This is a genomic window from Gemmatimonadota bacterium (assembly GCA_040388625.1).
Taxonomy (GTDB): domain Bacteria; phylum Gemmatimonadota; class Gemmatimonadetes; order Gemmatimonadales; family Gemmatimonadaceae; genus Fen-1247.
In genome coordinates, this window is the sequence record JAZKBK010000005.1 from 288,358 (window position 1) to 403,700 (window position 115,343).

Consider the following 115,343-nt stretch of genomic DNA (forward strand, 5'->3'; position numbering starts at 1 on the left):
ACACTGCGTACGTGTCGCAGACGTGGCGTGCATGCTCGCCGAGCGGATGGGGTTCGACTCCAAGACGTTGTTCTGGTTTCGCATCGGCGCCCTGTTGCACGATGTGGGCAAGTTGATAGTTCCCCAGGAAGTGCTCAACAAGCCCGGCAAGCTCGATGACGCCGAGTGGCGCATCATGAAGCGTCATCCGGAAGCCGGCGTGGAGCTGTTGGCCGACATCGAGTTCCCGTGGGATGTGCGACCCATGGTGCGCAACCATCATGAGCGTTGGGACGGTGCGGGGTATCCGGATGAGCTGGCGGGTGAAGCGATACCGCTTTCGGCGCGCATTCTCTGCATCGCCGATGTGTACGATGCTCTCACGACTAATCGCTCGTACCGCAAGGGTTTCGATCATGAGCGCGCCGTGGCCGTAATGACCGAGAACAATGCGAACGGCCACTTCGATCCAGCGATATTCGATCTCTTCCTCGAGTGGGCTGCGACGCGCAATACGCCGGGGGCGTGACCATGTCGCTCATGTTTCGGAAGAACGCTGGTAGGTCGCTGCGATCGGCGGCACTCGCCGTCCTGGTCATCGGCGTCGCTGCGTGCACGCCGGATGCGAAGGTCGCGAAAGCGAGCGGTGCGGGAGGGACACTCGTTGTCGCCACCGCGGGTGACGCCGACAACCTGTTTCCGCCGCTCACAATGACGAGCCAGGGGCGCCAGGTGGTGGATCAGATATTCGATTATCTGGCCGACATCGGGCCTGAGTTGAACACGATTGGCGATGGAGGCTTCACGCCCAGGCTCGCCGAGTCCTGGAAGTGGGCGCCCGACTCGTCGTGGATAGCGTTTCATATCAATCCCCGTGCACGGTGGCACGACGGGCAGCCGGTTCGCGCCGGCGACGTCCGGTTCACGTTCAAATTGCTGACGGACTCGACCCTGGCATCGCCGATAGCAGCGACGTTGCGCGGGATCGATTCCGTAAGCGTGCGCGATTCACTTACCGCGGTCGTGTGGTACGCGAGACGGACGCCGGAGCAGTTCTTCAATTTCGTGTACAATGTGGCGATTCTGCCCGAGCATCTTCTGCATGATGTTCCGGTGAAGTCGCTCGCGTCGTCACAGTTTGCGCGGCATCCGGTGGGCAGTGGCCGCTTCAGGTTTGCCAGATGGGACGGCGGATCGCGCATCGAGATCGTGAGCGACAGCAATAATTATCGCGGACGCGCGCGGCTCGATCGCGTTGTGTGGTTGGTGTCACCGGACATGCAGGCAGCGACGACGCGGTTGCTGGCAGGCGAGGCGGACTTCCTGGAGGTCGTGCGTGGACCCGCCGTGGATCAGGTTGTCGCATCGCCGCGTGTGCGGCTGTTGACGTCGCCAAGTCTCGATTATGGTTTTCTGGCTTTCAACGTTCGGCGTGCGCCATTCAACGACAGGGAAGTACGACGTGCGTTGAGCATGGCTGTGGATCGGTCGGCGATGGCCCGGAACGTGTTCGACACGCTGGCGCTTCCGGGGCTCGGGCCTGTGACGCGTGCGTTGCCGGTCAGCAGGAGCGTTGTCGCACTTCCATACGATTCCGCGGCGGCGGTGAAGATACTTGCTGCGCACGGTCCGATCTCATTCAGGTTGCTCGTTCCCACGTCGAGCGCCGTGCGCGTCAAGTACGCGACGCTGCTCCAGGAGCAGTACCGTCGCTTCGGGGTGAAGGTGACCATCGAGCCGCTCGAGGTCAACGCATTCGTTCAGCGACTCACCAGAGGCGACTTCGACGCGGTGCTCAATGCATGGCATTCCGACCCCAGCCCTGCGGCCGTCGTTCAGGCATGGGGGACGGCTGGTGCACCGCCTGAAGGCGCCAATTTCGTCGGTTACACGAGTCGGAGCTTCGATGCGCTGGTGGATAGCGGAGCCCGCTCGTTCGATCCGGCGCGCGCGCGTGCCTATTATGCGCGGGCCTATCAGGAGATCGATGGCGACGCTCCCGCGGTGTGGTTGTACGAGGCCCGGAACGCGAGTGGGGTGAGTCGTCGAGTGCACGTAGCCGGCGCCCGTGCTGACGCGTGGTGGTCCGATCTTCCGGACTGGACAGTCGACCAGCACTGATGTTCGGTTCCGTACCGAACCGGTGCGGCGCGTGCGGTCTGGCGAGGCGATGAATACAATTCAGTGAGTCCAACCTGTTCAGTCAGCGCCGTGTCTGACCATTTTGGAAAGCCGCTGGCACTGCGCTGCGGCGCCGCTGGTCAGCGATTCCATTCTTTCGGAGTAATCAGAAATGCTTCAGCCAAGATCGGCCGCCGCGGTGGTCGTTCTCTTCAGCGCGCTCGCGGCAGGTGCGCAGCAGCCGACTCCACAGCAGACAGAAGCGGTCCGCAGAGGAGCTGGCGACACGTCGATCTTCGCACCGCTCGATCTGTATCCGTCGCCGAACGTGTACAGGACCGGTGACGGACGGCCCGGCGCTCATTACTGGCAGCAGCGCGCGGATTACGATCTGCACGCGACGCTGGATACGGCGAACAAGTCGCTCAGCGCGTCGATGACGATGCGATACACGAACAACTCGCCGGATACGCTGCGATTCATCTGGGTTCAGACGGAGCAGAACGCATTCCGGCCCGGTTCGCTCAACACGCTCGTGTTCGCACCGGACAGTCGCTTCGGATCGCGCAGCTTTGTGGGTGGCGACGTGATCGATCACTTCAATCAAGTCGTCAACGGACGCGCGACTCCGCTCAAGTTGCGCGACAACGGAACGGTGACCAAGGTCGATCTGGCGCAGCCACTGGCGCCTGGCAAGACGGCGACGTTCGACGCGGCATGGCACTTTCTGATTCCGGAGCATGGAGCCGATCGCATGGGTCGCGACGGTTCGCTGTTCGAGCTCGCCCAGTGGTACCCGCGTGTGAACGTGTATGACGACGTGCGCGGTTGGAACACTGAGCCGTATCTCGGACAGGGCGAGTTCTATCTCGAGTACGGTGATTTCAATCTGAGCGTCACGGTTCCATCGGGCTACATCGTGGCCGCGACGGGCACGCTCGCGAATCCGCACGAGGTGCTGACGCCGACGGAGATCAGTCGTCTCGCCAAGGCGGCCAAATCCGAGACACCAGTACCGATCATCACGGCATCGGACCTCACCAGCGGAGCGGCGCGGCCCCGCACTACCGGCACGATGACGTGGCACTTCAAGGCACACAACGTGCGCGACGTGGCGTGGGCGGCCTCGCCCGAATACCAGTGGGATGCATCGAGCTGGAAGGGAATTCTGGCGCAGGCTTACTATCGGCCGAGTGCGGCAATCAACTGGGACGACGCTGCGGATCAGGCGCGCATGTCGATTCAGGAGTATTCGGAGCGCTGGTTCATGTATCCCTATCCTCAGATCACCGCAGTCGAGGGTCCGATCAGCGGCATGGAGTACCCGATGCTCGCGATGGAGACCAAGAGTCGCGACAAGCCGGATCTGTACAACGTCGTGACGCACGAGATCGGACACAACTGGTTCCCGATGATCGTCGGCTCCAACGAGCGAGTGCAGTTCTGGCAGGACGAGGGTTTCAACACGTTCATCAACACCTTCAGCGAAGCGCGTCGTTATCCGCAGAACGGCGATCAGATGCAGCGCGCAGCCGAGGAGCGCGCACAGGTCGAGCAGACGCAGAAATTGAACATCGACGTTCCCATCATCACGAATCCGGATCGCATCGACCCGCGCAAGCTTGGCTTCACGGAGTACGTCAAGACGTCTGTCGGCCTTCAGCTTCTGCGCCAGGAGATCATGGGGCCCGCAGCGTTCGACGACGCGTTCAAGGAATACACGCGCCGCTGGGCGTTCAAGCATCCAACGCCGACTGATTTCTTCCGCACGATGGAATCGGTTGGCGGGCAGCGACTGGACTGGTTCTGGCGCGAGTGGTTCTTTGAAGATCCACATTTCGATCAGGCCATCGAGTCTGTACAGACGGCCGATTCGAGCGGGGTTCAGCACGTCACGGTCGTTTATGGCAACCGTGCACGCGGTGTGCTACCGATACGCGCGCACTTCACCTTCAGCGACGGCACGACGCAGGACTTCGAGTATCCGGCGTTGGTCTGGAGCACCAACAGTGTTCGCTACGTCCGCGAATATGACTTCAGCGGCAAGACCGTCAAGCGGATCGATCTCGATCCCGACCGGCGTCTCGTGGATGTCGATCGGACTAACAACAGCTGGATGGCGCAGTGAGGTAGGCAGGTGAATTCGTCCGAACCTCCGGCATTCGAGCATCGGTACATCGCCGGCGAGGGCAACCTCGCCGGCCTCACCTTGTTGCTGTTGCACGGTACCGGGGGTGACGGCGATTCACTGCTTCAGCTGGGGTACACACTGGCGCCAGGGGCCACGCTTCTGAGTCCGACAGGGAAGGTGCTGGAGAACGGTGCGCGGCGCTTCTTTCGACGATTGGCGGAAGGCGTCTTCGACCAGGAGGACCTGGCGTTGCGTACGCAGGAGCTGGGCGAGTTCATTCGCGACGCTGCACGCGCGTACAATCTCGATCGGCATCGAATCGTGGCTGTCGGTTACTCCAATGGAGCGAACATCGCGAGCAGTCTCATGCTGCGCCAGCCCGATGCACTCGCAGGCGCCGTGCTGCTCCGGCCGATGGTACCGTTCACGCCGGAGACGCGCGTGGTGTTGAGCGGAGTTCCGGTTCTGATCTGCGCGGGAGAGATGGATCCACTGCTGCCGTTCGGCGATACGGAACGTCTTGCGGAAATCTTCCGATCGGCCGACGCGGATGTGACTGTGCACGTCGAGCACGCCGGTCACGAGCTTGCAATGGGCGACGTGATCGCAGCGCGCGACTGGATTGCGCAGAACTACGACGCCCAGGGTGCCCGATCGTCCTAGGGCTCGTGCCGCGTCGTAAGAGTGTCCACGATGCACTCCACGAAACGCTCAATCGGCAGTGGCTCGCGGATCGCCGCGACCGCAAGCCCGCTGACAGCGATGCACTGTCGCCGTAACGCACGCTCCGAGCTCAGCCCAACCGCTCTGGCGACGTCGAGCAGCGTGAGGCTCTTGTCGGTGAGTATGTCGTAATTCCTGAGTAGCGTGAGCGCCGCCACGAAGCCTGACGGAGATGCGATTCCTGCGTTCCTGAACTGACGCGACAGAGCCCAGCGGGTGACGCCGCAGACGCGGGCGAGCCTTTCGACCGAGTCGATTCTGTGACCATCTTCGCTCACATGATCGATGCAACTGTACAGCGCCGATGGTACCATCTTCAATCGTTGCGAAAGAGCGGTCGTGAGCAGGTGAGCCCGTGTGGCACGTGACTGCCGTCGCAGAATGTCGGCAAACGTCGTCGGATCGTCGTTGTATCCATAAGTGACGATCTCGCCGATGCCGAGCTCGCGAATGAGGTCGATCGATGCCTGCGCGTACTCCGGTGTGAGCAATATGTAGAGCACGGTGCCGAGGTGCGCGCGAGACAGCGAGCCGGGAATACCGCGATCGCGCTCTGCGAGCATGGGGTCGACGACAGCCACGTCGGACGATCCACGCGTAACGGCATCGATGAAGTCGGCCGTACCCGATCGTATCGTCACCGATCCCGGAGGCATCACTGCCGCGCGGGCGCGGTCGTGAAACGGTCTCCGGAGCATTGCCAGCGCTCTCATCGCATTCCGTGCGCCTTTTGCGTCAAGAAGATCCGTCCTCGCGTGTCCCTTACCGCGCACCACTCATGGCTGTGCTCATGGCAGCGCTCATGGCAGTGCTGGTACCGACGCCGTGTTGGGCTGCCATGAAATCGAGCGATTCGGCAACCTCGCGAATTTCAGCGGGCACGCTGTCCCAGCCAATGGAAATTGCGGACGGATTCGGCATCACATCGTCACTGACGGCGACGGTGTTCGAACGGGAGCGGTCCTGGCGCTGTGGCATCTCGCTGGGAGCGTTCTCCATTGCCCGCAGGATGTCGCTCAGCTCGGTCTCTGCCTCGAACACAAGCTGGAAGTGCTCGTACCGGTTTGCGAGCTCGATGGCCCTTTGCGCAGCCGACCTGGCCTCGGCGAATCGCGCGAATCGCCGGCATCCCTGTGCGGTGAACAGCGCAAATTGTGCCTGCTGGCGAGCTGTCAGTCGCTCGCCAGCGAGCTCGGCACGGAGTACGTCGAAGGCGGCGGCGTCTTCGTGATGTGCAGCGAGAAAGAACAGATTGAGCGTCGCATGACGTCTGACGTGTCTCTCGGGCGCAGCTTTCTGCACGACGCGAAGCGCGGCGGATGCAACCGCGGGAAGTCCGTAGTCGCTTAGGAAGGATGCGAGATCGACGAGCGTCTGGTACTTGAGCTCATCGTCGTCCTCGAGCGTGTCGAGGATACCGAACGCGAGCGAGATCGCCTGCTCGTATTCACCGCTCATGTTCGCGACCCCCGCGAGCGCAAGCGTGACTCTCGGAACGACCGATGGATACGATCGTCGCGCCTGCCTGGCAATGCCAGTGAGACGCAGCCGAGCCGCCTGCAGATTGCCGCGGCTCCAGAGCAGGTTCGCCTCGCCGATCTGCGCGCGGAACGCGATGGACAGGTCGCCCGCTTCCCTGCCAAGCTGGGATGCGCGGCGGTACGCTATCTGTGCCATCTCCCAGTCGGCGCACATACGGTACGCGCGTCCCATCATCAGACGCGACTCCGCCGCGAGCCACGTTTCGCCGTCGAGCTCGGTATCCATGCCCGCGAGTGCGAATACCTTTGCGGCCATCGCCCACTCGCCCTCACTGCCAAGCGCCTGTCCGTACATGAGAAGTGAAGTGTAGGTCGCCTTTCTTCCCACGCGGACCGGTCCCGCGCTCTCCCAGAACTGAAGTGCGCAGGCCATCGCTTCGAGCGCTGTGCGCACGTTCGGTGCAGCGTCGATCCCTGCGATATCAGATTCGATCCTGTGGAGAGTATCGCGCTGGAATGAGCTCAGGCCGTTAGTCTTGACGCTATCGTAAATCTGCAGGATGGCGAATCCTGCGGCAGTGCGCGCGAATTCTGCATCCGATCGCGTTGTTGCGAGATACTGGAGGAAGGAGGTGTCGGTCATGGTTTGGTTGTCGGTTCGCCGGACGCCTTGAGGCGTACGTGTCGGGGGCGAGGTCTGCCGTGGATGAGTGTCAGCGACGGCTTGGCTTCTTCCGGGGGATTGCGTGGAGTGCTGGACCTCTGACGTGTCTTGCGTTCCGTCAGGCGCAGTGCGAGTACATCCGCCGCCTCGGCGACTCTGAGCGGTCGAGTGCGAAGTTTGCCGGTCGTGGTGTCGAGCAGCAGCGTGAACTGTGCGTCCATCGTTCGATGCGACTTGTATCCAAGCAGCGACGCAATGGTCGTGAACGGGATGCGAGATCTGGTGATGGCCCTGTATGCTGACGTGAGGTGCGTCGCTTCGACCATTCTTCTCGTCGACACGAAGCCGGCTTCGGCGATATAGCGATCCATGGTGCGCCGCGGCAGCGATACTGCTGCCGACAGCGCGTCGGGCGAATCGGGTCCATCGCCGGTGCGGAACATCGCGACCAGTCTCTCACGGATCGCAGCTGGGAGGAGATTGAGGTTGCCATCCAGTCTCGACAGGAGCGCGGCGCAGAACTCTGCGTCAGGCGTGAGAAGGACAGCGCGTTCCAGCAACGAGCGCTCGTTTGCAGTACCGCGGAAGACGAAGCGGGCGGGAGTCCGTTGCGCCAGGATCACGGAGCTTTCGAGCGCAGCCGTGCTCACGGAGCTGAAGGCGACGACGGGCCGGGGAAATTGCGCGATGCTTGCTGCTATCGACTGCGCGATGCCCGGAGTGACGAGTGCCGGATCCAGTACCAGGCAGTCGTCACTCGGAAGCGCCAGCGCGGCGAGGAGCTGGCGCGTGTCTGGAATGGACTCGACGACACCGTGTCCACCGACGGCTGCGTACACGTAGCCCATCCCCTGTGGTGCCAGAAATGCGATGTATCTCAATTCGGCCCCGTTGATGCAACTGCTGTCCGCGACATGGAACTCCTTCCCGAGCGACGAGAACCTTCAATAAGGTAGCGTCCGCCGGGTGCCGGGGAAATGCGATTTCCGGCCAACCACTGCGATTTCCGGCCAAACCGGAAATCGGGGCAGATTGGTCCGGATTTGACCCAGCGCCGACAGGCATTTGAGGACTTGCCGGCGCCGGATCAGGGTACGGTTCCCCCTATGGGAGCGCGACCTTCACGATGGTGGCAGACTGGGAAGTGCTGTCGGTACCGCAGTGATCCCAGCCCTGGGTTCCACCGCCGCTGCACAGGGCGTTGGAGCGGGGGGCTGTGGGTTCTGCGCAAGCGACAGCGAGCGCTGCTAGGGCTGCACCAAGGATGGCGATGTATCTGGTGGTACTGCGCACATTATCTCCGGCAAGGGGGTTGAGCAGGGAGATTACAGGGAGTTTTCACAGTGCGAAATGCGCGTTTGCGCCATTTAGCTGCGCTTTTGTGCGGGTCGCCACAATTGGCCGGAAATCGCAGTCCGTGGCCGGAATGCGCACTTGTCCGATCGCTGTCGGCGAGCAAATGTATGAGGTATGGCTGCGCTATGCGGAATCAACCGGGTAACGGCATGTGGCATCGCTCGAACAATGAACTCAGCCAAGCGCCTTAAAAAATGGGCGGCGTCACATGCCAATCCCCGCCTTCCAGGCCGGATCCTCACCACTTTCCATCAGCATCGTACACGATAAGTCATGCTCGACTCAGTTGTTACGTTTGATGTCGCCTCCCGGGTACGCGAGCTCGAGCTATCGATCGCTCGGCGCGTTCGGCAGGAGCTGCGGCCCTACATTCGCGACGAGGCGCAACTGGAGCGCGCCACGAGTGAAGTCCTGATGATCAGCAGGGACTACGCTGGATCCTTCCATGCGATCAATGATCGGGCGCGCATAAGGCGGGAGCGGGACGCGGAGTAGACTGCCACACGGAACGGGTGGTCCACCGCCGGCCGAGGCTGTGCCCGAGCGGGTTCCTGCGCCGGTGTATCCTGCGCACTGACTGTGTCATTGGCGATCCACACGTGAATCCGTGATCATGTTCAATCGAATTCCAATTGCAGCACTCATCGCCGGCTGCTTCATGATCGCGTGGGCACCGGCGACTGTCGATGCGCGCAACACGCCGGCACGAAGCGGCGTCGCAGCTCGATCTGCGAGCGCTGACAGCACGGTCGTCGTGATGCTTGGCGTCGGAATGCCGAGGCCCGATCCGGATGCCTCCGGTCCAGCGACTGCGGTCCTCGTTGGCTCCCGTGTTTTTCTCTTCGACGCCGGTCCGGGAATCATGCGGAGGATGGCAGCAGCGCACCTTCCGATTAATGGTGTAACGGCGCTGTTCATCACCCATCTGCACAGCGATCATACGCTCGGACTGCCGGACCTGATCTTCACGTCATGGGTGATGGGGCGAAGGAACGCACTCGAAGCTTACGGGCCGCACGGATTGCAGGAGATGACCACGCACATTCTGGAAGCGTGGAAGGTCGACGAAGATGTTCGCACCAATGGACTGGAGCACGAACCGGCCAGTGGCTACGCGGTGAACGTGCACGAGATCCAGCCGGGTGTCGTTTACGACAGCGGTGGCGTGCGCATCACGGCGATCCCGGTACTGCACGGTAGTCTAAAGGAAGCGTACGCATATCGGATCGACACGCCCACGCGCTCGGTAGTGATTTCGGGTGACACGCGACCGTCGGACGCACTGATTGCTGCTTCGCGAGACGTGGATGTGCTGGTGCATGAAGTGTATTCGGCGGCGAAGCTCGCGCCCGAGAAGCGGCCCGGGGGTGACGACTGGCCGCGCTACATGCACGAGTTCCACACGTCCGACGTGGAGCTCGGGAAGATCGCCGCGGAGGCGGAGCCCAAGCTGCTGGTGCTCACCCACATCATAAGAATGGGAAGCAGCGACGAGGATCTGATTCGCGCGATACGCGCTGGCGGATTCGGTGGCAGGATCGTCGTCGGCCGGGATCTGGCACGGTACTAGAGTCGGTCAAAGGTACCGGGGCGTCGTGCTCGACGCCCGTGGTGTGGGCTGCCTGCAGGGCGTGCATCGCCTTGCTGTTTCAATGCGGAACAGGCACCGACGGGGCTCTCCGCACCGGGTTTTGCAATTACTGCGAAAGAAATAATACGCGCTGTCCAGTCCCAGCGTTGTAATTCTTAATGCACGTCGACGGCGGGGGGGTTGGATTCGGAATAGTAAATATTTTATCCGATCTTGACACCCAGAGGCCCACCTTTATGTTCGCTTGAGATCGCTGGCCAGTCCATCCGCGCATGGCCAGCACAGTACAGCGACCCAATGAAGATGAAGCGCCTCGCACTGTTGTTTCTGTCTCTCGTTACCGCGGGTCTTGCGCCCGCGCAGAATGCGCCTCGAGAGCGTGACGTACTCGTAACTGGCGGCTGGCTGTTCGCATCGACAGGTAACCAGCGAGTTCGCAACCCCGGCATTCTCATTCGCGCGGGCAAGTTCCTGCGCGTCGGCGGTGACCTCTCGATAGCCGGTGCTGACGCCGAGCGCGTTCAGCTGGCAGATACGGAAACGGTGATTCCCGGCCTTTTCGATCTGCACGCGCACTACGCGATGGATCTGTTCAACGCGGGGCGCAAGGACGAGACGACTGCGTATCCATCGCTCTTTCTCGCCAACGGTGTGACATCAACGTGGCCCGCGGGCGAGATGAAGCCGGACTCGATGATGGCGCTGCGCATCAGGATCGATCGTGGATTGGAGCCGGGCCCTCGGCTGCTGAATTCAGGACCGTACTTCGGGACCGCGCGGCCCGGTTGGGACAGCAACATATCGGTCGACTCGATCTACTCCGAGGTGGATTACTGGGCCGAGCACGGAGTGCGCGGATTCAAGGCAAAAGGGATAAAGCCCTATCAGCTACGCGCGCTGATCGAGCGTGCGCATCAGCATGGGCTTACGGTGACTGGCCACCTTGATTCCGGATTCGGTGAGTCGGTCAATCCGCGCGACGCGATCCTGATGGGAATCGATCGCATCGAGCACTTCATGGGCGGCGACGCGTTCACGCCGGATCGCTCCGCGTACGCGTCGTACGAGCACATGACCTTCGACACGCCTGCGTTCAAGCGGATCGCCGCGCTGTACAAGACGCAACACGTCTATTTCGACGCGACGTTGAGTGCGTACGGTTACTACGGCAAGAAGGATCCCGTAGTCTACACCTACTACACGGATGAAGAGCGCTTCCTCACGCCGTACATGCGCTCCGTGATTGCCGCGCGGCCGCCACGCCCGGTGAATCAGCAGTTCGAGAACATCTACTGGACCAAGCGCAAGGAAGTGAAGGCGTTCTACGACGCGGGCGGCGGCGATCTCATCACGCTCGGCACCGATCATCCGAGCTGGGGAGAATTCTTTACGCCGTTCGCGGTGAACAGGGAATTGCTGTCGCTCTCGCTGTCGGGCATTCCGAACGCGGCCGTGCTGCGCATCGCGACCATCAACAGTGCGCGCGCGATTGGGCTTGGCGACAGACTTGGATCGATCGAAGCGGGGAAATGGGCTGATCTGGTGGTCGTGCGCGGGGATCCGCTGGCCGACATTCGCCGAGTCAGATTGCCGCGACTGGTGATCAAAGCCGGGAAGATTTACGACCCGCAAGCGTTGATGAAGTCGGTAGAGGGAAAGATCGGACCGGCGAGTGCCGCCGATACCGCCGTCTGGGCACCAACCCCACGCCAACCACGCCGCCCTGGACGCTGAGGGCAGTCGATTCAACCAGGGCAGTTACAACATGAGATTCATCGCTCGATCCGTAGCCGTCGCGGCCGTCATGGTCGCGACCACTGCGGTGTCGCTCACAGCGCAACAGGCGCCGGGGCTTGCCAGCACGGACATCTCGGCGCTGCGCGGTCTTGGAGATGTTCAGGTTTCGCCGGATGGGAGGCATGTTGCGTACGCGGTAACGCGACGCGATACGCCTGGCAGGCCGCGTAGCGAGACGTGGATTCGCGATCTCGCGACGCACGCCGAGTCGCGGCTTGGCACCGACGCAACGGGCGCATCGAGTCCACGATGGTCGCCGGATGGCAGCGCGATCGCATTCTTCGGCCGCGTCGGCGACAGCAGTGGAGTAGCAATCGCGAACGCGGATGGGAGCGACATTCGATTCATCGCTTCCGTGAAGGGCACCAATCACGTTCTTCCGTCGATCGGGGAGCGACTCACATGGTCGCCGGACGGACACCGGCTTGCATTCATATCGAGCACGCCGGGCCCGGAGGTCGATGCGAACGGTGACCCGATGGTCATCACGCGGTATTCGTACAAGCCGACAGCGAGTGAGGGGCTGACGCGCTTCAACGACAATCGCCGTCTGCACATCTTCGTCGCCGACCTTGCTACGAAGCACGTGAGGCAGCTTACGACCGGCAACTACTACGAGCACAGCATCGAGTGGTCGCCATCGGGTGCGGAGATCATGTTCGTGTCGAACCACGGTGCCGATCCGGATCGTGTCTTCAACTATGACGTGTTCGCGGTCAACGTGGCGTCCGGTGCGCAGCGCCAGATCACGAAGACTGCGTCGCCCGAATATCAGCCTGTGTGGTCGCCCGACGGCCGTCGCATCGCCTACCTTGGCACCAAGCGTTCGCTGACGTCGTCCGAGACGACCATGGAGGACACGCACGTCTGGGTGATGAACGCCGACGGATCGAATCGCCGGGAGGTTGGGCTATCCGTCGATAATCGTCAACGTGCACCGCGGTGGTCTCGCGATGGTACGTCGCTCTACACGGTGGTGCAGGTGCACGGCGACAGCAAACTGTATCGCATTCCCGTGGATGGTGGCTCGCCGCACGTAGTGGTGGGCGATGAGGGCCAGATCGGATCGTGGTCGCTCATGTCGGACGGCGGGCTGATCTATGCCTTCGCCTCGCCGGCCGAGCCGGCGATGCTTCGCGAGATGAACGCATCGGGTGTTGCTCACGACATCGTTCGGCTCAACACTGCACTACTCGCGAAACGCCGTGTCGCACCGGTCGAGCGCTTCACGTTCAGGTCGCGCGACGGGCTTCAGGTCGAGGCGTATTTCACCGCGCCGCTGGATCGCACAGCCAATTCGAAGTATCCGCTTATCGTGCAGATCCACGGCGGGCCGCATGGTGCGCAAGGATCGGCATTCAACGACAAGGCGCAGGTTTATGCCGCGCACGGCATGGCGTCGTTGATGGTGAACTACCGGGGCTCAACCGGATACGGCCAGAAGTTCGCGGATGCGATCTTCAAGGATCAGGATGGTCGCGAGGCAGAGGACGTGATGGCGGGTGTGGATGCCGCGCTCGCGCGTCATCCGTGGCTCGACTCCACGAGAATGGGAGTGGAGGGAACGAGCTACGGCGGACAACTGGCGGATTGGCTGGTCACGCGCACCAACCGCTTCGCGGCGGCGATCCCGACTGCCGGAATCGCGAATCTGATCAGCTTCAACTACATGTCGTACTACCACGACTATCTGGCCGTGGAGTTCGGTGCGTACCCTCACGTGGGTGCGTTGATGGACACGTTGTGGAAGCGTAGCGCGCTGCGTTACGTCTCGCGCGTGAAGACGCCGGTGATGCTGGTGCACGGTGAGAACGACAACGACGTGCCGATTGCGGAGGCGGAACAGTTCTACATAGCACTGAAGGATGTCGGTGTGCCTGTGGTGATGATTCGTTATCCGCGCGAAGGGCACGGAGTGCGTGAGACGAAGCACGTCATCGATTTCATCGACAGGAGTATCGCGTGGTACAACCGCTGGTTTTCTCATTCGGGCCCAAGGGAGGGTTGATGTCGAAAAGATCAGGTAGCCGTTGGCTACTGTTCGCGTTGTTGTCGTTTACGGGGGTAGGCGTTGCCGGAGGTGTTGCTGCAGGCGTTGCGGGAGCACAGGCCGGCGTAGCGCCACAGGGAACTGCAACGATCACGGGAACAATTACCGACTCGGCGGGACATGCACCGATCGCCGGAGTTCAGGTCTCCGCGGGTCCGGCTGGCGTCACGTCAGGCACGACGATCAAAGGTGCGGTGACCGCGCCGAACGGACGATTCACGATCACCGGAGTCGCGCCCGGCGCGGTGACGGTTCGCGCACGCCTGCTCGGGTTTGCGCCGGTCACGAGGCAGGTTACCGCGACTGCGGGAAGTGTCACCACTGTCGACATCGCGCTGATGCACCAGACCGCATTGCTCGATCAGGTCGTCGTGACAGGAACAGCCGGAGCGACGCAACGGCGCGCGGTCGGTAACGTGATCGAGAGCATAAAGGCAACCGACATCCTGACCGTCGCGCCAGTCACCACTGTCGGTCAGCTGGTGGAGGGTCGCACGCCGGGTCTCACGGTGCTGCCTTCATCCGGACAGGTCGGTACCGGATCGCAGCTTCGCGTGCGTGGTGTGAGCAGTCTTTCGCTTACCAACGAGCCACTGATCTACATCGATGGCGTGCGCATGGACGGCAACGCCAGTCGTGGTCCCTCACAGCGTGGTGGCATGGGCACCAGCGCACTCGACGACATCAATCCTGAAGACATCGAGAGCATCGAAGTCATCAAGGGGCCGGCGGCCGGTACGCTGTACGGCACCGAAGCATCGAACGGCGTGATTCAGATCATCACAAAGCGTGGCAGGAGCGGCAAGGCATCGTGGAACTTCAGCCAGCGACTGGGCACCAACTGGCTTGCGAATCCGGGAGGCCGGGCTGGCACTCTGTACGCAAAGGATCCGGCGACGCAGCAGCTCGACAGTGTCAACCTCTACCTCCACGAGGCACAGTCGGGCAACGGGCCGATCTTCACGAATGGAATGCTCGAAGGCACCAACCTGAGTCTGGCCGGCGGCTCGGACCTCGCCAGATACTTCACGTCGGTGAACTACGATGATGATGTCGGCGTCGTTCCATGGAACGTGGCCAAGAAGTTGGGCGCACGGGCGAATCTCGATCTGCTCGTCGGCAACAAGCTGAAGATCACGACAAACATGGCCTACCTGCGCAACAGGATCCGGCTCGCGCAGGGCGCGATCGACATCGATCCGTTCAGCAACCTGATCTGGGGCAATCCGCTCACGCTCGGCAAGGGCCAGCGCGGCTTCAATACATCGCCACCAGAAGAGTGGTCGACTGTGGAGAGCCACGCCGACGTCGATCGGACGACGTCGAACCTGACTCTGAACTACACTCCGATCTCGTGGTTCACCAATCGCCTCATAGCTGGACTGGATGCGAGCACCGAGAACAACTGGGTGCTGTACCCGCGTCAGCCGAAGGGCAATCTCGACTTCCTGGGCAACAACGGTCTCGGCTCGAAGTCAGTCTCGCGCGCGTTGCACAATTTCATCACGCTAGACTACTCCGGCTCCGCCAAGTATCACCGCGGTGACAATCTCGACTTCACGAGCAGCATTGGATTGCAGTACTACCATCAGGATCTGAACACGATTACTGCCACAGGCTCCAACTTCCCGGCAATCCCGATCACGACTGTCAGTGGCGGAACGACGCGCACCGGCGCCGAGACGTATACGGGAAATGCGACGGTCGGTGTTTTCGGCCAGGAAGAGATCGCATGGCGTAACCGCGTCTTCCTCACCGCCGCGCTGCGCGGAGACGACAACAGCGCGTTCGGAAAGCAGTTCAAGGCTGCGTACTATCCCAAGTTCAGCGGATCGTGGGTGATCGGCGAGGAGCCGTGGTTCCACTTGCCGCTCGTCAACAGTCTGCGGTTGCGCGCTGCGTACGGCGCGTCGGGCACACAGCCCGGTGCCTTCGATGCATCGCAGTTGTACGCACCATCGGTAGGCTACGCGGATCAGCCCGGTCTCGTACCGAGCGCATTCGGAAACCCTGCGCTGCGTCCGGAGCTGAGCAAGGAGCTCGAGATGGGCTTCGAGAGCACGATACTCGGCGGCAGCACGGACTTGAGCTACACGCACTATCATCGCAACATCACGGACGCGATCGTGAACTCGCCGCTTCCACCATCGACCGGTTTCCCGGGTTCGCAGATCGTGAACATCGGGCGCGTGACTGGCTGGGGTAATGAGCTCGCCATCAATACGCGGCTTATCACGCGCGACAAGTTCTCATGGGCGGTCGGCTCGTCGTACTCCAGGAACGGGAATCGCATCGAGGACATGGGCGGGATTCCGTTCATCACGATTGCCGGCGGTCAGGCACAGAATCGCGTCGGATTCGGGATCGGCGACATCTTCATGTACAAGGTTCTGTCTGCAACCATCGACTCGGCGGGCTTCGTCACGTCGGCGATGTGCGACGGCGGAACGGGCAAGCAGGGTCTCGAGATGGGCGGCAAGGCGGTTCCTTGCTCGTCCGCACCGCGTGTACGCTGGGGCCCGTCGCAGCCGACGTGGCAGCTCGGTGTGAATACGACGGTGACTCTGTTCAAGCGACTGACTCTATTCGCGTCGGCTGACGGTAACGGTGGCAACTATCAGTCTGACACGGAGATCCGTGCGCTGCACAACCTCGGACTCACCCGCGCCGTGATCAAGCGCGACGATCCAATTCTTCAGGAATACCGCGCCATCGAGAACGATGCGACCGGTACGTTCCTCGCAAGCTTTGTCCGACTGCGTGAGCTCTCGGCGACGTACAACCTTCCGAATCGCTTTGCTGGCCGGATCGGTGCGAATGGCGGATCGTTCAGCCTGGCGATGCGCAACGTTGCGATGCTGTGGACCGGCGCGCAGGGTTGGAACACGTCACGTGACGGTCTCGTGTACGTGCCTGTCGCGAACCAGCACGTCTGGGACGCGGAGACTCGTGCTGCGGGCCAGCTGTCGCAGGGCTATCAGACCATTATGCCTCCCGCGGCAAGCCTCACGGCGACGCTGCGGCTCTCCTTCTAACGTTACGGGAATTCTAAGATGCAATATCACAACTCAAACGGCAGCGGGAGAAAACCGTTCGGTCGAAGCGTTGCGAGATCAATCCTGGTGCTGGGTCTCGCAGCCGCAACCGCTTGCAACAGCCTGCTCGACGTTACCAACCCGGGCGTTGTAAAGAGCAGCGATCTTTCCGATCCTTCGCTGGCTCCGACGCTCGATGCAGCGGCGCTTGGCACCTTCAACTGCGCATTTGCGCAGTACGTCGCGACGGCCGGCGTGCTGTCCGGGGAATACATCGTTTCCAACTCGTTCGTCGATGCAAACCAGTGGGGTTGGCGCGGCGTGGAAACCAAGACACAGCCTGGAACGTGTCCTACGAGTCGCGCCACGACGTCGCTGGGCTTCTACACGCCGATGCAATCGGCGCGCTTTCAGGCCGAGGATGCTGCGAAGCGCATAACGGCGTTCACCGCTGCTCAGGTGCCGACGCGTGCGAACATGCTGGCCGAGCTCACGACCTACGCCGCATACACGTACGTGCTGCTTGGGGAGGGAATGTGCAAGATGACGGTCGACAACGGGCCGCTCATAACGCGTGACAGCACGTTCAAGATCGCCGTTGCCAAATTCACCGCGGCGCTGGCCCTTGCGCAGACTGCGAACTACGCGGCGATGACCAACATGGCGCTCGTCGGTCGAGCTCGAGCCCAACTCGATCTCGGGAATCTGGCGGCTGCGAAAGCGGACGCGCAGGCAGTGCCGGCTGGCTTCGTTCGCAATGCGGAGTATTCGGAGACCACGATTACACGTGAGAACCGCATCTACAATCTCACGATCAGAAACGACTTCCTGTCGGTCGGTCCGGACTACCGCGGCCTCACGGTCGGTGGTGTAGCCGATCCCAGGGTGCCGGTGCTGAACACGGGCCGTTTCGGAAACGATGCAGTCACGCCGCAGTGGCAGCAGCGGAAGTTCATCGGAACCGGCGCGGTGCCAATGCCGATCGCGTCCTGGGCCGAGGCGCAGTTGATCTACGCCGAAGCTGCTGGTGGACAGGAAGCGAAGGATGCCATCAATCGCGTACGCGCGTCGCGTGGCGTTGCGCCGCTCAACGGCAGCGAAGGCTCGGACATAGAGGCGATAGTGCTCGAGGAGCGCCGGCGCACGCTCTTCAGCGAAGGACAGCGTCTTGGAGACATGCTGCGGACGAACATTCCGTTTCCGTCCGGTGTGAATCACAAGGGGCAGACGTACGGCCCGACCACGTGCGTTCCACTGCCGGATGTGGAGACGCAGAACAATCCGAACCTGCGCGGCTCGTGATCCTGTAGTGCAGCGTTGAAAATCCCCCTGTCATCTCCAACTGATGGCAGGGGGATTTCGTTTTTTTTTGGAGCCGTCGGTTCGCGCCGGGCAATCGCGCTCGACGCCACGATCTACAATGCCGGCGGCGTTACATTGTCTTGTTGACATCTGGATGCCCGTGGTTGGCGATCACGTTGCACAGAGAGGTTGCCGATGAGTGATCTGCACGCACACCATCACCCGACAGACGCAGCCACGAGTCCTCGGGCTGGCGATGGCGACGATACCGCAGCGCACGCCGGTCACGACAAACACGCCGGTCACAGCGTGGCCATGTTCCGCGACAAGTTCCTGCTGTCGTTCCTGCTCACGCTTCCGACGCTGGTCTGGGGCCACATGCTTCAAAGCGCGCTCGGCTACACGGCACCGGGCGTTCCGGGTGCGAGATGGATTCCGGCGATATTCGGTAGCGCGGTATTCCTGTACGGTGGAACACCATTTCTTGCCGGCGCCGTCCGCGAGATCCGGGATCGCCTGCCCGGCATGATGACGCTGATTGCGCTCGCAATCAGTGTCGCGTTCGCATTCAGCCTGGCGGTCGTGCTTGGCTTTCCCGGCATGCCGCTCTGGGAAGAATTGGCGACGCTTGTAACGGTCATGCTGCTCGGTCACTGGCTCGAGATGCGCTCGATCTCGCAAGCGCAGGGCGCGCTCGGTGAGCTGGCGAAGCTACTCCCGAGCACCGCCGCGCGCGTCCGTGGCGAGGGTGCGGCCGAACGAGTCGAAGACGTTCCAGTGACCGAGTTGCGCGACGGCGATGTAGTGCTGGTGCGTCCAGGCGCAGGAATTCCGGCCGACGGTGTCGTGCGTTCGGGGCGAAGCGACGTGGACGAGGCGCTCGTGACCGGCGAGTCGGCGCCTGTCGAGAAGGAAGAAGGTGCCACTGTCATCGCCGGCACAGTGAATGGTTCGGGATCGCTTCGCGTCGAAGTCACCGGAACTGGCGAACGTACCACGCTCGCCGGGATCATGCGCCTCGTGGAGCAGGCGCAGAACTCCCGCTCGCGCGCGCAAGCGCTTGCCGACCGCGCTGCATTTTGGCTCACCTGGATCGCGCTCGGCGCCGGCCTGGTGACGCTCGTCGCCTGGCTGTCGATTGGTGCGACAGCATCAATGGCCATCGAACGATTCGTCACCGTGCTCGTCATCGCCTGCCCTCACGCGCTCGGTCTCGCGGTTCCGCTCGTGCTTGCGATCTCGACCACACTCGGTGCACGGGCGGGGCTTCTCGTGCGCGACCGCCGCGGGCTCGAGGAGGCACGCAATCTCACAACCGTCGTGTTCGACAAGACGGGCACTCTCACCCTGGGCGAGCATCGCGTGGTCGCAGTGCGCACGGTCGGCGATCTATCCGAGGATGAGGCATTGCGACTCTCGGCCGCCGTGGAGCGCGACGCCGAGCATCCGATTGCGCGGGCCATAGTGACGAGCGCAACGGAGCGAGGGCTGACGGTGCCGGAGTCGAGCGCGTTCGAGTCGATCCCGGGTCGCGGTGTGCGCTCGACCGTGGATGGGCACCAGTTTGCGGTTGGTGGTCCGAACCTGCTCACCAGTCTGGGTGTGGCCCCCACATCCGAGCTCCAGCGATTCTCGGAGGAGGCGGCCGCGCGCGGCCAGGGTGTGGTGTACCTCATCAAGGGAAGTCGCGCACTTGCGGCGTTCGCGGTGGCGGACGCCGTACGTCCCGAGTCTGCCGAGGCGGTACGGCGGCTGCACGAAGCGGGCATCGAGGTGGTGATGATGACCGGCGATACGCGCGCCGTGGCGGAGGCCGTTGCCCGCGATCTCGGAATCGACACCGTGCTCGCGCAAGCGCTGCCTGAGGACAAGTCTGCCCACATCGAAGCGTTGCAGCAGCAGGGCAAGCGTGTGGCGATGGTGGGCGACGGTGTGAACGACGCGCCAGCACTCGTCACCGCCGACGTCGGCGTGGCGATCGGAGCCGGAACGAAGGTTGCGGTCGAAGCGGGCGATATTGTTCTCGTACGAAGCGATCCACGCGATGTACCCCGCATCATCGATCTCTCTCGCGTCAGCTACCGGAAGATGGTGCAGAACATCTGGTGGGCTGCGGGCTACAACATCATTGCAATTCCGCTCGCGGCAGGCGTGCTCGCTCCGTGGGGCGTGGTCCTGTCGCCAGCCGTTGGCGCTGTACTCATGTCGATGAGCACGATCATCGTCGCCATCAACGCACAGCTGCTGCGCGGTGCGAAGGTGTAGTTGTGTGCGAATGCTGCAGGCGGCGCGACGGCCAGGAGAAGCGAAACAAGCAGTCCCGACACGGCACTGATTGTCATCCGGGCGGTCAGGGCATGTTATCCATGTCGTGCATGTGCGACGGAGCCACTGATTTCGCCATCTGCATACCCATGTTCATCGCACCCGGGCGCAGGCGCAGAAACACAGTAGCCCCCAGCGGCGTGCGTGTGCCATACGTGTCCTTCAGAGCCGACGGAACCATGTTGATAGTACCGGCCGCACCGAGTCCGAGGCTCCCGCCGTACACCGATGTGAGCTCCCGCACGTAACCGAGAGTCACCTCACCGACGTCATACTGGATCGACGGCAATGGTTTCGTGATCACGATCATGCTTGCATGTGTCGCTTGTGCGAGTGACGAAGCGGGTGTGGTCGGTGCTGAAGTTGGAAGATCCTCCGGGCCTTTCTGCACGAACTCAGCGCGCGCGAAAACACTGTTGCGCTGATCGAGCGTGAGATTGCTCTCGGCGAGAAGACTATTTGACAAACTGGTCTGTCCGGTGTGCTTGTTCGCTCCGTAGATGAGTGAGCTCGCCCAGTTGCCGGATGTTCCAAATGCGCGCCCGTACAGCACCGATGCGCTGATTCGGTGCAACGATTCTTCCGGGTGCAGCTGCTCCGGACTCTTGAGATACGCGTAGGATCCCGAAAGACTCCAGTTCTCGCTCGGATTCACCGTGAGACGTCCAGCGTAGGAATCGAGACTGCGCCCCTTGTAATCGAAGTTGGTGCGAATCTCGTCCGGCTCGCGACCGTTGAAGATCGACCCTTCAAGCCGTACCGTGCGCGTGTAGATACCACCGGTCAGCACGCCGAACGAAATGTGTGTCGCGTCCTGCCAGTGGTGTGCGATCGGTGCGAGTGGATCGTTCGCGGCGCTCGGACGGTGTGGGAATGCGACCGGTCCAATTACAGGCTCACCGACGGGAGCGGCGTAGAGTGATACAGCGAGATTGTCGCCAATTACGTGGTCGTACAGTGCGGCGATCTCCATGAAGAGATCGTGTGGATGTTGCCGATCGTACAGCGATCGACCGCGATAGGACTCCCCCGACTGCAGGAGCAATGGATAGCCTCGTGAGCCAACGGTGAATGGCTCTGCGCTCACCATTCCGCGCAGGCCGAGACGGCCGCCGGCGAGATCGTGGCCAGCCATGAGCATTCCCCAATTCACACTGCCGAATTGCCTGTCACCGCGCCTGGTGTCCTGGTCATCGTATTGCAGAAACGCAACGCCGTGCAGCATCACATCCCAGGCGCCGAGCATGGTGCGGGATGCATGCATCGTCGTCACGTCCGGCAGCCAGGAAGTGCCAGATCCCATGCGCTGCATGGGAATGCCGAGTGGCGCCGATGCCATGGACATGGAACGCATGGAAGGTAGCGTCGTGTCGTTGCGCGCGGGCCCGTGATGCGCGGAATCGGTTTGTGGCGGATGACTGTGTTGTGCGAACGCCCGCGGAGCCGCGATGGTCGCCGCGAAAGCCGCGACGAAGAGCGTGCATGCGTGGGAGCGCAATGAAAGCGACATCTATAAATCCGGAAGCAATCGTCGCGGCGTTGTTGCCTGTGACGATCAATGGTCTGTGTCATCGGTGTCAGCCGTGGCACCGGCGAGTCTCCGCGGACAGTGCGTGACTCGGAACGCCGCGGATCGCGGCAGAGGGCTACGCCCTGGGAGGGGGCGGTTCTGGCGCGACTGCCATTGCGATCGGCGGCTCGGTGTACTCGGCGTGTACCGATGCCACGAGCGCTGGAACCGGTTGCGGCGCCACGACTGTCGATGGGAGCGCTATCGCGCCGCATCCCATAACTGCGGGACAGCAGTTTGTCCCCGTGGAGCTATCGCAAGGGGCATGGTTGTGCTGACCGGGTGGAGCTTTGGTCGGATCGTTGTCGGCGTGACGCGAGCGGTGTTGTGACGTGGAGGGCTCAGCAGGAGCTGCGGTGCCGGACATGGATGCAGACTGCGCCATCGCCGTGCACGGCGCCAGGCCGATCCCCGTCAACAGAGGGATCAGGAGAAGGCTCAGCAGGACTCGAACGACGCGGCCGGTCATGATCCGAAATTTAAGCCTCGAATCACGGGCCGTCGGCTTTCACTCGGGTTGGTTTGCACTCGATCGCGTGATCGGACGATAGTTGGTGGCCGGGGGATTGGGGGACATGCAGAAGCGGTATGGCGCACCGGGATGGACAGATCATGCGACGGTCCGACGTATGCGTCTCCCTCGCAGTTTCGATCCTGATTTGCGACCGTCGAATCCCATACACTGTAAGGTGCAACATGCGTGCAACAACGATTCATGTCAGACCGGAGAGCTTGAGCTTCGGCATCGTGCGGCAGAGCGCCGCCGCCACTTTCATGGTCCTCGCGGCCGGCGCCGTTCTGGGCTGCTCCAAAGGGGAAACGTCGTCCTCAAGGGACACATCCGGAACTCGATCGGACTCCAGCGCGATGGCGTCGCAGTCGACTGCGTCGTCGAACCTTTCGCCCGTTCGCGGCACGATAGCCAGCGTCACCGACAGCATGCTCACAGTGTCTTCGGACAGCGGTCCGGTGCGAGTCGCGATCGCGGCTCCGCTGGATGTGTACGCTCGTGTGCCGGCAAAGCTGTCCGATGTAAAGGAAAACACGTTCGTGGGCGTTACGTCGGTAGCACAACCAGACGGATCGCAGCGTGCAACGGAGATCCATATCTTTCCCGACAAGCTGCGCGGAACGGGCGAGGGCAGCTATCTCATGACGCAGCAAGCCGGCGCGTCTGGTGGTAACAGGAGCACGATGACCAACGGTACCGTCAGCGCACCGCGTATGACCAACGGCAGCATCAGCGCGCAGTCGGGCGGAAAGCTCACTGTGCAATACAAGGGTGGTACTCAGACGATCACTGTGCCGCCAAACGTCTCCGTCACTGCAATCGCACCATCGCAGGCCACGCTGACACCGGGCTCGAGGGTCATCGTCCTGGCGGCCCGACAGCCGGATGGCACACTCAAGGCGTCGGCGGCGATGCTGGCTGATACGACGGTGAAACCGAAGTAAGCTCGGTAGGACTGGAAGCAATGGCGCAGCAACAAGACGGGCGAAGGTTCCTTACCCAAATCGACAGAGGGGTTGTGGCGATTCAGGCGTTGATCAGACAGTCGGTGATTCCGGTCATCGGCGCAATTATGGCACTCGTTTCGACCAGCGCTTCGCTCCATGCCTTGCCGGACAAGCCGGTGTCATGTGCAGCAACACCAACCTCACTCACGCCGGAAGATTATCGTCGCGTACTTCCGTCGACGCGCGCGCCGGCGAGTCCCGGTCTACGTCTTGTCACCGAATTGCCGCTACCGGGACCTGCCAACCGGTTCGATTATCAGAGCTTCGATCCGATCGCTCACAAGTTGTACATGAATCACATGAACGCCGGAGAGACGCTGGTCTTTTCGACAGACAGCGGCCGTATCACTGGGCGAATCCCCGGAGTGCCTCGTGCAACGGGTGTTCTGGCCATTCCGTCCCGTCACATGGTGTACATATCAGCCGCTGGCGCTCATGAGGTTGCGGGAGTGGATGATCGGACTCTCAAGGTCGTTCAACGGATTGGCGGCATTCTGTTTCCCGATGGGATTGCGTACGATGAAAACACGGGAAGGCTGTTCGTATCCGACGAATCGGGTAGTGCAGATGTCGTGATCGATGTCGCCACCGGCAGGAAGGTCGCTACGATCGCACTCGGCGGCGAGGCTGGCAACACCCATTACGATTCGGTCTCGCACTGTGTTCTGGTCGCGGTGCAGACGCGGAATCAACTCGTGGCCATCGATCCTCTGAGCGAGAAGATCGTAGGCCGGTATGATCTGCCTGGCTCGGATCATCCTCACGGTTTCGCGCTCGACGAACCCGGTCGGTTGCTGTTCATGTCGTGCGAGGGAAATGCAAAGCTGCTTGTGCTGGATCTCACCACCATGAGCGTCGTCGGAACGCATGACGTTGGCGACGGTCCTGATGTACTCGCGTGGGATGCAGCGTGGCGCCGACTGTATGTTGCGTCGGAAGGTGGTGTTCTGTCGGCCTTCTGGGCTGACGGAACGACGCTCCGTCCGGCAGGCGAGTACCGCGCGCCACACGCGCATACGGTTGGACTCGATTCACGCACGCACCGGCTGTACCTCCCGCTCCAGGACATTGGTGGCCGTCCGCTGCTTCGTGTTCTCGCGCCTTCGAGTTAGCTCGACGTTCGCAATGCCGCTGGCGTCGGCGGCGCGGATATCAGGGACGCGACGTCGGAAAGCCCGGAATCCGGCCGACATTGTACGTGAGTCCCACGTACGCGGAATTGCCGCCCATGTGCTGAGCGTTCAGAATCACTCCGGCATCGAACACCAACCACGGCCGGACTTGCAGTGTGGGACCCGCGAGGACGCCAATTTGCGGCGGCGCGCCCGAAGCTCCGCTGGTCCCCGGATAGGTAAAGAGCTCGACGACAGCGCCCAGCGCGTCGCGAATCGGTGTTCCGAAGGATGCGGTAAGGAGCGTGGCATTGACGGGAGCAGTGGATCCGCTGCCCGAGCGGCGCGTGTAACCTGCATTCAGATCCAGCTCTCCGCTCCCGATCGGGCGGCTCGAGATAACGAGCAGCGACACATCAGTCGTCCCCGTACTGATTCCGTGCGATCCGGTTGCGAACTTGATCGCTCCCTGCACCGAAAAATCGTGCACGAGAGGCGCTGCATCCAGCACACGCTGCTTGAGTGCTATCGCGATGTCGCTCGCACCTGCATCACTGGTACGCGGCGGCCCCTGCGTGGTATTGCGCGCGTAACCGCCCTGCAGTTCCAGTTGCAGACGCGGAACGATACCGAGTTTGACTACTGCCGGAATGAAAAATTGCGAGCTGGATCGGGGCTGCATGTCCTGCGCGCCAACTTCAACTTCGAGATATCCCGGCGCGACGGTGTACGCATGCGTCGCCACAGTAGGCCGCTCCGGCTGCGCGGCGTGCGGATCGGTCGCGACGCTCTGGCCGGATACATGAGTGGGCGCAAACATCATCAGCGAAGCCAGCAAGATGCTCGTTGCCAATCGGTGGTGCATTCCGCGAGCCTTCACTTGCCAACTCGCCTCGACGGCACGGGCCGCCTACAGTCCGTCCCACGCCGTGAACCTGGGCGGCTTGGGGAAGGGAGGGCCAGCCTCGATCACGATGTCAGCATGAGCCAGGAGCGGAATGGAGCCCGGGTCTCCCATGAACGGCTTGCCATCGACCCATACTCGGAGTGATTCTCCCTTCCTTGCATGAGCGGTGGCAGCGACGCTACGGTTCAGCGGCTGTCTCCACACGGCGAAGAAATCAGCCAGCGTGAAGGAACGGTCTTTCGGCGCCTCGATGTGAATGACTCCGTCCGGCGTGTGCGTGTGTAGCCAGTAGATGCACTGCTTCCCCGCAGGCTGGCCGACATTCGGTGGTATCTCGACCGACTTGCCATGGTCGAGGATCAGTAGATGCTGATGTATGTGGATCCGTTGTCCTTCCTGCGCGTCGCAGGAGATTCCGCCAACGGGTTGCCCGGCGGGCACAATTGATTGCGCGAGGAGGGGCGCCGGTGCGATAGCCGAGCCGAACGACAGCACCAACGCGACCGAAGTCGCCAGGGTCAGTGACCGAGTTGCATGAGCGACGTGACGCAGCGGGGACATGAAATCCAGAGTCCGGATAGGTTTGTGAATGGAGAGCGACTCATCGAGTCGTTACAGCATCAAAAGTACAGCTCACAATCCGGCGGCACCATGCAGACGACAACAGTGCTTACCTGTCCCGAATGCGGCCGCACCGAGACGCTGGAGATGCCGACCGATGCCTGCGTCATTTTCCACCAGTGCGCAGGCTGTGGAACAGTGCTTCGTCCGAGGGCAGGCGACTGCTGCGTTTACTGCTCATACGGATCGGTGCCGTGTCCGTCCAGGCAGGCGGAACGCGCCGGTTAGCGGATCAACTTCGAGATATCAGAGCAAGCCGGCTCAGCGGGGCAGCTTCCTTCCGGTGAGCGAGTACGCTTCCATCTCCCACGGTTGACGCCTGTATGCAATTTCAGGGGCGATCAGCTGGGCAAGCGCCGGGACGAGCAGGCCAACGTCCAGATGGCGTGCAAAGCGACGACCAAGCTGCGTCTGCTGCAGAAGTTCGCGCTCGATCGGCAGACCGATCACGTCATTGGCGAAGTCCTCCTGCAGAACGTGAATCGTTTCGTGAGCGAGTACGCTAGCCCGCAGACGCCGGCTTGGCCCGAGCGCATCGGGTGCAAGCCGGATCGTCCCGAGTCCCTCTGCGCCAGCGAGCTCGACTTTCCCCGCCTCGCCAAAATGCCAACGCCTGTCGCGATAAACCGGTGCGCCGGCTTGCAGCGATCGGGAAAGGTCCAGACGCGTATTGGGAGAAATCGTCAGGCCGATTGTCGATATGGCTTCGGTGACGTTCACCCGCCAATCAACGTGTCGGTCGGGCAGGATTACAATCGTCGCGGGGCCAACTGGAAGCAGATACCTGATGGCTGAATCCCCGCCAGCCGCAACGAGCGAGATTCCCACGCTGGAGAGCTCTCGTCCTACGAATCCAGCGCTCTGAAATCGAAAGTCGACGACCTGTTTTCCAGCAGCCATGACAAGTCCGCCAACTGCGCCGCGTCGCAAGCCCGTCCATACCGGCCTGTGATGAATTGTTGCCGAGAGTGCGCCGGCAACTCCTCCAATTGCGACGTTCACCAGAGCGTTGGATGCGCGCGCGTGCGCGGGCACCTGCGCCGTGATCGGAGAAGCACCGATCGACGACGCGATAATGATCCAGGCTGCGAGTCGCGCTGGCAAATGGACAAAAAGTCTCACGCTACAAGTTCGTGCTGATCGCATCGATGTGTTTGAACAGGATGTCACTGTGCGAATCTGGACAGTGCAGCCAGTTGGCACTAATATGGGCGCACCCGCGCCAAATGTTCTCAGGGCGCTCATCCTCAAAAGGAGCACATTGTGTACGCAAGACCAGGGAACCAGCGGCTCGTCACATCCGTGTGCCTCGCGCTCCTTGTCGCGGCCTGCGGTGGTGGTGGCGACGGGCCCACGGCGCCTGGTCCTGGTCCCAGCCAGCCCGCTCGCAATGCGCCTGGCGTGCATGCCGTGCTCGGCGCTGGTATTACCGACACCATCGATGCCCAGCCTTTACAGGCGCTCGTCGTCGAGGTACGAGGTCCTGACGGACAGCTGGCAACCGGAGCCGTCGTTCGGTTCCAGGCACAACCGCCTGCCGACACGACGCGTCGGAATGAACCCGCGGTGTCAGTATGCGCACTCACTGCACCGACGTGCGGGCAGTCTGGCTCCGTCTCGCAGTTTACTACTGATACCACGGATGCCCAGGGGCGCGCCAAAGCCAGTGTGAGGCTGGGACACGTTGCTGGCCGAGCGGTGGTGCAGCTGACTGTCCCGGAATTCGGAATGGAGGATTCCGCGACTTTCACTGTCCTGCCAGGAGCGGCCGCGCGCGTTCGCGCTCTGGCCACCGATACAGCGCTGGCCATCGGTGCCACAGCGAACCTGCGCGGCTACGTTGTGGACCGTTACAATAACAGCCGTCCGGAAACCGCCGTTCTCTCCGCAGGTCCCGGCACCGCGCTGACTATCGACGCCACTACTGGCGTTGTTACAGGTCGAGACATGGGTACGCAGTGGCTGTTCATGCGCGCCCTGCAGTCCTCCGTCGACTCAACGAGAGTGCGTGTACTGCCGAGCGGGCGGCTGGTGGTATGGTCATCCAATGAAGCCGCGGTGCGACTCGTGAATCTTGATGGCAGCGTGCCGCGCACCGTTGCTACCAGCATCGCGAGCGATCTCGGTGCGTTCCCGCGCTTCGACGCGGCGAGGAAGGGCATCACGATGCATGATGGGTCACAGTACAACGGCGGACCGCCGAATAGTGTGATCGTGATCGACACGACGGGGTCGCCGCGGCGAGATCTTGGGCCCGATGTCGGCTTCGCCACCGTCATAGCGACCCGCCAGATTGCCGATGGTACGCTGCTCGTCGTTGGGAAAACCGTTGCAGGCACACCATGCGCGGGGTTTGCGCTATATCGCGTCGCGGCGGACAATTCACTTACGTGCGTGGCCGCCCTTCCGGGATTGGGTGCGACCTATGGCGCGGCGGACATCTCCCACGATGGAACCCGCGTCGCTTATGTCGGTACCGACGCTTCGAATCCGTCGGCGTCACCGTTCGAGCTACGAGTTCTCGATGTCGCGACGGGCGCGACGACAGTGCTCGAGCCCACCGCGAGCACACCTCGCTGGTCTGCGAGCGACGATCGCGTGGCGTACCTCGTACCCAATTCCGCTGTGTACAACGGCATCGATGGCACGGCCGTGATCATCAATGCAGACGCAACCGGGCGCAAGGCGTTGGGGAGCTTCATCTTCAGCCCGGGCCTCGCGTGGTCGCCGGACGGAACGTACATCGTCGGTCGCAACAGCGGAACGTCTGACACCGCACTGCGTGTGATACGCATCAGCGACGGCGCTAACGTGCTGTTGCGGTTCCGGACTGCCACTGGCACTACTGCGGATTACTACCAGCCCGACTGGCGCTGAAGCGGCGCGTTTGCGGCGCGCAACTGCGCGGTACTTCGCGTCACATTCAACATATATAACACCCCGGGGCTTGCGGCAAGCCCGGGGCCTCATCGCAAATTCGCTGACCGAAATTAGAACCCGATCTACGGAAAGCGAGGTGCAATATGACTGAACATGCGGTGGTGATTGCCGGTGCCGGCCCGACTGGGCTGATGCTGGCGGGCGAGCTTGCGCTGGCTGGCGTCGACGTCGCGATCGTCGAGCGGCGCGCGAGCCAGGAGCTCGCCGGTTCGCGCGCGGGAGGTCTGCAGTCGCGCACGATCGAGGTGTTCGATCAGCGTGGCATTGCGGATCGGTTTCTTTCGGAAGGACAGGTCGCCCAGGTCGGAGCGTTCGCGTCGGTCAAGCTGGACATCAGCGACTTTCCAACGCGGCACCCGTATGGGCTCGGATTGTGGCAGAACCACATCGAGCGAATCCTCGCCGGCTGGGTGGATGAGCTGAAGGTGCCGATCCATCGCGGACGCGAGGTGACGGGTTTCGTACAGGACCACACTGGCCTCGACGTTCAACTCTCGAACGGCGAATCGCTGCGGGCGGAATATCTCGTCGGGTGTGATGGAGGCCGCAGTGTGATCCGCAAGACAGCTGGCATCGAGTTCCCCGGATGGGATCCGACGATGAGCAGCCTGATCGCCGAGGTCGAGATGACCGAGCAGCCGGAGTTGGGCGTCCACCGCTCGGCGGCAGGCATGTACGCGTTCGGCAAGCTGGAGTACGAGATCCGCGATGGCAAGATCATCTACAAGGATGGCGGGTCGATACGTGTAATGGTGCCCGAACCGCATGTCGGGACCAGCAGAGAACCCACGCTCGGCGATCTCAGCGCTGCGCTCATCGCCGTATGCGGGACGGATTACGGATTGCGCAGTGCCACATCGATCTCCCGATTCACTGACATGACGCGTCAGGCCGCCGCTTACCGCGACAGACGCGTCCTGCTTGCGGGCGACGCCGCGCACGTGCATTCGCCCGTCGGAGGACAGGGCCTCAACACCGGCGTGCAGGATGCGGTGAACCTTGGATGGAAGCTGGCCCAGGTGGTCAGGCAGACATCACCCGAAAGTCTGCTAGATACGTATCACGCCGAGCGTCATCCGATCGCTGCACGCGTTCTGCGCACCACGATGGCGCAAGTCGCGCTGCTTCGCACGGACGAGCGCACCAGGGCATTGGGCGATGTCGTCACCGAGCTGCTAGGGATGGACGAGCCGCGCAGGACGTTCGCGGCGAGAATGTCCGGGCTGGACATTCATTACGATCTTGGGGCGGGGCACCCGCTGTTGGGACGCCGGATGCCCGATCTCGATCTGGTCACCGCCAACGGTCCGTTGCGGGTCTTTACGCTGCTACACAATGCGCGACCGGTGCTGCTCAAACTCGGCGGGCCTGGCGATTTTGATATCGCTCCATGGGCAGATCGTGTACAGTCGATCGACGCCGAATACCATGGTACGTGGGAACTTCCGGCACTCGGAGTGGTCGCGCCTCCGACCGCGGTGTTGATCCGGCCTGACGGATATGTGGCCTGGGTGGGAGAACGATCCGACGGTGGGCTCGTGGACGCGTTGATCACCTGGTTCGGGGCGGGGGATTCGGCGCAATCACGTCGCTTGAGTGACGGGCCACGAGTATTGTGACGGTCAGTGCGGCCACGCGTACATTATGACGATGCCAAGCCGCCATTCATTCATTATTGCACCACTCGTCCTCGCGACGTTTGTAACTCTGGGCTGTGCTATGAGTACAGCCACCAGCGGGGCCACCGCCGACCACACGGCCAGCAGTGTCGATACGCCTCGCAGTTCCGCGGCCATTCTGCTCGACCCGACGGATCCCGAATGGCGCCGCGCGGCGCCCGCCAGGTCGCATCTCCGCTTCGAGACGACCAAGGGGGTGTTCGTACTCGAGCTGGTGCGCGCGTGGGGTCCCATCGGTGCCGACCGTTTCTACAACCTTGCTCGGCTCGGCTACTACAACGACGCGCGCTTCCATCGCGTCGTACCGGGTTACATCGTGCAGTGGGGGATCAACGGAAAGCCGGCAGTGAACGCGGCGTGGAAAGACCAGCAGATCGCCAACGATTCGCCCCGATCGCACAACGTGCGAGGCACGTTCGCGTTCGCGCAGTTTGGGCCGGGCGATTCGAAGACACGCAACACGGAGATCTACATCAACCTCCGGGACAATCCGCGCAGCGACGCCGAACCGTTCACGATGCTGGGTACGGTGATCGAGGGGATGGACGTCCTCGACAGCCTGTACTCAGGCTATGGCGAGAAATCCGGCGGCGGTTTGCGGCAGGGCAAGCAAGGTCCGCTCCTGGAGGGCGGGAACGCGTACATGGATCTGGAATACCCGAAACTCGATCGGATATTGAGAGTGACGGTGACGACAGTGGAGCGCTGAGCCAGGGACCTTCTGGTCAATCGCACGCCGCGGAGATCCGAGCCGGAAAGGTGGCGACGCGTCATGGCGATAACTGCGAGGCATGACGCTGGCGGTGATATCGGTCTTACGGTGTGAGTGCGCTCCGGAGACTCTCGGCGTCGATCTCGATCAACCGCGCAGCTGTGGCGCCCGCGTCCTCTTCATCACCGCGCGCGATGGCGTCGACGAGCGCGTAGTGCAGATCTGTCGTGTCAACGCCGACCACGCTGTCATGCGCGACGTGAACGAGCGTCTCTCGAAGAGCGATGCTGAACGCGTTGTAGACATCCGCAAGTACGGCGTTCCTGCTTGCAACGGCGATAGTCCGGTGAAACTCAACGTCGATGTCGACGGCCTGCTCTGATTTTCCCGCGGCGCGAAACTTGTCACGTTCGGCAAGCAATTCGCGCAAGCGTCGCACGTCGCTTGCCGTTCGTCTGGCCGCGGCGAGGCGCGCGGTCTCGATCTCCAGGGGCCTGCGCACCTCATAGACCTCGAGCGCCGCCGCGCGGCGCAACCGTTGATCCAGCGATTCGCGTCCGGGCGCAGAGGCCATGACATAGGTACCGTCGCCCTGTCGCACTTCGAGCAGGCCCATGTGTGCAAGCACGACCACAGCCTCGCGAATGGTCGTACGACTGACTCCAAGGGCGTCCCCCAGCTCGGTCTCGGTAGGAATGCGCTTCCCAGGCACAAGCACCCCCAGAGATATCTGTTGCTGGATTCGGGCGATCACGAGATCGACCAGGCTCCGGCGGGAAGGACGCGTCAGCGATTCGGTCATAGGGATTCATAGTACGAATAAGCAGCCATCATTGCAATAGCCGGTGAAGGTACGGCCCAATCCTGGCGCTATTGCAAACATCATACGTATGATGTATTTATTCCATCATGGTTCGACGCCTGATTTTCCTGGCCCTGATGGCCGCCGCTCCCCGCTCTGCTATGGCGCAGGCCGCTCCCGGATCGAATGCGCCGGAGGTAAAGGCGATTCGGCGGACAGGAGCGATTACTCTGGACGGCCGCCTGGACGAGCCTGATTGGGCCATAGGGATGCCGGCCTCCGGCTTCAGACAGCAGGATCCCGATGAAGGCAGGCCCGCTGCGGAGAGCACTCTGGTTCGCTTCGTCTATGACGACGATGCGCTTTACGTCGGGACGCGGCTGTTCGACAGCCGGGGAGCGGCTGGTGTCCGGACCCGCCTCGCGCGGCGAGATGACCAGCCCGGCGGCGACTACCTGATGCTCGTGCTGGACACTTACCACGACCACGCCGGTCGGACTGTGCTACGCATCAACCCGTCGGGCGTCCAGTACGACGCGCTGGCTCTTGGACGGGCCGACCCCGATCCGGGCTGGAACGCAGTCTGGGAGGCCGTAACGCGCATCGACTCCCTCGGCTGGACTGCGGAGATTCGCATCCCATTCTCCCAGCTCCGCCTTGCAGGGTCCGGCGCGCAGACATGGGGGCTCCAGATCTGGCGTTACGAAGACCGGCTCAAGGAGACATCGCAGTGGGCTTTCTGGAACAAGCGTGAGCCCGGCGGTCCGGCCTACTTCGGGCATCTCACTGGACTGGTGCCGGGGTCAGGCCTTTTAAGTGTGGAGGCATCGCCATACGTCGCAGTTGGCGTCGCGCCTCGAGTTCCCAATGGCGGAGGCAACGCAACAACCAATGGAGCACGGGCCGCGCGCACGGCCGGCGCTGACATTCTGTTCCATGCGCCGAGCACCAGCGGGACGGTGACGTTCAATCCGGACTTCGGGCAGGTGGAAGTCGATCCTGCAGTGCTCAACCTCACTGCATCGGAGACGTTCTTTCCGGAGAAGCGCCCCTTCTTCGTGCAGGACGCCGGGATCTTTGGCTTTGGCGCGATCGACTGCGCAATCTGTGCGTACTCGAGTCCGCTCGATCTCTACTATTCACGCCGCATAGGGCACCCGCCTTCGCTGCACCCTGCCGGACTCGTAACCGACGCGCCGAGCGCGACGCAGATACTTGGCGCAGCGCGCATGACATTTCAATCGCGCGACGGCTGGACTGCAGGTGCGCTTGTCGCGCGCACCAACCGCGAATCGGCAACGGTAATTGATTCGTCCGGTCAGACCGAGAACGTAGCTGTCGAGCCACCTGCAACATACCTGATCGCGCGTGCGGAGAAGCGCGCGACGTCCGGCGCTGGAGCGGTGGGAGTCATCGGCACGTTGACGGATCGCAACATGACCGATCGAAGCCTGAGCGCACTCGGCGCATTGCTTCCGTCGCGCGCGGCAACCGTCGGTGTCGACGGCGAGCGTTGGTGGCTGAACCACACGTACCGCGCGGGTTTCACGTCGGCGTTGTCATCGGTTACAGGGGATTCACTTGCGCTCCAGCACATTCAGACATCGAGCGTTCACTATTTCCAGCGGCCAGGCAGGCGCCTGACACAGGGCTTGTTCGATTCGCGCTATGATCCCGGGCGCACGGAGCTGAATGGCTACGCTTCGATGGCGCGAATTGCAAGAGAGGGCGGTGCATGGACCTGGGAGGCGATCGGCGAGATTGTAAGCCCCGGCTTCGAGGTGAACGACCTGGGTTTCGTGCCGCTCGCTGGAACGCAGTGGATCCTGGCGAATGTGCGTCGCAATTTCACTGTACCGAGCTCGTGGTACCATTCGGCAGAGCTGGTCGCTGGCGCGGAACAGCGAAGTAATTTCGACGGCGACGCTACAGGGCGCGCGTACCACGTGTCTGCATCAGTTGTGACGCCATCATACTGGACAGCAGACGCGGCTGTCGTGCATCAACTCGCCCACTACGATGATCGCACGCTGCGCGGAGGTCCGACTGTGGCCGTGGGTGCAGGCGACAGTGTGGACTTCGATGTCGAGAGCGACACGCGTCGCAAGGTGTCCGTAGCGGATACCGCGTGGTGGTCGTCCGATCGCAGTGGCAACCGATCGGCTGGACTTGCACAGGTCGTCTCGTTGCGCCCAACGGACGGCACATCGTTGAGCGCCGGCATCAGTGCGGAACGGCAGAACGTAGGAGCACAATTCATTGCAAGCGTGCCGGATCCAGAAGCACGGGACAAGCGGCGGTATGTCACCGCATCATTGATCCAGCGTACGGTGGCACTTCAGTTCCGTGCTGCAACCGCGATCACACGCACGTTATCGCTGGATGCCTATCTGCAGCCCTTCGTGACTGTCGGTACGTATCGCGACTTCGGCGAATTCGCTGGCGCACGAACCAGCACCCGTCTGATTTATGGTCGCGACATCGACTCTCTGCAGCATGCGCATCGTGCTGATGGAGAATGGATCAGCGTCTACCCCACGCGCAATTCCGGCGCGGCGTTCAGCATTCGCGATCCGATAGGGGCCATGCGATCGCTGCACGGCACTGCGGTGTTGCGTTGGGAATACCGGCCGGGCATGGCGCTTTATCTCGCGTGGACCCAGACACGGTCGGATGTCGCGGCTGACAGCACGCTGAGCCTGCAACGCGATGGCGGAGCACTTATCGCTGCGCGTCCGGTGAACGCGCTGATGTTCAAGATCGCCTATCGCATAGGGCGATAGCGCTGCACGCCGGTGAACGCCGATTTCTTCTTTCACTTCTGCCGAGAACAGTCACATGCCTCGATCTGCCATTCCACTCGCCGTCACTGTTGCTATCGTTGCAGCGGTGGCGGCGTGGACGCCATCCGCTGCACGACACACCGATGCCAGGGTCATCACGATCCTCATGACGCGCGACAGCGCGGGCATGCGATTCAGTCCATCGACGATCGTGGCGCATTCCGGCGACACACTTCGTTTCGTGAACGGCGCGGGGCGGCACGACGTGGACTTCGTGGCTGATTCCAATCCGCGAAATGTCGTGCTGCCGAAGACCACGCCGTTGCTCGAGAAAGCGGGCGCAACGCTCGACATTCCTGTCAACTTGCCGCCCGGGCGCTATTACATCCAGTGCGATCCGCATGCCGAAATGGGGATGGTCGGACATCTGATAGTCGAGGGTGAGCGGCGATCCAGCGCGGCATCGGTTCATCGCGATCAGATGCAGAATGTTCTGCAGGTTCGCCGCATCGAGCCAAAGCCGAATGGCTGATGAGGTTGCGCGACCACGCATCCCCCCATCTCACGGTTGCTACGTTATGCACCGCCCTTGAGCGTCATGTAGGCGCCGAGTGCTAGGAGAACGGTAGCGACGATGTTGCGGAATACACGCTCCGGAATCCAGCGCAGCGCGCGAACGCCCAGTAACGTGCCGACGAGTGTACCGACAGTCGCAATGAGGATCAGCATCCAGATGTGGGCGATCTCGCGCGGCTGAGTGGCGAAATAAACAGGCATCCGGGCCGCGTCGACCACGAGCCCGATCGCAGTTGCAGTCGCCACGAACGATTGCTTGTCGACATCGAATCCCAACAGCGCTGCGGAGCGGATGCCGCCCTGATTCCCCACCAGGCCACCGAAGAGGCCGGAGATGGCGCCGGCGATCCATGCGACGGCGCCATGAAACCGCATGCGGCGCGCGAGGCCGGTCAGTTCACTCACGCCAACGAAGATGAGTATGATGCCAAAGGCGATGGACAGCGCGCGATTGTTGGCGAAGGAATGCAGTAGCGCCCCTGTGAGGCCGCCAGCTGCGCTTGTCACGCCAAAGCTTATCAGTACTCGGCGGTCAACGTGCGCACGGAGTCGCCAGAATCTAAGCGCGGTCGCGAAGACGTGTGGAATCGAGATCGCGGCAACGGCGAGCTGTGTGCCGACGCGCAGCGAAAGCAGTGGCGTGAGCAAGCTGCCGATGCCAAATCCTACGACCGATGCAACAGCGCCCGCGAGGAGTGCGGCGAGCGCCAGGAGAACGTGGAACGTCACCGCGCGAGCGGTGATCGGTTCGTATCATCACACATACTTGAACAGGCGCATGAAGCCGAAGTCCAGTTGACGCTGACCAACTCGAACGTGCGCCGGTGAAGATGGACTGGATGCGGATCGTCGGCAAGCGCTCGTGGGCCAACTGGCGACAGAAGTACGCAGCCGACCGCACGGGTTCTGGCACGTGCGCGCGCCGGCTCTATCTATCTGTGCGATCAGCAGCTTGGACCGGGCGTACGGTTGGGTCGCACCTGATTGCACACGATGCAATGCCGCTGCAAGACGCGATCGATCTCGTCCACGATCTGATCGAGGTCACGACCGGATTCGTTCGGTTCGCGCCCGGCGTTCGCATGGTTCATCCTCCAAACAATCGGACCACCACCCCCGTAAACATCTGCCGCAAGCAAGTACCCACTTGCAGAAATGAACGCGCGTCCATTTATTCCTCCGCCATGGAAAGGCGCGAAGAACTGCTCAGGGCCGCTGCCCGAGTCTATGCTCGGCACGGATATCGGGGCTCGACCACCCGACGGATCGCCGACGAGGCGGGCGTCAATGAGATAACCATTTTCCGGCAATTCGGGACCAAGGATACGCTCATCCACGAGGCCATCGCCTCATCCGGGATGAGCGGTCCACTAGTCGAACTCCCGAAAGTGCCGGTAGATCCTCAACGTGAGCTTCAGGAATGGGCGGCTGCCCTCCGCTCCCACATCTGTGCCTCCCGATCCCTCATGCGACGCTGCATGAGCGAGCGCGAGGAACACCCCCAGTTGAGCGCTTCCGCCAATCGTGGTCCGATGCGTGCGGCGGCGGCCCTCCAGGCCTACTTCGGGCGGCTCCAGGATCAAGGCTTCATCAAGGGCGACGTCAACGCCAGGGCCGCGGCGGCGATGTTGATCGGTACGATCTTTTCCGACGCGATGGGCCGCGACGTGATGCCGGACATCTACCCGAGCACCCCCGCGGCGGCAGCTGAACAGTACACGGCTCTCATTCTCAGAGCGATCGGTCTCTCGCCGCGCACCGCCGGCGCATAGCCGGACGCTAACCAGCTTCACTCGACAACTCGATGATACCTATAACGGCTACATTCGGCCGCACAAACTGGATTCAACGCGCGCTGGCCGGCGCTCTGGTTGCGTCGTCTGCGCTCGCCACAGTCGCGATGCCAGCGACGTTGCGCGCCCAGCAGCCGATCACACGCGCGGACTCCAACGCGGCGACACCGGCTCGGCCGCTGTCACTGGCAGACGCTGTCGATATCGCGCAGAAGCAGAGTCAGGTCGTGCACATCGCCAACAACGCGATACAGCGCGCACAGGGCGGCCAGTATCAGGCGCGCAGCGGGCTCTTTCCGCAGCTGAGCGCAACTGCCAACTACACGCGCACACTGGCCTCGCAATTCTCCAAGGCGTTCTCGTCTTCACCGAGCACTGCGCCAAGTGGTCCGGCAGGACCGTGTAATCAATATCTGTTCAACGGCGACTCCTCCGAGCTCGCCCGCGTCGCTGGTCTCGAGAACTACGCGCGATGCACTGTCGCTGGCCACAGCGCGAGTGATGCTTCCACCGGTGGAATCGATTTCAGCAAGGTCGGCTTCGGTTCCGTGAACGGATACACGCTCGGTCTCTCGGGCTCGCAGAATATCTTTACGGGCGGTCGTCTCTCCGGTCAGATCCAGGCGGCCAACGCAACGCAACGCTCGGCGCGCATCGAGCTCACGGCACAACAGGCGCAGCTCCGTCTCGATGTGACGTCGGCGTATTACGATGCGGCTCTGTCCGATCGATTGCTGTCCATCGCGCAGTCCACGCTCAAGCAGACGCAGGATCTGCTGGCGCAGACTCAACTGCAGCAGAAGGTCGGCAATACCAGCGAGTTCGATCTGCTGCGGGCTCAGGTTTCGGTGAGCAATCAGCTTCCAGTCGTGATCCAGGCGCAGAGCGCGCGCGAGGTCGCATACCTCAAGCTCAAGCAGCTGCTCAATCTCCCATTCGAGCAGCGACTCGCGCTCACCACCTCGGTCGAGGATTCGACGGCTGCGCCACCGGGGGTCGATCTTGCCCGTGCGTCGTCGCCGGACACGCTCACCGAGCATCGCGCGCCGGTGCGCGAGGCTGCCGAAGCCGTCACTGCGCAGAAGGGACAGTTGAAGGTCGCGCGCTCGGAGCGGATTCCGACGTTGCAGCTTTCCACTGCGTACAGCAGAGTCGCATATCCCAGCTCCGGTCTCCCGTCGCTGGCTGACTTCAATCCCAACTGGACCGTGACACTGTCGACGTCGTTCCCGATCTTCCAGGGCGGCCGCATTCACGGCGACAAGATGGTAGCCGAGTCGAATGTGCGCGATGCACAGGCGCGGCTGGAGCAGGCGCGCGAAGGTGCTGCGCTGGACTCGCGCGTCGCACTCAACACGCTGCGTCAGGCCGAAGCGACGTTCGAAGCGAGCGCGGGCACGGCATCACAGGCGCAACGCGCCTACGAGATCGCTGAAGTGAGATACAAGGAAGGGATCTCGACGCAGCTGGAGCTGAACGATACGCGCAATCAGCTCGCGCAGGCGCTCGTGAACAGAGCGCAGGCGTCACGTGACGTGCAGGTGGCGCGTGTACGACTCGCACTGTTGCCGGATCTGCCAGTGCAGACCGCGACGGCCGGGCAGACTAACCTGTCACAGCAGACACAACAACAGCAGCAATTGCAAGCGCAACAACAGACACAATCGCAGACGACGCAGCCGGCGGGGACGTCGGGCCAGAGCACACCATCCGCGGCCGGCACATCGCCGACTGGACAACCCGGGATCAATCCATAGATGCGACGCACTTATATATATCTTCCACTTGCTCTGGCAACCGTTACACTCGCGACGGGCTGCAAACGCAAGACAGCTGAAGCGGCAGATACGGCTCAGCAGCTGGTGGTGGGCACCGAGAACATCGCGATCGCGCGACATGGATCGGTGACGAACGGCCCCTCGATCTCGGGCTCGCTCGACGCCGAGCTGAACGCGACCGTGCGCGCGCAGATTGCGGGTTCGATCATCTCGACTGACGCCGACGTCGGACAAACCGTAAGAAGGGGTCAGCTACTCGGCCGCATCGACGCGTCGGGTCTGCAGGATGCATATCTGAGCGCCAAGTCGGCCGTGTCTTCGGCAGAAGCGACGGCGGCCGTTGCACAACGTAACCTGCAGCGCAGCCAGACGCTGCTGCAGGCCGGTGCGATCGCGCAGCGCGATCTCGAGACTGCGCAGACCCAGGCGGCGAGCGCGCAGGCAGCGCTCGAAGATGCCAAGTCGCGCCTCGCGACCGCGCAGAAGAATTTCGACAACACGCGCATCACGGCACCGTTCGATGGCATAGTGAGCCAGAAGATCGTGAGCCCGGGCGATGTAGTGCAGCCCGGCGGTGCACTGTTCACCATTGTCGACCCATCGACGATGCGACTGGTCGCAGCGGTTCCCTCGGATCAGCTGTCGATGCTTCGCGTCGGCACCGACGTGGTGTTCAACGTGACCGGATATCTGGATCAGGAATTTCACGGCAAGGTGACGCGCGTGAGCCCGTCCGTCGATCCGACCACGCGTCAGGTGCAGATCATCGTATCGATTCCGAACACCAGCCACACGCTCATCACGGGACTCTATGCGGATGGCCGCATCTCCAGCCGGACGCAGGAAGGAATCGTCGTTCCGCTGTCAGCGGTCGACACGCGCATGCAGCGTCCGGCGGTGGTCGAGATAAAGGGCGGCAAGGTTACGCGCGTCGACGTCACGCTCGGCATGCGCGATCCGACGACCGAGAGGGTGCAGATCACAAGCGGAGTTGCAGTTGGTGACACGCTGCTGGTCGCGGCCGCGCAGGGCATCACGCCGGGTACACCGGTGCGGGTACAGTCGCCGCCATCGGATCAGAGCCCACAAACCAACACCACGCCAAACAGCGGTCGCTAGAGGCTTCACGATGTTCATCTCAGACTTCGCGATCAAGCGCCCCATCGTCACAGTGGTGATAATGGTCGCGCTCGTGATCTTCGGCTTGTTCTCCGCGTTCAACACGGACGTGGATGAGCTACCCGACATTCAGCAGCCGATCGTGTTCGTTGCAGTCCCGTATCCCGGCGCATCGCCGGATCAGGTCGAGCGCGAGGTGGTCGACCGGATGGAAGAAGCGTTCCAGGGTCTCAACGGCATCGATCAGATCACATCGACCTCGACGGACGGCTTCGCGCAGATCATAGTCCAGTTCGTGTATTCCAAGCCGACCGACGAGGCGGCGCAGGACGTGCGCGATGCGATCTCCGGAATTCGCGACAAGCTCCCTGTCGAGATGAAGGAGCCGATCATCAAGAAGTTCGATCCGGCCGACCAGCCGATCGTGTCGCTCACGCTGTCGTCCAACACGCTCAAGCCGAACGAGTTGACGATTCTGGCCGACCCCGACATCACGCGTCAGCTCCAGGGACTGCCGGGAGTTGCTCAGGTGACGTTGTCGGGTGGCGTGGATCGCGAGATATCGGTGGACGTGATTCCCGCGCGTCTCAATGCGGCGAAGGTGAGCGTGTCGGACGTCGTCAACGCGTTGAACGCGCAGAATCTCGCGGTTCCGGTCGGCATGATCACGGGCGCGCTCGAGGAGCGCTCGATACGACTGCGTGGGCGCATCGCGGACGCAAGAGATTTCGGTCAGCTCGTCGTCGCGCAGAGGGGCGGTCAGGTGATTCGTCTCGCGGACGTCGCGAACGTCTATGACGGATCCGCGGAGCAGCGATCGCTCGCTCTCTTTAATGGAGTCGAAGGGATTGGTATCGACATCACCAAGTCGAAGGGCACCAGCACGACGCGCGTGAGCGACGAGATCAACCAGCGTGTCAAGGAAATAAAAAAGACCCTACCGGCTGGCGTGACGCTCAACGTGGTGCGCGATGCCGGGCCGCGTGTGACGAATTCGGTTCGCAACGTAGAGGAGGCGCTCGTGGAAGGCGCAATCCTTACCGTGATCGTGGTGTTCCTCTTCCTCAACTCGTGGCGCTCGACCGTGATCACGGGACTCGCGCTGCCAGTTTCAGCGATTTCAGCCTTCATCGCGGTTCATGCGTTCGGATTCACGCTCAACACGATGTCACTGCTGGGCCTCTCGCTCGCGATCGGAATTCTGATCGACGACGCGATAGTAGTGCGAGAGAACATCGTGCGACACATCGAGATGGGTGAAGACCATTTCACGGCTGCACACACGGGTACCGACGAAATCGGTCTCGCTGTAACAGCTACGACGCTGTCGATCATGGCGGTGTTCGTTCCGATTGCGTTCATGAGCGGAATATCCGGACAGTGGTTCCGGCCGTTCGCATTGACGATTGCATGCGCAGTTCTGGTCTCGCTCTTCGTCTCTTTCTCGCTCGATCCGATGCTTTCGGCGTACTGGCCCGATCCCGCAATCGAGGCGCACGAACATCGCGCGTGGATCTCGCGCAAGCTGGAGACATTCAACAAGTGGTTCGACAGGCAGGCGGACAACTACAGGGGCGTGATCGCGTGGGCGCTGGATCACCGCGCGGATATGGTCGCGATATCGATTGGTGTGTTCTTCGCGAGCATTCTGATTCCCGCGAAGGGCCTGTTTGCGGCAATATCGCTACTGGCTGGAGTGATGCTGATAGTGTGGTTGATGTCGTTCAACTATCCGAAGTCGGCCGTCGGTACCATTCTCAAGAGTGTCATCGCCATCGGCGTGTTCGTGGGCTCGCTGCTCTTCGGTCTCACGCTGCCGGAGCCCGGCTGGGCCAAGCTCGGCGGCGGTTTCATTCCTGATTCCGACAACTCCGAGCTGAACGTCTCGATCGAGACGCCGCCAGGGTCGAACATCGATTACACGCACATAAAGGCCGAGGAGATCGGACGCATCATTCGCACGCACAAGGAAGTCGCATATACGTATACGACTGTTGGTACTGCGACGGGGTCGGGCGAGGTGGATGTCGGGAGCATCTACATCAAACTGGTTCCCAAGAATGAGCGATCCATATCGCAGGGCGACCTGAGCAACATCATCCGCGGGGAGATTGCACATGTCGCTGGTGTTACAGCGTACACGTTCAACAGCAGCTTTGCGGGTAACCAGAAGCAGATCCAGGTTCAGATTCGCGGCAACGATGCCGCGCAACTGAATGCGGTAGCAGAGCAGATGGAAGTGGAGGTGCGCAAGGTTCCGGGAGCGGCCGACGTCGGGCTGTCGACGAAGGGGCTCAAGCCGGAGCTCGACGTGCAGCTGAATCGCGGACTCGCCGGAACGCTCGGCATCACCGTGGGGCAGCTCGCGCAGGCGTTGAGGCCGGCATTCGCGGGTGTGCAGGCCGGAAGCTGGGTCGATCCCACTGGCAAGACGCGCGACGTCACGGTTCGGCTTCCAGCGGCTTCGCGACAGAACGTTTCGGATCTGCGACAGCTGCCAATCGCCGTGCCGACCCCGAATGGTACTCCTCCGGCGCAGGCGTCCTCCGCTGCGGCCACTCCAATTAACTCCGGTCCGCAGACGATTCCGCTCGGCCAGATCGCGACCGTCCGTCTGACGACCGGTCCGGCGCAGATCGATCATCTGGACGAGGACAAGGTCGTCACCGTCGGTGTGAATCCGCAGGGGCGTCCGTTGAGCGAGGTATCGGCTGACGTGAATCGTGCCATCGCGAAGGTTCCGCTGCCGCCCGGCGTGCACCTTTCGCAGGGTGGGCAGGTGAAGGATCAGAACGAGGTGTACGGCGCGATCGTGGCCGCGCTTGGGCTCGCGATTCTGCTCATGTACCTCATTCTCGTGGTGCAGTTCGGATCGTTCCTTGATCCGCTCGCGATCATGTTGTCGCTTCCGTTGTCGCTGATCGGAGTCGTGCTCGCGTTGCTCATAACGGGTGGCACGCTCAACATCATGTCGATGATCGGTGTGATCCTGCTGATGGGAATCGTAGCGAAAAATGCGATCCTGCTGGTGGACTTCGCCAAGTGGACGCGTGAATCGAAGAAGATCACGTTGCGGGAGGCGCTCATCGAAGCTGGCAGGGTACGCCTGCGTCCGATTCTCATGACGACGTTCGCGCTCATCGCCGGCATGATCCCCGTAGCGCTCGGCCTCGGTGAGGGAGCCGACTTCCGCGCACCGCTGGGGCGTGCAGTCATCGGTGGCGTCATAACATCGACACTGCTCACGTTGATCGTAATCCCGACGTTCTACGAGATCCTGGACGAATGGCGCGAGAAGCTCGTGCATGCATTCGGGCGTGGCGCCGCGGCCGAACTGGAACACGCACCGGAGCATGCGCCGAGGGCGGAGCCTGGCATGGGAGCACCACCGAGACCAGCCATGGGCGAGCCGACACCGTAGATTTCGCCGGGTGAGGTCACCCACCAGCCGCGCGATGCGCGCGGCGCAGGCCGGAATGGCGGTGAATCTGATCCTCGCGGTCATCAAGCTGATCGCGGGGATCATCGGTCATGCATACGCGCTGGTTGCCGACGCGGTCGAATCGACGGCTGATATTTTCTCGTCGCTCGTCGTGTACGGCGGTCTGCGGATTGCCGCGCAGCCGGCGGATGAGGACCATCCGTACGGTCATGGACGCGCCGAGGCACTTGCCGGCGCGCTCGTGGCGTTGATGTTGCTTGCCGCCGCGCTCGGAATTGCGATCGAGGCCGTGCGTGAGATACGAACTCCGCATCACACGCCGAGGGCGTGGACGCTCGCGGTGCTGGTCGGTGTGATCGTCATCAAGCAGGTGATGGCGAGCAAGGTATTCCGGATCGGCTCGGAGATCGGAAGCACCGCTGTAATGGCCGACGCGCAGCATCATCGCAGCGACGTGATTACATCCACAGCGGCGTTCATCGGGATCAGCATCGCCGTGATCGGCGGTCCGGGCTGGGAGCAGGCAGACGACTGGGCAGCGCTCGTGGCGTCGCTCGTGATCTGCTACAATGGCGTGAGGATGTTGCGGCCAGCGGTGAACGATCTGATGGATCGCATTCCGGATGACAGCGTGGTGCAGGGGATAGCGAGCGCGGCAACGAGCGTGGCAGAAGTGCGCGCGATCGAGAAGCTCAAGGTGCGCAAGGTTGGCTTGCAGTATGCGGTCGATCTGCACGTTCAGACAGACCCGCAGATGTCACTTCACGACGCGCATATAGTGAGCGGCAAGGTGAAGGGGGCGATACGCGCGGCGATGCCGTCGGTGGATGGGGTGTTGATCCATATGGAGCCGTACGAGCCGGCGTAGCGATCAGAGAATCGCGCGAAGCACCGGCGTCCGTCTGAACACCGCAGCACTGAGCGCGAACGACGCGATGCACGCCACGATCGTGAGGAGCGCGAACTTGAACAGCGGGGCCGCCGCGATCGGATGAAGCATGCGCGCGCCAAGTATGACGAAGGGCGGATGGAAGACGTACACGCTGAACGCGTTGTCCGACATGAATTTCTCGAAACGCCCCTGAGTGTTGTACGCTCTCCTGAAGATGACGAGCAGTCCGTAGGAGACCGCCACGCAAGTGAATGACTCCCAGAGATTCATCGACGCGGCCTGCCAGTGCCATCCGCCTGCGTACGCGGATCCGTCATCAGAGAGCCTTCCGCCGACTATCAGTATCGCAAGCCACGCCGCGAACCCGACCGGGAGTACGATTGCGAGCCATCGCACGCCCAATCGGTAGTCGAGCTTCTGGAGCCAGTGTCCGCGGGCGAAGTACGTGCCGGCAATGAACAGGAGAATGTACTGGGGGAAATCCGCCAGTTGCAGATTCAACACCGACGTGCCGTCCGGGAAGATCAGGCGTACGACGAACGTGAATGCAGCCATCACCAAGGCAAATCCAATGAGACGTGCGTTGTTCGGCGCCGGGGAGTCACTCGCATCGATCGCCGCGTCGGTCCGGCCTGGGTGGAGCGCGGCATAGCATACGCAGAAGATCAACAGCGCGAGACAGAACCAGAGCGGTCCGTTCTCCTGAAGAAACTGTCCGTTTCTGATGTGCTTGATCCACTCGTTGGCGAAGGATGTAGGCTCGGTGGAGTTCCAGGAATGCGCGACGAAATATTCAGTGATCGGGCCGAGCACGAACATGTAGAACAGGACAGGTAATCCAAGCCGGAACGCGCGCTCTCGTATGAACTTCCTGGCACCTTTCCGCTGGAGCGACGACGGAACGAAGTAACCGGCGATGAAGAACAGCAAGCCCATGAAAAACGCCTGGAGATACATCTGCCAGGCGGCGAAGGTGAGAAGAGCCGCCGGCGTGACGGGAGATCGGTCGGTGAAGTACCAGTTACCGAGCGGGCTGTAGGTGTCGGCAGAGTGCATGCTGACGACGAGGATGATCATCACCCAGCGTATGTTGTCGATGAACAGCAACCGAGGGCCGCGTGGTGTGGCGGCAATCGGTGGTTCCGTCGCGGCTGCGTCGATGGTGAGCTCTTGCACGACTACTCCGGAAGCGTTCTATCTGGATCGCCGGTACGTGAAGCGGGGCTTCGATTGTTCCGTCAGCAGCGGACGAACCGCATGCCCCCGCCGGTCGCATCCAACATTACGCGTCACGTCCAACCTGACACAAGATTGGTCAGGTCCAACGGGGAAAAGGTTCATCGGGCGAGCGACCGCGTCACCGCCGACCGGACTACGGGTGAGGAGAGCGGAGCCAGTTGTGCGAGCATCATTTATGCACCCCAATCGTGCGTTTGTGTACGCAATCGTCACCATCAATCCGGAGTGTTCCCATGTATCTGATTCGCGAGATCATGTACTGCAAGCCGGGCAAGGTGCGCCCGATGGTCGACAAGTTCGTTGCCATGTCCAGGCTCGGGGAGAAGTCAGGCATGCGCGGCATGCGCGTCATGACCGATTTCAGCGCCGAGCGCTACTGGACGGTCGTGGCGGAGATGGAGGTTCCGGACCTCGGCACATTCGAAAAGATGATGTCCGCGCCACCGGGGTCGTCGGATGACATGAAACAGATGGAAGAGATCATGAAGGACTATCACGACCTCGTCGATCACGGCAAACGGGAGATCTACAAGATCGAGGGCTGATTGACCAGCACGTCCGCGCCACGGCAAGCTGTCCACGCCACCGGCCTTACGGTCGTGGTAGGGAGACGCCATCCTTTGCACCGTTCGATCCGATCGATTTTCGGGATCCGCGCGCGCACCTTCAGTTGAATGATGCAGACACCGCCGCGCTGACGGCGGCCGCAATTCTCATCTGCGCCCGTCGACGACAATGTCAGCGCCGTCGGCCGCGGGGGTTTCGGTAGGCTGGGTGGTACTACGGGGCTGCATCTCGATGAGCAGGGTTATGTGACGGCGCGATCACTTCCGGCACCTACGTTCTTGTTTGCTGGATGCAAACAGACAACAAACTGCACTTCCAACTCGGCATGGAGAAAGTCCTGACCGTTCCGGCGACATGATCGGCCGACGGCGCGATTGTACGGCCGACGTGCAACGCGAAATCAGCCCGCGTCGATCCAGGGGTCGTGCGTCATCCAGTTGCTATCCGGCGCGAACAGGAACACGAGACCGCCGTTCGCGAGCTTGGGTAGCAGCTGTTTGGCGCGTGCAGGTTCCATCGCCGGACAGCCCTCGCTCCGTCCTGCGCGCGTGGATGTGACGTACGGTGCCCCGTGCGCGACAACTCCGCGCGCTCGCGCGTTGTTGTTGAAGTCACCCGATACTCCCGCGAGCCTCAAGCCGACCGAATGGTACGGTTGGCCGCCTGCGTGACCGGTGAAAGCGTAGATCTCCTGTGCGACGTAGAGGCCAAGCGAAGTCGTGGCTGCACCGAAGGCATTGGAGAATCGCTTGGGGACGCCAGCCGAGTTGGGCGCAGATCCGCGGCCGTGCGCTACCATGAATGGTCCGTCGACTATGGATAGCGCATCCATGTCGAAGACGTATCCGCGCGGCTGCGTGCTGGGCAGGCCGTAGTCGACGAAGTACAGATACGGCTTGCGCACCCTGTCCGGATGCGCGGCCCTGAACGCGAAATAGCTCTCGAATGCGTCAGGGAGCGCGCGCGAGTTGCTGAGTGGCCGTACCGCGGACGCGAGTGCGCCGAGCGCGTTCCGGGTGCTGGTCTCGATCTCCTCGTTGTTGCGGGCCGCAGGCTTCAGTGAAACGCGGCCGCTGAATACGGACCCGATAGCTGCGCTCACGTTCCCCGTATGCATCGATGCCAGCGTCGTTGCCGAGCGGAGCACTCGGCCGTTCCTACGCGACGCGGAATAAGCGGGATTGGCATTCGACCCCACGTACGCGACCGCAGTCGCAGCAATGAGCAGGGTTGGAAGCAGGTTAAGGTATTTCCGTGATGCCATGCTGATTCCAGAGTCGCGATCGGGCCCGCGACCGAGTGTCGGGGCAGCAGGAACGGTTGCCGTCAGGGGGTGACGACCGATGCCTCGTTCATATTACACCAGGGGATCAGAATGGTCCAAGGCCCCTGACGGTGGGGGCCGAGCTGGAGGCTGGCCGACGGCCGCGAAACGCATTCTTTTCTTGACACGATCTGTACGAAGACGTACTGTAGGTACCGACAGGCCGGTCCAGAGGCTCAATCACCACTGCAAAGCACGACTGAATGCAAATCCATCCGTCGCTGCTTCGATTTGTGATGGCCCTGACACTGGCGGTTCCCCTGTTCCTGGGAGCCAGGTCCGCTGCAGCCCAGCAAGCGGACGTCATTCGCGGCCTCATTACAGGGCGCGACGGTGTCGCGATCGCCGGCGTTCGAGTGACTGTGACGTCGGTCTCCGGAAACGTCAGCCGCACCGCTCGAACGGACAACAGCGGGCGCTTCACGGTGATCTTTCCGGGTGGCGAGGGCGACTACTTCGTGAGTCTCGCCATACTCGGCTTCGCTCCAAAACGGTTCGAAATCAAGCGATCGGCTGATGAAGAGATTCTCATCGCTGACGCAACCATGAACACGGCCGTCACGCAGCTCGACACGGTGCAGGTCGGCGCCGGCCGCAAGCCACCGCCGCGCGGTGTTGCGACGCCGGACATCAGCGGGACCGAGCATAATGTAGATGTCCGGAACGTCGATCCTGCGCAGCAAGGCGATCTCGCGGCCATGGCAGCAAGTATCCCGGGCGTGACACTCGTCCCGGGCGCCGACGGAGACCCTTCCGGCTTCTCCGTACTCGGACTCTCGCCCGACCAGAACGCCACGACACTCAATGGAATGTCGTACAACGGGTCGAACGTTCCGCGCGATGCGGGCATCTCCACTTCGGTCGTGACGAATCCGTATGATGTATCGCGCGGTGGATTCGCAGGCGCGCAGCTGAACGTGCGCTCGCAGCCTGGCTCCAACTACATCACGCGTTACACAAGCGCAAATGTGGACGCACCGGCCCTCCAGTGGACCGACGCGTCCGGCCGCGCGCTGGGACAACAGTACAACAACGTGTCACTCGGCGGACGAGTCTCAGGGCCGCTGGTATTCGACAAGGCGTTCTACAATCTTGCATTTCAGGCCGGGCGAAGAGCGAGCGACCTGCGCTCACTCGTCAGTACCGATGCGCTCGGGTTGCAATCGGCGGGTGTGAGTCTCGACTCGGTGACGCGCCTCGTCAGTTTGTTGAATCGGGCCGGAGTGCCTCTCGCCGCACCTCGGATCGGTTCCAGCCGCGAAACGGATCAGGCCTCTCTCTTCGGATCCTTCGACTTCGCTCCTCCAAGCTCCACGCGCGGGACGGCCGTCAACGTAACGGTGAGCGCCAACGTGACGAGCCTGTCACCTGCGAGCGCAATGAACACGGAAGTTCCGGCGCACGGCGGCGATCGCAAGTCCGCGCAGGGCGCGCTCCAGGTGGGACACAGTACGTATTTCGGCGTGGGCGTTCTGTCGGAAACGCAGGCGAGCGTATCGACGTCCGCGAATCACGGCGACCCCTTCACTGCGTTGCCGAGCGCGAGCGTGCTCGTGGGATCGACGTTCGCCGACGGCACCAGCGCAGTGCGAAATATCGGATTCGGCGGGAATTCGTTCCTCGGCACCCGCCAGTCCACGACGACTGCCGGCTTGATGAATCAGCTCTCGTGGTTCAGCACGAACAACAAGCACCGGGTCAAGCTCACGAGTGAGCTTCGGAACGACGCCTACTCGCAGGACCAGACGACGAACGCGCTGGGTACGTTCACCTTCAATTCGCTCGCCGACGTCGATGCGAACCGGCCTACGTCGTTCACGCGTCAGTTGTCGCGCCGCGTGAGAAGCGGCAACGATCACATCGAAGCATTGTCGCTGGGCGACGCGTACAGGCCGAGTACGACGTTGCAGTTGCAGTACGGATTGCGCCTCGATGCGAATCAGTTCACCACGCAACCCGTCGCGAACCCGGACGTCGCGCGTATTTTCGGAACGTCGAACGATCACGTGCCGAGTCACGCGTACGTGAGTCCGCGGCTCGGCTTCTCGTGGGCGTATGGCACCGGCGCGCAGGTCGCGGCTTTCGCCGGCGCGGCGCGTGGCCCACGCGCGGTCGTTCGCGGCGGCGTCGGAGTATTTCAGGGCGTTCCGCAGGCGACGCTCATCGGCGGTGCGCTGGACAACACCGGCCTGCCGGGCAGCATTCAGCAGGTGTTCTGCGTGGGCCCTGCGACGCCGATTCCCGACTGGTCGGCGTACATTGCGAGCGTCAACAGCATACCTGCTGCATGCGCAGACGGTACGAGTGCCACTCCGTTCGCGAACACGGCGCCGTCGGTGACGCTGTTCGACCGGAGCTATACGGCACCGCGCAGCGTCCGGTCGAATCTGCAGTGGAATGGCGCGGTGTTGAACAATCGCTTCAACGCGAGTTTTGAAGGCGTGCTGTCGGTCAATCAACGGCAGCCGAGCTTCGTGGATCTGAATTTCAATGGTGTACAGCAGTTCGTGCTGCCTGGAGAGGCGAACCGGCCGGTGTATGTATCGCCCGCGAGCATCGTCGCAAGTACGGGGTCGATCGGCGGAACGGACGGACGTGTGTCGCCACTGTTCTCACACGTGACAGCGCTTCGCTCAGATTTGACGTCACAGAGCCGGCAGTTCACCGTACGGTTGTCGCCGATCGGTTTCAATACTCATTTTGCCTGGAGTCTCGCGTACGTTCTCTCGGATGTGCGGGAGCAGGCGCGCGGATTCACGAGCGCGTCGGGCGATCCGCGCGACGTCGAGCAATCCCGGTCCACCTTCGACTCGCGGCATCAGATCACGTACAGTTTCGTTTATAACGCGTTCGACTGGGTGCGCATGACCTGGTTTGGCAATCTTCGCTCGGGAACGCCATTCACTCCGCAGGTAGCTGGAGACATAAACGGGGATGGATACTCGAACGACCGCGCATTCGTCTTCGATGCTGCACGGAGTACCGATCCGGTAGCGGCCGCGATACACTCGCTTGTCACGAACGGATCGAGCGAGGCCCGCCGCTGCCTTGTCTCGCAGCTGGGTCAGATCGCGCGGAGAAACAGCTGCGAGGGGCCGTGGACTTCGACGGCATCGCTCTCGTTCGCGTTCAATCCGCTCAAAGTGAGACTTCCGCAGCGCGCGCAGCTGTCATTTGCCGCCTCGAATCCACTTGGCGCCGCAGATCTGTTGTTGCACGGCGAGAACAACCTGCGCGGTTGGGGACAGCTGGCAATTCCGGATCAGACATTGCTCTATGTACGCGGCTTCGATCCGGTACCGCGCAGTTACAAGTACGACGTGAATCAGCGCTTCGGCGCGACGAACGCGGCATTCTCGGCGATTCGCGCGCCCGTTACGCTGACGGCTATGCTACGGGTGGACATAGGCCCGTCGCGTGAGCGCCAACTCCTTACGCAGCAGCTCGACCGGGGGCGAACGCAGCCAGGCCAGAAGGCAAGCGAGACGATCCTCAAGATCACTCATGGAAGCGGCGACATTCCCAATCCAATGACGTCGATACTTCAGCAGGCCGATACCTTGCATCTTACGGGGCGCCAGGCGGATAGTCTTGCGACATTGAATCGCTGGTATTCCATAAAGCGCGACTCGATATGGAATCCTGTTTCGATATATCTGGCAGCGCTGCCGGATCACTACGATCAGGGCGAGGCCTATGCGCATTATCGGCGGGCGCGCGAGGCTTCGGTGGATCTGCTGCTCCCGCTGGTTCCGAAGGTGCGGGGTGTACTCACGGCGGCTCAGCTGCGATTGTTGCCGGACTACATACGCGCATATCTCGACACTCAGTATCTCGCATCGATTCGCTCGGGGACGATGGGAGTTGGTGGCAATGCCAGTCTCTTTCCATCGCCGCCGAGCGGTGGTCAGCAGACCTTCATCATGCGATGACACGTACGGTCATCGCTCACTGGAACTCGATCATGTCGATCCATTCACGCTTCTTCATCACGCTGACGCTCGCGGGTGGTCCTCTCGTTGCGCAGAGTACGCTGCCGCCAGTACGGCCGCTCGGACAGATTACCGTCGCATCTCCGTCAGAGTTTGCGAGCATATCGTCGGTGCGCGCGTTATCGGATGGCAGCGTACTCGTGAACGACCTGACTGGGCGCAAGGTCACGCTGCTCGATCCCACGCTCGCGCACAGCACCGTCATCGCGGATTCCACGAGCGCAACGTCGATGGCGTACAGCTCGCGACTCGGCGGCCTCATCGCGTATCACGGAGACACGACGCTGTTCGTGGATCCGCAATCCATGTCGATGCTGGTGCTTGACGGAGCTGGCAAGGTCGCGAGAGTGATGTCCGTACCGAAGGCGCAGGACGCAACATTTCTGATTGGTGGACCATTCGGCAACCCCGGCATGGATCCGTCAGGGCGTCTCGTGTATCGTACTATGCTGCGGCCGAACTTCACGCCGCCGGGCCCCGACGGCAAGGTCGTTGCGCCTGTGGCGATAGACTCTGCGCCGATAATCCGCTTCGATCTCAACGAGCGTCGCGCTGACACTGCCGGTTACATCAAGGTTCCGGCACCTCGCGTGAGCATCAACGCCAGCGAAGGGCGAATGCGGGTAACGATGCAGATGAACCCGCTGAGCGTGACGGATGACTGGGCGCTACTGCCTGATGGTAACATTGCCGTCGTTCGCGGTGCGGACTTTCGCGTCGACCTGTTGAAGCCGGACGGTACAGTGGTGAAGGGCGAGAAGATGCCCTTCGACTGGCAGCGGTTGAACGACTCGAGCAAGCAGGCGATCGTCGATTCTACGCGAAGGGTCGTCGAAGAGGCACGCACGCGTCAGCTCGCCATCATGCAGGGAAATGCGTCGACGACAGCGGGATCAGCGAACAGCGCGGCGCCGTCTGGAGGAGTCGTGTTCCAGATGCGCGTGGAAGGCGGGCCACCGGCGGCGGGTGCGCCTGCGACGCGGTCGAGTGGAACATCGCTCGAGCTCCCTCCAGTCGAGTTCGCGCCGCTTTCGGAGATGCCGGACTATCGGCCCGCGTTCTCCGCCGGCGCTGTGCGCGCCGATGCGGATGGCAATCTGTGGATTCGTACCTCCAGCGTGTTCAATGGCGCGCCGGTCTACGATGTGGTTAACAGCGGCGGGCAGCTCGTCGACCGCGTGCAGCTTCCGCCAGGTCGCACGATCGCAGGGTTCGGCAAGGGAGGTTTCGTTTACCTTGCCGTTCGCGACGGAACCACCGGCGTAAGGCTCGAGAAGGCGCGGACGAAATAGCAAGTTGCTATTGCGCAACGTTCGCGCTGGCGTCCGCCATCGCGATTCAGTCGGCGGCGCTCGATGTCATTGTCGCGCACGTTCCCGTGATAGAGCGGCTGCGACCTGGCCGATCAGATCGTACGGGATGGGCTCATTCAGGGGAAATCTGAGGTTGCCCTTTTCACCGCGATAGGGAAGTAGCGCTTTCTGAAGCTTGCTATCTCCCTTTACTGGCGGGTAAATGCCGATGTGCGTCTTGAACGCGGCGAAAAAGAAGAATACCCGGTCCAGCTTGAATGCAGGCATTTTGTAACTGATCGTTTCAACCGCCGCCGGAACGCGGGCTTTCACGATCCGTCGAATCTCTTCGATAATGGGTCGCGAGTCCGGAGGCAGCGATGCGAGATACGCATCGATGGTCGTGTGGGGGGTGAGCCCGCCGCTCATTTCGTCGAGACACTCGCCAGGCGCTTCCGTACATCCGCTACCTGCGGCTGGAGGTCGGGGTCGGCGTTCTTCCAGAGATCGACGAAAGCAGCGTAGTGTGCAGCGGCGCGTGTACGATCGCCCTTCGCCTCGTACAGCTCGCCCAGCCGTCGCTGTACCAGGGCCAAATTCACCATGTCGTTGGCGAACCGGTCGATGGTCTGGCAATGAAGGTATTGCTCGAACATCACTATGGCGGAATCGGGCATGTCTGCCCTGTCGAATGCGCGGCCCGTATTGTACAGGACAGTCGACGGATCTTCGTTCACCGGCCCATCGGGAAGGCTATCCGCCTTCCGGAATTCGGTGACTGCATCGCGCGCCCGGTTCTCCGTGAGCGCAATCTCAGCCTGGATCCGATGCGCGTCCGGTTGACGATTACGCCGCGTAACCGTGTCCGCAATCTGCGCGATCTGAGCAAGCACAGCGCGTGCGCGATCGGTGCGTCCCAGCGCAGCGTACGCGACGCCCAGGTCGCCGTATGGACGGTCCAGCTCGGGCAGTGATGCAAGGGGCAGCGCAGCAGTTACCGCGTCCAGCCGCTTCAATGCGCGATCGCGCTGTCCGCGCAGCCACCAGTCCATCATCACGAACGAGATCGAGTCCGTGAGTGGCGGGCTGGTGGAGAGACCGGCCTCGTGCTGCATGGCAGTGGACTCGTCGTACAGTCGCTGTCCCTCGGCGAGCCTGCCGTGAATGATTGCAAATACGCCCCGGCTACTCCGCATGGCCTGCCGCATCTCCGGACTCGCCGTAACACGGTCCACGCTGTCGGCAAGTCGCTCTGCGGCCATGGCGTTACCCTCGGCGTACTTCGTTATTACCGTCGCCGAGAGCACTCCGGGCCCCTGGCTTTTCTGCAACGCGCTGGCCAGCGCCGAATCCGCACCGGCATTCTTTCCCTCGACGGCCAGCACGAACGCGAGGTTCGTCGATGCGAGCGAATTGCCCCCCGGCTGGTGTACGGACAGGCGAAACATCTGTTCTGCCTGCGCAAACTTGCGGAGGCTGTTGTAGTTCACACCGAGATTGTTCAACGCGTACGCCGAATCATTTCCGGTCGAAAGCAACGCCTGGTACGCTGCAATGCTCTTCGGCCTGTCCATTCCTGCGCCGGACCCATAGTACGTGCCTTCAGCCATGTACCGTTCCTGATCCGTCAGGCGCGATCGCAACTGGAACGCCTTCAGGATCGCTGCGGATGTCGCCGAAGGGGGGTATCCACCGTTCTGATAGCCCATGGCGAGTTTCCGCCACGCCATCGCGAAGCCTGTATCGATGGTCACGGCTTGACGCAGGAGAGGAATTGCCTTCTGATAGTCCTGTTCGTCGTCGAATACACGTGCACCCTCGGTGTACGCCTTGAGCGCGTCATATGAGGCGGTAGTCACCTGGGCGAGCGGCGGGCTGTCCTGGACACTTTTGAGTGACTCGCCGATCTTTCCGCGCAGCTTGCGCGTCACTTCATCCACGCCGCTGACGAGCTGAGACGGGCCGTCGACGGTCGTCTGATACGACGCGAGCACATCGCCGGAATCCGCGGAAACGAGCCGCAGCGCTATGACGAATCCGTTGCCGAGTCCAGTGACGTCGCCAGTGACGAACGCCTTGATACCTTCACGCGTTGCAAGCTGGCGCGCGAGCGTGGGTGTGAGCGGAGTGGTCGGCGGCAGCTGCATGCGCGCCAGTGCGGACGCAACACTCGCCTGAGTGAACAGAGTTATCGAATTCGACTGACTCAGATTCTGGCGTACGCCCTCGGCGACGACGTGTCCCACGCTCGAATCGGTGTGGCTCGTCGCGAAGTCCGCAATGAGAACCGGATCGCGTTGAGTGAGTCGGCCCTCGGCGAGGAGCGATCCAACCGGCCCGATTCCGAACGCGCGCATCACCATGAATGCGACGACGAGTGCGGCAAAGGCACCGAGCGCGTACACACCGCCGCGTGTCGTACGCTGCCACGAAACGTGTGGGCTCGCCCGCAGTGCGATCGTCGCCATGGTTCCGTGCGCTTCGTGTCCGCCGCCGGGCGTGATCGCCGGCGTCGTCGTGAGCGCGCGACGCGTCACGCGCTGCACGTATCCCGTGAACAGGATCACCGGAAGCCCGAGCGCCATCACGGCAAGCGCGCCTGGCATGACCCAGTCGGGTAGACCGATCGTGATCATCGCGGCTCGCACCACGACCGTCACTATGATCACAGCGACCGCGTATGCAATGAGCGCACGCCGGAACGCGCCGGGCCCTTGCAACAGCACCGGCGGAAGCGATGGCACTCCCCATCCGCTGGTTACTACGTTCAGCGCGAGTATCACTTCAGCCGCGCTCTGCGGTCTGTCGTCAGCATCCTTCGCGAGGCAGCGCATCACGAGATCGCACAGTGCCGCTGGTGCATCCGGCCTGAGTGACGCGATGGGTTTCGGTGTCTCGCTGATCTGCGCTGCGAGTACGCGTTGCGGCGAGCGATCGTGAAATGGCGGATGACCCGCGAGAAGCTCGTATGCCATGCAGCCGAGCGCGTAGATGTCCGCGCGCGCATCGGTGTCCGGATCGCCGACCGCCTGTTCCGGCGCCATGTATGCCGGCGTCCCCATCGACGTGCCAAGCTGCGTGAGCGTCGCACCCGCACCGCCGGTGCGCGACGCACTCAATGCCTTTGCGATTCCGAAATCGGTGACGACAGCCGTGCCGCCAGACAGAAGAACGTTATCCGGCTTGATGTCGCGGTGCACGACTCCGCGCTCGTGCGCGTACTGGAGTGCGCGCGAAACGTCGCCAAGAATTCGTACGATGTCGAGAACCTGGAGCGCAGGCTGATGCCCGAGCCTTGCGCGGAGCGATTCGCCTTCGACGAACGGCATCGTGTAGAACGGGAGCCCGTCCGTGTCTCCGGTCGAGAGCAGCGGAACGATGTTGGCCTGCTGCAGCGATGCAGCCAGCCTGATCTCCCGCTCGAATCGCTCCGCGCTGATCCCCGCCGCGAGTTCCGGCGAGAGCACCTTGACGACGACCTTTCGACCAAGCCGAAGCTCGTCGGCGAGGAAGACTTTCGACATTCCGCCGCCGCCGAGCTCGCGTTCGAGGACGTAGGAGCCTGCGAGGGTCGTTTGTAGTCGGTCGAAGATGTCAGCCATGTGGCGACAGCGGATTTTGGGGGGCGAACGTTAGACGAATCTACGGCTTAATGTGGTGCGCGCCAGACAGAAACGCCGACGGCACCGTTCGCGCGCCTCCCCTCTCCATGCAGGGAGGCGCGCCGACCTCAGCTCGCTAGCTCCCGCGCTGCAGCTGCGCGGCCACGGTTTCGGCCTGTCCCATCACGCGCAACAGGTTACCGCCCCAGAGCTGCCCGATCTGCTTTTCCGTGTACCCGCGGCGGACGAGCTCGATCGTGACATTGGGGGCTTCCGCCGCGCAGTTGTATCCGTCGATGCCGCCACCGCCGTCGAAGTCCGAGGAGATGCCAACATGATCGATCCCGATCAGCTTGACGGCATAATCGATGTGATTCACGAGATCCTTCACGGTCGCGCGCCGCGCGGGCACCGGCGCTGGATAGCTGGCGTTGATCGTGTCGATCCGGGCCTGGTATCGCGCGCGCGTTGCGTCATCCATGGAGGCAAGGGGATTCGCGCGTTGGCCACGCGCGACGGACTGCGGCTCAGCTGGCGGGTCGCCAATGGAGCATGCCGCCGACCGTGCAGCCGGGGTCTGGCCGCCGCCAGTGCTACCGGCGCTGAAACCGACCGCTGCCATCGGCAGGTTGTACTGCTGCGCCAGCGCCTCCAACGCTGCCGTCCGTTCCTTCGAAGGCGCGGGCGTGCACACCAGGTACGACGAGAAGGCCACAGTCTGCATCACGCCGCCGTTCTTCTTGAGTGCGAGCAATTGCTCGTCGTCCAGGTCGCGCGATGCCGAAGGGCACAGCGCGCGCACGGCCGAGTGCGATGCGATGACCGGCGCCTTGCTGTTGGCCATCACCCACATGTTCGACTCCCGGGACGGGTGCGAGATGTCGAGGAGGATGCCCCACTTGTTCGCTTCGGCGACCACCTGCTTGCCGAGCGGGCTCACACCGTGCCACATCCACACGTTGTCGGCCTCGCCCGTGTTGGAGTCGGACAGCTGGCTGTGACCGTTGTGCGAGAGCGAGAGATAGCGTGCTCCACGATCCGCGAACTCCTTGACCCGCGTGATGTCGGTGCCGATGCCGTAGCCGTTCTCTACGCCCATCAGCGCGACCAGCTTCCCGCTCTTGACGATGCGGCGCACATCAGCGGCGGTACGCGCGATCTCGATCTGGTCGGGCGCCATGGTCTCTGCGAGCTTATGCACGGCGTCGAACTTGGCGACGTCGGCCTCGTACGCGTGCTGGTATCCGGAATCGGTCAGCTCGCCCTGTCCCACGTAGATGGAGAAGAAGATGCCGTTGTAGCCGGCCTTCATCTTGGGGAGATCGACCTGGCCGCGGAGTCCGGTGACGTAATTGGGCGGCGTATCGCTCATGGATGAGGGGTTGAAATCCACGTGCGTATCCAGCTTGATCACCCGATCATGTATCGCGCGAGCCCTGGCAATGAGGGCGTCGCTCTGCGCGTGCACGTTCGTTTCGGCGACCAGACAGCAAAGGGCGAGCAGGGACAGGCGGAGGCGTAGGGGCATGACTGTCTCGGGGGATGGGTTTGGGATGGTCCGCAATCATCAAGTTACCCCCGGGTCCCGGCACTGTCGAACGACGTGGTCCCATGGCACGTATGTTTTTCAGGGAATTCATCAACCCTTCACCTCTGCATGAGACTTCAGTGAGCCATCGCTCCATTTCTCGAAGTGTCGCGGCACTGTCCGTGGCGCTCGCTCTCGCCGCGCCTGCGCTTTCGGCGCAGCAAACCTGTCCGGCGGTCGAGCCGGGCGCTACCATGCCTCTCAAGTACAAGGGTGGCCCGACGGTCGCAGCCATCACTCCGTGCGACCTCATGACGCGCCTGTACATCTACGCGGATGATTCGCTCCGGGGCCGCGAAGCGGGAACTCCGGATGCGATGCACGCTACGGCGTACATCGCAAGCCAGGTGCGGAAGCTGGGTCTCAAGCCGGCCGGCGATCACGGCACCTATTTCCAGAACATGCCGGTAACTGCGCGCAGCGTAACGACGACGTCGACGATCAGCGTCGGTGGGAAGACATTCCACGCCGACAGGGACTTTGTCCTCTCCGCACCGCCCGCCAATCACAAGGTGTCGGCTCCGGTCATCTTCGGCGGAACGTTTGGTGACACGGCGGCCGAGCTCACTGCCGATCAGGCCAAGGGGAAGATCGTGGTGCTGATGGCACCGGCCGGTGGCGCCCGCGGCTTTTTCCGGCGCGCGCCCGGCAGCGCCAACCCGCTGGCCGATGCGGCGGCGATCGTCACGGTCACGGAGACGCTCTCGAAGCCGCGCTTTCAGCCGGTGCTCAATGACACGGTGCAGAATTCGGGTCGGGAGGCATATGCTGCCAGCCATCCGAACGAAGCCAACGCACGCGGTGGACGCGGCGGATTCGGCGGCGGTGGTCTCAACATCACGGTAACGCCGCAGGTCGCGAGCGCACTGCTTGGAAAATCAGTAGAGAGCGCCGCCCGCGGTGATGCGGGACCGTCCGCAACGATCGACATTCGCGTGAAGACTGCCGCTGCGCCGACGCGCAGTGTCGTCGCCATTTTGCCTGGCACGGATCCCAAGCTGAGCAAGCAGTACATCGTGATCGGCGCGCACGCGGATCACATCGGCGTTTCGGGCGTGCGTCCGGTCGTCGAGCACGATTCACTCAAGGCGTACAATGAAGTGGCGCGCGTGGAAGGCGCCGACACTCGCAACGCGCCCGAGCCTACGGCAGAGCAGTGGGTGCGGATCAACGCGATCAAGGATTCGTTGCGGAAGATCTATACGCCGCGGCTCGACTCGATCAGCAATGGCGCGGATGACGACGGCTCCGGCTCTGTGTCGATCCTCGAAATCGCGCAGGCCTTTGCACAGGGACCGATCAAGCCGAAGCGGTCGTTGATCTTCATCTGGCAGATGGGTGAGGAGAAGGGACTCTGGGGCTCGGAGTGGTTCACGAATCATCCGACGGTTCCGCGCGATTCGATCGTGGCGGATCTGAACCTCGACATGGTAGGACGCGGTGCAGCGACCGACATCACTGGCAAGAACAAGGCTGGCGAGGAGCTCAAGGGCGCGAGCAATTATCTGCAGCTCGTCGGATCCCGCCGTCTGTCAACGGAGCTTGGCGATATCGCCGAGAGTGTGAACAGCAGTCAGCCGGTTCCGTTCTCGTTCGATTATTCGATGGATGCGAACGGACATCCGCAGAACATCTATTGCCGCAGCGATCACGCCAACTACGCGCGGTACGGCATCCCGGTAATCTTCTTCACGACGGGCGGCCACGCAGATTACCACCAGGTGACGGACGAGCCGCAGTACATCCAGTACGAGCACATGGCTCGCGTCGACAAGCTGGTGTTCGACATCGCGACCAAAGTTGCGGATCTGGATCACCGCGTAGTTGTCGACAAGGCGAAGCCGGACAGTCCGTTCGCGCGGTGCCAGCAGTAGAGGTTTCGGTCAGACGCTAAGGATCCGTAGAAGCACAGCTCCGGTGCCGACATGTCGGCACCGGAGCTGTTTTGCATGAGCGCTTTGGTCGGGCATCTCATGGATGTTGCTGCACGAGCGCGCTCGAGCGTAGGTTACAGGTATGAAACTGACCGCAGGCGCTCTGGCGCCGGACTTCGAGCTCGAAAGTACCGCGGGCACCGTGTCACTCGCCGGACTGCGTGGTTCGCGAGTGGTACTCTATTTCTATCCAAAGGATGACACGCCCGGTTGCACGCGCGAGGCATGCTCGTTCCGCGACAGCATGAGCCGGCTCCAGGGTCACGGCGCCACGATACTCGGCGTCTCCAGAGACTCGATGGATTCGCACCGCCGCTTTCGCGAGAAGTACGGCCTTCCGTTCGCACTCGCGTCGGACCCCGACAACACTGTGGCGAAGGCCTACGGAGCCTTCGGAAAGAAGATGATGTACGGCAAGGAGGTCACGGGGACCATCCGCTCCACGTTCCTCATCGATCCGCAGGGACGCATCGAGCGAGTGTGGTCACCGGTGAAAGTTGACGGGCACGTAGATCAGATACTTGCTGCATTCGATGAAACTCATCCATCGGCGAGTGGAAAGAAGACGATACAGTGAAGCTCAGTCTCACCCCGTGCGCGGCGTCGCCTTCAACGCTCGGCAGCGGCCGCACGGTGGACTGAGCAGGACCGCTACGGAGCTGGTAGTGTCTGCGGCGTTCCGCTGCTCGAGTGGCGGCCCCGAATCGTGTCGACGTGTATACGGAGAAGTTGTACGCGCTGAGGCATCGGATCGTCGGCGGTGAGTATCTGCGGGACGGCCGTTCTCAACAGGTGCACCGCGGTCTCGAATCGAAACCAGTCGGCTGATTGCATGTCCGGGGAAAGGAACTCGACCGCTCCCACGACTTCCACGGAACGCCAATCATAGACGCTCTCGGCTTCATGCACCTCGAACGCTGCCCACGGATGATGCCTGGCCATTATGAGATCTTCGCCAAGTTCCGTGCGTATGTATATCCATCCCGCGGAATAGATGTAGTTGCACAATTTCAGCCGCACGAGGTCATGGAAACTGATTCCAACATGACCCACATGATGCCGACCGAGCAACTCGAGCGCCTCGTCGTTCGACAGCTCTCGCAGATCCACGTGCAACTTGGCTCGACTCGGTGTTGCGGCAACGCTATCGCCACTGCCGGATGCAGCGTTCTGTGATGGATTGTGCGTGGATCCGATCATCGTGGCTTCTCCTGTGTAAATTGGTCGCCGGCTTGGTGGTATCCGATTCCACACTGCTGGATTCGTGCCGTTCACAAGTGGGTTGCAAGAGCTGAAGTAAAATATGCCGAGCCCCATTTGTTTCCTTGCATGACACCTTTGGGCAATAGCCGGGAGCTCCGGTCGCTCAGGGCAACGCTCGACCTCCGACTATGGCGCGGTCGACGCGCTATACCGATATTCCTGATTGGCACGCCGGTGATTCTCAACTTCCGCGACTACGACCATACCGAGATGCAAGCTTTCTATTCGTTGGAGAAACATCATCGCGCATTCGTCAATGTGCGATCCGTCATTGTGGCGACTCTGGCATTCGCGCTGGCGGCGTGTGCATCGGCTGGAAGTCGCGTCACGCCAGTAACATCACCAGCAACACCGTCCGTAACATCATCTGCACCACCCTCTGCGGCATCGATCAGGGTGACGACGCCGGGCTATCGGATAGTCTCACCCGCTGCGCGCGGCGACGTGACGATGCCGCAGATGCTCGATCGGCTGTCGCGCTCCGACGTCGTGTTCTTCGGCGAGCAGCATGATGATCCGGAAACGCACCGCTCCGAAGCGGAGGTGCTCGACGCGATCGGCCGCCTCGGACGACCGGTCGTGCTTTCACTCGAAATGTTCGAGCGCGATGTTCAGCCGGTGATCGACAATTATCTCGCTGGTCGCATCAGCGAGGCTGAATTTCTCGCACGCAGTCGGCCGTGGGCGAACTACGCCCCGGCTTACCGGCCGCTGGTGGAGCTGGCTCGTACGCGTCACTGGCCTGTCGTCGCCGCGAACGTGCCGCGCCCGCTCGCATCGGCTGTGGGACGAAAGGGGATGGCCGCGCTCGACAGCCTCACACCAGGCGAGCGGTTGACAGCGGCACGCGAGAATGTCTGCCCGATGGACGACTATCATGCGCGCTTCATGGATGAGATGCACGGGCATTCCACCGGCTCGGGTGGCGCGACCGAGCCCGGCGATTCACTTCCAACCGCGATGGCCGAGCGTTTCTACGTGGCGCAGTGCGTGAAGGACGAGACGATGGCCGAGTCGATCGTGAAAGCGAAGCGCGCGGCGCCGCGCGATGCGATAGTCGTTCATTTCGACGGCGCCTTTCACAGCGATTACGCGCAGGGCACGGTGGAGCGCGTGAAGCGGCGCGAGCCGTCGTGGAACCTTGTGGTGATCAGTGCCGTCCCCGTCGCCGACCCATGGGTGGCGCCGATCGCGCCGGAGAGCGGCGTCGCGGATTTCGTCATCTTTACGAAGCGGCCCTCGCACTAGGCCCAATCACCACGCCGATACACGGCCGAACGCTCAGGCCCGGTGACGCATCGCTCAGCGCCGCTGCGATGCCTCCCAGCTCCGCGGCGGCACGCGGCACGACGGAACGCGCATCGGCTGATTGGTGCGCTGATCGATCGGCGGCACTCGGCGGGTGCGCGAGACGAAAGTTGGATCTTCCGACGCTTCGTACGCGAACAGCGCGACGAGCGTTGCGTTCCGCTTCACGTTGTCGAAGTTGATCTTGTCGTAGGTGTCGCGATTGGTGTGCCACGTGTAGTCTGTGTACGACCAGTCGGACGACGTCAGAAAGAATCCAGGTGCGCCGTAGCAGTCGAACGCGTCGCTGTCGGTGCTCTCGTTGTGTGCGACTCCCGGGAACATGAGCGAGACGTTGCGCGTCATGTCCGCCGGCATGCGCGACATCCAGCGCGCGAGCGACGGCGTGGCGTCGATGAATCCGTTCGTCTGAACGCTGTCGATCTCGCCGGTGCCGTTGTCCTGATTGAAGAGTGCCTGCAGCCCTTTCAGAACTTCCGGATGATCGGCGGCGAATGCCGATGAGCCGATCTCGCCCTCCTCCTCGCCGCTCCAGTGACCGACGAGTATCGTGCGCTTTGGATGCGGGTACGCTGTCTTGAGAATGCGCATCGCCTCGAGCATCGTGATCGTGCCGGTGCCGTTGTCGGTTCCACCACTACCGGAGTCCCATGAATCGAGGTGCGCCGAGAGCATGACGTATTCGTCTGGCTTCTCGGTGCCCTTGATCTCCGCAATCGTGTTGAACACCGGCGATTCAGTTGGTGCGAGCTTGGCGTTGGCTATTGCATGGACGCGCGGAGTCTGTCCGTTCGACGCAAGTCTGGCCAGCAGAGAGTAGTCCTCGCACGACACGTCGAACGACGGAACGTCCGCGGCGCGCGACGATTGAATCTTGTCGACGCCCCAGCCGCGCGACCAGCCATTCGAGAGGACGCCGGCAACACCAGCACGCGCGAGCAACGCGGGAAGTGTGCGACCATCTACATGCGCCGCGGTGAATCTCGCACGCCATTCCGTGGCCGCACTGTCACGCTGAAACACCGCGTGCTGGTACGTCGCCGAATCGGCCCAGCTGCGGATGTCGGCGTCGGGACGACACGTTACTTGCGGCTCGCTGATCAGCACCAGCTTGCCCTTGATCGTGCCAAGCCAGCGTGCGAAGCCTGCACTGTCGATGATCTGGCTCGCGGTTGGAATAATGACGACGTCGGCCGTCACTCCCGCGGCGGGGGTGGCTGCGCTCCACGCGTGCATCGTCGCTTCGAGGACCCGATATCGCGGCGACACCAGCTCGAGCGTGCTCTTGCCGCGGGTCCAGTCGCGCCAGGTGCCGTACTTCTCGTTCCGGGCGTCGATGCCCCACGACTTGTACGTCTTGAGCAACCAGTCGTTGGCCGCGCGGTTCGCCGCCGAGCCTGTGAGCCGCGGCCCGATGGAGTCCATGAGCGGTTGTGCGAGGCGCTCGAGCTGGGAGTGGTGCATCCCTTCGTCGTAGATCTTCTGGACGACGGGATCGCCCGAGGGGTTATCCTGCGCGCGGACGGGGGCCGCACCTATGAGAGTAGCCGCGACGGCGGCGACGGTTGCAACGAGGAGGTGTGATCGCATGGACCAATGGTACTTCCCCGAACGAGGTGATCGCCAGTCCGGTCGATCCATCCGTCCGTCGCGCCCATAATTGGGCTCGTTCACCACTGGCCGCGCGAACCCGGGTGCGGCGATCTCACGGCTTTCTTCGCGCCTTCACTTCGCTCGCCGTAATCTTCCTGCTGTTGTTTCCCCACGATGATCGCTCGTGATTGATGATGTCTGCGATCTGTGTGTTGTTCAATAGACCGCTGAATGGGGGCATCGCGCCTGGATAAACTGTACCGCCGATGTTCTGCCCCTGAAGTCCGTGCAACACCACGTCGATTTGCTTGGCCGGATCGGCGTCCAGCACGACGAGATTTCCCTTGAGCGGCGGGTATGCACCCGGTATCCCCATGCCGGTAGTCTGATGGCACGCGGAGCACGTGGTTGCGAAAGCCGCGGCGCCTCGCGCTGGATCGTAACTATACGGGCCGGGCGGCTCTGGAGGCGCCGCGCTCGCGACGGCCGTCGTTGTGTCGAGTGCCGGCGTCGCGGCGACGGGAGCCGCGACTCGCGACGAGCCAACCGGGCGAACCTCGATGACGCCGAGCGCGCCGACCATCAAGTGCGCCATGTCGTGATCGACGAAGGCGTACTTGCCAGGCTTGGGAATCACCAAATCGAATACGGCCCCCGCACCGGGCCCGACGGTGTACGTGGAGACGCCGCTCAGCGCATGCGACGCATCCCCATCGGGATAGACCTTGTCGAACATGGAACCGATGACGTGAAACGAAGTCCACAGGTTCGGGCCGCCGTCGATGAGGTAGATGCGAATGCGATCGCCCGCGATGGCGACGAGTGGACGGTCACGGTACTGGAACGCGACGCCGTTGAAGACCACTTCGTCGGGGCGCTCGGCCAGCATCCGGTCGTAGTTCGCGGTCATGAGATGTCCGGATGCCTGCTGCGTGTACCACTCGCTCTGCAGGATCACGAAACTTTCGTTCGCAGGTGGAAGCGGGGTCGCCGGATCCACGATCAGTGCACCGTACATTCCGTTCCCGACGTGCAACAGAATGGGCTGCGTCTCGCAGTGGTAGATGAACGCGCCAGCCACGTTCGCAACAAATGAAAACTTGAGCGACTTGTTCGGCTCGATGTCGATGTAATTGAGATTCGGTTCTGTCTCGGCGGCATGAAAGTCGATGGAATGCTTCATGTTGCCGTGATTGGTGAGCGTCACGTTTACCGTCTGTCCCTGGCGCACGTGAATGATCGGACCCGGGACGGTGCCGTTGTACGTCCACGCCTGATACTCGACTCCGTTCGCGATGGTAACCGATTCGTCCGTGACGACAAGATGCAGATCGACGCTGTTGCCGGTGCCGAGAAGCGGCGGCAGGTGTGCATCGCGAGCCTTCGCGATCGGCGCCTGAGAAGCGAGCGAGAGGGGCGACACCGCGGCAGCTGCTGCGCCAGGCGATGGCGACCTCACGTTGAACGCGCTGTGCAGGCCGCCGATCAGCATCACGAGCAGAGCGAGAACGCCGAGCATGGCAAAGATCTGGATGCGCCATGGAAGACGCTCGGGTTCGGACGCGAGCGTATCCGCCGTGCCCCACTCCGCGAACCGCCGCCAGCGCGGCCACCGATTCTCGATGTGATAGTCCAGACTGTAAGGGCTGCGCCCCCCGCGGCTGTTGATGGCGATGAGTGCGACGAAGATCAGCACGTAACTGATCGCAGTGCCCATGTTCGTCGCACCGACCGTGTACGGACCGCCGAACCCCTCAGCGGTGCTCCAGATCAGTAGACTGAACAGGCCGCCCACGATGTAGAGGATCTTGCGCGCGAAGCCCGTGAGCAACGCCACGGCGATCGCGGTTTCAATGATGCGCGTGAGCCATGTGAAGAGAAGGGCGTGCGGCGTGACCAGCGCGATCCACATCGAGAACCAGCCTGCCAGCCAGGCGGGCTGCCCCTGTGCGGCGTTGTGCAGATAGCCTACATAGTGAACCGCGAATTCCGGTGACCACGTCAGCGCCGCGCCAACCGCCCATACGACACCGAAGGCTACACGCAGCCCTGCGGCTGCAACAGCCGGCCAGGTCCTGTGCGTGTCTACGTCAAGTTGCGTTTGTGACATCTGTCACACACTCCGTGGTACTCAGGCCGCCAACAGGGTCGCCTGCGCCGGTAACCGGTGCGCGCGATCGTATGTTATTAAAGTACAGATAATCCTGCGGCTTCGTTGCTGCTGGAGCGGCTGGCGCTTCGCGCCCACCCAAGCCCGCTCGGCACCCCTTCGTATTGACCCACTCTCCCGGCGCGTCCATAATTGGCCTCGTTCATCACCAACGAGGAAGCAAGGCATGAGTGCAACACGAATGGCGATCGGCGCCCTGGCGGCTCTGGTCGTCACGGTACCGGCAGGCGCACAGCAGCGGGGACGGGGACGTCCCGGCAACTCGACGACGACGGATACAACGACGTCGGACACGACAATCTCCCAGACTACGCCTCGGGGCGTGGTCCAGTCCGCGCAGACGATTACGCGGACCACGACAGCCATGCCCTACAAGCCGATGCCGGCGATTGACACTACCGTTGTCACCCAACACACGGCGACCATCGGGGGTCAGCAGATCCACTATACGGCGACCACCGGCACCTACGTGGTTCGCGACGACTCCGGCGCGCCGAAGGCGACCTTCTTCTTTGTGGCGTACACGAAGAACGGTGTGCCGGACGTCGCGCGTCGTCCGATCGCCTTCGTATATAACGGCGGACCCGGCTCGGCGTCGCTGTTCACGCACATGGGGATGGGCCCGAAGAAGGTGGTGTTGACGCCCGACGGGCACGGCATGCCGGCGCCGTACCGCATCACCGACAACTCCGACTCGTTTCTCGACGCGACCGATCTCGTGTTCGTCGATGCGATCTCGACGGGGTACAGCCGCCCAGCACCGGGCCAGAAGCCGGCGCAATTCTACGGTGTCGTCGAGGATGCGACGTGGTTCTCCGACTTCATCTATCAGTACGTAACGCGCAACGAGCGGTGGAATTCACCCAAGTTCCTGATTGGCGAGAGCTACGGCACCACGCGCTCCGCCGAGCTGTCGGGCGTGCTGTTGAAGCGTCACGAGATGTACCTGAATGGAATCGTGCTGCTTTCATCGGTCGCCTTTGCGCAGTGGGGCGATGACGACCGCACCGAGTTCTTCCTGCCCGGCTACGTCACGACGGCATGGTATCACCATCTCCTGGCGCCGGATCTTCAGCAGCAATCGCTCGAGCAGATTGCGCAGCTGGGGCGCACGTTCGCGCACGGGGAATACGCGCAGGCGCTCGAGAAGGGTGACGAAATCACTCCCGCCGAATACCAGAAGGTAGTGAGCGACATGGCTCGCCTCACCGCGCTGTCGCCGACGTACATCGAGCAGTCCAATCTGCGCGTGAGTCCGCAGCGCTGGTTCACCGAGCTGCTCCGCAACAAGCGCGAAGTCCTCGGCCGCCTGGATTCACGATTCACCGGCTACAACCGCGACGCCGCCGGCGAGCGGGCAGAGTACGATCCGAGCGAAGCATCGTACGAAGGCGCCTTCACGGCAACGTTCATGGATTACGTGCGGCGTGATCTCCACTGGAAGAGCAACGCCTTCTACACGGTGACGGCGAATGTCCGGCCGTGGGACCGGTCAGCGCAAGCGCAGGTGGCCGAGACCCTTCGTAGCGCGATGACGCAGGAAACATCGCTCAAGGTGCGCGTGCTGGCCGGTTACTACGATTTCGCTACACCGTTCAACGGAATCGAAGAGACCGTATCGCACATGCAGCTGGAACCGTCGATTCGCAAGAATATCGGATTCGACTACTTCCCGACCGGACACATGGTGTACATCGATCAGCAGGCGAACGACAAACTGCATCACGACGTCGATGCATTCATCAACTCGAGCTACGAGCATTGATCCGTAGCGTGCAGTGACAGTGTTGTTCTCTCCGGCGCACCCGAACGAGTGCGCCGGAGAGAGTCGCAGCTGTCGTTAGTCGCGCAGATAGTGACAGCTGTAGCCGCCGGGATTCTTTTTCAGGTAGTCCTGGTGGTACTTCTCCGCACTGTACCATGTCGAAGCCGGTTCGATGGACGTCGTGATCGGCTTCTTCCACTTGCCTGACGCCTGCACGCGCGCGATCACCTGTTCCGCGATCTTCGCCTGTTCCGGTGACTGTGGAAAGATCGCCGAGCGATATTGCGTGCCGATGTCGTTGCCCTGCCGATTCAACGTTGTGGGATCGTGCAGGCGGAAGAACCAGTTCTCGAGCAGGTCCTGGTAGCTGAGCACCGAGGGATCGAAGGTGACTCGGATCGATTCTGCGTGCCCCGACTTGCTGTCGTGCGTGTCTTCGTAGGTGGGATTCTTGACCCATCCACCGGTGTAGCCCACTTCCGTGTCGATGACGCCGGGGACGTTGCGAAGGATGTCCTCGACGCCCCAGAAGCAGCCGCCCGCGAGGACGGCGACTTCAGTGCGGGTGGCGGCTGCTACGCCTGAGTCCGTTGCGTGCTGTTGTTCGTTCATTTCCGACCTTCCGTTCAAGCATTGGCGCATTCCATAATGCGTCAGTGAAAGTTAAATGCCTTCGGCGGCGAAAATGTCGCTGATGTCGCGACGCCCCGTGCCATGGGCGCGGGGCGATGCCAGACCATGGCCGTGACTCTGGCTGTGACTCTGGCTGTGACTCTGGCTGCCCGTGGGTATCAGCGCGCTGCCGTACGTCCGATTCGGACGCGCCAGACTTCCGGTCCTTCTTCCAGCGCGTCCCACGTGAATTCGCCCTTGTGCTCGGCGTCGAACTGATACCACAGCGGCTTGGGATCGTGATCGTTGACGAGCACGTATGCAGTACCCGGCGCGAGTGCTGCGAACTGGTCGAATATTATTTCGTGCCGCACCCTGGGTGTTTCAGGGCGGACGTCAATGATGCGGTCTTCGGTGTGCATTGCGGCCTCCATTTGAGCCTGGCGTTGCTCTGCTTCGAGTTTCTGCTCCATGCGGGACAGAAAGTGCATCGCGCCATTCAGGCGCTCGGCGTCATCGGGATAGTCGTCTCTCAGCAGCGACCAGCCTTCCGCCGCAAGCTGTGCGGCGGTGGATGGATGGCCCGCCTTGCCCAGCTCACGGCATGTGTGAGCGAGAATGCGAGTGAGTGCGTCCACGACAGCTGCCGTAACGACTTCCGGTGATGGTTCCATCATGTCAGGTGACAATTTGACCCTCCGCATGCAATCTGCAGTATGAACGCGCGAATTTGCAACGTGCATTGGCGGGATGCGGCCTGCACGCATTGATATTCGTGTGCACCCAACGCTCCTGCCTGGGGTATGAACGAAGTCGATACCGACGGCTCCCGGAAACCCCATTTGTGCGCTCACCCTGTTACAGGTGCAGTCTGATGCAAATACGTGAGATAATGAGCACCGACGTAGTTACGATCGAACCTCGCGAAGCGGCGAGTGCTGCGTGGGCGCGCATGCGGCGTCGCGGCATTCGGCATCTCGTGGTGGTGGACGAAGGGCGCGTTGTCGGCGTTCTCTCGGAACGCGACCTCGGCGGGCGATCGGGGGCCGCAAAGCGCAGGAATCGCATCGTGCGCGAGCTCATGACGCCGCGCGTGGAGACGATGGATTCGGACGCGAGTGCAGACTCTGCCGCGGAGCTCATGCGGGAGCGCCTGATCGGGTCGCTGCCTGTCATGGACGGCGATGACCTGGTTGGCATAGTCACCGCTACTGATGTGTTCGAAGCGGTCGACAATGGAACGCGCGGTCCGCTCAGTGGCGCCGAGCGACAGATGTTGCGCGCGCCAAGCAGCAGCAAGCGGCTGGGCGGGAGTCCGATCGTGCGCAAGCGAATCGCGGAATCGAGCGACGTCCGGCGCGAGCGACCGAAAATATCGAATCGGGACAAGCGAGAGCCGCTCACGGATCAACTCCCGAAACGGGAAAAGCGCGGGGCCGGCCGAACCGCCGGGCCGCAGGTGCCGGCAAACATCCGTGTGTCTGGAGTAGATCTGGATGACGAGGATATGGATTACATCCGTCAGCGGCTCGGTTTGAAACTCGGCAAGTTCGCTAGTTCGATAGAGCGCGTGACGGTGCGTGTGAAGGACATCAACGGCGATCGCGGCGGGATCGACAAGGTCTGCAACATCAAGGTTGTGGTGAGCGGACTCCCGAGCGTGGTGGTGGAAGGGCGATCCGACTCGACCAGGGTGGCCGTCAATTCCGCTCTGGCCGCGATCGAGAGTGCCGTGCGCCGGGTTGTGCAGCGGAGGCGGATGACCCCTCTCAGGACCGGTGCGGGAAGGGAGTAGGGGGACGGAGTGGGGACGGAGTGGGGACGGAGTAGGGACGGACTCCGGACTGGTCCGGGCCGAGTTGACCGGCAGAAAATGCCGGGACGGACTCCGTCGCCCCTAAAGCGTCATTTCGTGCCGCTCTCCCGGCGCGAGCCGCCTCGGCGCTCGATCGTGGCATGCTTCGGTGCCGTGAATCCCCTGGCGTTCAGCCACCATATGAAATCGTCGATCCAGTGGTCGCTGCTCGTGCCCTGCTTGCGCATGCCGAAGCCGTGTCCACCGGCGTTGAAGACGTGTGCTTCCGGTTTCTGGCCAGCTGATGTCAATGCATCGTAGAACCTGACGACGGGGACGCGCGCTACCGTGTCGTCCTGCGCCCACGCCATGAAAATCGGCGGCAGGTTGTGCGGGATCGCGGGCATTACTCCGAATGGCGCGCCGTAGATGAGCGCGTCGAAGCTCGGGCGCGTTGCCGCGTTCGGCTGCAGCATGGCTCCGCTCGCAACCATGCCGCCGGCCGAAAAGCCGATGATGCCGACCCTGTCAGGAGAGACGCGCCATTCAGCCGCGTGTTGCCGAACCACCTTGATGGCCTGAATGCCGTCCGCGATCCCGTACTTGCAGGCCTGATCCATGTCGATGTTGGTTGGAATCCCTTGCTGGCGTTTCTCCATCGTTCTGTACTTGAGCACGAACGCAGCGACGCCCGCTTTCTGGAGCGCGCGCGCGACATCGTTGCCCTCGATGTCCATTGCGAGCGCGACGCAATATCCACCGGGCGCGATGATGACACCCGCGCCGGTCGCAGTCGACCGGTCGGGCAGGTACAGGGTCAACGTAGGTGTCACCACATCGAGCGCGACGGTGCCGAGTGGAGCGACGTGCACTACCATCTCCTTCTGCTTCCAGCTCTCAGAGCCCGGCGCCACGCCAGGCCAGATGTCGATCGTCTGAGCGTGGGCGCCGAGCGCTGCAAGCAAGTAGAGCGCAGTCGCGCCGGCTTTGAGTAACGTCGTTGAGCGCATATTCCGCCGTGTGAACAGAATGCCGTGTCTCGAATACGACCGGATATTTCTCGAGTAAGCTATTCAGTCGCGTCGCAACGCAAGGCGTGCGCGAGGGGTTGTGCGAGGACTATTACTCGACGCTTACGCGGTTGTTACGGGAAGACCAAAACCGGGGTCAGTTTTGCCGGTCAGGCCATGCGGAGCTCACGGAACTGCAGCATGTTGCCGTCAGGGTCGTGAAACCTGGCGATCAGGCCCCACGGCTGCTCGATGACCTTGGGCGGTTCGAATTTCACTCCGTGCGATTTCACTGTGTCGAATTTCTTGCGGCAATCGTCGGCGTCGACGACGTCCTCGTGACGCGTGCTGCGCGAGCGAAGCATGTTCAGGCTTATCCGCGCGACCACAGTCGTCAGCCACGCGCGAAGATTCACGACTTCGTCAGGTTCTGCGCGACTGACGCGCAGCCACGCCTCCTGCACAGCGTCGTCCGCGTCGCTCATGGAGCCGAGCATGCGGTACGCCACGTCTCGCAGATGTCGTCTGTGCTCCTCGAACTGCTTCGCGAAACCGGGGTCAGAGTACAATTTTCTGAGCCAATTACAGGGTGTGACGTGCGGAAATTGTACTCTGACCCCGGTTTCTCACGCCCGGGGCCAGCTCGATCCGTCGTCCGAACGGATCTGTCACCGAAAGGATGGAGGTTCCGTGGGCTTCGTCGCGGATGTGCACCGGAAAACCCGCGTCCCAGCATCGCTCGGCGATTTCCTCAGGCTTGTCGACCTCGAGAACGACCAGGGGCCCGTTCGTGTCGGTCACTTCGAGCAGCGTGGTGCCGACGAGGAACCATAGACTGGGCGCGGCGCCCGGTCGCCGGTCGGGCCATACCTGCTGTCCATGCAGCACATCGGTATAGAAAGACCTTGCCGCGACGGCGATCACGTCGTGCGGCGTACGGGTTGCCCGCCACTGTATATCTGGTGCATGCGCGGTCGATGCGCGCAATCGTTGATAGAACATCTCTCACTCCGTCAAGTTTGGTGGACGCCGGCCGAAATGATGTCCTGCGGTCGGGGACACGACTATATGACACGAGTCAGGGGCCGTTTGTGACGGTGCGAGTGGGGAAACGTGGGGTCGGAGTATGGTTTCCCGACGAACTGCACTCCGACCCCGGTTTGTCCTGCAATTCCTTGACGGACGCGCTGGCGACTCGCAGCTTTTCACCCTCCTAAACAATGAGGTTGGAGATGCGTGGACTGTTCTGTGGCACCGTAGCGGTTGTCGGAGTGCTGGGTTGTGCTGCGTCTTCCCCTCCATCAAGTGGACACACCAGTGCGACCAGCTCGACCACCGAACCGGCGCTCGTCCGCGTCGTGGCTCACGACTTCGCCTTCGACAGCGCGCATAGCGTGCCGGCGGGGCTCGTCGCCATTCGCGTCGTGAACAGTGGTCGCGCCATCCACATGCTCGGCATCGCGCGTCTGGACTCCGGCAAGACTGTGCCAGACGTCTATCAGGCACTCGTCAAGAATGGATCCCTGGATTGGTTCAATGAGGTGGGGGGACCAGGCGCCGTCTCACCCGGGGATAGCGTGACGCAGTACGCGGTGCTCGAGCCAGGCAGCTATTCGATGATCTGCTGGTGGCCCGACTCTACCGGCAAGGCGCACGTGATGCTCGGAATGATGTCGACGCTCACGGTGACTGGCGAGACTGCAGGTGCCCCGATCGAGCCGACTCCCGACATTTACCTTCGGGAGCGCGACTACCACATCGCCGCGACCGGTGCGTTCACCGCCGGACACCACGTGTTTCGAGTGGACAACGATGGACCGCAGCATCACGACGTTGCAATCCTGCGAGTACTTCCGGGGAAGACCGACGCCGAAGTAGATAAGTGGCTCATGAACCCCAGCGTGAACAACGCGCCCGTTGAAGCAGTCGGCGGCACGGTTGGCATAGCGCGATGGGGGCACACGGAGTTTGCGGCCGATCTCAAACCCGGGAGTTATCTCATGCTCTGCCTGATCCCCGACGCGAAGGATCGCAAGCCGCACTTCATGCACGGGATGGTGACGAAGGTATCGGTGACGTAACCTTCGTCATGGTCGAGCCCGAAACCGGGGTCAGAGTGCAATTTTCTGAGTCAATTACAGGGTGTGCAGTGCGGAAATTGTACTCTGACCCCGGTTCCACGCTCACGTCAGAGCGGGCCTGTCCTCCGTCGCGAGCTGTGCGTTGGGCACCGTACTCTGGCCCGCCGCGTCGTGTAGCGCGCGGGTCATGAGCTGATCGTTCATCGCGGCGTGATCGGGGAGAACGGGGTATCGCACCACGAACTCCAGGGCGCGCTCCGTGAAGTGCACGTCCACGTGTGGCTCCGGTCGCGACGTATCGAAATCGATCAGTCTCTGGACTGTTGCGTGTTGCTCGTCGATCGCCTGCCGATAGGTTGCATATACGGAGGAGGCAACTTCTGCCAGACGGACCTGCGTGGAGTGCACGTCAGTGGTCGGCGGCAGTGTAAGGGTCACGCTGTGCCATATGTAGTCCGCCCCAGGAATCTGCTTGAACAACGCCTGCGGTTGAAACAGGACGGAGTTGGAAAGCACCACGATGCGCCCGGTGGACTGCAATTCGGGACCCGCGAGCTCCATGAGATAGATACGAACGAGCCCAATGTCGATCACACGACCGGTGACACCGGCGAGAGTGATACGATCACCGGTGCGCACGCCGTAGCGGCCGATCAGGAAGAAGTAGCCGACCACGGCGAGAATGACGTTCTGCAGTGCGAGAGCGAGTCCAGCGGTGAGGAAGCCGACATACGTGGCGAGCGATCCCATCTGTGATACGAATCCCATCACGATGATGAGCAACAAGGCCACCACGACGACTATTCGCCGAAGCAGCAGAAATTGTCTGCGTCTGCGAGTGTCGCGCAGATAACGGAACGTCGCTCTACGCCAGGCTTCCGAAATCACCAGGACCAGCAGGACGGACGCGATGAGCAGACCCAGGCGCCAGAGCAGTGCGTCGCGCACGGTGGCGGAGCGTGCGTCGAACGTTCCGCGCAACAACACCAGCGAGTTGCGAGCGTCGTCGGTGGAGATGTCCTGCTCGCTCAGCGGCACGACCAGCGTGGCTAGTTGCTTGAATTGTGCTGTGGCGTTCTGGAGTTGAAGCTGCGTGGTCAACAGCTGTTGCGGATCGGTCGACGCGCTGTCCAGCGGATTGGCGTGCAGCCTCACGAGCGTGCGCACCTGCGACGAGACACGCGTACGCATGCTGTCGAGTTCGCCGCCGAGGCTGTCGGTCTGGCGGATTGCGGCATCAAACTCGTACCGTATCCGTTTGAGAGCGAGCCACTCTCCAACGAGCGCCACCAGTCCGGAAGAGCTTTGTACGCTGCTCTCGGATGGCGACGGCGTCGACGGAGCTGTCGCTGCCGAAGCGGCCGTGTCGTTCCGTGTCTTCGTTCTGCCAGCCGCGGGGCTGGCCCTCGTTGCCACACTATCGTTGGCACCGGAGCCGCCGGTACTGTTGTCGCGCAGCTCCGGCACCGTGTGCTCGATCTCTTCGACCTGCGATGTCAGAGTGCCGCCTGTCCCCCCGCCGTGCGCCGCGGCAGCAACGGCGAACTGCTGAAGCTGCGTGACGGTGTTCTGAACCTCCCGCGCCAGATCCAGTGCGGCTTCCGCTTCCGCGCGTTGCGCAGTGAGAGTTCGTCGCGCCGGCGGCGTTGCGTGCGCGAGCGACGAGTCGATGGCGGCGATACGTTTCTGGATAGTATCCATCCGCGCCCCGATTCGAGTCGCCGCGCGGTCGAGACGCACGGCATCATCCGACGTATCGCTCGTACTCGCGTTCGGAACCCCGCCGTGCGGCGCCGCATCCACCATGCGCGCGGCGGCGCGAGCAAAGTCAAAGGCCGAGCGCAGCGCCACGAGTGCCGAGCTCCGCATTCCGTCACGAGTTCTGGTGCCGTCGGAGAGGTCGCTGTTCTGCGCGATCGTTTCGATGGTGTGGTACCACGTGACTGTCTCGTGCATATGGTGCAACACCGCGTCGGCGGATGGAGGCGACGATACCAGGGCGGGAACCGCTGCTGTTGGCGACGCTGTCCGTGCAGATTTCGCTGAAGGAGCGACGGCCGGGGCTGTTCGCTGCGTCGTGGTTTGAGCGGCGGCAGCGAGAGGAAGCAGTGCGGCAGCGAAGAGGATCGCACCGGTTGCGAGTCGCGTGACCGTGAGAGTAGCCCTGAAGCGGGTCACGGGGTGCATCCGGACTATGCTCTCATCCCGGGGTCGGCAGGAAGTTGTCGATTTAATGTTTCTCTCCTGCCCGCTGGTGAGAATTCGTGCAAAGGAGCCTGACGGCCCGGAGACAAAGATATCAGAGGTCAGCTGGAGTGCGGATGGGTGACGCGGTGACCATCTGATACGGAACATCGGAGGCTAAGCGGTAAGGCGTTTCCGGTTCCTCGAGCTCAGCGCGGTCCGTCCCACCGAAGGACACCACCAGGGCCGCGCGCGGTTACAGCCGCAATGCCCGCCAGAATCACCCGCTGGGCTATTGAGGGCTACACCGAAGTAGCTCCCTTTTGGTACGTTTGGGGCCATGTGTTGCTTTGTGCGCAACATTCAACCCAATTCCTTTCTGGATCATGCGACCAGATCAGTGAGCAGTATGACTTTCTTCAAGTTCCGACGCCGATGGTTAGCCTGCTTCTGGCTCATCCTCCCGCTGGCCGGTGCAGTGCCGGGCGGGGTCAAAGCGCAGACGTCGCATCGCGTCGATCTGGCGGCCGCCCGCTCGCTGATTGCGCGGGTTGTACCGACCAACGCCGCCAATTTCGAAGTCGCTGCGATTCCCGACAGCGCGGGTCGCGACGTATTTGAAGTGGCAAGCGTCGGATCGCGGGTGATGCTCCGCGGATCATCGGGCGTGGCCATCGCCTCGGCGCTCAACTGGTACCTGGAGCACGTGGCTGGCGTTAATGCGTCGCTTCCACTCAAGCCAATTGCGTTACCGACGCCGCTTCCCCGCGTGACGGCGCCGGTGCACGAGTCCACGCGTTATCGCGTGCGCTACTTCTTCAACTACTGCACGTTTTCGTATTCGATGGCGTGGTGGAACTGGAACGACTGGCAGTCGATGATCGACTGGATGGCGCTCAAGGGAATCAACGCACCACTCGCCGTTACGGGACAGGAAGCGGTCTGGCGCTCGGTACTCGGCGACTTCGGGTTCAGCCGCAAGCAGATCGGCGACTTCATCGTGGGGCCGGCATATTTGCCGTGGGGGTGGATGGCGAACATCGACGGGTTGGGTGGCCCACTGCCCGACAGCTGGATTGACAGTCACGTCACGCTGGAGCGACAAATTTTGTCGCGCGAGCGGTCATTGGGAATGACTCCGGTACTGCAAGGATTCACGGGACATGTGCCGGAGTCGATCACGCAAGTGATTCCCGGAACGAAGATTCATCAAACAGGAGATTGGTCGGCGGGATTCTCCGGCACCTGGTTTCTGGATCCGCAGGATTCGCTGTTCCAGCGAATGGGTCGGAAGTTCGTCGAGAAGCAGACTGAGCTCTTCGGCACCGACCACCTGTACGCCGCCGACCCGTTCAACGAAATCGACCCGCCGTCCAACGACTCGACGTTCCTGGCCGACATGGGCGGCGCGATCTACAACGGCATGCACTCGGCCGACACGAGCGCGACGTGGGTAATACAGGCGTGGTTCCTGGTGTATGGCAAGAAGTTCTGGCAGGATCCGCAGGCCGAGGCATTGTTGGGTGCCGTGCCGGATGACCGCATGCTGGTGCTGGATCTGTGGGGCGACCGCTCGCCCGGATGGAAGGCGCGTCACGCCTTTTACGGCAAGCCGTGGATCTGGAATGTGCTGTACAATTTTGGCGGCAAGGTGAGCGTGAACGGTGACCTGCCGCAGATTGCCGCGAATCTCGACACGGCCATTCGCAGCCCCGATAAGGGACGCATGGAAGGACTCGGCATGACCATGGAAGGTCTGGGGACGAACCCGATCGTGCCCGACTTCGTGTTCGACCAGGTGTGGCGCGACACCGTGCCCGACGTGCCTGCGTGGACGCGCGATTACATCACGCGCCGGTATGGGCATTACAACGCGTCGGCGTGGAGCGCGTGGAAATTGCTGCTCGCGACAGCGTTCCGCTCGTCGGCGCAGACCGGGAATTTTCTGGGCGAGCGACCGCAGTTTTACGTGAAGGGGCGGTCGTACCGTACCGAGCCGATTCCGCCGTACGACGAGCGCATTGTCGCGCGCGCTTTGGATTCGCTGTTGGCAGCCGCGCCCGCACTTGGCAGTAACGACGCGTACCGTTATGACGTCGTGAATCTGACGAGGCAGGTACTTGGGCAGCTCGGGCTACCGTTGGTGAATCGACTGCAGGCGGCGTACGAGGAGAAGAATCGCACGAAGCTGATCGCGACGGAGGGACAGATCGAATCGCTGTTACGCGACCTCGATACGTTGGTTGGCACGCGGCGGGAGTTCCTGTTGGGACGGTGGATTGCCGACGCCAAACGCTGGGGCACGACGGATGATGAGCGACGGTTGAACGAGTGGAACGCGCGCAACATCATCACGCTCTGGGGCACCAAGTGCACCGAGGGACAGAACGACGACCTGAACCTTTACGCGTTCAAGGAGTGGGAGGGGATGTTCACCGGATACTTTCTGCCGCGATGGGACGCGTTCTTCAAGGATCTGAACGCGTCACTGGACAGTGGGAAGCCGCTCGACCGTGCGCCCTTTGCCGCCGCTTCGTGCGAGTGGGAGCAGAAATGGTCGCGCGCGACGACGCCGACGTTCAGAACCGAGCCGACGGGTGAGCCGGTGGCGACAGCGGAGCGGTTGGTGAAGAAGTGGCGGCCCGAGATTGTCCAATAACGGCGTTCAATCTCCCCCGTCCATGACGTAATCTTGGTCATGGCCGAAAACTCAGCGAACTCAAAGGGAAATCCAATGAAGCCTTTCGCAAGTGCAGCACTGTTTCTCACACTCATATCGATCGCGCCAGCCGCGGGTGCCCAGGTCAACGCCGGCGAACAGAAGCCCGAGGCGAGCCTCCCGTTCACCATGACTCAGGTTGCAACCTTCAACCTCCCATGGCGCATCGCCTTCCTCCCCGATGGGCGGATGCTCATCACTGAGAAGGTCGGCCCGCTCTGGGTCGTGACCCAGAAGGGCGCAAAGACGGAGGTCAAGAATGTCCCCGCCGTCCTGCACCACGATCAGGGTGGCATGCTCGGCGTCTATCTGTCGCCGAACTACGCGACCGACCACTACGTCTATCTCACCTACGCCGAGCCGCACGACAGCGGGTCGAGCCTGGCGCTCGCACGGGCCAAGCTCTCGCTTTCCGGAAGCTCGGCCAGCCTCGATGGGCTCAAGGTCATCTGGCGCGACGGTGCAGGTGGCAAGGGTGGCCAGTTCGGCGGAGCGGTCGCGTTCTCGCCTGACAAGAAGTTCCTGTTCCTGACCGTCGGCGAGCGTCAGCGCTTTACGCCCGCGCAGGATCCTGATTCACCGCTCGGCAAGATTCTGCGTCTGACGCTCGACGGCAAGCCGGCGCCCGGCAACCCCCAGGCTGGCAAGGTCGGCGCGTCGAAGATTCCGGTGATAAATCCGACTCGCAACACGGAAACGGCCAAGACTGCGCCCGTCATCTACACGTATACCTTCCCCGGACCGAACCTCACGCCGTCGGAGACCTGGGCCACCGGTTTTCGCACGCCGTACGGACTGGCGTTCGCGCCCGACGGCCGGCTGTGGGAGCTCGAGGACGGACCGCGCGGCGGCGACGAGCTCAACCTGGTCGAGCGCGGCAAGAACTACGGCTGGCCGCTCGTCTCCTACGGCAAGAACTACGACGGCGTGCCAATCCCGAGCCCGGACACTCGGCCCGATCTCGTCAAGCCGGTCATCTACTGGACGCCGGTCATCGCGTCGGCAGGCCTCACCTTCTACGACGGCAAGATGTTCCCGCAGTGGGACGGATCGGCGTTCGCCGCCGGACTCGGGAGCAAGTCGCTTACCCGGATCACGCTCGACAAGAACGGTGGTGCCAACGCTGCGGAACGCTGGGACATGAGTCGCAGGGTTCGCGACATCGCCGTTGCGCCGGACGGCGCGCTGTGGCTGATCGAGGATTCGGCTACGGGCGGGCTGTTTCGCATCACACCGAAGTAGCGCCTTGAAGTAGATCCTGCCTCGTGCCCGCGAGCACGGGGCAGGATCTGATGTCACGGTCCCCGTAGCTAGACTCTGAGCGAGCAGCGGAATCCCCGCGCTGCATAGTAGGACTCGGCGCCATTGTGATATACGAAGACGGTGTCGTAGCGGCGATCGCAGAACAGCGCGCCTCCGAGCCTTCTGATGTCGTCAGGTGTCTGCACCCAACTGGACGTGGTCGTATCGACCTTCTCCATCTCCTGCAGCCGCCGGTACTCGGCTGCCGTAAGCAGCGTAGCACCCATCGTGGTTGCCATTTCGACTGCACTGTTCTTGGGCTTGTGCTCCTTCCGTGCCTCCAGCGCCTCGCGGTCGTAACAGACACTTCGGCGCCCCTTGGGGCTCTGCGCTGAACAATCCATGAATATCAGCTCGCCCGTAGCCGCATCGACATCGACTACGTCCGGTTCGCCTCCAGATTGCTCCATCTCGCTGAGTGACCAGAGTCTGGCGCTGTTGGACTCGAGTCTTGCGTGCACCGCGCTCCATTCGAGACCGGCATGGCGGTGCATGTGCGCTTCGAAGCGGGTCTTCAAAGTCTTGAGCAACTCGTCGCGTTGCTTCCCGGTAAGATCTTTCGCTTTTGCCATTTTCATTCGCGTTGCGTTTGATGTCGGGACTGGTTCGAGATGTGCCGCCCTCGTCACGCTCAGGGACGTTTCAGGAACCGGAAGTAGAAGGCTGCGAATATCAGGACGATTCCTGCGTTTACCGCCAGCCGTTCCCAGAATCGATTCCTGAAGAACGAGAGATCGACTACTACGATCACAATTGCCATCAAAACTACGTAGAGTGCGGTGGCGGTCTGACTTTTCACTAGCTCACCTCGTGTTGGTCGTCCAACTGCTTCAGCCTCAGCCGGGTCGTGGATTCGAAATGGTGCGGATTTCCCCCATCATTGACCGGCAGGCGGCTGCCAGAGTTCCACCTTGTTTCCTTCCGGATCGATGACCCAGCCAAACTTTCCGTACTCGGAGTCGTCGATCTTTTCGAGAACATTGCAGCCTTCTTCGCGTAAGACTTTGACCAGACCGTGGAGATCTTCCACGCGGTAATTGACCATGAAAGGTGCAGCACTGGGTGCAAACTGGTCGCTTTGCGCCGAAGCAATGGACCAGACGGTGGTCCCGGCAGCCGGCTTACCTTCACCGTCGGTCCAGGTGAAAGCCGCGCCGCCCCAATCCTGAACATCGATTCCAAGGTGCTGCTTGTACCACGCCTGCAATGCGGGTGCATCCTTCGCCTTGAAGAAGATGCCGCCAATGCCAGTGACTCGCTTCATGGAACCTCCGAGGACGGGTGGTGGTGCGGGGGGAAGGGCGTGCGTGCGTTTTCAGCGGTTTGGCCCCAAGTTAACCACTTCCTGCCAGATCGAATCGTCCGTCCCTCTATCCTATCCCGAAAAGATGCTGACCAGCCGTCGACAATTCCTCCAGAGCTCACTACTCGCTACCGGTGCACTGGCCCTGCCGCGCACGATGCTGGCGGGCGAGACAGTTTCGCGTCGTGCAGCAGGGGGCCGAGTGGTGTCGACCTGGGATTTTGGCGTCGGCGCGAATGCCGCGGCGTGGCCGGTACTTGCACGCAGCGGCGCGGCGCTCGACGCCGTCGAGGCCGGCGCGCGCTGGGCCGAATCGGATCTGTGCAACTCCACGGTGGGACACTGCGGTTACCCCGATCGCGATGGCGTGCTCACACTCGACGCCAGCATCATGAATGGCGACGGCAGTTGCGGTGGCGTGGGCGCGATCGAGGACATCGAACACCCGGTGTCAGTTGCGCGCGCGGTGATGGAAAAGACTCCGCACGTGCTGCTCGTTGCGGATGGCGCGCAGGAGTTCGCAGTATCGCAAGGCTTCGCGAAGAAGCCGCTGCTTACAGACGACGCGCGCAAGGCGTGGCGGGAATGGCTCAAGACGTCCGAGTACAAACCGAAGATGAATGTCGAGCGCACGGGTATTCCCGGCGACGAGCACAATCACGACACACTGGGCATCCTTGCACTCGATATCCATGGCAAGCTCGCCGGTGCCTGCACCACCAGCGGCATGGCGTGGAAGATGCACGGCCGCGTCGGCGACAGTCCCATTATCGGTGCTGGTCTTTATGCCGACAACGAAGTTGGCGCCGCAACTGCGTCGGGCGTCGGCGAGGAGATGATCCGCAACTCGGCGAGCTTCCTCGTGGTGGAGTTGATGCGACAGGGACGCACGCCAAGGGAAGCGTGCCGCGGAGCGATCGAGCGCGTCGTTCAGAAGCGGCCGGCCGCGAGCAAGAACCTGCAGGTGTGCTTCCTCGCAATCAACAAGAATGGCGAGGTTGGTGCGTACGCACTGCATCCCGGATTCGTCTATGCAATGCACGACGCGACACCGGGACCGCACGACAAGCTGATCGCGGCCGAATCGATCTACGGTGGCAGTGTCGTTCGGTGATCCGGTCCGTGCTCGAGATCGCGGCCAACTCGCTGGGCTCTGCGCTCGCTGCGCAGGAAGGTGGCGCCGATCGCATCGAGCTGTGCGCTGACCTGGGCGACGGCGGCACGACGCCCTCGTACGGCACGCTCGCCATCACACGTGATCGGGTGCGCATTCCTCTGTATGCATTGATCCGCCCGCGCACTGGCGACTTCTGCTACGACACAGGCGAGGTCGACGTGATGCTGCGCGACATCGAGATGTGCGCGAAATTGGGTTGCGACGGCGTTGTGATTGGCGCACTTGATGCGCACGGCGACGTAGATGAGGCCGTTTGTCGCGAGCTGATCTCCGCTACAGAAATGATGGATGTGACCTTCCATCGCGCCTTCGATGTCGCGCGCGACCAGGCGCGTGCGCTCGACACGATTATCGAGCTGGGCTGCGAACGTGTATTGACGTCGGGCGGCGAAGCGACCGCGCTCGCGGGCGCAGAGCGCATCGCCGGATTCGTGAAGCAGGCCGGCTCGCGTCTCAACATGATGGCCGGCGCCGGTGTCGACGCCGGCAATATCCTCGACGTGGCCATCCTCAGCAATGCACGCGAGTTCCACAGCTCGGCGAAAGCCGTGCGCAGATCGGTGAGCCATCATCGCAACGACCACCTGCCGGGACTGCAAGCGGATTGGTGGCAGACCGACGCCGTCATCGTTCGCGCAATGGTAGAGGCGTTGAGTCGCCGGGCCCGAGGCGGCGCGCTCGCTCTCGACTGACCGGCCGGGGCAATATATAGTCATAGATCTTGACAGTCTGATTTATTGACTATATTGTTCACCCCATGACAAAAAAACACCTCTGGTTTGAAGACGTGGCACTTCCCGCCCTGCTGCGGCACGCGCGCGTCACCTATGGAAGCGCGATGCGCCGAGCTCTGGCAGACGCCGGCTACGACGACATCCCGAAGAACGGATTGTACGTGATTGGCGGCCTGGCGCTGGGCGTCGAAGATGTGCCGCTGGGCCAGCTCATCAGGGAGTTGCGCATCTCAAAGCAGGCGGCTGGTCAACTCGTGGACACGCTGGTGACGCGCGGCTATCTGGAGCGCACCGTCGACGAGCAGGATCGCCGAAAGCTGACGATCACCCTGACTGCACGTGGCCGCGCGGCGGCTCTGGTCCAGACAGCCGCGCGCGAGAAGATCGACGCGGAGCTCGCGACGCGTGTGGGGCAGCGCGCCGTCAGCGATGCACGTCGAGCTCTGGCAGCGTTGATCGAAATCGGCCGAGAACGCGCGGAGCTGGAAGAGAGCGCAGCCAACGCATGGGATGAATGAAAAGATTACGAGCGTGCAAGTGAAGGATCGAACATTGGGCGCTGGCTGATGGTGCGACGGTAAGCACTGCCGACATTCATAGTGACAACGGCCAGTGTGGGTCGCCGCGTTTCGTACGAGATCTGGCGTTGCCGGAGAGGGAGGTGCTCGTCGCGGCGAGAGTCACGCGAGTCAACTTCGTGGTTCTTCGTAGAGACCGAATTCGTTGCCAACGGGATCGGTGAACACCGCGAATGCACCCATGTTCGCCCCGATGTCTGTGCGCGGCGTCGCGATCCTGCCGCCAGCGGCTTCGATGTGCTCGAGTGCATCCGAGATGTTGTCCACCATGATGTACACCCGTGTCCGCTCCTCTGGCGTTCGGTCGCCTTCCTTGACCCATGTACCGCTCACGGAACCGGTGTCATCAAATGCCAGGTTACCGTCGCCGCGGGGCCGAACCTTCCAGCCGAAGATGCTTGAATAGAACGCGGCTGAGTCTTCCGCCAGATTCGCGGGAATTTCGAGGTAACAAATCTTGCCGTGTGGCATCAGCAGAACCTCCGACAATTGAGTGGCCGTCGACGCGCTCAATCTGTGGGTAAAACGCGCGGGGCGAAAGCTGGACGCATGTGAAAAGGACTGCCCTCCTATGGCTGGCGAACAGGGGTTCAATTGCGTGGGCCTTGGATCTCCGCAAAACGCAACCAGCGCTTCGGGGTCCGCTTCGGGTCAAGTCTTGCGCCGTGCGCGACGTCGGCGCATCAGCACCCCGAATCTTTCAGAGCCGATCGTATGGCGCTAGTATTGATGCGTTGCAGGCTCGTCAATGTTTCGTTCCCGCTGCCGACCCGCCCGTGAACCCGTCATCGTGCCGCTGTTTGAGCTTCGCGCTCGTTACTGTCGCCGCGCTCGGTTGTGCGCGGCACGCGCCGCCGACCATCAGTCTTTCGGAACCTGGGCCCGCTCGATATCTCTTCGCCTGGACCGGCGACGACGACCGCCAGGACAGCGACTTTCTTGCCGTCATCGATCTCGCGCAGCATGGTGATCGGTACGGAACCATCGTCGCAACGACACCGGTCGGCGAGAAAGGCACGTGGCCGCATCACACCGAGCACGACCTGGGTGCGAGCGGGATGTTGTTCGCGAATGGATTCGCGGGTAATCGAAGCTTTCTGTTCGACCTTCACGACCCGTTGCATCCGAAGGTGGTGCAACGATTCAGTGGCGTCGCCGGCCTGAGCTTTCTGCACAGCTTCGCGCGACTTCCCAACGGCCACGTCCTGGCGACGTTCCAGGGACACGGCCCGAGCAACGAAGCTCCAGGCGGCATCGCCGAACTTGACGCGCGAGGGCGGGTCGTGCGCTGGCGCTCCGCTGCAGATTCGAGTGCGGACCAGACAGCGTTGCGGCCGTACAGCCTTGCCGTCGTTCCGTCGCTCGATCGTGTCGTCGTTGGGCTCACGTACATGCCCATTCCGACTTGGAGTCCACTGCGCGGATCAATTGCGCACGACCACGCCGGCGATCAGGTGCAGGTGTACCGGCTGTCCGATCTCGCGCTGGTCAAGACGATCAGACTTGCGTCGAACGATGCGCCGAACGAGCCACGCATGCTGCAGGACGGTCGCACGGTCCTTGTGAACACCGTTGCGTGCCGGCTGTATCGCGTCACTGGGCTCGACGGCCGCGATCCGCATCTGGAGATGGTTCATCACGAGGAGGAGAGTGGATGCGCAACGCCGGTGGTGATCGGCAATTACTGGATTCAGTCCAACGCTGCCACTCATCGCGTCTTCTCGCTCGATGTGCGCGACCCGGCAGACGTTCGCAGTGTTTCGTCGGTCACGTTCGACGAGCGACAGCGGCCGCACTGGCTGGCGACCGACGGATCACGCATCGTCGTCGTGAACGAGCCAGGTCCCACGGCTGAGCGTCGGATGTGGATGCTGAAGATCGACCGTGCGACGGGAAGGATCACGCTCGACAGTGCGTTTCGCGACTCTGGATCGACGCGACCGGGAATCGCATTCGATCGCGCAGACTGGCCGCATGGCGCCACTGGAGCCGGCGTTCCGCACGGCACCGTGTTCGGCTGGTAGATCGTACGTACTTGTCTCGTGCACGGCGAGGCGGAAGTCGGCAAGACCGCGTTGCTGGACTACCTCGCGGCGTGGGAGCAGCCGCAGGCCTTCTCCGAAGAACTCCGCACATCATTCCGATCGCTGCGCTGATTGAAGTGAGTGGAAAGCGGCGCGCACAATCTGCGCGCCGCCTTCCACTCACTCCTTGTCAGGCCATCCCAGCGCCCCCATCAGTGTTTCGCCTTCGGGGAGCCGAATGCCGCCAAGCTTGTCGGGTCGCGGAAGGTTCAGGTAGTCGTGTACCGCGTACTTGTAATCGAGAGCAGTTTCAGCCTGCTCGACAAGCCGCGCCGCTTCGTCGATCCGTTTCCGTGCGTTGTCCTCGGCGGACACGATCGCATCGAGCCATCGTGCAATGTTCAAATCGAGCGCGAGCAGGAGCGCGAAGCCGACGCCGGCGCCGAGGAGCAGACTTTGTGTAAGGGATGATGCGATCGACGCGACCCACAGGATCGCTGCGACTATTACTGCGCCGCTGAGAAGTGTAGTCCGCGGCCAGGATCGCATGGCGCGGAGCATCGGCGCCGCGAAGAAGAAGATCCCAAACCCAGCTGCGGCATTTCCCGCCAGATTTTGCGCGTAGCTGTCCTGCGGTAACTGGTACGCGGCGTACACGCATGCAACCGCTGCGGCGATGATGACGACGCGCACGCTCGTCAACACGAGGAAGTAACCGGGGAGCTTGCGTCGTTCCGCGGCTGCAATGCGAGTACCCTCTCCAATCTGCTTCAGCCACGGTCCGTCGTCATCGTCGTCGGGCTCGGGGGCGGGTGGCTGCACTGGTCGATTCTCCGTCGCCATTGGGCGTCTCTCCCTCGGTTGATGTGCAGGAGTCTTGAATCATTTCACTCTGCAGCTGCCGCCACACTTTCCGCGCGCCCTGCGCAGTCGCCTGTTCGAGTGCTCGGCGTTCGATCAACTCACAGTCGTGCCGAACAGGCGACCGATGAGCGCCGACGCTCCCATCGCGAGCGCTCCCCAGAATGCGACGCGCAATGCGCCGCGCGTCAGCGACGCACCACCAACTTTCGCCGCCAGCGCACCGAGTACAACCAGGAGCACGAGCGTTGTTCCGATCACGACCACCGAGAGGTATGAGCTCGCAACAAATGCGGATACGAGGACGGGCAGGGCAGCGCCGGCGGCGAACGACACTGCCGACGAAAACGCTGCCTGGAGCGGTCGCGCGGTCGTCAGTTCCGAGAGGCCGAGTTCCTCTCGTGCATGTGCGCCCAGCGCGTCTTTCTGCATGAGCTGTTCGGCAACGTCGCGCGCGAGCGCGGGGGTGAGTCCGCGAGATTCGAAGATCTCGCTCAACTCCTCATGCTCAGCCGTCGGACTCGCAGCGAGCTCGGTCCGCTCGCGACTCAAATCCGCCGTCTCGGTATCCCTCTGCGAGCTTACCGAGACGTACTCGCCGGCGGCCATCGACATTGCGCCGGCGACGAGGCCGGCGACGCCCGCGATCAGTATTGCCGCTCGACCAGTTCCGGCCGCAGCGACGCCAACGATGAGGCTTGCGGTGGAGATGAGCCCGTCGTTTGCGCCAAGGACGGCGGCACGTAGCCAGCCGATATGTGCGGTGCGGTGCCGTTCGATGTGGCGCATCCATAGCTCCATGTGCAGGTCAAACCGGTACCGCGGAAACAACCCGGTTGTGGAATCTACAGCTCCTTTGCGCCTGGATCGCAAATCGTATGGCCGGCCAGTCGACGCGTCAAGAAGCCGCATGTTTGCAGGCAGCAGGGTTATTATTTCACAAGTCTGACCTGTTTTTGCAGCAGGGGTTTCTGTAGCTGTCCCGCCACGAGAAGTATCTCTGAAACGCGAGGCAACATGGTCAGGAGTAAGCGCGCCAAGGCGTTTGTTGCGGGTATCGTGAATAGTCGCTTACTGGGCCCGCTCGGTGCTCCAGCACTGCACGCCACTCAATTCGTGCTGGGACTCAACCATCGTGAGGTAGTGAGTTTCGCCCAGCCGACGCGGGCCGCCGAGGTGGCCCGGATCCGTGAGATCGTCACCGGTTTTCCTTCGCAGACGGTGGGCGTGGACGAGGCTTACATGATTCGGAGCGCGGTGCTTGCGACCGAACGAATACCCGGTGTGCTGGCGGAAGTGGGCGTTTTCAGAGGCGGCACGGCGAGAGTGATTTGCGAGGCGAAGGGTGACCGGACGCTGCATCTGTTCGACACCTTCGAAGGGCTGCCATCACCGACTGCGATCGACCGCGGTTTCGAGAGCGGGCAATACGCATGCAGCCTCGACGATGTGAAGAAATATCTCGACGGATGCCGGGACGTTCATTTTCATCAGGGGTTGTTTCCAGCAACGGCCGGCCCCGTTCGCGATCTTCGATTCTCGTTTGTGCACCTCGACGTGGATCTCTATCAGAGCACGCTCGAAGCTCTCCAGTTCTTCTATCCGAGGATGAGCGTCGGAGCCATGCTCATCTCCCACGACTATGTCGAGTTCGCCGCAGTGCGTCGCGCCTTCGATGATTATCTGAAGGATTCCAGTCAGCCGGTGCTCGAGCTGAGTGGCAACCAATGCCTGATCGTCAAGGTCGCGGACTGACCACCGTGGCTGAAAGGCCCTAGGGCGCCGCAACCTCGGTGGCGATCGGTGTGCGAACGTGGACAATGCGGCGTCCGAGGGCAATCCCGGGGCGCTCGATCGTGCGGTATGCAGCAACAGGGATCCCGATAATGAACACGCAGAACATGACCCACTGGAGCGCCATCGGCAGGTCCTTGAGCACGACGAACGCAAGCCAGAAGACTGCGAGGTGCAACAGGTATATGCTGTAGCTGGCCGTGCAGATGCTGTGCGCGACGCGGGTCAGCCACGACTCGCTCACGTCGCGCACGAGCGTGATCGCGAGCGCGACGGCGATGCAGAATGGCCAACCGCGCGCTGGCAGTTCCTCAGTGGGGTGAGAGAACTTGAAGATCGCGACACAGCCCAGAAGCAGGAGAGCGAAGCTCCATCCAGGAAGTGGCGGGTGCCCGCCCCTCCGGAGAATCGCATATGCGAGCACTCCAGCAACGAAGCATGGGGCAAACGCCACTACCGACTCGAGTCTCCATAGCCCGGGGATTCTGTCGGTGTAACCGTGCGTCACCAGGAGTGCGAACGCACCGCACGCGGCGAATGCAGCAACTACTGCCCAGACACTCTTCCGGGCGAGCAGGAAGGCCAGCGGCAGCATCAGGTACAGCTGCACCTCGATCGGCAGCGTCCACAGCATTCCGGGCACCGGATCATCCTGCGTGATGTTCTGCACCAGCGCCATGTCGGCCACGACTGTCCGAAGATGCGGATGAATGATCAGCCCCGGACTGCCGAACGGAAGCGCGTGTGGCATGATGCCAAATGCCACCGTGACGAGCACAGTCACGATTGCCAGCGGATAGATCCTGAATGCACGCCGGATGTAGAACGCTCGAACCCAATCCGGACGCGGTCCCTGACGCTCGAGCGATGACATCAGAACGAGCGACGTGTGCACGAAGAAGAGCAGCACCCCGATGCGCCCGAGCTCCCAATTGTCGATCGGAGTCGTGTCGAGCGACCACACCGCAAGCAAGTGCGCAATCAGAACGCACAACACCGCCGCAGCCCGCAGCAGATCCAGATTGCGCTCTGGGAGCGAGGCGGCGCTCATAGGGAAGCAACTTACCGCACTCGTCATGCCACTCGACAGGATTCTTTTGGGGGTCGTGTCGTGCCCGGGTCCCCCGTGAGGTCCGTCCTTGACAGGCGGGGTCGATATGTTGAAATTTCACCACGGCTGATTTTTCAACATAGATTCGTGCAGTCGGTCGAATCGGCCCCGTCCAGCAGCCTCGGGCCACTCTCGGCGATGTGCGCGTGGCTCGTCACCAGTTTGGCTACGGCACGGCCGGCGGCGATCCGGGCGCAGCAATCCGCTCCGCCAATCGTCAGCGACAGCAACAGCAGCAGCAACAGGACTGCGGTAGCGACTCGCGCCGAGCACGCGCCGGTGATCGATGGAAAGGATGACGACGCCGTATGGCGTGCCGCGCCGGCTGTCTCATCGTTCCGCGAGCACGATCCGGTCGTCGTACTCCGATCCGCGCGAATTGAGTTCGACACCGCGAGCGACGCGTTACGCCGACAGGTTCGTCGCGTACTCGCCGCCGGCATCGGCGACCTCTGGCTTCAGCGATCGCGAGTTCAAGCTGAACGCGGTGGCGCGTTGGGAGTACAGGCCGGGATCGACGATGTTCCTGGTATGGACGCAGGGTCGGTCGGGTTACAACGACTCACCCGACACGCGCGGTGTGCACGTTATCTGCACACTATCCGCACGCTTCGGCGACAATGGCAAAGCGCCCCTTGTCCCGACCCATGGTAGGCGGATTCAGGAACTCACTGAGAATCATCCTGAATCGCAAACCGGTCAGTACAGCAATCGCGGCGTCGGGAGAATGCGAATCGTAGAAGAAAGTATGGCCGAACATGGTATCGGTGAACGCCGGATGTTCGGAACCGCCAACGGTGAGCGCAATCCGGCTACCGAGTGGCATGATCGCACGCACGCGCGCGAGAATGGCTGCGTGCTCGTCTCTGGGAATGTGAAACAGCGAATCCCAGGCGATGACTGCTGCGAACTCGCCCTCGGGTTCGAAGCTCTCCAGTGATGACAAAATCCAACGCTGGTCCGGCAGGCGACTGCGTGCCAGTTGCAGCATTGCAGCTGACTGATCCACGCCCGTCACGTGAAGCTTCCGCGAAACCAGATATTCCGCTATCGGCCGACCCGTACCGCAACCAAGATCCAGGACATTCGCTCCAGCCGGTGCGTGTTCGAGCAGCAGATCCAGGATGCGCTTCTCGGCGTCCGAAAGCAGCAGCCTCGTTTCGTCCCACTTGTTCGCGATGGCGTCGTACGATTCACGATTCATATGAAAAGCGTATGGAAGGACGCTCTCCTTTGTTCAGGTCCATCGTCCTGGTGCGTCAGCCCCGCTCGGTGCACCCGCACTGGCTGAACAGGTAAGCCAGCCGCGGTCTTGCGGCTCCGCAAGGTGCGAGCTACGCTTGGTGCGCTTCGCAACTCCCGACACCAATCCGGCTCCGTCTCATGCCTATCCGCATTCGTCCGTTCGCCGTAGTCGCCGCCACACTCCTCACCTTCGGCACCACACTCGGCGCGCAGCAAGTACCGAAAGCGATCTATACCGACCCACCGCGCGACGTTCAGCACCCCGCACGCATGGAAGTGCTGCACATCCCCTCGGGCGGCGTGAAGATCAACGGAGTAGCGTATCTGGTCGGCGGTGCCGGTGTGCATCCAACGTTCGTGCTGCTGCACGGGCTGCCGGGCAACGAGAAGAACCTCGATCTCGCGCAGGCTGTGCGACGCGCCGGTTGGAACGCGATCACATTCAACTACCGTGGATCGTGGGGCAGTCCCGGCGTCTTTCGGTTCTCGCAGAACCTCGAGGATGCAGATGCGGTGCTCGCATTCCTGCGCGATCCCGCCAACGTGAAAGCGCTCGGGATCGACACCACACATCTCGTCCTCGCAGGCCACAGCATGGGTGGCTGGGTGACGGTGCTCACCGCAGCGCATCAGCACGGACTGAAGGGAGCCGTGCTCATCTCGGCGGCGGACATGGCCAGTGCGTTTGGCGGAACGTCGAGAGAGAAACTTGTCGCGGGGATGGCCAGCGACATGGAGTCGCTCGCCGGTACGAGTCCCGAGCAGATGGCCGACGAGGTGATCGCGCACAAGAGTGACTGGAATTTCGGTACGGCGTACGCCGGCCTGGCGTCGGTTCCAATGCTCGTCGTCACATCGAACGATGGTCTGGCGCCAATGAACGACGCACTCGTCGCAGCCGTGCGCGCGCGTGGCAATACGAAGGTCACCACCGCGCACTTCCCGACAGATCACTCGTATTCCGACCAGCGTATAGCGCTGGAGAGCGCAGTGGTCGAGTGGCTGCAGAGGATGGCGAGATAGCCGCACTCGCCAGGCTCCGGGGCCGAAGCGCTGCAAGCAGCCCGCGCGGCGACTGCTAATATTATGACGCTTCCGAGTACCACGCCGGCCAACCGAGGGATGCACCGCATGAAAACCGAACGCCGCCGATCCATGTCGATGAACTCTTCCGCCATCATCACGCTGGCGACGCTCACGCTCGCGGGATGTCACCCGCACGTCGCTCCTGCGGACATGGTGCTTCGCAACGGTCACGTCGTGACGATGGATTCGACCACCCCCTCTGGTCAGGCGATCGCCGTTTCCGGCGACACGATCGTGGCCGTCGGTTCGGACAGTGCGATTCAGCGCTACGTCGGGCCGAAGACAAAGGTCATCGACCTCCAGGGACACCTCGCGATTCCGGGCTTCAACGAGTCGCACGGTCACTTCACCGCACTCGGGGAAGTGCTCACGGAGCTCAAGCTCAGGGGCGTCCCGACGTGGCAGCAGATCGCCACGATGGTGGGTGATGCGGCGAAGACGGCGCAACCTGGGGCCTGGATCCAGGGAAGCGGCTGGCACCAGGAAAAGTGGAACGTCTCTCCGGGGCGCGTGGTCGAGGGCTTCCAGACCAACGACCTCATCAACCAGGCCGCGCCGAACAATCCGGTCGTGCTCACCCATGCCAGCGGCCATGCACTGATCGCCAACGCGGCGGCGCTCCGGCTTGCGGGAATCAGCTCTTCGACGCCGAATCCCCCCGGCGGACGCATCATCAAGGACGCCAGCGGCCAGCCAACCGGAGTTTTCGTCGATGGCGCGCAGTCGCTTCTTCGCGCCGCACTTGCGAAGAGCCTCGCGGCGCGATCGCCGGAAGAGGCGCACGCGGATTTCACCAATGAGATCCACCTCGCAACTCAGAACGCGCTCGCCAACGGTGTCACGACCTTTCAGGACATGGGTGAGTCGTTCGCGACGATCGACGCGATCAAAAAGATGGTGGACGCGGGCGACATGCCGCTCCGCCTCTACATCCTGGTGAGCGGGAACGAGGTGCGCCCGGACGACGTCGACTCGCTCACGGCGCACCGCATCATCGATGACGGAAACGGACACCTCACCGTGCGCGCCATCGGAGAGATCACGGCCGACGGTGCGCTCGGCTCCAGAAGTGCCTGGATGCTCCAGCCGTACGACGACGATCCGAAGAACAGCGGACTCAACGTCACGCCGATGTCGCGAATCAAGGAGATTGCGGAGTTGGGCATCGCGCACGGCTTCCAGATCTCGGTGCACGCAATCGGTGATCGCGCCAACAAGGAGACCCTCGATACGTTTCAATCGGTCTTCCAGGAACATCACGTGAAGAGCGACACGCTGCGCTGGCGGATCGAGCACGCGCAGCACCTGAATCCTGCCGACATCCCGCGCTTCGCACAGATGGGAGTGGTCGCATCGATGCAGGGCATCCACGCCTGCTCCGACGCGCCTTACGTTCTGCCGCGGCTCGGCATGCAGCGGGCGCAGGAGGGCGCCTACGTCTGGCAATCGTTGTGGAAGACAGGCGCTGTCGTCACCAACGGCACCGACGTTCCCGTCGAGGACATCAGCCCGATTGCGTCATTCCACTGCAGCGTCACGCGCGACATGGTCGGCACCGATTCGGCGTTCTTCCCCGCGCAGAAGTTGAGCCGCGAGCAGGCGCTCCAGACATACACTACGAACGGTGCGTACGTCGAGTTCCACGATCGTCAGACGGGATCGCTCAAGCCCGGCAAGTGGGCCGACATCACCGTCCTCTCCCGCAACATCATGACGGTGCCCGAAGATTCTATACTCGGCACCAACGTTCTCTACACGATCGTCGGTGGGAAAGTGGTCTACTCAGCGGCGCAGAAGTAAGAAAAAAGGGGGTCAGAGTGCAGTTTCCAGAGTCCCGGCGTCGGGACAGAGTCAAATAAACTGCACTCTGACCCCGGTTTCTCGAATCCGGGGATTGAATGAAAAGCATGGTGTGTCTGGCTGCGGCCGTGGCGATGCTTGGTGCCAAACCGGCGGTTGCATCGGCGCAGGCCGGCGGATCCGTCCCGGCAAACGTCGCGCAGCCGATCGTGCTGCACGCGGCGCGGCTGTTCGAGGCGGAGCCAGGCAAAATCGTGAGTCCGGGCGAGGTGCTGGTAGAGGGTGGTCGCATCCAGGCTGCCGGCACGTCGGTGCCGCATCCAGCCGGCGCGAAGGTGATCGACCTGGGCGACATGACGCTCATGCCGGGTCTTATCGATGCGCACGTGCACCTCTTCCTGCACCCGGCCCCTCCCTCGGAGGGGATGCAGACAGTCGATGAGTCTGCGCCGCAGCGGACGATCGAGGCCGTGCTTGCGGCCAAATCCGACCTGATGGCCGGCTTCACCTCCGAGCGCGACATGGGGACGGAAGGCGCGGGGCCGGCAGACGCGGCGGTGCGCGACGCCATCGACGCAGGTGAGATTCCCGGTCCGCGGCTTCGCATAAGCGGGATGGCCATCTCCATACTGGGCGGACACGAGGACGCCATCGGCTTCAACCCCGAGCAGCACGTGCTGGGCAACTCCGACTACGCCAACGATTCCGAACAGTTGATCGAAACGATCCGCAAGCAGCACAAGGAAGGGGCCAGTTTCGCCAAGATCTACGTGACCGGGCCGGACCGCATGGTCCCCGCCGGATCAGCCCCATGCCTCGGCGATCCCATCTGCAAGCAGCTCGGAATCGGCGAGGAGGCGGGCGATCCCGGGTTCTGGGACTTCCACACCACGTACCAGTACACGGAAGACCAGATCAAGGCGGCCGTGAACGAGGCAGCGCGGCTCAACACCAACGTCGGCGTGCACTCTCAGGGCGAGCCGGCCGCGCGTCTTGCCGTGGAGGCGGGAGTCTCCTCCATCGACCACGCGACGCAGCTCAGCCAGGGCACGATGACCCTGATGAAGCAGAAGGACATCCCCGCGGTCCCCACGTTCGTCATCTTCAAGTACTTCGCTGACCACGCGCCGGATTCCGCCGCGGCCAGACGCGAGTACGCGATGCTCGATTACAAGATCCACGAGTTCAAGCGGCAGGTGGCCGCTGGCGTTCCGATGGCAGTCGGGTCGGACGTGGGACCGTTTCCGCACGGGACACAGGCGCTGGAATTCGAGCTGATGGTGAAGTACGGTATGACTCCACTCGCGGTGCTACAGGCCGACTACCTGAACGGCGCGCGCATTCTCACGTGGGAGAACCGCGTGGGGCAGTTGAAGCCCGGATATCTCGCGGACGTCGTTGCGGTCCCCGGGAATCCGCTGCAGGACATCACTCGAGTGGAGCATGTGCAGTTCGTGATGAAGGGCGGCGTGGTGTACAGAGGCAGCGGCGCGGAGCAGCGCTAATCGATAGGCCGGTGCGGCGTTGACCATTCTCTATCTCTGGCGCCGCAACATCTGGGTCAACATGATCGCGCATTTCATCATCGACGCATCTGCATTCCTTGCGTGACCCCTATTTGCTCTCAGCGCGCGTAGAACTCAATGATGAGCGCCTCCGCGACCGGAAACGGAACATCGGCGCGCGTCGGCGACGTAACAACACGACCAGCACAGACATCATCCGGATCACGTCTCAAATAACTCGGTAGCCTCAACGATGGACCCAGCTCGGCAGAGGCGCGCAGTGACTCGCGCGCGCATGCGCGCGAACTCAACGACACGGTCTCGCCAATCTCGAGCTGGTAACCGGGCCGATCCACTCGCCGTTCACCCACCAGCACGTGTCCGTGCACAATCAACTGTCGCGCTGCAGGGATGGTGCGTGCGAAACCAAGGCGAAATACGGCGTTGTCCAGCCGCCGTTCGAGCAGCATCAGCAGATTTTCTCCCGTGTTACCCGGGAGCGCACGTGCTGCATTCAGATAGCGCTCCATCTGCCTCTCGGTCACGCCATAATTGAACCGAACCTTCTGCTTCTCTTCCAGCCGACGCCGCAGCGAGCTTGGCCGGCGACGCGTTGGAACGGCGCCATGCTCACCAGGCGGAAACGGCCGGCGATCAGCGGTTTTTGCAGAGAGGCCCGGGAGCTGTGTCCCGAGCCGGCGAAGAATTCTAAGACGAGGACCACGCACTGGCATGCTGCTACCGGTTTCCTTTTTGTAATGTGTTGTCCGCTTTGACCGAGCTAATCAATCGGGTCGAGCGATTCCAGAAGCGGACAGTCTGGATGTCATCAGCGCGCGCCACCGTTGGCTCGTTACCGGCTTCCGCAGGCCATTCCAGCACTGCATGAGGGTGCCCGTTGGGCCCTATCCCTGCCAGCTCGCCCCAGACATCCCATCCACAACATTCCGTTTTCCAGGCCATGCTCGCTCTCTCCTCCCTTCCAGCGCCGTCGGTGCTGGTCGTCGGTCTTAAAGACTGACGAACGATAGACTCTATACCTTGGTACAGAGTCAAGGGGGCAGCGACTCCGGTGCGCCATGAGCGGGTGGTGTGTGCTGATCATGCGACGTACACCGACGCCGCGGCCCATGCTGCCGCATCGGTATCCGCACGCCTCAGCGCATCGAGGTTGACTACGACGCTGTCGCCGCTTCGGCGGATGTCGAATCGGTCCAGGTCGCGAGACGTCCGTCCGCTGTCGTGTGCACCGTCGGGCCGGAAACGCGCCTTGTGACGCGGGCAGAATACGCGGCTTTCATTTGGTCGCCATTCCAGCGTGGCGCCGCGGTGCGGGCATGCCAGCGAGAACGCGTACAGGCGGTTTTGCCAGCGCGCGAGGATTACTTCGCTTTCACCGTCCACGTACACGCTTTCCGCCGCAGGGATACGGTACGACCGCTCCGTGCCGCGTCTTTCGTCCGGGCTGATGGTGCGGACGGTGCTGGCGAACGCCGCCGAACGTGCTGCGCCGAGCCCTGCGAGAGCAGCGGCTGCAGTGAGCGCGGCGTTACGGAGAAACGCGCGCCGGTCAACGACGATCGGGCAATGCGAACAACTCTCGTCGGGTTTCCCGTCCAGTTCAGTTGCCATGGCGCCCGCGTTCCTCGACGGCTGGTTTGTTGGCACCGATCGCGCCGGGCAAGGGGTTCGGGTGTGTGTACGCGCTGGCAGCGCCGTGAGTGTACACCAACTTCCCGCCTGAATGTCCGACGCGGGCACCCATGACGACGAGGCCAAGTGCACCTGCTGCACCCGCAATCCGGGCGGAGCGGCCGACGACGCCGGGCATGAGTCCCGCGCCGACGACGAGCACCAGCACACCTGAAAGGGTGAGGAAGAGCTCGGCCGCATCCGCGTGTGCATCCATCGCCGCATCAGGGACGATGTTCTCAACCTTGTCTTCCTGGGATTCGCCCGTCTGGACTGCAACCCACGCGCTTACCGTCAGTGCGACCGATAGCGCGACCGGAACAGCCCACGTGCGGCGCGGTGCCGATCCGCGCCGGATTGCCCAGATGGCACCAACGGCGAAAATCGGGAGGAGAAAAACGAGTACAATTGGGAAGTGAACTATTGCTGGGTGGAGCGGGTCGGGCAACATGAACGGTCTCCGTTGAGTGGTAGTCCACAACCTCGGCTTCTGGTTTCGTTAGCGGTATCCGACGTTCGACGCGAATACGCAAAAGGACGGACCACCCGGCAAATGACGTAGGGGAATCAGATGGGCGATAAAGACGAGCGCGTGCTGCGCCTGCTGCTGGCGACCGCATTGGTAGTGATCATCGTTGGTGGCACCATCGATCTGGTACTGGATGCGCCAGATAGATTGCTGTCGGCGCATGTCATATATGAAGTGAGCATGATTGTGATCGCGCTCGGGATCACCGTCGCGCTCTGGCGAGGGTGGTGGCTCGCCGAGCATTCGCTTGTGGACACTCAGCGCGCGCTGGAGGCACGACAGACCGAGCGAGATGCGTGGCGGGCAAGCGCACAGGCGGCGCTGGACGGGCTTGGCCACGCCCTGGATGAGCAGTTCCATTCCTGGGATCTGACGCCCAGTGAACGCGAGATCGCCCTGCTACTGCTCAAGGGACACAGTCACAAGTCCATCGCCCGTGCGACCAGTCGCAGCGAGAGGACCGTGCGGCAACACGCTGTGGCTGTATATCAGAAGTCGGCGCTTCACGGTCGCGCCGAACTCGCGGCGTTCTTCCTCGAAGATCTCATGCTGCCCGGAAACGCGGGTCAGACCACAATTCTTCCAGTCAATTCCAACAGCTGGAGCCAGAAAACTGCACTGTGACCCTGATTATCCCGACGGCTACCTTCTCGGCTCATACCGCATCGCGACCGCGCCTGAGCCGAACTCCAGCCGGCTCACCAGCTTCAGGTCGACAAGCTTCGATAGGCCCGCGAACAACGTCGGCCCATGGCCCGCTATTCTCGGGTGCATAACGAACTCGTACTCATCGATCAGTCCCAGCTCCGCCAGCGCCAGCGGGAGCGTCACGCCTCCGACGAACAGCCCATGACCTGGCTCTTCCTTGAGCTGCTCGACGGCCATTCGCAGATCCCCGCGGACGAGTTCCGCGTTCCAGTCGACCCGATCCAGAGTGCTCGACACGACGTATTTCTTTGCCGCGTCGATCGTCTGGGCGAAAGGCTCCATCCAGGGCTGCATCCAGTCAGGCCGCGCTCCTGCCGGCACCGGCCGCCTCCACGCTGACTCCATCATTTCATAGGTCACACGGCCAAAGAGGATGGCATCAGCGTGGGCGATGTTCTCGGCTGCGTGACGATGCAGGTCTTCGTCCGCGATCATTACGCGATGATCGCAGCAGCCGTCCAATGTGACGTTGATGGAATATCGAAGGGGTCGCATTTGCTCAAGATGTGCGAGCTTCGCAGGTAGGCAAGACGTCTTGCCCCCCAATGCCCCCTATTCGCCCCCGATCGGTGTTCCCGGCGGCAGCGGGATCACATCCGCCGGACGCTCCGGTGCGATGTGGCGATCCAGCCAGTTCCGCACGTTGCGAACGACTTCAGCGTTCGCCGCGCGATCTTCCGTGTCGGTCGTCTTCGCCGCTGAGAGACTGGTCGCCAATCGACTCAAACGATCGTTGGCCACCGCCCGCACATCTGCCGTCGATTTCTGATCGGCCGCCAGCGCGAACAGCGCGTCGACCACGGCGCGCCTTGCCTGACGACGGACGCCGCGCTCGTACGCCGTAGTCGCGACCGAGTTCGTGTAGACGCCGTCGATCAGCTGCCCGATCACTTCGTCGGCCGACGGCGACGCAGCGTCGCGCGCATGAAACGACATCACGCGCTCGATGCGATCGGGCTGCAGAATTCCATCCGCCACGTTGCCCGCCAGCGCGCGCGCGATGGCCAGCGGATCGTACACGATCCCCGCTGGCGTCGTAGCGAAGCCCCAACCGCCGCCGTATCCGTACGGCGACGGTGGAATCATCTTCACTATGCGCTCAGGAACCGCGAGCTCGCGCGGCTGGATCGTCGCGATCAGCTCGCGCAGCGCTTGCCGCTGCTTCGCAGGCGCGACGACGGTCGCCGGCGTCTGTCCGTCACCCCGCAGCGCGAAGGTGTATTCCATCCCGCCGATCGCCTTCGTCGCCGCTTCGATCGCGTACCGATGATGCAGATAGACCGGCACGAAGCGCTCGTTGATCAGCCACATCGGATCGCCGGGTGCGATCACCGATTCGTTGAACTTCGAGATGAGCACGTCGCGAACTGCACTCTCTCGCGCGAGCTCCTTCACCGCATCGTCGCCGTTCAGCCACCGCGTCACTTCGGGGTACACACCCGCCGACGCATCGCGATCGGTCAGAAAGCGCGCGCCGCCCGCGATCGCCTGACGCGCCAGCGCTTCCTGGCCTGCACGCTCTGCTGCAGCGGTCGGATACTGCGTGTAATCGAAACGAATCGCGAGCGTGTCGTAGGCGCCCGTGCCGTTTGCCCATGCGTGCGAAACGTCGAGCGTGCCGTTGGGTCTGAGCGTCACCAGCGGACCGGGATAGTCCATCACACTGGCTCGGCCAAACGCGTGCGAGATGTAGTTGTGCGCGAGGCCCAGTGTGTGGCCGATCTCGTGCGCAACGTGCTGACGCCGACGCGACATGGCGAACTCTGTGCCGTTGACATTGGGATCGAGCGACGCCATCCAGTCGGTGCCTTCTCCGTCCATCGCCGGCGTCATACCGGCGAAGATGTTGTAGTCGGTGATCGAGCGATACGTGTCCATCTTGAGCATCGCCTTGATGATCTCGCCCGTGCGCGGATCGACGAACGACTGGCCCACTGAGAAGCCCGGATCGCTCCGGTGCACCCACTGGATCATCGAATAGCGCGCATCCATCGGATCGGCGCCTGCGGGGAGATCCTCGACGCGAAATGCGTTGCTGAATCCGGCTGCCTCGAACGTCTTGGTCCACCACGCCGCGCCCTGACGGAACGCGGTGCGATACGGCTCCGGAATACCCGGATCGAGATAGTAGACGATGGGCTTGACGGGATCGGAGATCGCGGCGGACGGATCCTTCTTCTCGAGGCGCCAGCGATTGATCCATCGCGTCTCCGGCTTCTCGGTGAACGGGCGCGAGAAGTCGTCGTACGTCACCGAGAAGATTCCGACGCGCGGATCAAACGCGCGCGGCTTGAAGTTCGAGTCGGGCAGCTCGACGAACGAGAAGTGCTCGCGCAGCGTGAGCGCCGCCGCATCCGGCGTATGACGCGCGACTTCGCGGCCCGGCGCATCGCTCGCGAAAGTCAGCAGCGTCTCGATTTCAGTGTTCCTTGGAAACGCCTTGGTGTGCGGCATGTAGATCGCGCTGCGATTGCGATCGACTCGATACGTGCCCTGCTTCTGGCGCTGAATCGTCGAGCTGACATTCATCTCGTCCTGCAGCAGAAAGTCAGTCGCATCCACCAGCAGCCGCCCGCCTTCCTCGGCGACGATAGGCATGCCGGCGAGCGTCGACGTGGCGAAGGACTCCTCGACGGAGTGTGCCTGGAGCGAGTCGGCCGTTCCGCGGTAACGCGTGTTCTGGCTCACCAGCAGCACACGCGGGCCGAAGCGCTCGAAGCGCACCAAGGCCTCGTTGCCCGTCGTACCGCGATCGAGCCCCAGGTCGTTCGACCCCAGGCCAGTGGCGAGCGTTGGCAGGTACAGGAAATCCTGCCCGAGCCGCTGCACCTCGAGGAGAAGCTTGCCGGTGTGCTCGTCGTAGTAGAACGGGATGAACCCGTCGTGGCGTTCCATCCCCGCGGTCTGCGAGGCGATGCTGCGCGCGGGCTGGGCGGCCGCAGGTTGCGCTGCCGTGCGCTGGGCGCGCAGTGCGACGGGTGTGGAGACAACGACGGAGGCGACGACGGAGGCCACGAGGGCGTAGCGGACAACTCGCATGGGCAATCGAAAACCGGAGGATGGAGTGAAGGCGGCAAATGTGGTGGGCGCTTCGCCCGTATGCAATACTGCCGCTCCGGCATCAGAGGTCAGCCCGCTTGACACTCGCCTCCTCTATGCCAACATTCCCACGGTGCGTTTGGGGCGCCCGCGGGTCCACGCGAAGGACTGAGTCCTCCCTGATCTGAATAACCGTTGCACGGCAGTTTCCGTGCTGGCCCGCTTGTGGACCGCTGGCACTCAGCATGGAGGCCATATGTCCCACCATCAGCTCCCCGAGCGGCCGAATCTCGACCAGCTCAAGCGGCAGGCGAAAGATCTCCTGCACGCCGTGCGGCAACACGATGCCGCCGCCCTCACCCGCGCACACGCGCTCCCCGCATTCACCTCGCAGCCCGATGACGCTGTCACAAGCGCATTCGCACTGCACGATGCGCAATCGGTCGTCGCGCGCGAGCTCGGCTTCGTGTCGTGGAATGATCTCCGCGAAAACGTGGAGTCGATCACGCTCGACTTTACCGCTGCGGTCGAGGAGTTCATCGCCGCCGCAACCGGTCGTCGTCGTGTCCGCGCCGAACGCGTGCTCGACATGCATCCGCGCATCGCGCACGCCAACTTCCACACCGCATTACTACTGGGCGACGCCGCAACCGTCGACTCGCATCTAACACGCGATCCCGCGCTCGCCACCACGCTCGGCGGTCCGCGCGGCTGGCAACCGCTGCATTACGTCTGCTTCACAGCAGTCGGCGCGGCAAACCCCGAGCGCGAACTGGGTCTCGTCGCCATCGCACGGCAACTCATCGCCCTCGGCGCCGACCCCGATCTCCGCTTTCCATGGGAGCATCACGGGGTACATCGCCCCGTGCTGTGGGGCGCGGTAGCCGTCGTGCATTCGCTCCCGCTCGCGCGAGCGCTGCTCGAGGGCGGTGCAAATCCCAGCGATGGCGTCACGTTGACGCTCGAGGCGAGTGGCCGCGATGTCGCAGCGCTCGAGCTGCTGAACGAGTTCGGTGTCGATCCGAACGGTCCGTGGGCGACCGACGGATCGACGGCGCTCTACGCGTTGCTGCACTGGGCCGACAGCGTGGATGGCGCGCTCTGGCTACTCGCACATGACGCGGAGCCCGACGCGGTGTTCTCGCAGAATGGCGAGACTCCGCTACATGTCGCGGCGGCCCGCTGGGGAGTCGATCTCGTCGAAGCGCTGGCGAGTCGCGGGGCGATGATCGACCGGCGCCGGTCCGATGGTCGCACACCGTACGCCGTAGCGATGCTGAGCGGCAACGACGCGGTTGCGGAATGGTTCCGCGCGCACGGCGCAGATACCGATGTGGCGCAAGTCGACCAGATGATTGCCGCAGGAAGTCGTGGCGACGTCGCAACGGTGAATGCGATGCTTGCGGCGCATCCCGCATTGCGCAGCGAGATCGGCCCGCAACATTATCCGGCACTTTACCGGGCGGCCGACCAGAATGACGTCGAGGCACTCGAGGGATTGCTCGCGTGCGGCCTCGATGTCGACGCGGGCGATGAAGCGATGAACATGAACGCACTGCACAAGGCGGCGATGGCTGGATGGCCCGACGCTGTCCGCGTGTTGCTCGCACACGGCGCGTCGGTGTCGGCGCGCGATCGCGAGTTTCACGCGACGGCGCTGGTCTGCGCGGCGGAAGGTTCGCGGCATGCCGCGCCGGGCACCGATCACGCAGCGGTGGGGCGCATGCTTCTGGACGCCGGATCCCCGACGAACTGGACATCGAGCGACGAGCCGTCGGAAGGAATTCTGGAAATCATTACTGCGTGGGCTACTTCAAACGGGTAAACCAGCATTACCCCTCGGTCCTGCGTCGTGCAAAGTGCGCGGCGCAGGATCGGATCCCGCATCGAATGCGTTGAGTGCGTTCAGATGGTCGCGATAGACGAACGTGATCCATCCGACGTTCGAACGGGCCTGGCAGCGCGGCCCGAAAGATTTTCGACGGTGCTGTCGGATCGGGGCAAGTCTGTTCGTTGTAGTGGTGAGACTGATTGGAACACCACGCCCCACTACGAGGAGAACAGACCAATGCAGCGAACCAGGATCCGCTCGATCGCAATCAACACGATCGCAGTACTCGCCGTGCTCGGCGCGGCGAATTCAGCGAGGGCGCAGGGCGGCGCGACGACGTATCCGCGCATGGCTCCGGTCGAGCAGTATCTAATGGACCGGACCGCGGAGATCGCGCTGGCGCGCACCGCAGCGCCGGCCTCCATCTCACGCGACGCGGCGGTGCTGGTGCTCGGTCGTCACGGCTTCGAGACCGCGGTCGCGGGGAAGAACGGCTTCGTCTGCTTCGTTGATCGTGGATGGAGCTCCGCGCCCGATCCCGACTTCTGGAATCCGAAAGTGCGCGTTCCACAGTGTGAGAACGCACCGAGCGCGCAGTCGCATCTTCCAATTATTCTGAAGCGAGCGGCGCTGGCGCTGGCGGGACGGACGAAGGATCAAGTGGAGAAGGCCACGACGACGGCCATCGCCACGAAGGAGCTGCCGCCGATGGCGCCCGGCGCGATGTGCTACATGATGTCGAAGCAGGGATACGCCGGCGACAGCAGCAAGCACTGGCCGTCGCACATCATGTTCTTCTATTCGCATTTCGATCCGGCCAATTGGGGAGCGAATCTGCCGGGGTCCCCGGTGCTCGGGATGGAAGACACGGTCAACCACCTGACGGGGTTCGCGATTCCCGTGCAGCACTGGTCGGATGGAACGCCCGCCCGCTGAGCGGAGCTGCGCAGCGAGATTTCGGGAGTGTTGTCGGATCGAGGGCGGTCCGTACGTTGTAGGAGTGAACGGGCCGCATGCGCGCCCCAAACCCAGGAGAAGTTCGAGATGCATTATCTGCTTTCCGTGATCGCCGAGGGTGCCAGTCTCGCTGACGACGCCGAGATGGCTGCGATCGACGTCTTCAACGAGCGACTCCAGGCGAATGGTCACTGGGTCTTCGCTGGCGGGCTCGGCACCCCGGACACGGCCACCGTGATCGACAACCGCCGCGGCGAGGAAGTGTTCACCGACGGGCCGTTCGTGGAGTCGAAGGAATACCTCGCCGGCTTCTGGATCATCGACGCGTCCGATCTCGACGTCGCGCTCAAGCTCGCCGCCGCGGGCTCCAAGGCGTGCAATCGCAAGGTCGAGGTTCGGCCGTTCCTTTCCAACCCTGAGTGATGGACGTCCAGGAAGCGATCACGCGCGCGCACCACGAGGAGTGGGCCCGCGTGGTCGCCGCCCTGGCGAAGCGCTTCGGCAATCTCGACGTCGCCGAAGAAGCAGCGGCCGAGGCATTCGCGACCGCGGTCGTGAGGTGGCCGTCGGACGGCGTACCTCCAAATCCAGGCGCGTGGCTGATGACCGCGGCCAATCGCAAAGCCATCGACTGGATCCGACGCGAGAACAAGCGCGACGGCAAGCAGAGAGAGGCGCAGATGCTCTACATCGACGACGAGCCCGAGCCGCTCGATGCGATCGGGGACGAACGGCTGCGGTTGATCTTCACCTGCTGCCATCCGGCGCTCTCGATGGAGGCGCGCGTCGCGCTCACGCTGCGCATGGCAGGCGGGCTGACGGTGGCGGAGATCGCTCGCGCCTTCTTCGTGCAGGAGACCGCGATGGGGCAGCGGATCACGCGCGCGAAGGGGAAGATCCGCGTCGCTCGCATACCATATCGCACGCCATCGGTGGAGGATCTTCCCGGGCGGGTCTCTGGAATACTCGCCGTGCTGTTCCTCGTCTTCAACGAAGGCTACCTGGCGACGGGACCCGACGCCGATCCGATCCGTCCTGCGCTCACCGCCGAGGCGATCCGGCTCACGCGGCTCGTGCACGTGCTCATGCCAGACGACGGCGAGGTGGCCGGACTGCTCGCGTTGATGCTGCTCATCGAGGCACGCAGGACGACGCGAGTTTCCGAGCGTGGCGAGCTGGTCCCGCTCGGAGAGCAGGATCGTGCGAGCTGGGATGCGGCGATGATCGCCGAGGGACATCGATTGGTGCGCGAGCGACTGGCTTCCGGCGTGGCTCCGGGGCGCTACCAGATACACGCGGCGATCAACACGGTGCACACCTCCGTCCGACACGTGCGGGATACTGACTGGTCGCAGATCGTCGCGCTGTACGATCAGCTCGCTCGCATCGATCCGTCGCCGGTCGTCACGCTGAACCGCGCCATCGCGGTCGCCGAGGTCGATGGGCCGCGAGCGGCGCTCGCGATCGTCGACATGCTCGATGACACGCTCGCCGGCTATCACGCCTACCATGCGACACGCGCCGACCTGCTGCGGCGGCTGGGATCGATGCCGGAGGCGCGCGCGGCGTACGACAGGGCGATCGAGCTCTCGGGGAACGCGGCCGAGAGCGCGTACCTCGCGCGTCGACGCGAAACGTTGGAGTAGCTCGCGGACGTACGAGGCAGCAGGGATGATCGGGCGGCCGGCGCGTTGCCGGCGTTTGTGAAAGTGCGCCGTGCGTCGCTTCCGGTCGTTGCAGTGTTTCGCCAAACGCTGCGGTGCTTCGACCGCACAGTCGGCGACGAGTTCGGTATCAAATAGTCGCGCGTGAGCCGGATCGATAGCAACTCAGAGTGTAAGCGCGCGGGGGGCAAGACCTGACACCCGTTTCCGGACCCCCATTTCACGAACCGATCAACTGTCATGGGACATGATTCCGGCGTCGAGCTGATACTGGCTGCCTTGCCGAATCAGCAGCGGTGCGCTCCTTCGCAAGTTGTGCCTCGAAACTTTTGCGTGCGTCCTTCGCGACAGCGCGGCATCCCGCGCGATCCACCAGTGCATCAGCGTCGCCCTGCTCGCGCCTGGTCACGCGTTCCCAGAAATTCACCACGCCGGGATGCGGAGCGAGCGGGATGTCGCAAGGCAGTGCCGCGACCATCGCGAAGCTGTACTCGAAATCCTTGACGATGTCCGGGTACTTCGGGTTGTCGATCAACTTGTAACCAGGCGCCGACACGCTGCCGATATCGACCATATGCAGACAGCGCTCGCCCTCGCATGACGTCCACGTCCAGGTCGTGTTGCCTCTGGTGTGGCCCGGTGTCGAGTGAGCAGTCAGTACCAGGTCGCCCACGCGTATAGTCTCGCCATCACTGACCGTGCGCGCGACATGGACCGGCGGAAACGGCAATCTGTCGCCGTACTGCGGATCGTCGTGACCGCCGCGCGCCAGCAAGGCGGTATCAGCGGCGTTCGCGATCACCTGCGCGCCAGTGGCCAGAGCGAGTTGTGCGATGCTGCCCGCGTGATCGCAATGCGCGTGCGAATTGAGGATCCATTTGATGTCGTGGAGATCGATCCCCAGCTCCCGGAGATTCGCTTCGACCAGTGCGCCGTCGGTGGGCACTCCGCCGTCGATCAGAACATCACCCGTACTCGTTTTTACGAGCAGCACGGTGATGCCACGAGGTCCTACATACCAGGTGTTGCCGTAGATCTGAAACGGCTTCTGCGGAGCCGTCCACGAAGGATCGCTCGCGCATGACAACACGCTCGCAGCATTCGCCGGCTGTGCGGATGGAGTCTGTGCATACGTACTCGGCGCGATCAGGCTGGCAATGAGAATCGCGGATATCGACAAGCGCATTGTGGAAAAACCGGGGTCAGAGTCCAATTTCGGGAAAACCGGGGTCAGAGTCCAGTTTCGTGCCACCAGGCGCTGGAACCCAGGAGAAAAAATGCACTCCGACCCCTGTTTCTACATGTCCTGATCCCGTCCTCACTTCTTCGGATGAGGTTCTCCCATGTTGGAGACGCTATACCAGACGATCTTCATCGATCCATCGCTCTGGCGTTTGAACTCGGCGATGAAGTTCGTTTTGTGCGTCATCACCACACCTGCATTGCCGTTGTCTTCGTCATAGATGCCACGGTAGACTGCCAGGTCTCCGCTACGGGCGACATCCACGGCCTCATCGATCAGATGTACGTGCCAGTGAGGGTCGCGCGCAAAGCCGGTACTGAAACCGTCTCTATCCGCTTTGATCCCGGTCCTCGACGGACTGCCGCATTCCATGGAAATCACATTCGGTGCGTCGTAGGCCGTTGTCCTGACTGCGTCATGACCATTGAGGCCAGCGACCAGTTGAGCGACGTCTCTCTTGATGGTCGCCTCGATCGCGGTCTTGCTGGCCTGCGCAGCTACTGCAGATGAGTCTGTCCCCGCGAGCGCGAGGACGATCAGGAGTAGAGTCGGTCTCCAATGTGCGTGTGAGCTCATTTGACACCTCCGATAGAGTAAGTATCACCGCAAACCAGTGATCAGGGCAGAGTATGGTTTTGCTGAGCCGAGGCGTTGGAATCGACTGAAAAAGATACACTCCCGACCCCTGTTTCTCCCCTTCGTTCGCAACGCATCCGCGGGGCGATGAGCTTGATATCAGAACAATACAGGAGTTGTTCGGCCACAGTGATCTCAGCACGGCCATGACCCGCGCGCAGCTATTGAACAAGGTTGGCCGCGGCGTGCGAAGTCCGGCAGACGGCCTGACTCTGGAGGAGTGACGGGAGGTACAGCGTGGTGTCGCTCATTTGGTCTTATACTGCATTCTTCGCAGTATAAGACAGACTCTGAACGACCGCGCGACACATACGAAGTATGTGGTGCGCCACGAGTTAGATCTTGCGCAGATGCGAAGGGGGAGCATCTTATACTGCGTGCTTGCAGTGTTTTTGAAGCAGAACTTTGCGGTCTAATATGCGTTAGCCAGCGACACATATCGCCTCGGTGGCCGAACCGGATGCCCAATGCTGTCGTCGTGAGAAGCTTCGAGCCGGCCGACGCCGTCGCCGTATCATCGTTGATTGCCGCGACGATGCGTACGTCTAACGCCGGCGATTACCCGGCCGATCGCCTCGAGGCGCTGATCGCGTACTTCACACCAGGCAAGCTGCGGCTGTTAGCGCAGGAACGCGATTGTCTGGTCGCCGTCTGCGGAGGCGAGGTCATGGCGACGGCGGCGCGCGAGGGGAACGAGCTTGCGACCTTCTTCGTGCATCCGGAGTGGCAGCGCCGCGGCGTCGGCACGCGCTTACTGGAGCAGCTCGAACGAAACGCGCGAAAGTCCGGGGTCGGCGAGTTGCGCGTCGATGCGAGTATCACCGGGGCTTGCTTCTATGAGCGGCATGGGTATCAGCGGACGGGCGCGTCGCTCGCGGGCACGGCGGGCCCGCAAATTACGCTGACGAAACGCATCACGGAGCCGTTGGCTAACGAACGCTGAAGCTGACGGGCGATTTAAGGATTGCGAATGCTGCGCATTCGCTTTTATTGTACTCGCCCGCAACTTAGCTAAGGCGTTACGCCACACACAAACTTCACAACCGCCGTCCATCCCCAGAAGGAGCACCATGGCCAAATACCTGATCTCTTTTCCAAGCGCGGCGATGATTGTACCCGATGGCGAATGCGAAGCCGTAGGCCGCGCCGCGCACGCTGTGATCGACGAGGCGAAAGCCGCCGGTGTTTACGTCTTCGGCGGCGGAATCGACGAAGACGTACCGCCCGTGCTCGTCTCTGCCGACGGCACGGTTGCAACGGGCGGCTATCCCTGGGCGCCCAAGCTCGACGGCGGCTTCACCGTGTTGGAGCTGCCTTCGCGCGATGAGGCCATCGTGTGGGCGGCGCGCATCGCCAGGGCCTGTCGCTGCGACCAGGAACTGCGCGTCTTCGGGTTCGACCCGCAGTCCTGAGGTCAGTGTAAGAACCGGGGTCAGAGTACAATTTCCGGGAACCAACCGCGGGCGCGCGGAAATTGTACTCTGACCCCGGTTTTACGTGGTACGTCTGGCGCGAAGCTTCAGCCACAATCCGCGCGCCGAGAGGATCGCGGTGAACCAACCCGTCGCACTGAGTGCGAACAGCGTCCATACGAAAAAGAAGCCGCCGTTCTTGGGGACTATACCACCCTTCGAGTGCATGACGATCATCGCTGCCCCAGCCAAACCACCAAGCAGCATGATGACGTACCCCAGCGCCCGATCGGACAACATGAGCGTCCCGTAGAGCCACACGACGAAGATGATGACCGGAATGGGGAATGCGACCGCTCCGTCGGGCTGCAGGAGTACGTCGTCCGTCAGGTGAAACATGACGAGGAGAAGCGTGAGCAACGATGCGACGGTCAGCATGACGCTTGGTTTCATCGGGCGCTCCGGGCGTAATGGTTTACCTGATCGGGATCATGTCCTGCGCTGTGCGGCAAGTCACTGCACCCTGGCGAGATAGCTCGCCAGGGTGTCTGGGAAAGCGGCTTCAACGGTGCAACGAATCGAGTCGTTGCGCCAGACGATAAATGCCATTGGCTGGTTTCAATAAAGTCTGCCCTGATCCCGTATTTCGCCTACCGCCCTCCGCGCTCCGGCCGGCCACCAGCATTCCACGCCGGCTTGAAGTCGCTCGTCGCGAGCCACCGCAGTGGATCGATCAGACTCTGAATCGCAGACGTCATGAAAGGAATGTTGAGATTCGAAAACTCATCATCCGGCTGATGATAGGTCGGTGGTGTTCCCCAACCTGCTGCGGTGTGCGCCACTACTCCCTTCAGCGCGAGCGCATAGTTGTCCGAGCGCTCGAAGAAGTGCTCCTCCGGGTACGGATCCGGTCCGAGCAACGCACCGTGTGCCTTGAGCGCGGGTCCAAGATTCGATCGCTCCCATCCAGTGAACAACAACGTGCCCTTGGACGTCTTGGGATCCTGATTGCCGATCATCTCGAATTCGACATTCGCAACGAGACTTGTCAGCGGCACCGGCGGATGCTCACCGAAATATGTCGAGCCGAGCTCGCCAATTTCCTCGCTACCGTAACAGACGAACAGAATGCTCCGTCGGAGCCTCGGGCCTGCCGCGAGTGCATGCGCAAGCTCCATCACCGCCGTAGTTCCGGCCGCGTCGTCGTTCGCTCCGTTGTAAATCGAGTCGCCCTTTACCGGTCGTCCGATTCCCAGATGGTCCAGATGCGCAGAAAGCAGAATCGTTCCGGCCGACGGATCGGTACCCTGCAGATATCCAATCGCGTTGTACGTCATGCGTGGTTCAGCCTGCGGCGCAACCTGTACCGCGAGAGTCGCGGGCGCGCCATCGTTCTCACTTGCGACCCGAGCGGCTGCAGCAGCCGTGAGCACGACGACATTCCGTGCAATTGCTGGTTGCGGGCTGTCCTTGAGCCGAACGCCTACGCGAGTACGTCCGCCCAGTTGCGTGGACATCGCGTCCGTCGCCGGACTCGCTGGTACCAGCACGACAGCTGCACCAGCGCGAATCAGTTGCGTCGCCAAGCCCATCGCTTTTAGTGGATCGCCGCCAACGAGAACGACCGCGCCTTTGGCGTGCGCCTGCGCCAGATTCTCGGGCAGGACTTTCACCAACGTTGCGGTTACGGGAACGCCGGAAGCGATGAGAAGATGAAAATCATCGCCTTCCTTCAACGTCACGTTGCCAACTGTGAGCGTTGCATTACCCGACAACGTTGGCGATACGACTTCAGCGCTCTGTATGTATCCCGTCATGCCTGGCGCGGTCTTCAGCCCATAGGCCATGAACTCGGAAGCAACGTAGGTTGCCGTAATCTGTTCATCGCGAGTCGCGCTTCCGCGACCGTGCATCGCATCGCTCGACAGAAAACGCTCGTGCGCCGCCACCCACTCCGGTCGCACAACCCACGCCGATTTCTTTTGCGCTGCGCTGCGTGAACTCGGCGCCGCGGCACTCTTCTGCGCCACTGCCTGCGTGAAAGGCAACAGCGCGCTCACCGACAACGTGACCAGCAGCCGCGCGAACGACGAACGATGCCCTGCTATTTGACGCTCCTCCATTATCCTGACTCCGATTGCGTTTGATACCGATCGATAATTCCACGCCCGCTCCATATTCCAGTCGAGCGGCGTTCTGACAGCTATATAGTACCATTTCAGCGACCGACCGGCTGGATTCGCGCCATGCCACCACAGCCAAGCTCACGCTCAATGGAGTAGCAGTCACCGAGTGTGGCCTGAAGCTGTTCGCGGAGGCCGACTGCCGTCATCGGTGAATCGCGATGGCATTCTGAGCCCACTGGCCGGGGTTGAGCGTCATTGCCGTTACGTGGGCACCGGACGACTCGAACAACACACGATCCTGGCGCGGTCCGGCGATGAGGAACTCGTGCGCAGCCACCGGTATCAGCGTGTTGCCTTTCTGCGAAAAGAATATTCCACCGCTGCCAACCAGCGTCGTGTGCAGATGATCGCCCTCGCGCGCCACAGTCACGCGCGTGCCCGAGGGGAACTGGTAGGTACCGATAGTCGAGTCCAGTTCGGACGCCGGAATGCGGATCGGAGCAGTGGGGCGCACAGGATCCTGCGGTGGCACGCTCGCTAGAACTGCATCCCACGCGGTTTCGGACGCAATCGTGCTCAGATCCAGAGCCGAAAGTGACGGGTTGTCTACCTCATCGGTAGTGACGGCGAACAGCGCATCGCCATCGTCGGTAGTGCTGAACGGCTGGATGGCGCGTGACATCGACATGTGAACCTGAATTGCCAGACGCTGCAGCTCGCGCACTTCCAGTTTTTGATTCGTCACAACGAGGGTAATGGTCGTATTACTGCTGAGGCCCGCGGATTCAATCGGACCGTCGCTTACGCTGGTGGCGCTAGGTGCATTCAGCTGCGGGAGACGGCGCGCGAGAGCGTCCTCTATGGTGCCGCAATTCTCCGTACTTGGCGCATACGAACACCGTACCCGTCGGCCACGACGATCGACCACGGCACCCACTGCGTTCACTACCGTGAAGACCGCGATTTTGGTGGGCCCGATCTGCCGGAACGCGCCACCCTGGCCCGAATGTGGCCAGTCACGACCGCCGGTGGATTTGTCGGTAAAAAAATAGCCTTCCATCGCGGACCTGCCGGCGCCGCGCGGGCCCAGTGGGAAGCGTCCCTCAACCGCTGCGTTCAATGCAGCTGCGCCGAGGGCCTCATCGGGTGTTACGGTTGAGAGCCGGCGACCCGCGATGTCATAGATGATCGCACCTGCGAACCATGCCGCCGTTCCCCACTGACCATCGCGCACTCGTTGTGGTTTGAGCGCCGCCGCCGCCCCTGTCGCGGCTGCAAGCCCGTAAGCGGAGCCGCCCGAAAAGACAACACCATCCAGTCGCCGCTCGCGGATACCCAATCGCAGTGCGTCGGTGAAGATCGTTCCTGGCGCGCCGCCTCGTACATCCACGGCGCCGACCACCTTTCCCGGAAAATAAAACACAGTCGTTCCGGTGGGCCCTTCGTCATACTCGGCCACACCGATGCGCATCCCGGGGAAGTCGAACGTCAACGCCGGGCCGTCAGGGTTCACTCGCGGAACGGGTACTGAATCCTGTGCGATGATCGCCGCAGGAAGGAGCATCAACGATGCAAGAACGATTCGCATGACGAGAGCGTGTGTGTGATCGGAGCAACTAGCCGTCGGCGGTTCTCAGAATCTACGACTTTGCCATCGCGCCGTTTCGTGCGGGAGTCTGGGCTCTCGCGGGTACTAGCAAACCGGGGTCAGAGTACAATTTTTCGAGTCTCACGATCCTTGCGTGGCCGTCCCGCCTTTCCTGGGCCTGCGCGGCGTCCCAGCTTCGCTTCGATCCCTGCACGAAAGGTATCCGGACCGAGCGCGTGCTGGCGTTGCAGCTGCAGACGGATGGCATGAAGGTCCTGCTCCGAAATGGCGCCGCTGACCATTGTCCGATACGCCGCGCGCCGCGTTACGGCATCGTCGCCGAGCGCGAGGTAGGTCGGATGCGCGCGAATCGCCGGATCCCGGGCACCGAATGCGTTGGCTCCATAGCTCGACCAGCGATAGTCCCTGGGCTCTGCCACCATCTGCGCCCGCACAGGATTCAGTTCGATGTAGCGATAGCAACAGAGCAGGTAACTGTCGCTATCCACCAGAGATGCCTTGTAACGTCCTTCCCACAGCGTCCCTGTGCGGTGATAACGGTCGTTTACGTAACGCACGTAGCGACGCCCGAGCGACTGCATCAGGCGGGAGACTTGTCCCTGTGCATCAGGCGTGACGAGCAGATGGACATGGTTCGTCATTAGCACGTACGCATGCACGGCACAATGTTCCCGCACGGACAGTTCGTGCAGAGCCTGCAGATAACAGAGATAGTCCGACTCGCGAAAGAAGCACGGCTTTCGATCGTTGCCTCGTTGGACTACGTGCTGCGCGATCCCAGGGATGTCGAGGCGCGGGCGGCGTGCCATGGTGAAGCTCCGGTGAAGCGAGCTACAACATAAAATGGGACGGAGGTCTCCCCGTTCAGCGGATTACGACATCCGGAACCAGAAAATTGCACTCTGACCCCGGTTTACTCATCGAATCGCCTGGCTCGAAATTCGAGCAACGGCAACGACGAGTACGACGATCGCCGCCGACCACTCGAATCGCCGAGACCTGAAGAGCAGGGCCCCCACCGCACTCAGAAGAGCGATGGTGCGCACGAGACCGACGAAATCAAGAGTGACAGCGCCGCTGACAGCGATTGCAACGATCCAGGTTGCTACCTGATTGATTGCCAGAATCGTGAGGAAAACATCTCTGCTCTTTGCCCATTCCGCGCGCATGTCGAGCCCGCCTGATTCCGGGATGGCTCTCGGCAATACGCTGGCAGACATGAGAAACAGCAGGATCGGAAGCACAGCGAGAAGCACATAGTCACCGACCACGCGAGCATTCCGCGAACCGTCCAAGCCCGCGCCAACGGCCCACCAGTAATTGAACAGCCACAGCAATGCGATCGCGGCCCACACAAGCGGTAACGCATCCCATTCAACGTGCTTTCGAGCGTGGATCAGTCTGTGAAAATTGACGAGCAGATCGGCTATTCCGAGGCCGATGATGATCGAAACGAGAGTTGCCCAATGTTCTGTCATACGGGGGCTATTGGGTATTGGGTCGGATCCTGCGTCGCGCGTGAAATATGCTGCGCACGGGCGGGTGCTGGGTGCAGGGTCGTCACCGACCGAGATGCTGTTCAGTCGGAGACAGGAAACAGCAGCTCGTTGCCATCAGGATCGTCGACCTGGAGCACGTCGTAGCCCCACCACGACGTGAAATTAGGAACCGATCGCTCGACAAGTTCACGACGCAATTCTGCAAGGGCGGCCGGCGTCAGCTCGATGAACAGGCGTCCCCTGTCTCTGCGTGCGGCGTCCTCACAGAGAATGATCTCGCATTCGCCCCGACTTACCTGGCAGACCTTTCCCGCACCATCGCCTTCATGCCAACGCTTCTCGAAGCCGAGCATGTCGACGTAGAACTGAAGCGCGCGGTTCACATCGGCGACGAAAAGAACCGGGCGCGTGTACCACCTGTGAGCAGTCTGGCCTGGCACGGCTCGTTCCCTCATTATCAGCGCGAATCATTAGTACCCCGATCGACCAACTGCTTGAATCGGCCGACTGTTGCAGCACTCGTTATAAATATGACCTCACGCCGCTTCGAATACGATGTCCTGCGCGCCATGATACAGCACGTAGCGCCCCATCTCCTCGAGACGTTCTCGGCCTTCTATGATTTCGAGAAAATGATTTCCTGCGAGCTGACCGGCCTTGCTTCCGAAGACTGACGAGCCGTACGCGAACAGCAGCTCCGTTTCGCTGATCCCGCCCGGATACCAGAGCAGATCGCCGCGCGACGGATGGCTCGTGTGGTTCTCGTATCCGACACCGAGCTGATAGTCGCCGAGCGGGATCCAGCATGCCTCGCCGCTCCAGCGGGCATGGATCAGGCGCTGGCGATAGGGAAGCAGCGCAGTGAACGCAGCGCAGGTGTTGGGAGCGCGATCGGCAAGCAATTTCGCCGTGAAGGCAAATGTGTTCGCGACAGTGATTGTGATCATGTCAATCATCAGAAGAATCGGTGAGCGACGCAAGCGCCAGCCTTTCGATGGCCGCCGGATCCCCCACCACATCCATCGCGGCGATGCGTCCGTC

97 protein-coding genes and 1 pseudogene (2 of these 98 only partly in view) are annotated in these 115,343 nt (G+C 62.3%); 50 read left to right on the forward strand and 48 right to left on the reverse strand.

Translation table 11 applies throughout. The annotated features are described in order from the left end of the window. The 4 genes from V4529_13065 to V4529_13080 all read left to right on the forward strand — a co-directional run. On the forward strand, positions 1-508 hold the 3' portion of the coding sequence (locus V4529_13065) for an HD domain-containing phosphohydrolase (GenBank protein ID MES2359257.1). Its footprint begins 1,121 nt before the window's first position; only the last 508 of its 1,629 coding nucleotides appear in the window; its start codon lies off the left edge, out of view; its stop codon occupies positions 506-508. 2 nt (positions 509-510) lie between these two features. Next, positions 511-2,100, forward strand: a complete 1,590-nt coding sequence (locus V4529_13070; GenBank protein ID MES2359258.1) for an ABC transporter substrate-binding protein — start codon at positions 511-513, stop codon at positions 2,098-2,100. Positions 2,101-2,272: 172 nt separating this feature from the next. Then, positions 2,273-4,228 (forward strand): M1 family metallopeptidase, encoded by a 1,956-nt coding sequence (locus V4529_13075; GenBank protein ID MES2359259.1) that lies wholly within the window; start codon positions 2,273-2,275, stop codon positions 4,226-4,228. Positions 4,229-4,237: 9 nt separating this feature from the next. After that, positions 4,238-4,894: an alpha/beta hydrolase gene (locus tag V4529_13080; GenBank protein ID MES2359260.1), complete on the forward strand. Its 657-nt coding sequence runs from the start codon at positions 4,238-4,240 to the stop codon at positions 4,892-4,894. Here V4529_13080 and V4529_13085 read toward each other — a convergent pair. From V4529_13085 to V4529_13095, 3 genes are all read right to left on the reverse strand, one after another. Then, positions 4,891-5,652: a hypothetical protein gene (locus tag V4529_13085; protein ID MES2359261.1), complete on the reverse strand. Its 762-nt coding sequence runs from the start codon at positions 5,650-5,652 to the stop codon at positions 4,891-4,893. The genes V4529_13080 and V4529_13085 overlap by 4 nt on opposite strands. Positions 5,653-5,716: 64 nt before the next feature. Further along, positions 5,717-7,078: a hypothetical protein gene (locus V4529_13090; protein ID MES2359262.1), complete on the reverse strand. Its 1,362-nt coding sequence runs from the start codon at positions 7,076-7,078 to the stop codon at positions 5,717-5,719. Next, on the reverse strand, positions 7,075-7,980 hold the full coding sequence (locus V4529_13095; protein ID MES2359263.1) for a hypothetical protein: 906 nt from the start codon (positions 7,978-7,980) through the stop codon (positions 7,075-7,077). The genes V4529_13090 and V4529_13095 overlap by 4 nt, the downstream gene beginning before the upstream one ends. 748 nt (positions 7,981-8,728) lie before the next feature. On the opposite strand from V4529_13095, the gene V4529_13100 reads away from it, so the two are divergent. The 7 genes from V4529_13100 to V4529_13130 all read left to right on the forward strand — a co-directional run bounded on the left by V4529_13100 (position 8,729) and on the right by V4529_13130 (position 20,495). Continuing rightward, complete coding sequence (locus V4529_13100; protein ID MES2359264.1) at positions 8,729-8,950, forward strand: hypothetical protein; 222 nt, start codon at positions 8,729-8,731, stop codon at positions 8,948-8,950. Positions 8,951-9,068: 118 nt separating this feature from the next. Then, on the forward strand, positions 9,069-10,025 hold the full coding sequence (locus V4529_13105; protein MES2359265.1) for an MBL fold metallo-hydrolase: 957 nt from the start codon (positions 9,069-9,071) through the stop codon (positions 10,023-10,025). A gap of 318 nt (positions 10,026-10,343) precedes the next feature. Beyond that, entirely contained in the window at positions 10,344-11,780 is a 1,437-nt protein-coding gene (locus V4529_13110) for an amidohydrolase family protein (GenBank protein MES2359266.1), read from the forward strand. A 31-nt stretch (positions 11,781-11,811) separates the two neighbouring features. Beyond that, entirely contained in the window at positions 11,812-13,851 is a 2,040-nt protein-coding gene (locus V4529_13115) for a S9 family peptidase (protein MES2359267.1), read from the forward strand. Next, entirely contained in the window at positions 13,851-16,928 is a 3,078-nt protein-coding gene (locus V4529_13120) for a SusC/RagA family TonB-linked outer membrane protein (protein MES2359268.1), read from the forward strand. The genes V4529_13115 and V4529_13120 overlap by 1 nt, the downstream gene beginning before the upstream one ends. A gap of 18 nt (positions 16,929-16,946) precedes the next feature. After that, entirely contained in the window at positions 16,947-18,230 is a 1,284-nt protein-coding gene (locus tag V4529_13125) for a RagB/SusD family nutrient uptake outer membrane protein (protein MES2359269.1), read from the forward strand. A gap of 315 nt (positions 18,231-18,545) precedes the next feature. Next, positions 18,546-20,495 carry a heavy metal translocating P-type ATPase gene (locus V4529_13130; GenBank protein ID MES2359270.1) on the forward strand — a complete coding sequence of 650 codons (1,950 nt, stop codon included), beginning with the start codon at positions 18,546-18,548 and terminating at the stop codon, positions 20,493-20,495. A gap of 85 nt (positions 20,496-20,580) precedes the next feature. Here the strand turns inward: V4529_13130 and V4529_13135 are convergent, their stop codons facing one another. After that, a complete protein-coding gene (locus V4529_13135) occupies positions 20,581-22,065 on the reverse strand; it encodes a hypothetical protein (protein ID MES2359271.1) in 1,485 nt (494 codons plus the stop codon). A gap of 773 nt (positions 22,066-22,838) precedes the next feature. Then, positions 22,839-23,066, reverse strand: coding sequence for a hypothetical protein (locus V4529_13140; protein ID MES2359272.1), 228 nt, complete (start codon positions 23,064-23,066; stop codon positions 22,839-22,841). Between V4529_13140 and V4529_13145 the strand changes: the two genes are divergently transcribed. Together V4529_13145 and V4529_13150 are read left to right on the forward strand one after the other, a co-directional pair. Next, the gene (locus tag V4529_13145) at positions 23,065-23,580 is read left to right on the forward strand and encodes a hypothetical protein (GenBank protein ID MES2359273.1); all 516 of its coding nucleotides are present in this window, start codon (positions 23,065-23,067) and stop codon (positions 23,578-23,580) included. The genes V4529_13140 and V4529_13145 overlap by 2 nt on opposite strands. Positions 23,581-23,600: 20 nt before the next feature. Next, positions 23,601-24,755 carry a YncE family protein gene (locus V4529_13150; protein MES2359274.1) on the forward strand — a complete coding sequence of 385 codons (1,155 nt, stop codon included), beginning with the start codon at positions 23,601-23,603 and terminating at the stop codon, positions 24,753-24,755. Positions 24,756-24,795: 40 nt separating this feature from the next. Here the strand turns inward: V4529_13150 and V4529_13155 are convergent, their stop codons facing one another. After that, positions 24,796-25,578, reverse strand: coding sequence for a hypothetical protein (locus V4529_13155; protein MES2359275.1), 783 nt, complete (start codon positions 25,576-25,578; stop codon positions 24,796-24,798). An 87-nt stretch (positions 25,579-25,665) separates the two neighbouring features. Then, positions 25,666-26,223 (reverse strand): hypothetical protein, encoded by a 558-nt coding sequence (locus V4529_13160; GenBank protein MES2359276.1) that lies wholly within the window; start codon positions 26,221-26,223, stop codon positions 25,666-25,668. Positions 26,224-26,313: 90 nt separating this feature from the next. Between V4529_13160 and V4529_13165 the strand changes: the two genes are divergently transcribed. Continuing rightward, the gene (locus V4529_13165; protein MES2359277.1) at positions 26,314-26,511 is read left to right on the forward strand and encodes a GDCCVxC domain-containing (seleno)protein; all 198 of its coding nucleotides are present in this window, start codon (positions 26,314-26,316) and stop codon (positions 26,509-26,511) included. A gap of 33 nt (positions 26,512-26,544) precedes the next feature. On the opposite strand, the gene V4529_13170 is transcribed toward V4529_13165, so the two are convergent. Beyond that, positions 26,545-27,405 carry a hypothetical protein gene (locus V4529_13170; GenBank protein MES2359278.1) on the reverse strand — a complete coding sequence of 287 codons (861 nt, stop codon included), beginning with the start codon at positions 27,403-27,405 and terminating at the stop codon, positions 26,545-26,547. 141 nt (positions 27,406-27,546) lie between these two features. Between V4529_13170 and V4529_13175 the strand changes: the two genes are divergently transcribed. The 3 genes from V4529_13175 to V4529_13185 all read left to right on the forward strand — a co-directional run bounded on the left by V4529_13175 (position 27,547) and on the right by V4529_13185 (position 31,611). Beyond that, on the forward strand, positions 27,547-29,160 hold the full coding sequence (locus V4529_13175; protein MES2359279.1) for a hypothetical protein: 1,614 nt from the start codon (positions 27,547-27,549) through the stop codon (positions 29,158-29,160). Between the two features lie 146 nt (positions 29,161-29,306). Beyond that, positions 29,307-30,842: an FAD-dependent monooxygenase gene (locus tag V4529_13180; GenBank protein MES2359280.1), complete on the forward strand. Its 1,536-nt coding sequence runs from the start codon at positions 29,307-29,309 to the stop codon at positions 30,840-30,842. A gap of 100 nt (positions 30,843-30,942) precedes the next feature. Next, entirely contained in the window at positions 30,943-31,611 is a 669-nt protein-coding gene (locus tag V4529_13185; GenBank protein ID MES2359281.1) for a peptidylprolyl isomerase, read from the forward strand. 106 nt (positions 31,612-31,717) lie between these two features. On the opposite strand, the gene V4529_13190 is transcribed toward V4529_13185, so the two are convergent. Beyond that, positions 31,718-32,416, reverse strand: a complete 699-nt coding sequence (locus tag V4529_13190; protein ID MES2359282.1) for an FCD domain-containing protein — start codon at positions 32,414-32,416, stop codon at positions 31,718-31,720. A 107-nt stretch (positions 32,417-32,523) separates the two neighbouring features. On the opposite strand from V4529_13190, the gene V4529_13195 reads away from it, so the two are divergent. Further along, positions 32,524-35,199: a DUF5916 domain-containing protein gene (locus V4529_13195; GenBank protein ID MES2359283.1), complete on the forward strand. Its 2,676-nt coding sequence runs from the start codon at positions 32,524-32,526 to the stop codon at positions 35,197-35,199. 55 nt (positions 35,200-35,254) lie between these two features. Then, on the forward strand, positions 35,255-35,731 hold the full coding sequence (locus V4529_13200) for a plastocyanin/azurin family copper-binding protein (protein ID MES2359284.1): 477 nt from the start codon (positions 35,255-35,257) through the stop codon (positions 35,729-35,731). Between the two features lie 44 nt (positions 35,732-35,775). Here V4529_13200 and V4529_13205 read toward each other — a convergent pair whose 3' ends face one another. Beyond that, the gene (locus V4529_13205) at positions 35,776-36,504 is read right to left on the reverse strand and encodes a sulfite exporter TauE/SafE family protein (protein MES2359285.1); all 729 of its coding nucleotides are present in this window, start codon (positions 36,502-36,504) and stop codon (positions 35,776-35,778) included. A 455-nt stretch (positions 36,505-36,959) separates the two neighbouring features. On the opposite strand from V4529_13205, the gene V4529_13210 reads away from it, so the two are divergent. From V4529_13210 to V4529_13230, 5 genes are read left to right on the forward strand one after another with little or no spacing between them, the layout of a single operon-like run. After that, positions 36,960-37,547 (forward strand): helix-turn-helix domain-containing protein, encoded by a 588-nt coding sequence (locus V4529_13210; protein ID MES2359286.1) that lies wholly within the window; start codon positions 36,960-36,962, stop codon positions 37,545-37,547. Between the two features lie 32 nt (positions 37,548-37,579). After that, on the forward strand, positions 37,580-39,325 hold the full coding sequence (locus V4529_13215; protein MES2359287.1) for a TolC family protein: 1,746 nt from the start codon (positions 37,580-37,582) through the stop codon (positions 39,323-39,325). Next, the gene (locus V4529_13220) at positions 39,326-40,465 is read left to right on the forward strand and encodes an efflux RND transporter periplasmic adaptor subunit (protein ID MES2359288.1); all 1,140 of its coding nucleotides are present in this window, start codon (positions 39,326-39,328) and stop codon (positions 40,463-40,465) included. 10 nt (positions 40,466-40,475) lie between these two features. Continuing rightward, complete coding sequence (locus V4529_13225; protein MES2359289.1) at positions 40,476-43,886, forward strand: efflux RND transporter permease subunit; 3,411 nt, start codon at positions 40,476-40,478, stop codon at positions 43,884-43,886. 10 nt (positions 43,887-43,896) lie between these two features. Continuing rightward, entirely contained in the window at positions 43,897-44,775 is an 879-nt protein-coding gene (locus tag V4529_13230) for a cation diffusion facilitator family transporter (protein MES2359290.1), read from the forward strand. Between the two features lie 3 nt (positions 44,776-44,778). Here the strand turns inward: V4529_13230 and V4529_13235 are convergent, their stop codons facing one another. Continuing rightward, positions 44,779-45,975 (reverse strand): acyltransferase, encoded by a 1,197-nt coding sequence (locus tag V4529_13235; protein ID MES2359291.1) that lies wholly within the window; start codon positions 45,973-45,975, stop codon positions 44,779-44,781. Between the two features lie 296 nt (positions 45,976-46,271). Here V4529_13235 and V4529_13240 point away from each other — a divergent pair, with 296 nt between their 5' ends. After that, positions 46,272-46,583, forward strand: coding sequence for a hypothetical protein (locus V4529_13240; GenBank protein ID MES2359292.1), 312 nt, complete (start codon positions 46,272-46,274; stop codon positions 46,581-46,583). Positions 46,584-47,005: 422 nt separating this feature from the next. On the opposite strand, the gene V4529_13245 is transcribed toward V4529_13240, so the two are convergent. Continuing rightward, a complete protein-coding gene (locus V4529_13245) occupies positions 47,006-47,869 on the reverse strand; it encodes a murein L,D-transpeptidase catalytic domain family protein (GenBank protein MES2359293.1) in 864 nt (287 codons plus the stop codon). Positions 47,870-48,132: 263 nt separating this feature from the next. Between V4529_13245 and V4529_13250 the strand changes: the two genes are divergently transcribed. Continuing rightward, on the forward strand, positions 48,133-51,861 hold the full coding sequence (locus V4529_13250; GenBank protein MES2359294.1) for a TonB-dependent receptor: 3,729 nt from the start codon (positions 48,133-48,135) through the stop codon (positions 51,859-51,861). Continuing rightward, positions 51,858-53,213 carry a hypothetical protein gene (locus V4529_13255; GenBank protein ID MES2359295.1) on the forward strand — a complete coding sequence of 452 codons (1,356 nt, stop codon included), beginning with the start codon at positions 51,858-51,860 and terminating at the stop codon, positions 53,211-53,213. The genes V4529_13250 and V4529_13255 overlap by 4 nt, the downstream gene beginning before the upstream one ends. Before the next feature lie 66 nt (positions 53,214-53,279). Here the strand turns inward: V4529_13255 and V4529_13260 are convergent, their stop codons facing one another. The 3 genes from V4529_13260 to V4529_13270 all read right to left on the reverse strand — a co-directional run bounded on the left by V4529_13260 (position 53,280) and on the right by V4529_13270 (position 58,343). Then, entirely contained in the window at positions 53,280-53,642 is a 363-nt protein-coding gene (locus V4529_13260; protein MES2359296.1) for a DUF1801 domain-containing protein, read from the reverse strand. Further along, the gene (locus tag V4529_13265; GenBank protein ID MES2359297.1) at positions 53,639-56,815 is read right to left on the reverse strand and encodes a protein kinase; all 3,177 of its coding nucleotides are present in this window, start codon (positions 56,813-56,815) and stop codon (positions 53,639-53,641) included. Before V4529_13265 ends, V4529_13260 begins: the two co-directional genes overlap by 4 nt. A 136-nt stretch (positions 56,816-56,951) precedes the next feature. Then, positions 56,952-58,343: a membrane dipeptidase gene (locus V4529_13270; GenBank protein ID MES2359298.1), complete on the reverse strand. Its 1,392-nt coding sequence runs from the start codon at positions 58,341-58,343 to the stop codon at positions 56,952-56,954. Positions 58,344-58,483: 140 nt separating this feature from the next. On the opposite strand from V4529_13270, the gene V4529_13275 reads away from it, so the two are divergent. Together V4529_13275 and V4529_13280 are read left to right on the forward strand one after the other, a co-directional pair. Then, entirely contained in the window at positions 58,484-60,277 is a 1,794-nt protein-coding gene (locus tag V4529_13275; GenBank protein ID MES2359299.1) for a M28 family peptidase, read from the forward strand. A 142-nt stretch (positions 60,278-60,419) separates the two neighbouring features. Continuing rightward, positions 60,420-60,914 (forward strand): peroxiredoxin, encoded by a 495-nt coding sequence (locus tag V4529_13280; protein ID MES2359300.1) that lies wholly within the window; start codon positions 60,420-60,422, stop codon positions 60,912-60,914. A gap of 74 nt (positions 60,915-60,988) precedes the next feature. On the opposite strand, the gene V4529_13285 is transcribed toward V4529_13280, so the two are convergent. Continuing rightward, on the reverse strand, positions 60,989-61,537 hold the full coding sequence (locus V4529_13285; protein MES2359301.1) for a pyridoxamine 5'-phosphate oxidase family protein: 549 nt from the start codon (positions 61,535-61,537) through the stop codon (positions 60,989-60,991). 129 nt (positions 61,538-61,666) lie between these two features. Between V4529_13285 and V4529_13290 the strand changes: the two genes are divergently transcribed. After that, positions 61,667-62,848 (forward strand): ChaN family lipoprotein, encoded by a 1,182-nt coding sequence (locus tag V4529_13290; GenBank protein MES2359302.1) that lies wholly within the window; start codon positions 61,667-61,669, stop codon positions 62,846-62,848. Positions 62,849-62,902: 54 nt separating this feature from the next. On the opposite strand, the gene V4529_13295 is transcribed toward V4529_13290, so the two are convergent. Together V4529_13295 and V4529_13300 are read right to left on the reverse strand one after the other, a co-directional pair. After that, on the reverse strand, positions 62,903-64,498 hold the full coding sequence (locus V4529_13295) for a M28 family peptidase (GenBank protein MES2359303.1): 1,596 nt from the start codon (positions 64,496-64,498) through the stop codon (positions 62,903-62,905). Positions 64,499-64,613: 115 nt separating this feature from the next. Next, positions 64,614-66,611 carry a multicopper oxidase domain-containing protein gene (locus V4529_13300; GenBank protein ID MES2359304.1) on the reverse strand — a complete coding sequence of 666 codons (1,998 nt, stop codon included), beginning with the start codon at positions 66,609-66,611 and terminating at the stop codon, positions 64,614-64,616. Between the two features lie 226 nt (positions 66,612-66,837). On the opposite strand from V4529_13300, the gene V4529_13305 reads away from it, so the two are divergent. After that, the gene (locus V4529_13305) at positions 66,838-68,436 is read left to right on the forward strand and encodes a peptidase S10 (protein ID MES2359305.1); all 1,599 of its coding nucleotides are present in this window, start codon (positions 66,838-66,840) and stop codon (positions 68,434-68,436) included. A gap of 75 nt (positions 68,437-68,511) precedes the next feature. Here V4529_13305 and msrA read toward each other — a convergent pair whose 3' ends face one another. Further along, positions 68,512-69,048: a peptide-methionine (S)-S-oxide reductase MsrA gene (gene msrA, locus V4529_13310; GenBank protein ID MES2359306.1), complete on the reverse strand. Its 537-nt coding sequence runs from the start codon at positions 69,046-69,048 to the stop codon at positions 68,512-68,514. Between the two features lie 179 nt (positions 69,049-69,227). Further along, the gene (locus tag V4529_13315) at positions 69,228-69,722 is read right to left on the reverse strand and encodes a DUF2249 domain-containing protein (protein MES2359307.1); all 495 of its coding nucleotides are present in this window, start codon (positions 69,720-69,722) and stop codon (positions 69,228-69,230) included. 200 nt (positions 69,723-69,922) lie between these two features. Between V4529_13315 and V4529_13320 the strand changes: the two genes are divergently transcribed. Continuing rightward, the gene (locus tag V4529_13320) at positions 69,923-70,843 is read left to right on the forward strand and encodes a CBS domain-containing protein (protein MES2359308.1); all 921 of its coding nucleotides are present in this window, start codon (positions 69,923-69,925) and stop codon (positions 70,841-70,843) included. A gap of 110 nt (positions 70,844-70,953) precedes the next feature. Here V4529_13320 and V4529_13325 read toward each other — a convergent pair whose 3' ends face one another. The 3 genes and pseudogenes from V4529_13325 to V4529_13335 all read right to left on the reverse strand — a co-directional run bounded on the left by V4529_13325 (position 70,954) and on the right by V4529_13335 (position 72,855). Continuing rightward, positions 70,954-71,853, reverse strand: coding sequence for an alpha/beta hydrolase (locus tag V4529_13325; GenBank protein ID MES2359309.1), 900 nt, complete (start codon positions 71,851-71,853; stop codon positions 70,954-70,956). Positions 71,854-72,173: 320 nt separating this feature from the next. Beyond that, positions 72,174-72,422 (reverse strand): annotated as a pseudogene (locus V4529_13330) (sigma factor). Positions 72,423-72,435: 13 nt separating this feature from the next. Further along, positions 72,436-72,855: a hypothetical protein gene (locus V4529_13335; GenBank protein MES2359310.1), complete on the reverse strand. Its 420-nt coding sequence runs from the start codon at positions 72,853-72,855 to the stop codon at positions 72,436-72,438. Between the two features lie 224 nt (positions 72,856-73,079). Here V4529_13335 and V4529_13340 point away from each other — a divergent pair, with 224 nt between their 5' ends. Further along, entirely contained in the window at positions 73,080-73,934 is an 855-nt protein-coding gene (locus V4529_13340) for a hypothetical protein (protein ID MES2359311.1), read from the forward strand. A 102-nt stretch (positions 73,935-74,036) separates the two neighbouring features. Here V4529_13340 and V4529_13345 read toward each other — a convergent pair whose 3' ends face one another. Next, a complete protein-coding gene (locus tag V4529_13345; protein MES2359312.1) occupies positions 74,037-76,112 on the reverse strand; it encodes a hypothetical protein in 2,076 nt (691 codons plus the stop codon). A 415-nt stretch (positions 76,113-76,527) separates the two neighbouring features. Here V4529_13345 and V4529_13350 point away from each other — a divergent pair, with 415 nt between their 5' ends. Together V4529_13350 and V4529_13355 are read left to right on the forward strand one after the other, a co-directional pair. Next, entirely contained in the window at positions 76,528-78,777 is a 2,250-nt protein-coding gene (locus V4529_13350; protein ID MES2359313.1) for an alpha-N-acetylglucosaminidase, read from the forward strand. Positions 78,778-78,852: 75 nt separating this feature from the next. Further along, entirely contained in the window at positions 78,853-80,079 is a 1,227-nt protein-coding gene (locus tag V4529_13355) for a PQQ-dependent sugar dehydrogenase (protein MES2359314.1), read from the forward strand. 68 nt (positions 80,080-80,147) lie between these two features. Here V4529_13355 and V4529_13360 read toward each other — a convergent pair whose 3' ends face one another. From V4529_13360 to V4529_13370, 3 genes are read right to left on the reverse strand one after another with little or no spacing between them, the layout of a single operon-like run. After that, the gene (locus V4529_13360) at positions 80,148-80,717 is read right to left on the reverse strand and encodes a DUF4256 domain-containing protein (GenBank protein ID MES2359315.1); all 570 of its coding nucleotides are present in this window, start codon (positions 80,715-80,717) and stop codon (positions 80,148-80,150) included. A gap of 53 nt (positions 80,718-80,770) precedes the next feature. Then, positions 80,771-80,992, reverse strand: a complete 222-nt coding sequence (locus V4529_13365) for a preprotein translocase subunit SecE (GenBank protein ID MES2359316.1) — start codon at positions 80,990-80,992, stop codon at positions 80,771-80,773. A 24-nt stretch (positions 80,993-81,016) separates the two neighbouring features. Beyond that, positions 81,017-81,403, reverse strand: coding sequence for a VOC family protein (locus V4529_13370; GenBank protein MES2359317.1), 387 nt, complete (start codon positions 81,401-81,403; stop codon positions 81,017-81,019). 127 nt (positions 81,404-81,530) lie between these two features. On the opposite strand from V4529_13370, the gene V4529_13375 reads away from it, so the two are divergent. From V4529_13375 to V4529_13385, 3 genes are all read left to right on the forward strand, one after another. Beyond that, entirely contained in the window at positions 81,531-82,556 is a 1,026-nt protein-coding gene (locus V4529_13375; protein ID MES2359318.1) for a N(4)-(beta-N-acetylglucosaminyl)-L-asparaginase, read from the forward strand. After that, complete coding sequence (locus V4529_13380) at positions 82,553-83,311, forward strand: copper homeostasis protein CutC (protein MES2359319.1); 759 nt, start codon at positions 82,553-82,555, stop codon at positions 83,309-83,311. The genes V4529_13375 and V4529_13380 overlap by 4 nt, the downstream gene beginning before the upstream one ends. Before the next feature lie 65 nt (positions 83,312-83,376). Then, positions 83,377-83,871 (forward strand): MarR family transcriptional regulator, encoded by a 495-nt coding sequence (locus V4529_13385; protein ID MES2359320.1) that lies wholly within the window; start codon positions 83,377-83,379, stop codon positions 83,869-83,871. Between the two features lie 171 nt (positions 83,872-84,042). On the opposite strand, the gene V4529_13390 is transcribed toward V4529_13385, so the two are convergent. Further along, complete coding sequence (locus V4529_13390; protein MES2359321.1) at positions 84,043-84,402, reverse strand: VOC family protein; 360 nt, start codon at positions 84,400-84,402, stop codon at positions 84,043-84,045. A gap of 329 nt (positions 84,403-84,731) precedes the next feature. Here V4529_13390 and V4529_13395 point away from each other — a divergent pair, with 329 nt between their 5' ends. Further along, positions 84,732-85,955, forward strand: coding sequence for a hypothetical protein (locus V4529_13395; protein ID MES2359322.1), 1,224 nt, complete (start codon positions 84,732-84,734; stop codon positions 85,953-85,955). A 180-nt stretch (positions 85,956-86,135) separates the two neighbouring features. On the opposite strand, the gene V4529_13400 is transcribed toward V4529_13395, so the two are convergent. Both V4529_13400 and V4529_13405 read right to left on the reverse strand, forming a co-directional pair. Further along, positions 86,136-86,798 carry a hypothetical protein gene (locus tag V4529_13400; protein ID MES2359323.1) on the reverse strand — a complete coding sequence of 221 codons (663 nt, stop codon included), beginning with the start codon at positions 86,796-86,798 and terminating at the stop codon, positions 86,136-86,138. 114 nt (positions 86,799-86,912) lie between these two features. Then, on the reverse strand, positions 86,913-87,605 hold the full coding sequence (locus tag V4529_13405; protein MES2359324.1) for a VIT family protein: 693 nt from the start codon (positions 87,603-87,605) through the stop codon (positions 86,913-86,915). A gap of 228 nt (positions 87,606-87,833) precedes the next feature. Here V4529_13405 and V4529_13410 point away from each other — a divergent pair, with 228 nt between their 5' ends. After that, positions 87,834-88,571: a TylF/MycF/NovP-related O-methyltransferase gene (locus V4529_13410; protein ID MES2359325.1), complete on the forward strand. Its 738-nt coding sequence runs from the start codon at positions 87,834-87,836 to the stop codon at positions 88,569-88,571. A gap of 19 nt (positions 88,572-88,590) precedes the next feature. Here V4529_13410 and V4529_13415 read toward each other — a convergent pair whose 3' ends face one another. The 3 genes from V4529_13415 to V4529_13425 form a co-directional block, all read right to left on the reverse strand. Then, positions 88,591-89,661 (reverse strand): acyltransferase, encoded by a 1,071-nt coding sequence (locus tag V4529_13415; GenBank protein ID MES2359326.1) that lies wholly within the window; start codon positions 89,659-89,661, stop codon positions 88,591-88,593. Positions 89,662-89,795: 134 nt separating this feature from the next. Next, positions 89,796-90,113 carry a hypothetical protein gene (locus V4529_13420; GenBank protein ID MES2359327.1) on the reverse strand — a complete coding sequence of 106 codons (318 nt, stop codon included), beginning with the start codon at positions 90,111-90,113 and terminating at the stop codon, positions 89,796-89,798. A gap of 206 nt (positions 90,114-90,319) precedes the next feature. Further along, entirely contained in the window at positions 90,320-90,925 is a 606-nt protein-coding gene (locus V4529_13425) for a class I SAM-dependent methyltransferase (GenBank protein MES2359328.1), read from the reverse strand. A gap of 179 nt (positions 90,926-91,104) precedes the next feature. On the opposite strand from V4529_13425, the gene V4529_13430 reads away from it, so the two are divergent. The 3 genes from V4529_13430 to V4529_13440 all read left to right on the forward strand — a co-directional run bounded on the left by V4529_13430 (position 91,105) and on the right by V4529_13440 (position 95,357). Further along, positions 91,105-91,989, forward strand: coding sequence for an alpha/beta fold hydrolase (locus V4529_13430; GenBank protein MES2359329.1), 885 nt, complete (start codon positions 91,105-91,107; stop codon positions 91,987-91,989). Positions 91,990-92,097: 108 nt separating this feature from the next. Then, positions 92,098-93,852, forward strand: coding sequence for an amidohydrolase (locus tag V4529_13435; GenBank protein ID MES2359330.1), 1,755 nt, complete (start codon positions 92,098-92,100; stop codon positions 93,850-93,852). 98 nt (positions 93,853-93,950) lie between these two features. Then, entirely contained in the window at positions 93,951-95,357 is a 1,407-nt protein-coding gene (locus tag V4529_13440; GenBank protein ID MES2359331.1) for an amidohydrolase family protein, read from the forward strand. Positions 95,358-95,476: 119 nt separating this feature from the next. On the opposite strand, the gene rpsD is transcribed toward V4529_13440, so the two are convergent. The 3 genes from rpsD to V4529_13455 all read right to left on the reverse strand — a co-directional run bounded on the left by rpsD (position 95,477) and on the right by V4529_13455 (position 97,500). Then, complete coding sequence (gene rpsD, locus V4529_13445) at positions 95,477-96,091, reverse strand: 30S ribosomal protein S4 (protein MES2359332.1); 615 nt, start codon at positions 96,089-96,091, stop codon at positions 95,477-95,479. 367 nt (positions 96,092-96,458) lie between these two features. After that, entirely contained in the window at positions 96,459-96,989 is a 531-nt protein-coding gene (locus tag V4529_13450) for a Rieske (2Fe-2S) protein (protein MES2359333.1), read from the reverse strand. Then, complete coding sequence (locus V4529_13455) at positions 96,979-97,500, reverse strand: DUF2231 domain-containing protein (protein MES2359334.1); 522 nt, start codon at positions 97,498-97,500, stop codon at positions 96,979-96,981. Before V4529_13455 ends, V4529_13450 begins: the two co-directional genes overlap by 11 nt. A gap of 120 nt (positions 97,501-97,620) precedes the next feature. On the opposite strand from V4529_13455, the gene V4529_13460 reads away from it, so the two are divergent. Next, entirely contained in the window at positions 97,621-98,202 is a 582-nt protein-coding gene (locus tag V4529_13460) for a LuxR C-terminal-related transcriptional regulator (GenBank protein MES2359335.1), read from the forward strand. Between the two features lie 18 nt (positions 98,203-98,220). Here V4529_13460 and V4529_13465 read toward each other — a convergent pair whose 3' ends face one another. Together V4529_13465 and V4529_13470 are read right to left on the reverse strand one after the other, a co-directional pair. After that, on the reverse strand, positions 98,221-98,781 hold the full coding sequence (locus V4529_13465; protein MES2359336.1) for a dihydrofolate reductase family protein: 561 nt from the start codon (positions 98,779-98,781) through the stop codon (positions 98,221-98,223). Positions 98,782-98,838: 57 nt separating this feature from the next. Beyond that, complete coding sequence (locus tag V4529_13470) at positions 98,839-101,325, reverse strand: zinc-dependent metalloprotease (protein ID MES2359337.1); 2,487 nt, start codon at positions 101,323-101,325, stop codon at positions 98,839-98,841. 256 nt (positions 101,326-101,581) lie between these two features. On the opposite strand from V4529_13470, the gene V4529_13475 reads away from it, so the two are divergent. The 4 genes from V4529_13475 to V4529_13490 all read left to right on the forward strand — a co-directional run bounded on the left by V4529_13475 (position 101,582) and on the right by V4529_13490 (position 105,759). Then, the gene (locus V4529_13475) at positions 101,582-103,150 is read left to right on the forward strand and encodes an ankyrin repeat domain-containing protein (GenBank protein MES2359338.1); all 1,569 of its coding nucleotides are present in this window, start codon (positions 101,582-101,584) and stop codon (positions 103,148-103,150) included. Positions 103,151-103,393: 243 nt separating this feature from the next. After that, complete coding sequence (locus tag V4529_13480) at positions 103,394-104,092, forward strand: hypothetical protein (protein ID MES2359339.1); 699 nt, start codon at positions 103,394-103,396, stop codon at positions 104,090-104,092. A 108-nt stretch (positions 104,093-104,200) separates the two neighbouring features. Next, positions 104,201-104,536, forward strand: a complete 336-nt coding sequence (locus V4529_13485; GenBank protein MES2359340.1) for a YciI family protein — start codon at positions 104,201-104,203, stop codon at positions 104,534-104,536. Beyond that, positions 104,533-105,759: a DUF6596 domain-containing protein gene (locus V4529_13490; protein ID MES2359341.1), complete on the forward strand. Its 1,227-nt coding sequence runs from the start codon at positions 104,533-104,535 to the stop codon at positions 105,757-105,759. Before V4529_13485 ends, V4529_13490 begins: the two co-directional genes overlap by 4 nt. Positions 105,760-106,015: 256 nt before the next feature. Here the strand turns inward: V4529_13490 and bla are convergent, their stop codons facing one another. After that, a complete protein-coding gene (bla, locus tag V4529_13495) occupies positions 106,016-106,963 on the reverse strand; it encodes a subclass B3 metallo-beta-lactamase (protein ID MES2359342.1) in 948 nt (315 codons plus the stop codon). 132 nt (positions 106,964-107,095) lie between these two features. Next, positions 107,096-107,596 (reverse strand): hypothetical protein, encoded by a 501-nt coding sequence (locus V4529_13500; protein MES2359343.1) that lies wholly within the window; start codon positions 107,594-107,596, stop codon positions 107,096-107,098. A 520-nt stretch (positions 107,597-108,116) separates the two neighbouring features. Between V4529_13500 and V4529_13505 the strand changes: the two genes are divergently transcribed. Together V4529_13505 and V4529_13510 are read left to right on the forward strand one after the other, a co-directional pair. Then, positions 108,117-108,599 carry a GNAT family N-acetyltransferase gene (locus V4529_13505; GenBank protein MES2359344.1) on the forward strand — a complete coding sequence of 161 codons (483 nt, stop codon included), beginning with the start codon at positions 108,117-108,119 and terminating at the stop codon, positions 108,597-108,599. Between the two features lie 127 nt (positions 108,600-108,726). Beyond that, the gene (locus tag V4529_13510) at positions 108,727-109,068 is read left to right on the forward strand and encodes a transcription initiation protein (GenBank protein ID MES2359345.1); all 342 of its coding nucleotides are present in this window, start codon (positions 108,727-108,729) and stop codon (positions 109,066-109,068) included. An 81-nt stretch (positions 109,069-109,149) separates the two neighbouring features. Here V4529_13510 and V4529_13515 read toward each other — a convergent pair whose 3' ends face one another. From V4529_13515 to V4529_13550, 8 genes are all read right to left on the reverse strand, one after another. Continuing rightward, complete coding sequence (locus V4529_13515; protein MES2359346.1) at positions 109,150-109,521, reverse strand: hypothetical protein; 372 nt, start codon at positions 109,519-109,521, stop codon at positions 109,150-109,152. 197 nt (positions 109,522-109,718) lie between these two features. Further along, positions 109,719-111,191 (reverse strand): M28 family peptidase, encoded by a 1,473-nt coding sequence (locus tag V4529_13520; GenBank protein MES2359347.1) that lies wholly within the window; start codon positions 111,189-111,191, stop codon positions 109,719-109,721. 205 nt (positions 111,192-111,396) lie between these two features. Next, the gene (locus V4529_13525) at positions 111,397-112,782 is read right to left on the reverse strand and encodes a P1 family peptidase (GenBank protein MES2359348.1); all 1,386 of its coding nucleotides are present in this window, start codon (positions 112,780-112,782) and stop codon (positions 111,397-111,399) included. 119 nt (positions 112,783-112,901) lie between these two features. Next, positions 112,902-113,612, reverse strand: coding sequence for a transposase (locus V4529_13530; protein ID MES2359349.1), 711 nt, complete (start codon positions 113,610-113,612; stop codon positions 112,902-112,904). Between the two features lie 108 nt (positions 113,613-113,720). Beyond that, entirely contained in the window at positions 113,721-114,281 is a 561-nt protein-coding gene (locus V4529_13535; protein MES2359350.1) for a hypothetical protein, read from the reverse strand. A gap of 101 nt (positions 114,282-114,382) precedes the next feature. Continuing rightward, positions 114,383-114,742, reverse strand: coding sequence for a glyoxalase superfamily protein (locus V4529_13540; protein ID MES2359351.1), 360 nt, complete (start codon positions 114,740-114,742; stop codon positions 114,383-114,385). A 96-nt stretch (positions 114,743-114,838) separates the two neighbouring features. Further along, entirely contained in the window at positions 114,839-115,249 is a 411-nt protein-coding gene (locus V4529_13545; GenBank protein ID MES2359352.1) for a DUF3830 family protein, read from the reverse strand. Position 115,250: 1 nt separating this feature from the next. After that, positions 115,251-115,343 carry the 3' portion of a sigma-70 family RNA polymerase sigma factor gene (locus V4529_13550; GenBank protein ID MES2359353.1) on the reverse strand. 798 nt of this gene lie beyond the right edge of the window, so 93 of the gene's 891 nt are visible here — the last part of the coding sequence; the start codon falls outside the window, past its right edge — the gene reads right to left on this strand; the stop codon is at positions 115,251-115,253.

Bases quoted from the DNA above. Each gene is read 5' to 3' on its own strand.
- V4529_13070 (MES2359258.1), top strand. From the start codon at position 511: ATGTCGCTCATGTTTCGGAAGAACGCTGGTAGGTCGCTGCGATCGGCG.
- V4529_13075 (MES2359259.1), top strand. From the start codon at position 2,273: ATGCTTCAGCCAAGATCGGCCGCCGCGGTGGTCGTTCTCTTCAGCGCG.
- V4529_13085 (MES2359261.1), bottom strand. From the start codon at position 5,652: ATGCTCCGGAGACCGTTTCACGACCGCGCCCGCGCGGCAGTGATGCCT.
- V4529_13090 (MES2359262.1), bottom strand. From the start codon at position 7,078: ATGACCGACACCTCCTTCCTCCAGTATCTCGCAACAACGCGATCGGAT.
- V4529_13100 (MES2359264.1), top strand. From the start codon at position 8,729: ATGCTCGACTCAGTTGTTACGTTTGATGTCGCCTCCCGGGTACGCGAG.
- V4529_13105 (MES2359265.1), top strand. From the start codon at position 9,069: ATGTTCAATCGAATTCCAATTGCAGCACTCATCGCCGGCTGCTTCATG.
- V4529_13110 (MES2359266.1), top strand. From the start codon at position 10,344: ATGAAGATGAAGCGCCTCGCACTGTTGTTTCTGTCTCTCGTTACCGCG.
- V4529_13115 (MES2359267.1), top strand. From the start codon at position 11,812: ATGAGATTCATCGCTCGATCCGTAGCCGTCGCGGCCGTCATGGTCGCG.
- V4529_13120 (MES2359268.1), top strand. From the start codon at position 13,851: ATGTCGAAAAGATCAGGTAGCCGTTGGCTACTGTTCGCGTTGTTGTCG.
- V4529_13125 (MES2359269.1), top strand. From the start codon at position 16,947: ATGCAATATCACAACTCAAACGGCAGCGGGAGAAAACCGTTCGGTCGA.
- V4529_13130 (MES2359270.1), top strand. From the start codon at position 18,546: ATGTTCCGCGACAAGTTCCTGCTGTCGTTCCTGCTCACGCTTCCGACG.
- V4529_13135 (MES2359271.1), bottom strand. From the start codon at position 22,065: ATGTCGCTTTCATTGCGCTCCCACGCATGCACGCTCTTCGTCGCGGCT.
- V4529_13145 (MES2359273.1), top strand. From the start codon at position 23,065: ATGCTCACAGTGTCTTCGGACAGCGGTCCGGTGCGAGTCGCGATCGCG.
- V4529_13140 (MES2359272.1), bottom strand. From the start codon at position 23,066: ATGCTGTCGGTGACGCTGGCTATCGTGCCGCGAACGGGCGAAAGGTTC.
- V4529_13150 (MES2359274.1), top strand. From the start codon at position 23,601: ATGGCGCAGCAACAAGACGGGCGAAGGTTCCTTACCCAAATCGACAGA.
- V4529_13155 (MES2359275.1), bottom strand. From the start codon at position 25,578: ATGATGTTTGCGCCCACTCATGTATCCGGCCAGAGCGTCGCGACCGAT.
- V4529_13160 (MES2359276.1), bottom strand. From the start codon at position 26,223: ATGTCCCCGCTGCGTCACGTCGCTCATGCAACTCGGTCACTGACCCTG.
- V4529_13165 (MES2359277.1), top strand. From the start codon at position 26,314: ATGCAGACGACAACAGTGCTTACCTGTCCCGAATGCGGCCGCACCGAG.
- V4529_13180 (MES2359280.1), top strand. From the start codon at position 29,307: ATGACTGAACATGCGGTGGTGATTGCCGGTGCCGGCCCGACTGGGCTG.
- V4529_13185 (MES2359281.1), top strand. From the start codon at position 30,943: ATGAGTACAGCCACCAGCGGGGCCACCGCCGACCACACGGCCAGCAGT.
- V4529_13190 (MES2359282.1), bottom strand. From the start codon at position 32,416: ATGACCGAATCGCTGACGCGTCCTTCCCGCCGGAGCCTGGTCGATCTC.
- V4529_13195 (MES2359283.1), top strand. From the start codon at position 32,524: ATGGTTCGACGCCTGATTTTCCTGGCCCTGATGGCCGCCGCTCCCCGC.
- V4529_13200 (MES2359284.1), top strand. From the start codon at position 35,255: ATGCCTCGATCTGCCATTCCACTCGCCGTCACTGTTGCTATCGTTGCA.
- V4529_13210 (MES2359286.1), top strand. From the start codon at position 36,960: ATGGAAAGGCGCGAAGAACTGCTCAGGGCCGCTGCCCGAGTCTATGCT.
- V4529_13215 (MES2359287.1), top strand. From the start codon at position 37,580: ATGATACCTATAACGGCTACATTCGGCCGCACAAACTGGATTCAACGC.
- V4529_13220 (MES2359288.1), top strand. From the start codon at position 39,326: ATGCGACGCACTTATATATATCTTCCACTTGCTCTGGCAACCGTTACA.
- V4529_13225 (MES2359289.1), top strand. From the start codon at position 40,476: ATGTTCATCTCAGACTTCGCGATCAAGCGCCCCATCGTCACAGTGGTG.
- V4529_13240 (MES2359292.1), top strand. From the start codon at position 46,272: ATGTATCTGATTCGCGAGATCATGTACTGCAAGCCGGGCAAGGTGCGC.
- V4529_13245 (MES2359293.1), bottom strand. From the start codon at position 47,869: ATGGCATCACGGAAATACCTTAACCTGCTTCCAACCCTGCTCATTGCT.
- V4529_13250 (MES2359294.1), top strand. From the start codon at position 48,133: ATGCAAATCCATCCGTCGCTGCTTCGATTTGTGATGGCCCTGACACTG.
- V4529_13255 (MES2359295.1), top strand. From the start codon at position 51,858: ATGACACGTACGGTCATCGCTCACTGGAACTCGATCATGTCGATCCAT.
- V4529_13260 (MES2359296.1), bottom strand. From the start codon at position 53,642: ATGAGCGGCGGGCTCACCCCCCACACGACCATCGATGCGTATCTCGCA.
- V4529_13265 (MES2359297.1), bottom strand. From the start codon at position 56,815: ATGGCTGACATCTTCGACCGACTACAAACGACCCTCGCAGGCTCCTAC.
- V4529_13270 (MES2359298.1), bottom strand. From the start codon at position 58,343: ATGCCCCTACGCCTCCGCCTGTCCCTGCTCGCCCTTTGCTGTCTGGTC.
- V4529_13280 (MES2359300.1), top strand. From the start codon at position 60,420: ATGAAACTGACCGCAGGCGCTCTGGCGCCGGACTTCGAGCTCGAAAGT.
- V4529_13285 (MES2359301.1), bottom strand. From the start codon at position 61,537: ATGATCGGATCCACGCACAATCCATCACAGAACGCTGCATCCGGCAGT.
- V4529_13290 (MES2359302.1), top strand. From the start codon at position 61,667: ATGACACCTTTGGGCAATAGCCGGGAGCTCCGGTCGCTCAGGGCAACG.
- V4529_13295 (MES2359303.1), bottom strand. From the start codon at position 64,498: ATGCGATCACACCTCCTCGTTGCAACCGTCGCCGCCGTCGCGGCTACT.
- V4529_13300 (MES2359304.1), bottom strand. From the start codon at position 66,611: ATGTCACAAACGCAACTTGACGTAGACACGCACAGGACCTGGCCGGCT.
- V4529_13305 (MES2359305.1), top strand. From the start codon at position 66,838: ATGAGTGCAACACGAATGGCGATCGGCGCCCTGGCGGCTCTGGTCGTC.
- msrA (MES2359306.1), bottom strand. From the start codon at position 69,048: ATGAACGAACAACAGCACGCAACGGACTCAGGCGTAGCAGCCGCCACC.
- V4529_13315 (MES2359307.1), bottom strand. From the start codon at position 69,722: ATGGAACCATCACCGGAAGTCGTTACGGCAGCTGTCGTGGACGCACTC.
- V4529_13320 (MES2359308.1), top strand. From the start codon at position 69,923: ATGCAAATACGTGAGATAATGAGCACCGACGTAGTTACGATCGAACCT.
- V4529_13325 (MES2359309.1), bottom strand. From the start codon at position 71,853: ATGCGCTCAACGACGTTACTCAAAGCCGGCGCGACTGCGCTCTACTTG.
- V4529_13335 (MES2359310.1), bottom strand. From the start codon at position 72,855: ATGTTCTATCAACGATTGCGCGCATCGACCGCGCATGCACCAGATATA.
- V4529_13350 (MES2359313.1), top strand. From the start codon at position 76,528: ATGACTTTCTTCAAGTTCCGACGCCGATGGTTAGCCTGCTTCTGGCTC.
- V4529_13355 (MES2359314.1), top strand. From the start codon at position 78,853: ATGAAGCCTTTCGCAAGTGCAGCACTGTTTCTCACACTCATATCGATC.
- V4529_13360 (MES2359315.1), bottom strand. From the start codon at position 80,717: ATGAAAATGGCAAAAGCGAAAGATCTTACCGGGAAGCAACGCGACGAG.
- V4529_13370 (MES2359317.1), bottom strand. From the start codon at position 81,403: ATGAAGCGAGTCACTGGCATTGGCGGCATCTTCTTCAAGGCGAAGGAT.
- V4529_13385 (MES2359320.1), top strand. From the start codon at position 83,377: ATGACAAAAAAACACCTCTGGTTTGAAGACGTGGCACTTCCCGCCCTG.
- V4529_13390 (MES2359321.1), bottom strand. From the start codon at position 84,402: ATGCCACACGGCAAGATTTGTTACCTCGAAATTCCCGCGAATCTGGCG.
- V4529_13400 (MES2359323.1), bottom strand. From the start codon at position 86,798: ATGGCGACGGAGAATCGACCAGTGCAGCCACCCGCCCCCGAGCCCGAC.
- V4529_13405 (MES2359324.1), bottom strand. From the start codon at position 87,605: ATGCGCCACATCGAACGGCACCGCACCGCACATATCGGCTGGCTACGT.
- V4529_13410 (MES2359325.1), top strand. From the start codon at position 87,834: ATGGTCAGGAGTAAGCGCGCCAAGGCGTTTGTTGCGGGTATCGTGAAT.
- V4529_13415 (MES2359326.1), bottom strand. From the start codon at position 89,661: ATGAGCGCCGCCTCGCTCCCAGAGCGCAATCTGGATCTGCTGCGGGCT.
- V4529_13425 (MES2359328.1), bottom strand. From the start codon at position 90,925: ATGAATCGTGAATCGTACGACGCCATCGCGAACAAGTGGGACGAAACG.
- V4529_13430 (MES2359329.1), top strand. From the start codon at position 91,105: ATGCCTATCCGCATTCGTCCGTTCGCCGTAGTCGCCGCCACACTCCTC.
- V4529_13435 (MES2359330.1), top strand. From the start codon at position 92,098: ATGAAAACCGAACGCCGCCGATCCATGTCGATGAACTCTTCCGCCATC.
- V4529_13440 (MES2359331.1), top strand. From the start codon at position 93,951: ATGAAAAGCATGGTGTGTCTGGCTGCGGCCGTGGCGATGCTTGGTGCC.
- rpsD (MES2359332.1), bottom strand. From the start codon at position 96,091: ATGCCAGTGCGTGGTCCTCGTCTTAGAATTCTTCGCCGGCTCGGGACA.
- V4529_13450 (MES2359333.1), bottom strand. From the start codon at position 96,989: ATGGCAACTGAACTGGACGGGAAACCCGACGAGAGTTGTTCGCATTGC.
- V4529_13455 (MES2359334.1), bottom strand. From the start codon at position 97,500: ATGTTGCCCGACCCGCTCCACCCAGCAATAGTTCACTTCCCAATTGTA.
- V4529_13460 (MES2359335.1), top strand. From the start codon at position 97,621: ATGGGCGATAAAGACGAGCGCGTGCTGCGCCTGCTGCTGGCGACCGCA.
- V4529_13465 (MES2359336.1), bottom strand. From the start codon at position 98,781: ATGCGACCCCTTCGATATTCCATCAACGTCACATTGGACGGCTGCTGC.
- V4529_13470 (MES2359337.1), bottom strand. From the start codon at position 101,325: ATGCGAGTTGTCCGCTACGCCCTCGTGGCCTCCGTCGTCGCCTCCGTC.
- V4529_13475 (MES2359338.1), top strand. From the start codon at position 101,582: ATGTCCCACCATCAGCTCCCCGAGCGGCCGAATCTCGACCAGCTCAAG.
- V4529_13480 (MES2359339.1), top strand. From the start codon at position 103,394: ATGCAGCGAACCAGGATCCGCTCGATCGCAATCAACACGATCGCAGTA.
- V4529_13485 (MES2359340.1), top strand. From the start codon at position 104,201: ATGCATTATCTGCTTTCCGTGATCGCCGAGGGTGCCAGTCTCGCTGAC.
- bla (MES2359342.1), bottom strand. From the start codon at position 106,963: ATGCGCTTGTCGATATCCGCGATTCTCATTGCCAGCCTGATCGCGCCG.
- V4529_13500 (MES2359343.1), bottom strand. From the start codon at position 107,596: ATGAGCTCACACGCACATTGGAGACCGACTCTACTCCTGATCGTCCTC.
- V4529_13505 (MES2359344.1), top strand. From the start codon at position 108,117: ATGCCCAATGCTGTCGTCGTGAGAAGCTTCGAGCCGGCCGACGCCGTC.
- V4529_13510 (MES2359345.1), top strand. From the start codon at position 108,727: ATGGCCAAATACCTGATCTCTTTTCCAAGCGCGGCGATGATTGTACCC.
- V4529_13515 (MES2359346.1), bottom strand. From the start codon at position 109,521: ATGAAACCAAGCGTCATGCTGACCGTCGCATCGTTGCTCACGCTTCTC.
- V4529_13520 (MES2359347.1), bottom strand. From the start codon at position 111,191: ATGGAGGAGCGTCAAATAGCAGGGCATCGTTCGTCGTTCGCGCGGCTG.
- V4529_13525 (MES2359348.1), bottom strand. From the start codon at position 112,782: ATGCGAATCGTTCTTGCATCGTTGATGCTCCTTCCTGCGGCGATCATC.
- V4529_13530 (MES2359349.1), bottom strand. From the start codon at position 113,612: ATGGCACGCCGCCCGCGCCTCGACATCCCTGGGATCGCGCAGCACGTA.
- V4529_13535 (MES2359350.1), bottom strand. From the start codon at position 114,281: ATGACAGAACATTGGGCAACTCTCGTTTCGATCATCATCGGCCTCGGA.
- V4529_13545 (MES2359352.1), bottom strand. From the start codon at position 115,249: ATGATCACAATCACTGTCGCGAACACATTTGCCTTCACGGCGAAATTG.